The sequence below is a fragment of the Pseudomonas sp. zfem001 genome, assembly GCF_032621725.1.
GTDB classification, from domain to species: domain Bacteria; phylum Pseudomonadota; class Gammaproteobacteria; order Pseudomonadales; family Pseudomonadaceae; genus Aquipseudomonas; species Aquipseudomonas sediminis.
The window spans coordinates 227,184-342,526 of record NZ_JAVYJI010000002.1 but is presented as its reverse complement, the minus strand read 5'-3'; the positions used below and the strand labels follow the sequence as shown (position 1 = coordinate 342,526).

100 protein-coding genes and 2 pseudogenes (1 of these 102 only partly in view) are annotated in these 115,343 nt (G+C 62.4%); 52 read left to right on the top strand and 50 right to left on the bottom strand.

From position 1 onward, the window contains the following. From crcB to RTH74_RS09520, 4 genes are all read right to left on the bottom strand, one after another. Positions 1-126 carry the beginning of a fluoride efflux transporter CrcB gene (crcB, locus tag RTH74_RS09535; RefSeq protein WP_316914510.1) on the bottom strand. It extends 255 nt beyond the left edge of the window, so 126 of the gene's 381 nt are visible here — the first part of the coding sequence; the start codon lies at positions 124-126; its stop codon lies beyond the left edge, outside the window. Then, complete coding sequence (locus tag RTH74_RS09530) at positions 126-1,448, bottom strand: replication-associated recombination protein A (RefSeq protein WP_316914509.1); 1,323 nt, start codon at positions 1,446-1,448, stop codon at positions 126-128. Before RTH74_RS09530 ends, crcB begins: the two co-directional genes overlap by 1 nt. Before the next feature lie 3 nt (positions 1,449-1,451). Further along, positions 1,452-2,078 carry an outer membrane lipoprotein chaperone LolA gene (gene lolA, locus RTH74_RS09525; protein WP_316914508.1) on the bottom strand — a complete coding sequence of 209 codons (627 nt, stop codon included), beginning with the start codon at positions 2,076-2,078 and terminating at the stop codon, positions 1,452-1,454. Between the two features lie 125 nt (positions 2,079-2,203). After that, positions 2,204-4,612, bottom strand: a complete 2,409-nt coding sequence (locus RTH74_RS09520; protein ID WP_420713149.1) for a DNA translocase FtsK — start codon at positions 4,610-4,612, stop codon at positions 2,204-2,206. A 194-nt stretch (positions 4,613-4,806) separates the two neighbouring features. Between RTH74_RS09520 and trxB the strand changes: the two genes are divergently transcribed. From trxB to infA, 4 genes are all read left to right on the top strand, one after another. Then, positions 4,807-5,757 (top strand): thioredoxin-disulfide reductase, encoded by a 951-nt coding sequence (gene trxB / locus RTH74_RS09515; RefSeq protein ID WP_316914506.1) that lies wholly within the window; start codon positions 4,807-4,809, stop codon positions 5,755-5,757. Between the two features lie 56 nt (positions 5,758-5,813). Continuing rightward, complete coding sequence (gene aat / locus RTH74_RS09510) at positions 5,814-6,494, top strand: leucyl/phenylalanyl-tRNA--protein transferase (RefSeq protein ID WP_280084869.1); 681 nt, start codon at positions 5,814-5,816, stop codon at positions 6,492-6,494. A gap of 54 nt (positions 6,495-6,548) precedes the next feature. Next, on the top strand, positions 6,549-7,256 hold the full coding sequence (locus tag RTH74_RS09505) for an arginyltransferase (RefSeq protein ID WP_280084870.1): 708 nt from the start codon (positions 6,549-6,551) through the stop codon (positions 7,254-7,256). A gap of 136 nt (positions 7,257-7,392) precedes the next feature. Next, complete coding sequence (gene infA / locus RTH74_RS09500; protein ID WP_002553999.1) at positions 7,393-7,611, top strand: translation initiation factor IF-1; 219 nt, start codon at positions 7,393-7,395, stop codon at positions 7,609-7,611. 95 nt (positions 7,612-7,706) lie between these two features. Here the strand turns inward: infA and clpA are convergent, their stop codons facing one another. Both clpA and clpS read right to left on the bottom strand, forming a co-directional pair. Then, positions 7,707-9,977: an ATP-dependent Clp protease ATP-binding subunit ClpA gene (clpA, locus tag RTH74_RS09495; protein WP_099523948.1), complete on the bottom strand. Its 2,271-nt coding sequence runs from the start codon at positions 9,975-9,977 to the stop codon at positions 7,707-7,709. Between the two features lie 29 nt (positions 9,978-10,006). Beyond that, positions 10,007-10,369, bottom strand: coding sequence for an ATP-dependent Clp protease adapter ClpS (gene clpS / locus RTH74_RS09490; protein ID WP_003460431.1), 363 nt, complete (start codon positions 10,367-10,369; stop codon positions 10,007-10,009). Positions 10,370-10,599: 230 nt separating this feature from the next. Here clpS and cspD point away from each other — a divergent pair, with 230 nt between their 5' ends. Further along, on the top strand, positions 10,600-10,869 hold the full coding sequence (gene cspD / locus RTH74_RS09485) for a cold shock domain-containing protein CspD (protein WP_316914505.1): 270 nt from the start codon (positions 10,600-10,602) through the stop codon (positions 10,867-10,869). Positions 10,870-10,969: 100 nt separating this feature from the next. Here cspD and icd read toward each other — a convergent pair whose 3' ends face one another. Then, positions 10,970-12,226, bottom strand: a complete 1,257-nt coding sequence (icd, locus tag RTH74_RS09480) for an NADP-dependent isocitrate dehydrogenase (RefSeq protein ID WP_316914504.1) — start codon at positions 12,224-12,226, stop codon at positions 10,970-10,972. 521 nt (positions 12,227-12,747) lie between these two features. Here icd and RTH74_RS09475 point away from each other — a divergent pair. Together RTH74_RS09475 and RTH74_RS09470 are read left to right on the top strand one after the other, a co-directional pair. After that, complete coding sequence (locus RTH74_RS09475; protein ID WP_316914503.1) at positions 12,748-14,976, top strand: NADP-dependent isocitrate dehydrogenase; 2,229 nt, start codon at positions 12,748-12,750, stop codon at positions 14,974-14,976. A gap of 163 nt (positions 14,977-15,139) precedes the next feature. After that, on the top strand, positions 15,140-15,577 hold the full coding sequence (locus RTH74_RS09470; protein ID WP_316914502.1) for an NUDIX hydrolase: 438 nt from the start codon (positions 15,140-15,142) through the stop codon (positions 15,575-15,577). Between the two features lie 34 nt (positions 15,578-15,611). Here RTH74_RS09470 and RTH74_RS09465 read toward each other — a convergent pair whose 3' ends face one another. The 4 genes from RTH74_RS09465 to RTH74_RS09450 form a co-directional block, all read right to left on the bottom strand. After that, positions 15,612-16,994 carry a tripartite tricarboxylate transporter permease gene (locus RTH74_RS09465; RefSeq protein WP_316914501.1) on the bottom strand — a complete coding sequence of 461 codons (1,383 nt, stop codon included), beginning with the start codon at positions 16,992-16,994 and terminating at the stop codon, positions 15,612-15,614. Then, positions 16,994-17,512, bottom strand: coding sequence for a hypothetical protein (locus tag RTH74_RS09460; protein ID WP_316914500.1), 519 nt, complete (start codon positions 17,510-17,512; stop codon positions 16,994-16,996). The genes RTH74_RS09465 and RTH74_RS09460 overlap by 1 nt, the downstream gene beginning before the upstream one ends. A 131-nt stretch (positions 17,513-17,643) precedes the next feature. Then, on the bottom strand, positions 17,644-18,555 hold the full coding sequence (locus RTH74_RS09455) for a hydroxymethylglutaryl-CoA lyase (protein ID WP_316914499.1): 912 nt from the start codon (positions 18,553-18,555) through the stop codon (positions 17,644-17,646). Beyond that, positions 18,552-19,838, bottom strand: coding sequence for a hydroxymethylglutaryl-CoA reductase, degradative (locus tag RTH74_RS09450; RefSeq protein ID WP_316914498.1), 1,287 nt, complete (start codon positions 19,836-19,838; stop codon positions 18,552-18,554). Before RTH74_RS09450 ends, RTH74_RS09455 begins: the two co-directional genes overlap by 4 nt. 116 nt (positions 19,839-19,954) lie before the next feature. On the opposite strand from RTH74_RS09450, the gene RTH74_RS09445 reads away from it, so the two are divergent. From RTH74_RS09445 to RTH74_RS09395, 11 genes are all read left to right on the top strand, one after another. Next, positions 19,955-21,340, top strand: a complete 1,386-nt coding sequence (locus RTH74_RS09445) for a PLP-dependent aminotransferase family protein (RefSeq protein WP_316914497.1) — start codon at positions 19,955-19,957, stop codon at positions 21,338-21,340. Between the two features lie 87 nt (positions 21,341-21,427). Further along, positions 21,428-22,540: a tRNA 2-thiouridine(34) synthase MnmA gene (gene mnmA, locus RTH74_RS09440; protein WP_316914496.1), complete on the top strand. Its 1,113-nt coding sequence runs from the start codon at positions 21,428-21,430 to the stop codon at positions 22,538-22,540. Further along, positions 22,537-23,157 carry a high frequency lysogenization protein HflD gene (gene hflD, locus RTH74_RS09435; protein WP_316914495.1) on the top strand — a complete coding sequence of 207 codons (621 nt, stop codon included), beginning with the start codon at positions 22,537-22,539 and terminating at the stop codon, positions 23,155-23,157. The genes mnmA and hflD overlap by 4 nt, the downstream gene beginning before the upstream one ends. Positions 23,158-23,159: 2 nt before the next feature. Then, a complete protein-coding gene (locus tag RTH74_RS09430; RefSeq protein ID WP_179576650.1) occupies positions 23,160-24,023 on the top strand; it encodes a DMT family transporter in 864 nt (287 codons plus the stop codon). A gap of 148 nt (positions 24,024-24,171) precedes the next feature. Next, a complete protein-coding gene (purB, locus tag RTH74_RS09425; protein ID WP_072424092.1) occupies positions 24,172-25,542 on the top strand; it encodes an adenylosuccinate lyase in 1,371 nt (456 codons plus the stop codon). A 78-nt stretch (positions 25,543-25,620) separates the two neighbouring features. After that, positions 25,621-26,787 (top strand): cupin domain-containing protein, encoded by a 1,167-nt coding sequence (locus tag RTH74_RS09420; RefSeq protein WP_316914494.1) that lies wholly within the window; start codon positions 25,621-25,623, stop codon positions 26,785-26,787. Further along, positions 26,780-27,205 (top strand): GNAT family N-acetyltransferase, encoded by a 426-nt coding sequence (locus RTH74_RS09415; RefSeq protein ID WP_036999437.1) that lies wholly within the window; start codon positions 26,780-26,782, stop codon positions 27,203-27,205. The genes RTH74_RS09420 and RTH74_RS09415 overlap by 8 nt, the downstream gene beginning before the upstream one ends. Before the next feature lie 8 nt (positions 27,206-27,213). Next, positions 27,214-27,855, top strand: coding sequence for a histone acetyltransferase HPA2 (locus RTH74_RS09410; RefSeq protein ID WP_316914493.1), 642 nt, complete (start codon positions 27,214-27,216; stop codon positions 27,853-27,855). Then, positions 27,852-28,661, top strand: a complete 810-nt coding sequence (locus RTH74_RS09405) for a secretin N-terminal domain-containing protein (RefSeq protein ID WP_316914492.1) — start codon at positions 27,852-27,854, stop codon at positions 28,659-28,661. The genes RTH74_RS09410 and RTH74_RS09405 overlap by 4 nt, the downstream gene beginning before the upstream one ends. Before the next feature lie 560 nt (positions 28,662-29,221). Next, positions 29,222-30,817, top strand: a complete 1,596-nt coding sequence (locus RTH74_RS09400) for an isocitrate lyase (protein ID WP_074678646.1) — start codon at positions 29,222-29,224, stop codon at positions 30,815-30,817. Positions 30,818-30,969: 152 nt separating this feature from the next. After that, positions 30,970-31,632, top strand: a complete 663-nt coding sequence (locus RTH74_RS09395; RefSeq protein WP_316914491.1) for a hypothetical protein — start codon at positions 30,970-30,972, stop codon at positions 31,630-31,632. A 45-nt stretch (positions 31,633-31,677) separates the two neighbouring features. Here RTH74_RS09395 and RTH74_RS09390 read toward each other — a convergent pair whose 3' ends face one another. Then, positions 31,678-33,075 (bottom strand): pectin acetylesterase-family hydrolase, encoded by a 1,398-nt coding sequence (locus tag RTH74_RS09390; protein ID WP_316914490.1) that lies wholly within the window; start codon positions 33,073-33,075, stop codon positions 31,678-31,680. A gap of 568 nt (positions 33,076-33,643) precedes the next feature. Here RTH74_RS09390 and RTH74_RS09385 point away from each other — a divergent pair. The 13 genes from RTH74_RS09385 to nuoN all read left to right on the top strand — a co-directional run bounded on the left by RTH74_RS09385 (position 33,644) and on the right by nuoN (position 48,466). Further along, positions 33,644-34,057: an NADH-quinone oxidoreductase subunit A gene (locus RTH74_RS09385; RefSeq protein ID WP_037055877.1), complete on the top strand. Its 414-nt coding sequence runs from the start codon at positions 33,644-33,646 to the stop codon at positions 34,055-34,057. 10 nt (positions 34,058-34,067) lie between these two features. After that, the gene (locus RTH74_RS09380) at positions 34,068-34,745 is read left to right on the top strand and encodes a NuoB/complex I 20 kDa subunit family protein (RefSeq protein WP_013715478.1); all 678 of its coding nucleotides are present in this window, start codon (positions 34,068-34,070) and stop codon (positions 34,743-34,745) included. A 63-nt stretch (positions 34,746-34,808) separates the two neighbouring features. Continuing rightward, complete coding sequence (gene nuoC / locus RTH74_RS09375; RefSeq protein ID WP_316914489.1) at positions 34,809-36,590, top strand: NADH-quinone oxidoreductase subunit C/D; 1,782 nt, start codon at positions 34,809-34,811, stop codon at positions 36,588-36,590. A gap of 2 nt (positions 36,591-36,592) precedes the next feature. Next, entirely contained in the window at positions 36,593-37,087 is a 495-nt protein-coding gene (nuoE, locus tag RTH74_RS09370; protein ID WP_420713148.1) for an NADH-quinone oxidoreductase subunit NuoE, read from the top strand. Beyond that, a complete protein-coding gene (gene nuoF / locus RTH74_RS09365) occupies positions 37,084-38,430 on the top strand; it encodes an NADH-quinone oxidoreductase subunit NuoF (protein WP_316914488.1) in 1,347 nt (448 codons plus the stop codon). Before nuoE ends, nuoF begins: the two co-directional genes overlap by 4 nt. 58 nt (positions 38,431-38,488) lie before the next feature. Then, complete coding sequence (nuoG, locus tag RTH74_RS09360; RefSeq protein WP_316914487.1) at positions 38,489-41,197, top strand: NADH-quinone oxidoreductase subunit NuoG; 2,709 nt, start codon at positions 38,489-38,491, stop codon at positions 41,195-41,197. Further along, positions 41,194-42,186, top strand: a complete 993-nt coding sequence (nuoH, locus tag RTH74_RS09355; RefSeq protein ID WP_099523903.1) for an NADH-quinone oxidoreductase subunit NuoH — start codon at positions 41,194-41,196, stop codon at positions 42,184-42,186. The genes nuoG and nuoH overlap by 4 nt, the downstream gene beginning before the upstream one ends. Positions 42,187-42,197: 11 nt before the next feature. Then, positions 42,198-42,746, top strand: a complete 549-nt coding sequence (gene nuoI / locus RTH74_RS09350; protein WP_003460474.1) for an NADH-quinone oxidoreductase subunit NuoI — start codon at positions 42,198-42,200, stop codon at positions 42,744-42,746. Between the two features lie 9 nt (positions 42,747-42,755). Next, positions 42,756-43,265, top strand: coding sequence for an NADH-quinone oxidoreductase subunit J (nuoJ, locus tag RTH74_RS09345; RefSeq protein ID WP_041979356.1), 510 nt, complete (start codon positions 42,756-42,758; stop codon positions 43,263-43,265). Further along, complete coding sequence (nuoK, locus tag RTH74_RS09340; RefSeq protein ID WP_003460477.1) at positions 43,262-43,570, top strand: NADH-quinone oxidoreductase subunit NuoK; 309 nt, start codon at positions 43,262-43,264, stop codon at positions 43,568-43,570. Before nuoJ ends, nuoK begins: the two co-directional genes overlap by 4 nt. Then, entirely contained in the window at positions 43,567-45,417 is a 1,851-nt protein-coding gene (gene nuoL, locus RTH74_RS09335) for an NADH-quinone oxidoreductase subunit L (protein ID WP_316914486.1), read from the top strand. The genes nuoK and nuoL overlap by 4 nt, the downstream gene beginning before the upstream one ends. A gap of 15 nt (positions 45,418-45,432) precedes the next feature. Continuing rightward, positions 45,433-46,962, top strand: coding sequence for an NADH-quinone oxidoreductase subunit M (gene nuoM / locus RTH74_RS09330; RefSeq protein ID WP_316914485.1), 1,530 nt, complete (start codon positions 45,433-45,435; stop codon positions 46,960-46,962). Between the two features lie 19 nt (positions 46,963-46,981). Continuing rightward, entirely contained in the window at positions 46,982-48,466 is a 1,485-nt protein-coding gene (nuoN, locus tag RTH74_RS09325) for an NADH-quinone oxidoreductase subunit NuoN (protein ID WP_143503842.1), read from the top strand. A 128-nt stretch (positions 48,467-48,594) separates the two neighbouring features. On the opposite strand, the gene tam is transcribed toward nuoN, so the two are convergent. Next, positions 48,595-49,356, bottom strand: a complete 762-nt coding sequence (tam, locus tag RTH74_RS09320; protein ID WP_316914484.1) for a trans-aconitate 2-methyltransferase — start codon at positions 49,354-49,356, stop codon at positions 48,595-48,597. A gap of 312 nt (positions 49,357-49,668) precedes the next feature. On the opposite strand from tam, the gene RTH74_RS09315 reads away from it, so the two are divergent. Then, positions 49,669-50,676, top strand: a complete 1,008-nt coding sequence (locus RTH74_RS09315; protein ID WP_316914483.1) for a TRAP transporter substrate-binding protein — start codon at positions 49,669-49,671, stop codon at positions 50,674-50,676. Between the two features lie 24 nt (positions 50,677-50,700). On the opposite strand, the gene RTH74_RS09310 is transcribed toward RTH74_RS09315, so the two are convergent. The 9 genes from RTH74_RS09310 to RTH74_RS09270 form a co-directional block, all read right to left on the bottom strand. Beyond that, positions 50,701-52,749 carry an EAL domain-containing protein gene (locus RTH74_RS09310; protein WP_316914482.1) on the bottom strand — a complete coding sequence of 683 codons (2,049 nt, stop codon included), beginning with the start codon at positions 52,747-52,749 and terminating at the stop codon, positions 50,701-50,703. 155 nt (positions 52,750-52,904) lie between these two features. Further along, positions 52,905-54,374, bottom strand: a complete 1,470-nt coding sequence (locus RTH74_RS09305) for an efflux transporter outer membrane subunit (protein ID WP_316914481.1) — start codon at positions 54,372-54,374, stop codon at positions 52,905-52,907. Beyond that, positions 54,371-57,475: a multidrug efflux RND transporter permease subunit gene (locus RTH74_RS09300; RefSeq protein ID WP_316914480.1), complete on the bottom strand. Its 3,105-nt coding sequence runs from the start codon at positions 57,473-57,475 to the stop codon at positions 54,371-54,373. The genes RTH74_RS09305 and RTH74_RS09300 overlap by 4 nt, the downstream gene beginning before the upstream one ends. A gap of 262 nt (positions 57,476-57,737) precedes the next feature. Next, positions 57,738-60,830 carry an MdtB/MuxB family multidrug efflux RND transporter permease subunit gene (locus RTH74_RS09295; protein ID WP_316914479.1) on the bottom strand — a complete coding sequence of 1,031 codons (3,093 nt, stop codon included), beginning with the start codon at positions 60,828-60,830 and terminating at the stop codon, positions 57,738-57,740. Then, on the bottom strand, positions 60,827-62,056 hold the full coding sequence (locus RTH74_RS09290; RefSeq protein ID WP_316914478.1) for an MdtA/MuxA family multidrug efflux RND transporter periplasmic adaptor subunit: 1,230 nt from the start codon (positions 62,054-62,056) through the stop codon (positions 60,827-60,829). The genes RTH74_RS09295 and RTH74_RS09290 overlap by 4 nt, the downstream gene beginning before the upstream one ends. A 226-nt stretch (positions 62,057-62,282) precedes the next feature. Continuing rightward, a complete protein-coding gene (gene tpx, locus RTH74_RS09285) occupies positions 62,283-62,783 on the bottom strand; it encodes a thiol peroxidase (RefSeq protein ID WP_316914477.1) in 501 nt (166 codons plus the stop codon). Between the two features lie 174 nt (positions 62,784-62,957). Continuing rightward, complete coding sequence (locus RTH74_RS09280) at positions 62,958-66,641, bottom strand: translocation/assembly module TamB domain-containing protein (RefSeq protein WP_316914476.1); 3,684 nt, start codon at positions 66,639-66,641, stop codon at positions 62,958-62,960. Beyond that, entirely contained in the window at positions 66,638-68,365 is a 1,728-nt protein-coding gene (locus tag RTH74_RS09275) for an autotransporter assembly complex protein TamA (protein WP_143503852.1), read from the bottom strand. The genes RTH74_RS09280 and RTH74_RS09275 overlap by 4 nt, the downstream gene beginning before the upstream one ends. A 68-nt stretch (positions 68,366-68,433) precedes the next feature. Further along, positions 68,434-69,078, bottom strand: a complete 645-nt coding sequence (locus RTH74_RS09270; RefSeq protein ID WP_099523871.1) for a GNAT family N-acetyltransferase — start codon at positions 69,076-69,078, stop codon at positions 68,434-68,436. Positions 69,079-69,213: 135 nt separating this feature from the next. On the opposite strand from RTH74_RS09270, the gene xthA reads away from it, so the two are divergent. The 4 genes from xthA (at position 69,214) to RTH74_RS09250 (ending at position 72,850) form a co-directional block, all read left to right on the top strand. Next, entirely contained in the window at positions 69,214-70,026 is an 813-nt protein-coding gene (xthA, locus tag RTH74_RS09265; protein WP_316914475.1) for an exodeoxyribonuclease III, read from the top strand. Positions 70,027-70,128: 102 nt separating this feature from the next. Further along, complete coding sequence (locus tag RTH74_RS09260) at positions 70,129-71,508, top strand: phosphate ABC transporter substrate-binding/OmpA family protein (protein WP_316914474.1); 1,380 nt, start codon at positions 70,129-70,131, stop codon at positions 71,506-71,508. A gap of 163 nt (positions 71,509-71,671) precedes the next feature. Further along, positions 71,672-72,661 (top strand): TerC family protein, encoded by a 990-nt coding sequence (locus RTH74_RS09255; RefSeq protein WP_099523864.1) that lies wholly within the window; start codon positions 71,672-71,674, stop codon positions 72,659-72,661. Positions 72,662-72,670: 9 nt separating this feature from the next. Beyond that, entirely contained in the window at positions 72,671-72,850 is a 180-nt protein-coding gene (locus tag RTH74_RS09250; protein WP_099523862.1) for a hypothetical protein, read from the top strand. Between the two features lie 62 nt (positions 72,851-72,912). Here the strand turns inward: RTH74_RS09250 and RTH74_RS09245 are convergent, their stop codons facing one another. Further along, positions 72,913-74,142, bottom strand: coding sequence for an acyl-CoA dehydrogenase (locus tag RTH74_RS09245; protein WP_099523860.1), 1,230 nt, complete (start codon positions 74,140-74,142; stop codon positions 72,913-72,915). A 149-nt stretch (positions 74,143-74,291) separates the two neighbouring features. Between RTH74_RS09245 and RTH74_RS09240 the strand changes: the two genes are divergently transcribed. Next, positions 74,292-75,227 carry a LysR family transcriptional regulator gene (locus tag RTH74_RS09240; protein ID WP_316914473.1) on the top strand — a complete coding sequence of 312 codons (936 nt, stop codon included), beginning with the start codon at positions 74,292-74,294 and terminating at the stop codon, positions 75,225-75,227. A gap of 62 nt (positions 75,228-75,289) precedes the next feature. Here RTH74_RS09240 and RTH74_RS09235 read toward each other — a convergent pair whose 3' ends face one another. Together RTH74_RS09235 and RTH74_RS09230 are read right to left on the bottom strand one after the other, a co-directional pair. Then, positions 75,290-75,724, bottom strand: coding sequence for a DoxX family protein (locus RTH74_RS09235; RefSeq protein WP_106732178.1), 435 nt, complete (start codon positions 75,722-75,724; stop codon positions 75,290-75,292). A gap of 105 nt (positions 75,725-75,829) precedes the next feature. Continuing rightward, positions 75,830-77,245 (bottom strand): transglycosylase SLT domain-containing protein, encoded by a 1,416-nt coding sequence (locus RTH74_RS09230; protein WP_316914472.1) that lies wholly within the window; start codon positions 77,243-77,245, stop codon positions 75,830-75,832. A gap of 274 nt (positions 77,246-77,519) precedes the next feature. Between RTH74_RS09230 and RTH74_RS09225 the strand changes: the two genes are divergently transcribed. Next, the gene (locus RTH74_RS09225) at positions 77,520-78,332 is read left to right on the top strand and encodes a TatD family hydrolase (protein ID WP_316914471.1); all 813 of its coding nucleotides are present in this window, start codon (positions 77,520-77,522) and stop codon (positions 78,330-78,332) included. Positions 78,333-78,430: 98 nt separating this feature from the next. Next, entirely contained in the window at positions 78,431-79,894 is a 1,464-nt protein-coding gene (locus RTH74_RS09220) for a methyl-accepting chemotaxis protein (RefSeq protein ID WP_316914470.1), read from the top strand. A gap of 149 nt (positions 79,895-80,043) precedes the next feature. Here the strand turns inward: RTH74_RS09220 and RTH74_RS09215 are convergent, their stop codons facing one another. The 9 genes and pseudogenes from RTH74_RS09215 to RTH74_RS09180 all read right to left on the bottom strand — a co-directional run bounded on the left by RTH74_RS09215 (position 80,044) and on the right by RTH74_RS09180 (position 88,718). Beyond that, positions 80,044-80,841, bottom strand: a complete 798-nt coding sequence (locus RTH74_RS09215) for an acyl-CoA thioesterase domain-containing protein (RefSeq protein ID WP_316914469.1) — start codon at positions 80,839-80,841, stop codon at positions 80,044-80,046. Positions 80,842-80,947: 106 nt separating this feature from the next. Then, a complete protein-coding gene (locus RTH74_RS09210) occupies positions 80,948-81,718 on the bottom strand; it encodes a CHAD domain-containing protein (RefSeq protein WP_316914468.1) in 771 nt (256 codons plus the stop codon). 72 nt (positions 81,719-81,790) lie between these two features. Continuing rightward, positions 81,791-83,776: a DUF3488 and transglutaminase-like domain-containing protein gene (locus RTH74_RS09205; RefSeq protein WP_316914467.1), complete on the bottom strand. Its 1,986-nt coding sequence runs from the start codon at positions 83,774-83,776 to the stop codon at positions 81,791-81,793. Beyond that, on the bottom strand, positions 83,773-84,729 hold the full coding sequence (locus RTH74_RS09200) for a DUF58 domain-containing protein (RefSeq protein ID WP_099523839.1): 957 nt from the start codon (positions 84,727-84,729) through the stop codon (positions 83,773-83,775). The genes RTH74_RS09205 and RTH74_RS09200 overlap by 4 nt, the downstream gene beginning before the upstream one ends. Continuing rightward, positions 84,729-85,646, bottom strand: coding sequence for an AAA family ATPase (locus RTH74_RS09195; RefSeq protein WP_003460516.1), 918 nt, complete (start codon positions 85,644-85,646; stop codon positions 84,729-84,731). The genes RTH74_RS09200 and RTH74_RS09195 overlap by 1 nt, the downstream gene beginning before the upstream one ends. A 95-nt stretch (positions 85,647-85,741) precedes the next feature. Continuing rightward, the gene (locus tag RTH74_RS24210) at positions 85,742-86,458 is read right to left on the bottom strand and encodes a methyl-accepting chemotaxis protein (protein ID WP_420713161.1); all 717 of its coding nucleotides are present in this window, start codon (positions 86,456-86,458) and stop codon (positions 85,742-85,744) included. Positions 86,459-86,599: 141 nt separating this feature from the next. Then, a pseudogene (locus RTH74_RS24205) lies at positions 86,600-86,746 on the bottom strand (HAMP domain-containing protein); the annotation flags it as partial. A gap of 1,088 nt (positions 86,747-87,834) precedes the next feature. Then, on the bottom strand, positions 87,835-88,440 hold the full coding sequence (locus tag RTH74_RS09185; protein ID WP_099523835.1) for a flavin reductase family protein: 606 nt from the start codon (positions 88,438-88,440) through the stop codon (positions 87,835-87,837). Beyond that, a complete protein-coding gene (locus RTH74_RS09180) occupies positions 88,440-88,718 on the bottom strand; it encodes a hypothetical protein (protein WP_099523833.1) in 279 nt (92 codons plus the stop codon). Before RTH74_RS09180 ends, RTH74_RS09185 begins: the two co-directional genes overlap by 1 nt. 233 nt (positions 88,719-88,951) lie before the next feature. Here RTH74_RS09180 and RTH74_RS09175 point away from each other — a divergent pair, with 233 nt between their 5' ends. Then, positions 88,952-89,962, top strand: coding sequence for a patatin-like phospholipase family protein (locus RTH74_RS09175; protein ID WP_143507483.1), 1,011 nt, complete (start codon positions 88,952-88,954; stop codon positions 89,960-89,962). Here the strand turns inward: RTH74_RS09175 and RTH74_RS09170 are convergent, their stop codons facing one another. The 11 genes from RTH74_RS09170 to RTH74_RS09120 all read right to left on the bottom strand — a co-directional run bounded on the left by RTH74_RS09170 (position 89,963) and on the right by RTH74_RS09120 (position 99,564). Further along, positions 89,963-91,048, bottom strand: a complete 1,086-nt coding sequence (locus RTH74_RS09170; RefSeq protein ID WP_099523829.1) for an AI-2E family transporter — start codon at positions 91,046-91,048, stop codon at positions 89,963-89,965. A 74-nt stretch (positions 91,049-91,122) separates the two neighbouring features. After that, positions 91,123-91,926 carry a DUF4892 domain-containing protein gene (locus RTH74_RS09165; protein ID WP_106732165.1) on the bottom strand — a complete coding sequence of 268 codons (804 nt, stop codon included), beginning with the start codon at positions 91,924-91,926 and terminating at the stop codon, positions 91,123-91,125. Between the two features lie 139 nt (positions 91,927-92,065). Beyond that, positions 92,066-92,929 carry an alpha/beta hydrolase gene (locus tag RTH74_RS09160; protein ID WP_316914465.1) on the bottom strand — a complete coding sequence of 288 codons (864 nt, stop codon included), beginning with the start codon at positions 92,927-92,929 and terminating at the stop codon, positions 92,066-92,068. Then, positions 92,926-93,729, bottom strand: a complete 804-nt coding sequence (locus RTH74_RS09155; protein WP_316914464.1) for an alpha/beta hydrolase — start codon at positions 93,727-93,729, stop codon at positions 92,926-92,928. The genes RTH74_RS09160 and RTH74_RS09155 overlap by 4 nt, the downstream gene beginning before the upstream one ends. Before the next feature lie 99 nt (positions 93,730-93,828). After that, entirely contained in the window at positions 93,829-94,461 is a 633-nt protein-coding gene (locus RTH74_RS09150; protein ID WP_316914463.1) for a LysE family translocator, read from the bottom strand. 40 nt (positions 94,462-94,501) lie between these two features. Continuing rightward, positions 94,502-95,305, bottom strand: a complete 804-nt coding sequence (locus RTH74_RS09145) for an AraC family transcriptional regulator (protein WP_316914462.1) — start codon at positions 95,303-95,305, stop codon at positions 94,502-94,504. A gap of 58 nt (positions 95,306-95,363) precedes the next feature. Further along, on the bottom strand, positions 95,364-95,807 hold the full coding sequence (locus tag RTH74_RS09140) for a hotdog fold thioesterase (RefSeq protein ID WP_099523817.1): 444 nt from the start codon (positions 95,805-95,807) through the stop codon (positions 95,364-95,366). Positions 95,808-95,860: 53 nt separating this feature from the next. Further along, a complete protein-coding gene (locus tag RTH74_RS09135; RefSeq protein WP_316914461.1) occupies positions 95,861-97,528 on the bottom strand; it encodes an AMP-binding protein in 1,668 nt (555 codons plus the stop codon). Positions 97,529-97,709: 181 nt separating this feature from the next. Then, complete coding sequence (gene sixA, locus RTH74_RS09130; protein WP_099523813.1) at positions 97,710-98,168, bottom strand: phosphohistidine phosphatase SixA; 459 nt, start codon at positions 98,166-98,168, stop codon at positions 97,710-97,712. Then, positions 98,165-98,512 carry a DUF4389 domain-containing protein gene (locus RTH74_RS09125; protein ID WP_106732157.1) on the bottom strand — a complete coding sequence of 116 codons (348 nt, stop codon included), beginning with the start codon at positions 98,510-98,512 and terminating at the stop codon, positions 98,165-98,167. Before RTH74_RS09125 ends, sixA begins: the two co-directional genes overlap by 4 nt. 29 nt (positions 98,513-98,541) lie before the next feature. Further along, complete coding sequence (locus RTH74_RS09120) at positions 98,542-99,564, bottom strand: NAD(P)H-dependent glycerol-3-phosphate dehydrogenase (RefSeq protein WP_316914460.1); 1,023 nt, start codon at positions 99,562-99,564, stop codon at positions 98,542-98,544. Positions 99,565-99,846: 282 nt separating this feature from the next. Here RTH74_RS09120 and RTH74_RS09115 point away from each other — a divergent pair, with 282 nt between their 5' ends. The 3 genes from RTH74_RS09115 (at position 99,847) to fabB (ending at position 103,977) form a co-directional block, all read left to right on the top strand. After that, positions 99,847-101,745, top strand: a complete 1,899-nt coding sequence (locus RTH74_RS09115; protein ID WP_316914459.1) for a response regulator — start codon at positions 99,847-99,849, stop codon at positions 101,743-101,745. 484 nt (positions 101,746-102,229) lie between these two features. Then, positions 102,230-102,745, top strand: a complete 516-nt coding sequence (gene fabA, locus RTH74_RS09110) for a 3-hydroxyacyl-[acyl-carrier-protein] dehydratase FabA (RefSeq protein ID WP_017677144.1) — start codon at positions 102,230-102,232, stop codon at positions 102,743-102,745. A gap of 11 nt (positions 102,746-102,756) precedes the next feature. Continuing rightward, entirely contained in the window at positions 102,757-103,977 is a 1,221-nt protein-coding gene (gene fabB / locus RTH74_RS09105; RefSeq protein WP_099523802.1) for a beta-ketoacyl-ACP synthase I, read from the top strand. 58 nt (positions 103,978-104,035) lie between these two features. Here fabB and RTH74_RS09100 read toward each other — a convergent pair whose 3' ends face one another. The 3 genes from RTH74_RS09100 to RTH74_RS09090 all read right to left on the bottom strand — a co-directional run bounded on the left by RTH74_RS09100 (position 104,036) and on the right by RTH74_RS09090 (position 106,840). Beyond that, positions 104,036-105,661, bottom strand: coding sequence for a methyl-accepting chemotaxis protein (locus RTH74_RS09100; RefSeq protein WP_316914458.1), 1,626 nt, complete (start codon positions 105,659-105,661; stop codon positions 104,036-104,038). A 134-nt stretch (positions 105,662-105,795) separates the two neighbouring features. Continuing rightward, positions 105,796-106,146, bottom strand: coding sequence for a hypothetical protein (locus RTH74_RS09095; RefSeq protein ID WP_316914457.1), 351 nt, complete (start codon positions 106,144-106,146; stop codon positions 105,796-105,798). A 4-nt stretch (positions 106,147-106,150) separates the two neighbouring features. Further along, positions 106,151-106,840, bottom strand: a complete 690-nt coding sequence (locus RTH74_RS09090; protein ID WP_316914456.1) for a dual specificity protein phosphatase family protein — start codon at positions 106,838-106,840, stop codon at positions 106,151-106,153. Positions 106,841-106,943: 103 nt separating this feature from the next. Here RTH74_RS09090 and RTH74_RS09085 point away from each other — a divergent pair, with 103 nt between their 5' ends. The 5 genes from RTH74_RS09085 (at position 106,944) to RTH74_RS09065 (ending at position 110,745) form a co-directional block, all read left to right on the top strand. Beyond that, positions 106,944-107,627 (top strand): response regulator transcription factor, encoded by a 684-nt coding sequence (locus RTH74_RS09085; RefSeq protein WP_179544986.1) that lies wholly within the window; start codon positions 106,944-106,946, stop codon positions 107,625-107,627. Further along, entirely contained in the window at positions 107,617-108,885 is a 1,269-nt protein-coding gene (locus RTH74_RS09080) for a sensor histidine kinase (protein ID WP_179544987.1), read from the top strand. Before RTH74_RS09085 ends, RTH74_RS09080 begins: the two co-directional genes overlap by 11 nt. 81 nt (positions 108,886-108,966) lie before the next feature. Further along, entirely contained in the window at positions 108,967-109,656 is a 690-nt protein-coding gene (locus RTH74_RS09075; protein ID WP_125836423.1) for a class I SAM-dependent methyltransferase, read from the top strand. A gap of 1 nt (position 109,657) precedes the next feature. After that, positions 109,658-110,362, top strand: coding sequence for a lipopolysaccharide kinase InaA family protein (locus RTH74_RS09070; protein WP_316914455.1), 705 nt, complete (start codon positions 109,658-109,660; stop codon positions 110,360-110,362). Continuing rightward, a complete protein-coding gene (locus tag RTH74_RS09065) occupies positions 110,359-110,745 on the top strand; it encodes a diacylglycerol kinase (protein ID WP_316914454.1) in 387 nt (128 codons plus the stop codon). Before RTH74_RS09070 ends, RTH74_RS09065 begins: the two co-directional genes overlap by 4 nt. Here the strand turns inward: RTH74_RS09065 and RTH74_RS09060 are convergent, their stop codons facing one another. Together RTH74_RS09060 and RTH74_RS09055 are read right to left on the bottom strand one after the other, a co-directional pair. Further along, on the bottom strand, positions 110,746-111,210 hold the full coding sequence (locus tag RTH74_RS09060) for a DUF3859 domain-containing protein (RefSeq protein WP_316914453.1): 465 nt from the start codon (positions 111,208-111,210) through the stop codon (positions 110,746-110,748). Positions 111,211-111,276: 66 nt separating this feature from the next. Further along, positions 111,277-112,287 (bottom strand): amidohydrolase family protein, encoded by a 1,011-nt coding sequence (locus RTH74_RS09055; RefSeq protein WP_316914452.1) that lies wholly within the window; start codon positions 112,285-112,287, stop codon positions 111,277-111,279. 740 nt (positions 112,288-113,027) lie between these two features. On the opposite strand from RTH74_RS09055, the pseudogene RTH74_RS24200 reads away from it, so the two are divergent. From RTH74_RS24200 to RTH74_RS09040, 4 genes and pseudogenes are all read left to right on the top strand, one after another. Continuing rightward, positions 113,028-113,369 (top strand): annotated as a pseudogene (locus RTH74_RS24200) (methyl-accepting chemotaxis protein); the annotation flags it as partial. Positions 113,370-113,387: 18 nt separating this feature from the next. Further along, on the top strand, positions 113,388-113,933 hold the full coding sequence (locus RTH74_RS24195) for a PDC sensor domain-containing protein (RefSeq protein WP_420713160.1): 546 nt from the start codon (positions 113,388-113,390) through the stop codon (positions 113,931-113,933). Positions 113,934-114,073: 140 nt separating this feature from the next. Next, positions 114,074-114,475 carry an OsmC family protein gene (locus RTH74_RS09045; RefSeq protein ID WP_316914450.1) on the top strand — a complete coding sequence of 134 codons (402 nt, stop codon included), beginning with the start codon at positions 114,074-114,076 and terminating at the stop codon, positions 114,473-114,475. After that, entirely contained in the window at positions 114,472-115,332 is an 861-nt protein-coding gene (locus RTH74_RS09040; protein WP_316914449.1) for a pirin family protein, read from the top strand. The genes RTH74_RS09045 and RTH74_RS09040 overlap by 4 nt, the downstream gene beginning before the upstream one ends. The last annotated feature ends 11 nt before the right edge of the window (positions 115,333-115,343 follow it).

Below are 115,343 nucleotides of genomic sequence, written 5' to 3'. Positions count from 1 at the left end.
ATTTACCGCAAAGGTGCCCAGGTAGAAATGCCGGGGCCAGTTGCCCGCCACCCAACTGGCAACCAGAAAGCGCATGACCGAACCAGCCGCGCCCCCTACAGCGACGGCAAGTGCTACACGAATCATCATTTTCTCCTCTGCCTCGGACTATTGGCGTCCTGACTCCGCAGATGTTGCAGCTTGTCGCGAATCTTCAACTCTAGGCCGCGTGGCACCGGGTCGTAATACTGGCGTGGCTGCAGATTCTCAGGGAAGTAATCCTCGCCCGCCGCATAGGCATCGGGCTCGTCGTGGGCGTAGCGGTATTCATCGCCATAGCCGAGCTGCTTCATCAGCTTGGTGGGGGCATTGCGCAGATGCAGCGGGACCTCCTGCGAGCCCTGCTCGGCGGCATCGCGCATGGCCGCCTTGAAAGCCGTATAGACCGCATTGCTCTTAGGCGCACAGGCCAGATAGACGATGGCCTGGGCCACGGCCAGCTCGCCTTCCGGGCTGCCAAGGCGCTCCTGCACATCCCAGGCATTGAGGCACAGGGTCAGCGCGCGCGGGTCGGCGTTGCCGATATCCTCACTGGCCATACGCACCACGCGACGGGCGATGTACAGCGGGTCGCAGCCGCCGTCGAGCATACGCGCGTACCAGTACAGCGCGCCGTCCGGGCTGGAGCCACGTACCGACTTGTGCAGCGCTGAAATCTGGTCGTAGAAGGCTTCGCCGCCCTTGTCGAAACGGCGCCGGCTGTCGCCCAGCAGGTTCTGCAGCAGTTCGACGCCGATCTCGCCGTCGTCTTCCGCCAGATCGGCAGCATTCTCGAGAAAGTTGAGCAGGCGACGGCCATCGCCATCGGCAGCGGCCAGAAGAATCTGAAAGGCCTCGTCCGGCAGGCTGAGATGGCGATCGCCCAAGCCTTTCGGGTCGCTCAGCGCACGATTGACCAGCTTGCGCATCGCCGCCTCGTCGAGGCTCTTGAGCACATAGACGCGCGCACGCGACAGCAGCGCATTGTTCAGCTCGAACGAGGGATTCTCGGTGGTGGCACCGATGAAGATCAGCGTGCCGTCTTCCACATAGGGCAGGAACGCATCCTGCTGGCTCTTGTTGAAGCGGTGCACTTCGTCGACGAAGAGGATGGTACGACGGCCGTACTGCGCCGCATGCTGTTGAGCCACCTCGACGGCCTGGCGGATCTCCTTGACCCCGGACAGCACCGCGGAGATGGTCTCGAAATGAGCGTCGGTGACCTTGGCCAGCAGGCGCGCCAGGGTGGTTTTGCCCACGCCGGGCGGCCCCCAGAAGATCATCGAGTGCAAAGCGCCCTGCTCCAGCGCCTCGCGCAGCGGCTTGCCCGGCGCCAGCACATGCTCCTGCCCGACATATTCGTCCAGGCTGGTTGCACGCAAACGCGCGGCCAGGGGCTGCGCGACAGGGTGGCGGCCGAACAGATCCACGCCTTACTCCTGAATGACGTCCACGCCTTGCGGAATGTCGAAGGTGAACTGGCCGTTATCGACCGGCTCGTTCATCTTCACATTGAGGAACAGGATATTGGTGCGCTGGCCGATGCTGTCGATCAACTGCATGTCGTTGAGCACACGATTACGGAACGACAGGCGCAGGCTGTCGAACAGGCTGTCCTTGGCCTTGGGCTTAAGAATGAAGTCGACCACGCTACCGCCTTCCTTGTAGTCGATCTCGAAGTTCTCGCGAATCTGCGATACATCACCGGACAGCAGCAGTGCCGGAGTGTGAGTCAGGCGCTGATCGAGGGTCTGAATGGTGACCTGCTCCAGATCCGGGTCATACAGCCAGACTTTTTCACCGTTGGACACGAGCAGTTGCTCCATCGGCTGGTCGGTGTGCCAGCGGAACATACCAGGACGTTTGAGCAGCATTTCCCCGGCGGTTTCCTGCAGCTGGGTGCCGCTGGCATCGAGGGTCAGCTGAGAAAAGCGCGCACTGATGGTCTGTGCCTGGCTGAGCAGGTCGCTCAGGCGCTTGGTGGCTGCCTCTTCATCAGCCTGGGCAGTCAGCAGGGTAAAGCTCAGAGCAGCCAGCATCAGCAGGCGAATAACACGCATATAAACCCCTTGAGTCCGTATGAGAATGGCGAGGCGACTCCGCACCTCGCATTGCTCGGCAGCGCTTGGCTACCGTGAAGTCTTGTAGACCGCTAATTCAGTGGTTTGTCCGCGAGACGCAACACTCAGTCACGAGATGAACCGGGCGCGAGCACCTCGCGTGACCCGTTGGTATTCATCGAACTGACCACGCCGGCCATTTCCATCGCCTCGATCATTCGCGCAGCGCGGTTGTAGCCGATCTTCAGCTTGCGCTGCACCGCGGAAATCGACGCGCGGCGGCTTTCCAGAACGAAGTTGACGGCTTCGTCGTATAGCGGATCTTCCTCGCTGCCCTCGCCGCCTTCACCACTGCTGCTGCCCTCGAAGCCGCTGCCACCTTCTTCGGCGCCGGCGAGGATGTCTTCGTTGTAATCAGGCGCGCCACGCAGCTTCCAGGCCTCGACCACGCGATGCACTTCATCGTCGGAGACGAAGGCACCGTGAACACGAATGGGCAAGCTGGTGCCGGGCGGCATGTAGAGCATGTCACCGTGCCCCAACAGCTGCTCGGCGCCACCCTGGTCGATGATGGTGCGCGAATCGATCTTGCTGGAGACCTGGAACGCCATACGGGTCGGGATGTTGGCTTTGATCAGGCCGGTGATCACGTCCACCGAGGGGCGCTGGGTGGCGAGAATCAGGTGAATACCGGCCGCACGTGCCTTCTGAGCGATACGCGCGATCAGCTCTTCGACCTTCTTGCCGACGATCATCATCATGTCGGCGAATTCGTCGACCACTACCACGATGGTCGGCAGGGGTTTGAGCAGCGGTGCCTCGTCGTCCATGCTTTCGCGACGGAATAGCGGGTCAGCCAATGGCTCGCCAGCTTCGATGGCATCCTTGACCTTGCGGTTGAAGCCCGCCAGGTTGCGCACGCCCATCTTCGACATCAGCTTGTAACGGCGCTCCATCTCGGCAACGCTCCAACGCAGGGCGTTGGCCGCCTCCTTCATGTCGGTGACCACCGGGCAAAGCAGGTGCGGAATGCCCTCGTAGATCGACAACTCGAGCATTTTCGGGTCGATCATGATCAGCTTGGCGTCTTCCGGGCTCGACTTGAACAAAATCGACAGGATCATCGCGTTCACGCCCACCGACTTACCGGAGCCGGTGGTACCGGCCACCAGCAGGTGCGGCATCTTGGCCAGATCGGTGATCACCGGTTTGCCACCGATGTCATGCCCGAGCGCAAGGGTGACCGGCGACTTGGCATCATCGTATTCGGGCGTCGACAGCACCTCGGAGAAACGCACGATCTGACGGTTCTCGTTGGGAATTTCGATACCAACGGTGGTCTTGCCGGGAATGACTTCAACCACCCGCACGCTGGTCACGGCCAGCGAACGCGCTAGGTCCTTGGCCAGGTTGGCGATGCGACTGACCTTGACCCCGGCGGCCGGCTGGATTTCGTAGCGGGTGATCACCGGGCCCGGGTGGATCGAATCCACCGCGACCTCGACACCGAACTCCTTGAGCTTGATTTCCAGCAGATGGCCGACGCCCTTGAGCGATTCCGGCGAGTACTCGACCTTCTTGGCTTCCGCCGGATCGAGCAGGGAAATCGGCGGCAAGGTGCCTTCCACCGCGCTGTCGACGAACAGCGGCGCCTGCTTTTCCTTCTGCACGCGCTTGCTCGGTTCCGGCGCCTTGGCCACGGGTGGCGGCGCGATCACTGGCGCGGGGCGCTTCTCGCGCTCGCTCATGTGCTTGCTCAGCGACTCCTCGCGCTCGAGCAGGCGCTCCTTGACCTTGGCTTGCTCGCGACGGTCCGACACCACTGGTGCAGCTACCTCGGTGACCCGTTCGTCCAGCTCGCGCAGTTGAATCTTCATCTGCTTACGCTCGCTACGGGCATTCCACCAACCAGTGATGGCGCCGTGAATCAGCTCGATCAGGTCGAGGGTGATCTTGCCGGTCAGGTCCATTACGCGGAACCAGGACAGATCGGTGAAGACGGTCAAACCGAACAGGAACAGCGCCAGGAATATCAACGTGCTGCCCTGCACGTTCAGCGCATGCACGGCCAGATCACCCAGGCTGGCGCCGAGCATGCCGCCACCGGAGCCCTGCATGCCAGCGGCCGCTGCAAAATGAATGTCGCCCAGCGCAGCGCCGGAAAGAATCAGGAATACCAGGCCGATGCTGTGCCAGGAAAACAGCCAGCCGTTCCAGTGCCAGGGCTGATTACGCGTGCGGAACACCTGCCAGGTCTTGGCTGCCAGCAAGAGTGGGAAGATATAGGCAAAGTAGCCCAGTGCGCCGAACAGTGCACTGGAGAGCCAGGCGCCAATGCTGCCGCCGGCGTTGATGATGCGCTCGACCTGCACACTGTTGTCCCAGGCCGGATCGGCGGCGTTGTAGGTCAACAGTGCCATCAGCAGGTACAGGCACATCGCGCCCAGGGCGATCAATGCGCCTTCCTTCAGTCGATACTGAAGCTTCTGACGCCAGTCGATAATCTGGGTGGTGGAATTCTTCAAAACAGCCATTTCCTGCGCCCTTGGCGCGTCCATCTGATGGTTAACCGCAGAAGCGGCCTATTGTAGGGCCAGCCTGACGCCGAGGCCAATTGCCAAGCTCCCGCACCCACCCCGCTTCGGTGTAGCATAGCCGCCAGCAGCTTCCATGCGGCTCAATTGGAGCACGCATTCTCTTTTGTGACAAAGGCTTATGGGGTTTTTTTATGAGCGAAGTCAAGCATTCCCGCCTGATCATCCTGGGCTCCGGTCCTGCCGGTTACAGCGCCGCCGTTTATGCCGCGCGCGCCAACCTCAAGCCCGTGGTCATCACCGGCATCCAGCCTGGCGGTCAGCTCACCACCACCACCGAAGTGGACAACTGGCCGGGTGACGTCGAAGGCCTCACCGGCCCAGCGCTGATGGAACGCATGCAAAAACATGCCGAGCGTTTCGACACCGAGATCGTTTACGACCACATCCACACCGCCGAGTTGCAGAGCCGTCCTTTCGTGCTCAAGGGCGACAGCGGCACCTATAGCTGCGATGCCCTGATCATCGCCACCGGCGCCAGCGCCCAGTACCTGGGGCTGCCGTCGGAAGAAGCGTTCGCCGGCAAAGGCGTTTCCGCCTGCGCGACCTGCGACGGTTTCTTCTACCGCAACCAGGTGGTTGCTGTGATCGGCGGCGGCAACACCGCCGTGGAAGAAGCACTGTACCTGTCCAACATCGCCAAGGAAGTGCACCTGGTGCACCGCCGCGACAAGCTGCGCTCGGAGAAGATCCTGCAGGACAAGCTGTTCGACAAGGTCGAGAACGGCAACATGCGCCTGCACTGGAACCACACCCTGGACGAAGTAGTGGGCGACCAGACCGGCGTGACCGGCGTACGCCTGAAAAGCACCGTCGATGGCAGCAGCAAAGAGCTGGCACTGGCCGGCGTGTTCATCGCCATCGGCCACAAGCCCAATACCGAGCTGTTCGTCGGCCAGTTGGACATGCATGACGGCTACCTGAAGATCAAAGGCGGCAGCGAAGGCAATGCCACCGCCACCAGCATCGAAGGTGTATTCGCCGCTGGCGACGTGGCCGATCACGTCTACCGCCAGGCCATCACCTCGGCCGGCGCAGGCTGCATGGCAGCGCTGGATGTCGAGAAATTCCTCGACGGCAACTGATGGCACAAGGGCGAGCACCATCGCTCGCCCTCCCCTCCTCCGCTGGACAAGCGCACATGTTGACCTGGCTGCAACGTGACTCACTGCAGTTCCCGCCACTGGCAAAAGCCATGCGCGAACCCAATGGCCTGCTCGCCGCCGGCGGCGACCTGAGTGCCGACCGACTGATCAGCGCCTACCGCCACGGCTGCTTCCCCTGGTTCGACGATGGCCAGCCGATCCTCTGGTGGTCACCCGATCCGCGCACGGTGCTGTTCCCCGAAGAGCTGCACGTTTCTCGCAGCCTGGCCAAGCTACTGAGACAAAATCACTACAGCGTCACCTTCGACCAGAATTTTGCGGCCGTGATAAAAGCTTGCGCCGAGCCACGCGCCTACGCCGATGGCACCTGGATCACTCGTGGCATGCAGGACGCCTACCTGCAACTGCACCAACGCGGCATCGCTCATTCCGTGGAAGTCTGGAGCGAGGGCGAGCTGGTTGGCGGGCTCTACGGCCTGGCCATGGGTCAACTGTTCTTCGGCGAATCCATGTTCAGTCGCGCCGACAACGCTTCCAAGGTCGGATTCGCTACCCTAGTCGGCAAGCTGCGCGCATGGGGCTTCGTGCTCATCGATTGCCAGATGCCCACGCAACACCTGCACAGTTTCGGCGCAAGAGCCATACCGCGTGCGACATTTGCCGAGTACCTGCAGCACCACCTCGATCTGCCAACCACAGCGGACTGGCTCGCCTAGTCGAGCGGCCAAGCCTGGCATACACTCTTAATCAGGCTTTTGCGAGACGACGCCATGACCGAGCTGGCCCGCCTGAAGTTCTATGCCACTCAACCTCATCCATGCAGCTATCTGCCGGAAGAACAGGCCACCACCCTGTTTCTAGACCCCAGCCAGCCCATGGACGTGCAGGTCTATGCCGAGCTGTCGGAACTGGGTTTTCGCCGCAGCGGTGACCACCTCTATCGCCCCCACTGCCAGCAGTGCACAGCCTGCATCCCGGCACGCATCCCGTCCGCGCGCTTTACGGCAAATCGCCAGCAGCGGCGCATCATCAAGCGCAATCAGGACATCGTCGTACGCTGCGTGCGCCCGGTATTCACCGAAGAGTATTACGCACTCTATGTACGCTACATCGAACAGCGCCACGCCGATGGCGACATGTACCCGCCGAGCCGCGAGCAGTTCTCGACCTTTCTGATTCGCGATCTGCCTTTTTCGCGCTTCTATGAGTTCCGCCTGCAAGACAAGCTGCTCGCCATCGCCGTCACCGACGTTCTGCCGAATGGCCTGTCGGCCGTCTACACCTTCTACGATCCGGCTGAAGAGCGCCGCAGCCTTGGCCGATTCGCCATCCTCTGGCAAATCGGCGAAACCTCGCGCCTGGGGCTGGAGGCCGTCTATCTCGGCTACTGGATCAAGAACTGCCGCAAGATGAACTACAAGACCCAGTACCGCCCCATCGAACTTTTCGTCAATCAGCGCTGGACGCTGCTTACCTAGCCGCTCTGCCAGCCATCCAAACGCTCGACAATCCAAGCCACTTGGCGCAGCCCCCTGTTTTCGGGCACAATGCACGCCGCTTTTGCCTGGCGCCAGTTGCACCGGGCCATTTCCTGGATACCGAGGGCTTTACTGCATGTCGAAAGAAGACAGCTTCGAAATGGAAGGCACTGTCGTCGACACCCTGCCCAACACCATGTTCCGCGTGGAGTTGGAAAACGGGCACGTCGTTACCGCGCACATCTCCGGCAAGATGCGCAAGAACTACATCCGCATTCTCACTGGTGACAAGGTGCGTGTTGAGCTGACACCTTATGACTTGAGCAAAGGCCGCATCACCTACCGCGCCCGTTAAGCCAAGCACCAAACGAAAACGCCCGGCTTATGCCGGGCGTTTTCGTTGGCTCAGCGAAAGCCACCAGGGCTTTCGCTGAGCGTGAGGCCATTCGATCAGGCGACCTCTGCCGCCGTCTCGAACTCGAAGCTAGGCTCGCCATCCTTGATGTCGACGTGTACCACGCCGCCGTGCTCGGCCAGCTCACCGAAAAGGATTTCCTCTGCCAGCGGACGCTTGATCTTGTCCTGGATCAAACGCGCCATCGGCCGCGCGCCCATCATCACATCGTAACCGCGCTCGGCCAGCCAGCTGCGCGCCGCATCGCTGACTTCCAGCGTGACACGCTTGTCTTCCAGCTGCGCCTGCAGTTCGGTGAGGAACTTGTCGACGATGCTCTTGATGGTCTCGTGGCTCAGGCGACCGAACTGGATGATGGTATCCAGGCGGTTCCTGAACTCCGGCGTGAAGCTCTTCTTGATGACTTCCATGGCATCGGTGGAGTGATCCTGCTGAGTGAAACCGATCGAGGCACGCGAGGCGGTTTCCGCACCGGCGTTGGTGGTCATGATCAGGATCACGTTGCGGAAATCCGCCTTGCGCCCGTTGTTGTCGGTCAGCGTGCCGTGGTCCATCACCTGCAGCAGCAGGTTGAAGACTTCCGGATGCGCTTTCTCGATCTCATCTAGCAGCAGCACGCAGTGCGGCTGCTTGGTGATCGCCTCGGTGAGCAGGCCACCCTGATCGAAACCGACATAACCGGGCGGCGCACCGATCAAACGCGACACGGTATGGCGCTCCATGTACTCCGACATGTCGAAACGCACCAGCTCGATGCCCATGGCCTTGGCCAACTGCCGTGCTGCTTCGGTCTTGCCCACGCCCGTGGGGCCGGCAAACAGGAAGGAACCGACCGGCTTGTCCGGCGCCTTGAGGCCGGCCCGCGACAGCTTGATGGCGGTCGAGAGCGAATCGATAGCGGCATCCTGACCGAACACGGTGAGCTTCAGGTCACGCTCCAGATTACGCAGCAGCTCCTTGTCGGAACTCGATACGTGTTTTGGCGGAATCCGCGCGATCTTGGCGACGATGTCTTCGACCTGGGCGACTTCGATGCGCGACACCCGCTTGTCTTCCGGCTGCAGGCGCTGGTAGGCACCCGCCTCGTCGATCACGTCGATGGCCTTGTCCGGCATATGCCGATCATTGATGTAGCGCGCTGCCAGCTCGGCCGCTGCACGCAGGGCCTCGTCGCTGTACTCGATGTGGTGATGCTGCTCGAAGCGCGCCTTGAGCCCCTTGAGAATACCGACGGTGTCCTCTACCGAAGGCTCGACCACGTCGACCTTCTGGAAGCGTCGCGCCAGCGCGCGGTCCTTCTCGAAGATGCCGCGAAATTCCTGGAAGGTGGTGGAGCCGATGCAGCGAATCTCACCCGACGACAGCACTGGTTTGAGCAGGTTGGACGCATCCATGACCCCACCCGACGCCGCGCCCGCGCCGATGATGGTGTGGATCTCGTCGATGAAAAGGATGGCATGTGGACGCTTGCGCAGCTCATTGAGTAGCGCCTTGAAGCGCTTCTCGAAGTCGCCGCGATACTTGGTGCCGGCCAGCAACGCACCGAGATCCAGCGAATACACCACGCTGTCGGCCAGCAGATCAGGCACCTGCTCGTCAACGATACGCTTGGCCAGACCTTCGGCGATGGCGGTCTTGCCGACACCGGCCTCGCCCACCAGCAGCGGGTTGTTCTTGCGCCGACGCGCGAGAATCTGCGCAACGCGCTCGACTTCATGCTCACGCCCGACCAACGGGTCGATACGCCCCTGGCGAGCCAGCTCATTGAGATTGCTGGCGTAGGCATCCAGTGGATTGCTGGAGGTAGAGGACTCGCCGCCCTCCTCATCCTGCATCTCCTGATCGTTCTCGTGGTGATCACCGTGCCCCGGCACCTTGGAGATGCCATGGGCGATGTAGTTGACCACATCGATGCGGGCCACACTCTGCTGTTTGAGCAGGAACACGGCCTGGCTTTCCTGCTCGCTGAAGATCGCGACCAGCACGTTGGCGCCGGTCACTTCACGCTTGCCGGAACTCTGCACATGGAACACCGCGCGTTGCAGAACACGCTGGAAACCCAGGGTTGGCTGGGTTTCGCGGTCTTCATCGTGCTGAGGAATCAATGGCGTAGTGGAGTCAATGAACTCCTGCAAATCGTGGCGTAGCTTGTCGAGGTTGGCCCCACAGGCCCGCAGCACACTGGCGGCTGCCTCGTTGTCCAGCAAGGCGAGCAGCAGATGCTCGACCGTCATGAACTCATGACGCTTGGCACGGGCCTCCTTGAAAGCCAGATTGAGGGTGACTTCGAGCTCTCGATTCAACATAGCTTCACCTCATACCCAAGTGGCCGGCGTTAACCGTCCTTCTCTATTTCACAGAGTAGCGGATGCTGGCTCTCTCGCGCGTACTGGTTGACCTGCATTGCTTTGGTCTCCGCAATATCGCGGGTGTACACACCACATACCGCACGCCCTTCTGTATGGACGGCGAGCATGATCTTGGTTGCCAGCTCCCGGTTCATGCCGAAAAACGTTTCGAGCACTTCGACGACAAAATCCATCGGGGTGTAGTCGTCATTGAATAAGACCACCTTGTACATCGGTGGTGCCTGCAATGCTGGCTTGGATTCCTGAACAGCAATACCAGAGGAGTCATCCTCATGCTCTGCCGGGTGATCCTGATTGAATGTTAGTCGAATCTGGCTACTTGCATGCATGCTGAAATCAGAGGTTCAGGGCTGGGCGAACGGGGATGCTAGAGGGAGTTTGACTGAGTTCTCAGCCATCCGCCGTATAGCCTTGACTAACGGCAAAAGGGTGTTACAACAAATGAATACCCACTGGTGGGTATCAGGGATTCCACGCCTTCGCCCAGCCTGGTCGGTTATCGCGCGGAATGAAGTGGATGATACTCCAGAGATGGAGTCCTTTGCAGAGGGATATCAGCATGCTCAGCGGTAAGGTCAAGTGGTTCAACAACGCCAAAGGCTATGGATTCATCCTGGCCGACGGCCGAGATGAGGACCTGTTCGCCCACTACTCGGCCATCCAGATGGACGGTTATAAAACGCTCAAGGCCGGTCAGCCGGTCCGCTTCGAGATCGTGCAAGGCCCCAAAGGACTGCATGCGGTCAATATCAGCGCAGCCAGCGCCACTCAGGATGCCCCCGTGGCAGCCACCCAGACGCACAGTATCGCGAGCCCTGCCGAAGTCTGAGCATCCTGACCCACAGCTTCATTAAATACGAAGCACATGGATGTGCTGAACACGAAAAGGCCGGTCATTTGACCGGCCTTTTTTTCACACCTTAATCAGCCTACATATGGCTGATCATCGCATCGCCGAACTCGGAGCACGACATCAGCTTCGCACCCTCCATCAGACGTTCGAAGTCATAGGTCACGGTCTTCGCAGCGATGGCGCCGTTGGTGCCCTTGATGATCAGATCGGCCGCCTCGGCCCAGCCCATGTGACGCAACATCATCTCGGCTGAGAGAATGACCGAGCCTGGGTTGACCTTGTCCTGGCCGGCATATTTCGGCGCCGTGCCGTGAGTCGCCTCGAACATCGCCACGGAGTCGGACAGGTTGGCACCTGGCGCGATACCGATGCCACCGACTTCGGCCGCCAAGGCGTCGGACAGATAGTCGCCATTGAGGTTGAGCGTGGCGATCACGTCATATTCGGCCGGACGCAGCAGGATCTGCTGCAGCATGGCGTCGGCAATCACGTCCTTGACCACGATATTCTTGCCGGTACGCGGGTTCTTGAACTGCATCCAAGGGCCACCATCGAGCAACTCGGCACCGAATTCGTCATGTGCGATTTCGTAACCCCACTCTTTGAAGGCGCCTTCGGTGAACTTCATGATGTTGCCTTTGTGCACCAGGGTTACCGAACTGCGATCATTGTCCACGGCGTACTGCAGCGCCTTGCGCACAAGGCGCTTGGTGCCAGCTTCGGAAACCGGCTTGATGCCGATGCCGCACATATCGGTGAAGCGGATCTTCTTGACGCCCATTTCCTCGGTGAGGAACTTGATGACCTTCTCGGCTTCGGGGCTGCCAGCTTTCCATTCGACGCCGGCGTAGATGTCCTCGGAGTTCTCGCGGAAGATCACCATATCCACGTCGCCCGGCTTCTTCACTGGGCTGGGCACGCCTTCGAACCAGCGCACCGGGCGCAGGCAGACATAAAGATCGAGTTCCTGACGCAAAGCCACGTTCAGTGAGCGGATGCCGCCACCAACTGGCGTGGTCAGCGGACCCTTGATCGAAACCACGTAATCACGCACAGCTTCGAGGGTTTCTTTCGGCAGCCAGGTGTCCTGATCGTAAACCTGAGTGGCCTTCTCGCCGGCATAAACTTCCATCCAGGAGATCTTGCGAGCGCCGCCGTAGGCTTTTTCGACGGCGGCGTCGACGACCTTGATCATCACCGGGGAAATATCGACACCAATACCATCACCCTCGATGAAAGGGATGATCGGGTTGTTCGGAACAGTCAGCGACATATCGGCATTAACGGTGATTTTGTCACCGGTGGCTGGCACCTGGATCTTTTGGTATCCCATGCTGGACTCCATCTTGTGGTTAGGAGCCTGCCGAACTTGACACTGTTCTACTGCGGAAAAGCCGGATTGGTCATTTTCTCTGCTTTTTCTCGTCAAATAGCTGGCTATTCTTCTCGAAAATTCGAAAAAGCTGCCTCAACCCGGGCTTTCCCTCGCAACGAACGGCCAAGCCCGCAAGGCTCCGACAGTGTGCATTCCCGAGAGTAGCGCAAAGCGCCCGGTGAAACATATGTGCAAAGGTCTTATTCAACTGGGCATTCTGCGGCGAGGTGCCGCAGTGGTATACTGCTTAGGTGACTAACGAGTCATAAGGGGTGACCTGTCTGGAACCAGGCAGCAACCTCTTGAAACCGGTAAACGGCAACCACTGTCTGCCGGCTCGAACTGCTCGACACTCTACGGGTGCATCCAACATCACCGCGGCGAGTCCTCGACCCGGCCCCGCCACCATGGGGCTCAAGTGCCTACCGGCGCAGGTCGAGTTTCTATGCGCGCTCAGCAAAGAAGAGAGTTAACCCTAAATGTCCACCCCTTCGAAGATCATCTACACCTTCACCGACGAAGCTCCGGCCCTTGCTACCTATTCGCTTCTGCCCATTGTAGAAGCCTTTGCCGCATCGGCTGACATCTCCGTTGAAACCCGCGACATCTCTCTTGCTGGACGGATCCTGGCAAGCTTTGCCGACCGCCTGGACGCCGACAAACGCATCGATGACGACCTGGCCAAACTGGCCGAACTGACCCTGCAGGCCGATGCCAACATCATCAAGCTGCCGAACATCAGCGCCTCCGTACCTCAGCTCAAGGCCGCCATCGCCGAGCTGCAGGCTCAGGGCTACGGCATTCCCGATTTCCCGGAAGATCCGCAAAGCGAAGAAGACAAGGAAGTTCGCGCCCGCTACGCCAAGATCCTGGGCAGCGCCGTGAACCCGGTTCTGCGCGAAGGCAACTCCGACCGCCGCGCTCCGGCTGCGGTAAAAGCCTACGCACGTAAACACCCGCACAGCATGGGCAAGTGGAGCATGGCTTCGCAGTCCCACGCCGACTACATGCGCGGCGGCGACTTCTTCTCCAGCGAGCAGTCGATCACCATGGCCAAGGCCGGTGACGTGCGCATCGAATTCGTTGGCAAGGACGGCAAGGTCGAAGTGAAGAAACAGCTCGCCCTGCAAGAAGGCGAAGTGTTCGACAGCATGTTCATGAGCTGCCGCAAGCTGCGTGATTTCTTCGAGAAGACCCTGCAAGACTGCAAGAACACCGGCGTGATGTGGTCCCTACACGTCAAGGCGACCATGATGAAGGTCTCCCACCCGATCGTTTTCGGCCACGCCGTCAGCGTTTACTACAAGGACGTGTTCGACAAGTACGGCGACCTGTTCAAGGAACTGGGCGTCAACCCGAACAACGGCATCAGCAGCGTCTACGACAAAATCAAGTCGCTGCCGGCCTCCCAGCAGGAAGAAATCCTGCATGACATCCACGAGGTTTATGCCCATCGCCCGGAAATGGCCATGGTCGACTCGGTCAAAGGCATTACCAACCTGCACATCCCGAGCGACGTCATCGTCGACGCCTCAATGCCGGCCATGATCCGCAACTCCGGTCAGATGTGGGGCAAGGACGGCAAGCAGAAAGACACCAAGGCCGTCATGCCTGAGAGCACCTACGCTCGCATCTATCAGGAAATGATCAACTTCTGCAAAACCAACGGTGCGTTCGACCCGACCACCATGGGCACCGTGCCAAACGTCGGCCTAATGGCGCAGAAAGCCGAAGAGTACGGCTCTCACGACAAGACCTTCGAAATGACCGCCGACGGCACCATGCGCGTCGTGGCAGCTGACGGCACCGTGCTGATGCAGCACCAGGTCGAAGCCGGCGACATCTGGCGCGCCTGCCAGACCAAAGACGCGCCGATCCGCGACTGGGTCAAGCTGGCCGTTACCCGCGCCCGCCAGTCCGACACCCCGGCCATCTTCTGGCTGGACCCGGAGCGCGCCCACGACCGCGAACTGCAGAAGAAGGTCGAGCTGTACCTCAAGGATTACGACCTGACCGGCCTGGACATCCGCATGATGGGCTACAACGAAGCCATCCGCGTCTCGATGGAGCGCATGATCCGCGGCCAGGACACCATCTCGGTGACCGGCAACGTGCTGCGCGACTACCTGACCGACCTGTTCCCGATCATGGAACTGGGCACCTCGGCCAAGATGCTGTCCATCGTTCCGCTGATGGCTGGCGGCGGCATGTACGAAACCGGTGCCGGCGGCTCGGCACCCAAGCACGTACAGCAGTTGGTCGAAGAGAACTACCTGCGCTGGGATTCCCTGGGTGAGTTCCTGGCCCTGGCCGTGTCGCTGGAAGAAACCGGCATCAAGACCGACAACGCCAAGGCCAAGGTACTGGGCAAGACCCTGGATCAGGCCACCGGCAAGCTGCTGGACAACAACAAGTCCCCAGCGCGTAAGGTCGGCGAGATCGACAACCGTGGCAGCCACTTCTACCTGGCGCTGTACTGGGCTCAAGCCCTGGCCGAGCAGAATGACAACGCCGAGCTGAAAGCCCGCTTTGCCCCGCTGGCCAAGCAACTGACCGAGCAGGAAGCAACCATCGTTGGCGAACTGGCGGCCGTACAAGGCAAGCCGGCCGAAATCGGTGGTTACTACCGCTCCAACCCCGAGCTGACCAGCAAGGTGATGCGCCCGAGCGCTACCTTCAACGCCGCTCTGGCTGCACTGAATGCCTGATAAGGTTTGAGTGCAAAAAGAACCCCGGCCTGGTGCCGGGGTTCTTTATTTATGGATACGGACATCTCTGTAGGCGCGAGCTCTGCTCGCAAAAAGCGGCTTCGCGAGCAGAGCTCGCTCCTACAAGAACTTCATCCAGCAAATAATTCCTGAGAGAGCGAAAATGGACTGGCAACCCCATATCACCGTGGCAACGGTCATCGAGAATGATGGCCGCTTCCTCTTCGTCGAAGAGTTCAAGGCCGACCGCATGGTGCTCAACCAACCCGCCGGGCACCTGGAGGCCGACGAATCACTATGCGAAGCCGCACTGCGCGAGACGCTCGAAGAAACCGGCTGGGAGGTGGAGCTCACCGCCTTGCTCGGCATCTATCTCTATACCGCGCCGAGCAATGGCGTGACCTATCAGCGCGTCTGCTTCATTGCCCGTCCCGTGCGACATGACCCGGAGCGCGAGCTGGACGCCGACATCAGCGGCATCATCTGGCTGACGCGTGACGAGTTGGCCGACCAGCCCGAGCGCTGGCGCAGCGAGCTGGTGTTGCAATGCGTGGATGACTACCTGGCTGGCATCAGCGGACCGCTGGAGTTGCTGCGCTAACGCCAGAGGCACCGCTGAACCCGAGGTTACCCCCCTACCTCAACAACGCCAGCATGGCCGGTACGCTCAACACCGCCGTGTAGTACCCCATGAACTGCACGCCGATGTTGAACCCCAAGAAGCGCCCGAGGAGGCCACCGAGCAAGCCGATGGTGACGACCACCAGCACCCCGAGCAGGCCGCCCTCCCAGATCCCCACGACCAGTGCCAGGCCGATGAAAGTGGAAATGACCGCTTCGTGACTGATCTTGCGAAACACGAAGGACGCAGCCCGATGAGCGAAGCTCATGGAGAAGGGATAGGCAATCAGGATGGCGACAACCACCGCCAACATGCCGTAGCCGAAGAACTCCCAGTAGTTCAGCAGGTTGTGCAGGTTATTGACCTCGCCCGTTGCACTGTCGACGGTAAACCGCGGCGGCGCATTGAACAGCGGCGCAGCTGGCCCGGCGGCGACTGGGCTGAGCGGCAGGCCGAAGGCGATCAGGGGGATCAGCGCTTCTGCGATGTAGGTCGACTCGGTGACACCATTACGTGCGGTGATCACCGTGGTCAGCCGCTCGTATGCCTGCTTGATACGGGCACCAATCACCTCACCCATGATCACCGTCATGGCCACGGGGCTGAAGACGAAGGTAGCGCTGGTGACACTGGCAGCCATCGCGGTCATGCGACGCTGGCGCTTGTCGATCACCCGCAACGGATTAGGAAAGTAGCCTTTCCAGCCCTTCATGTCCGGAGCCAGGGAAAAGACGCGAAAGCCATCGCGACGCATCTTCTCGCGCTCGACTGGCGCCAGCAGCGAGAACAGCGAGGCGATCAGCGGCGCGACGGCAATGCCGAGGAAATAGCTGACGGCGAGCTTGACGTCGTACTGAGCTGTCAGCGTCTGCAAGGCCACGATGACCAGCACGAACGGCAACAGCGCCAGTACCGAAGCCCAACGACCCGCCGAGAAGTAAGCGATGGCAAAGGCAGCGCAGAGAAAAACCCAGGGCGCGAATTGCTTGATCACATCGCCGAACGGCGCCAGCAACACCGCGAACAGTACCGATAACGGCACTGCGATCAGCGCGGCCATCGCGCCACCGGTGATCATCTTGCGCAACGCCACGTGGGGCACGCCGAGTCGGCGCAAGTAGTTGGCGTCGCCGATCAGCGCCGTCGCCATGGTGTCACCGGGAATTCCCAGCAGCGCGGTAGGAACGGCGTGGGTCATATGCTTGGCCACCGCGCTAGCCAGAAAGAAGGTAAGAATGCCGGCTGGCGGCGCACCCAGCATCACCACCAACATGGTCAAAGGCGCCAGGGTCGTGGTTTCATCGGTTCCTGAAACCAGGCCAATCGCAGAGAACAGCACCGCACCGAACAACCCAAGCGCCAGCGCCATCAGAATTTCGTAGAGCAACCCTTCCATTACGAACGCCCTCCGCTTGGCTGCAGGGACGCATCTACCCCAGCGTCAGCCGCTGGCGGCGCAGTCTGCTCAAGGAGCTCGGCATCACGAAATAGCTCGTAGAGCCCCAGATCGCGCAGCTCGGCAATTACCTCGGGCGAAGTTTCCTCAAGGCGACCGAGGCTGCCGTACTCCTTGAGCAGATCGTTGACCACCTGCTCACGAAACGCCGGGTCCGCAGCATGCTCGATCACATCGCGCTTGGGCTTGAACAAAAGAGCACTGATCGTACCGCCAGCCAGGCAACCCAGAATTCCGAATAGCATGGCGTAGGCCTTGGCCATCTGCGCCGAATCCAGGATGCCGGCAAGAATCCATAAAGCCAGCGCATAGGTACCGAGACTGACGACAGAGCTAACCAGGATGGCCAGCACCAGATGTCTGGAATCCACGGTGTCGCCCCACACTTCATAGAGGTTGTTGGTGTCGCGCGTGACCTCGGCCGGCGTTGTGGCCGGTCTGGCAAGTTCTTGAGTCATGGTGTCCCTCGCCCTTGCGGGCTCTTGTTGTTATTGAGGAAGCTGTTGCTTGGGCGGTCGCGAGACCGTCATTCATGGGTTATCGGAAGGCTGGCATCGACACTCATGTCATCTGCCAGCCCTTGCTGCTGTTATTGCTGGCTACCTGCTTTGCTGCGCAGAGCGGTGGCCACTCTGGATGCCGATGCCTTGCCCAAAGCGGCCTCGATAAAGGCGCCCGCCTCAAGCAACGCAGGAAGATCAACACCGGTCGCCAGCCCCTGCTCGTGGAACAGATAGACCAGCTCCTCGGTTGCCACGTTGCCAGTGGCACCTGGCGAATACGGGCAACCGCCCAGTCCGGAGATAGAGCTGTCGAACACTCGCACGCCGGCCTCCAGGGCGGCCTGAACATTGGCCACTGCCATGCCATAGGTATCGTGGAAGTGCCCAGCCAAGGCTGCGATCGGCACCTCGCTGGCGCAGGCCTCAATGAGCTGCCTGGCTCGCCCCGGCGTACCTCTGCCAATGGTGTCACCCAGACTGATCTCGTAGCAGCCCATGGCATACAGTTCACGGGCGACTCGAACCACGTCAGCCACCGGCACTTCACCGCTGAACGGACAACCCAGCACGCAGGACACGTAACCGCGTACGGCCACGCCCTGTTCCGCTGCCTTGCCAAGCACGGGCTGGAAGCGCTGCAGGCTTTCATCGATGGAGCAGTTGATATTGCGTTGCGAGAACGGCTCGGATGCAGACGCAAAAACCGCGACCTCTCTGCAGCCAACCGCTAGCGCAGCATCGAGCCCCTGGAGATTGGGCACCAGTGCCGTATAGGTCACTCCCGGTTGCTGCCGAAGCCGTCGCAACACCTCATCAGAGTCGGCCATCTGCGGAACCCAGCGTGGCGAGACGAACGCCCCGGCCTCCAGGGTTCGCAAACCGGCGGCAACCAGACGCTCGATCAGTTCCACGCGCACATCCACCGGCAGCGTCAGGGCCTCGTTCTGCAGGCCGTCGCGTGCGCCGACCTCTAACAGCCTTACCGCATCCATGGTCATTGCTCACGCTTCTCGCGCAGCAGAACCTCCGCGCGATCCGCGCGCACATCTCGCGCCTCGACCATCCGCTTGACCAGCCAGTCCACCTCATCACCACGAGCACCGGCCGACAGCGCGACATTGCGCGCATGCAAAGCCATGTGACCGCGCTGAATACCTTCGGTGGCCAGAGCACGCAGAGCCCCGAGGTTCTGCGCCAGCCCCACGGCGACTGCAATTTCGCCGAGCTCCTGGGCGCTCTTGACGCCCAGAATGCGCAGCGACAACTGCGCCAGGGGATGAGTCTTGGTGGCGCCGCCCACCAGCCCCAGCGGCATGGGCATTTCAATAGTGCCGACCAGGTGACCTTGGCTGTCCTTCTCCCAGGTGGTAAGGGAGCCGTAGTGACCATTGCGGCAGGCATAGGCGTGAGCACCGGCCTCCACCGCTCGCCAGTCGTTACCGGTAGCCACTACCAATGGATCGATGCCATTCATGATGCCCTTATTGTGGGTCGCGGCTCGGTAGGGATCGATCGCAGCAAAGGTATAGGCATCGATCACCCCTTCGATGACCTCGGTGCCTTTGTACTCCGGCGTATCCAGCTGCTCCGGCGCGATACGCACCTGGGCGCGGGCCAGACGCAGATCGGCGAGGTTGGAGAGAATGCGCAAACGCACCTTGCCTCCGGTGAGCTGCTCCATCAGCGGCGCCACCGCCTCTGCCATGGTATTGACCGTATTGGCGCCCATGGCATCGCGCACATCGACGATCAGGTGAGCCACCAGCATCGGCCCGCGCGGGCTATCGATGAAGGTGTGCACCTCGATATCGCGACAGCCCCCACCCAGGCTATTCAGCAACTGATCCTTGCTGTTGGCCAGGGCGATGATCTCGTCCTTGCTGCGCAGCAGGCTTAGCCGCGCATTGTAGGGGTCGCTGACGCCAATGATCTGCACCTGAGCACGCATCAGTGGCGCGCTACTGGAAGTCTGGAAACCACCTGTCGGACGCGCCAGCTTGGCCATGAACGAAGCCGCAGCAACCACCGATGGCTCTTCCACCACCAGTGGAATCACTACGTCCCTACCATTGATGCAAAAGTTGCTCGCCAGCGCGTAGGGCAACTCGAACGTGCCGATCACGTTCTCGATCATGCCGTCGGCGATTTCTATCGGCAGTGCACCGGCATCGCGTAGTAGGGCCGATTCCTCGGCAGACAGACCGACCAGTTGCTGAACGTAGTCGAGTCGTTTCGAGGGTGACAGATTGCGGAAATTGGGCAGGCGGGAGTCGATGGACATCGGGGGCTCTCTTGGAGTCGTTTGTTCTTGGTTGCAGAACACTATCCGCACTGTATCCATGAAAAAAGGTACAGTTTGCCCAGACACTTCGTCCTTGTACCCACGACCTTTTCACCATGCCCAAACAAACCCTTGCACAAAAAGTGGCCGACGCCATTGCCAGGCAGATAGCCGAAGGCGCCCTGCAAGAGGGCAACAAACTGCCCTCGTTGCGCGAGTACATGCGCCTGCACGGGTACGCCAAGAACACCGTAATCACTGCTTACGAACACCTGGCATCACAGGGGCTGGTGGAGGCTCGGCATGGCAAGGGGTTCTTCGTCTGCAAGAACCTCAAAGCACGCAAGGAGGAGGACGAGCCACAGCCTTACACTCGAGCGCTGGATACCATCTGGATGATGCGCCAGCAGTTCGTGCGCGACCCTGGCCACTCACACCTGGGCGAAGGGTTTCCACCGATTGAATGGCTGATGGACATGCGCCTGGACAAATTCCACCGGCAAGTGGTGCGCGGCGGCGTGTCGACTCTGTTTCGCTACGGGACACGGCTGGGCAATCCCGATTTGCGCCAGCGCCTGGTGCAGAAGCTCGCGGACTACCAGATTGCCGTGTCACCACGGCAACTGGTCACCACCCTGGGCGCCAACCATGCAATGGACCTGATCATCCGACGCTACGTGGCCCCTGGTGACACGGTGCTGGTCGAGGACCCTGGCTACTACCCGCTGTTCGGCAAGCTACAACTGCAAGGAGCGCGCATGCTCGGCATTGCGCGAGAGACCGATGGCCCGGACCTGAACACACTGGAAAGCCTGCTGAAGAAGCACCGCCCCAAGCTGTTCTTTCTTCAGTCCGTGGGCCACAACCCAACCGGCTCCGACCTGTCTCCGGCCAAGGCACACCAGCTCCTGCAGCTTGCAGAAGCGCATGACCTGTTGCTGGTAGAAAACGACGCCATGGCTGACTTCAAGCCCAGCTCGGCGATAAAGCTGACGGCTTTGGACCAGTCCGAGCGCACTCTGTACCTGGGCAGTTTCTCCAAATCGATTTCCGCCGCATTGCGCGTCGGTTTCATTGCCGGCAGCAAAAAACGCATCGAGGAACTGGCCGACCTGAAGATGCTGCTGCACAACAGCGGCGCCGAGTACAGTGAGCGCACCATCGATGTGATCCTCGCCGAAGGGCACTTCCTGCGTCACCTGTCGCGCCTTCAGGAGCGCTTGCGCGCCGCCACGCAACGCAGCCTGGAAGTACTCGATGGGCTGGGTGCCGAGGTGTTCTGTCGACCCGAACAGAGCCTCTATCTGTGGGCTCGCTTTCCCGGAGCCGATGATGCCAACACCCTCACCCGCCAGTGCCTGAGCCAGGGCGTGATGCTTGCTCCAGGCTCGATCTTCGCGGTCGACCGACAGATGCCGGTGGCCTGGACGCGGCTCAATGTCGCCTACCTGGATGACCCAGCCTTTCGCCGCAGCCTCACACACCTGGGGCTGGCGCGATAACCTCGCCCGCCACCTTGCCTGCGCACTGAACGGGCGCGGGCTTTCTGGTAGACTCGGCAGCTTTTCAGGCTTCACTCGCAGACTCCCATGCAAGCACCTAGCACCCAACGCGTGATCGTCGGCATGTCCGGCGGCGTCGATTCGTCCGTTTCCGCCCTGCTGCTGATGGAACAGGGTTACCAGGTCGAAGGCCTGTTCATGAAGAACTGGGACGAAGACGACGGCACCGAATACTGCACCGCCATGGACGACCTGGCCGACGCCCAGGCCGTATGCGACCGCATCGGCATCAAGCTGCACACTGCCAACTTCGCCGCCGAGTACTGGGACAACGTGTTCGAGCACTTCCTCGCCGAATACAAGGCCGGCCGTACGCCGAACCCAGACATCCTGTGCAACCGCGAAATCAAGTTCAAAGCCTTCCTCGACTATGCCCTGTCGCTCGGTGCCGACCTGATCGCCACCGGTCACTACGTACGCCGCCGTGACGTCGATGGCCGTACCGAGTTGCTCAAGGGCCTGGACCCGAACAAGGACCAGAGCTATTTCCTGCACGCCGTCGGCGGCGAGCAGATCGCCAAGACCCTGTTCCCGGTTGGCGAGCTGGAAAAGCCGCAGGTACGCGCTATTGCCGAGAAATACGAGCTGGCCACGGCGAAGAAGAAGGACTCTACCGGCATCTGCTTTATCGGTGAGCGCCGCTTCAGTGACTTTCTCAAACAGTACCTGCCGGCTCAGCCAGGCGACATCGAGACCACCGAGGGCCAGGTCATCGGCCGCCATCACGGTCTGATGTACCACACAATCGGCCAGCGCCAGGGGCTTGGCATCGGCGGTCTCAAGGACGCCAGCGATGATCCCTGGTACGTGCTGCGCAAGGACCTGACGCGTAACGTACTTATCGTTGGCCAGGGCAACGAACACCCCTGGCTGTTCTCCCGCGCCCTGCTCGCCTCCGATATCTACTGGGTCAACCCAGTGGACCTGAGCGCTCCACGCCACCTGACCGCCAAGGTGCGCTACCGCCAGAACGACCAGCGCTGCACTCTGGAGAAGACCGAGACCGGCTATCGCGCCGTGTTCGACGAGCCGCAGCGCGCCGTCACTCCGGGTCAGTCCGTGGTGTTCTATGACGGCGAGGTGTGCTTGGGTGGTGGCGTGATCGAAACCGCAGAAGCCTGGTACGAGGACGCCCAATGAGTCCGCTGCAGGAGCAACTGGTCGCCCTCGGCGCCGTATTCGAGGCAGCAGTGCTGGCCGACAAGATCGCCCGCACCGGCCAGGTCAGCGAAGCCTCGATGGGCTGCATGCTCGGCAGCCTGCTGGTACGCGACCCGAAAAGCACGCTGGACGTCTACGGCGGTGACGACCTCAACCTGCGCGACGGTTATCGCGCACTGATCAGCTCGCTGGAGCGCAATCCATCCGCCCTGCAGCGTGAGCCGCTGCGCTATGCACTGGCGATGGTCGGCCTGGAGCGCCAACTGGACAAGCGCGACGACATGCTGCAGGTGATGGGCAGTCGCCTCGACCAGATCCAGCAACAGGTCGAGCATTTCGGCCTGGTCCATGACAACGTCATCGCTGCGTGCGGCGGCTTGTATCAGGACACCATCAGCACCTTCCGTCAGCGTATTCAGGTGCATGGCGACATGCGCTTCCTGCAGCAGCCGAACAACGCGGCGAAAATCCGCGCCCTGCTGCTCGCCGGCATTCGCTCGGCGCGCCTGTGGCGCCAGCTCGGCGGCCACCGTTGGCAGTTGGTGTTCAGCCGCAGCAAACTGCTCAAAGAACTCTACGAACTGACGCGAAACTGACCATGGAACCCGCCAGCCGCAGCGTAAAACCCCTACAGGGTGCCCTGCTGCTGGCGCTCTCGGCGCTGCTGTTCGCTTTTACCGGCGTCGGCATCCGCGAGATATCCAGCAGCGTCAACAACGAGTCGGTGGTGTTCTTTCGCAACCTGGTCGGCGTGTTGTTCTTCCTGCCCCTGCTGCTGGTGCGCGGCGTTCGCCCGCTACGCACGACACGCCTGAAATCCCATCTGTGGCGCACCACCTACGGCCTGGCGGCGATGTACTGCTTCTTCTACGCCATCGCCCACCTGCCATTGGCCGACGCCATGCTGTTCACCTACTCGGCGCCGGTGTTCACCCCGCTGATCGCACACATCTGGCTGAAGGAGCCGCTGACCCGACGCATGCTGGTCAGCAGCCTGATCGGCTTGTGCGGTGTACTGCTGGTGGCCAAGCCCAGCACCGCCCTGTTCGAGGGGCCCGCCCTGTTTGGCCTGGCCGCCAGCCTGCTGGCGGCCTTCGCCTTCGTCTCCATCCGTGAAATGAGCGACAGCGAACCGGCCACGCGCATCGTCTTCTATTTTTCGCTGTTCAGCGCGCTGTTCTCCGCCATCCCACTGACCTGGAGCTGGCAGCCACTGGATACCACCCAACTGAGCTGGCTGCTGGGCATCGGCCTGCTAGCCACCGCCAGCCAGGTGATCATGTCGCGCGCCTACGGCCTCGCTCCGCCGGGGCTGATTGGGCCGGTCGCCTACCTGGCAATCGTCTTCGCCGGCATCATCGCCTGGCTGCTCTGGGGCGAGACGCCAGACACCCTGTCACTGCTCGGCGCAGCGCTGATCTTTGCCGCCAGTCTGTTATCGGTCGCACGACGCAGGACATAGGCGGTCACGCGCCGGTTTTCATGTATGATATGCGCCCTTTTCGCCAGAGGTCGTCCAGGCACCTGAGCTAGCGCCCGCTTCACTTAAGCAGGCACGACGCGCAGCGACCCCGGATGGCTTTTCAGCCCGACAGCTCGAGAACGCCTACATGCAGCTTTCCTCGCTCACCGCGGTTTCCCCCGTCGACGGCCGCTACGCCGGCAAAACCAGCGCCCTGCGCCCTATCTTCAGCGAATACGGTCTGATCCGTAGCCGTGTACTGGTCGAAGTGCGCTGGCTGCAGCGCCTGGCTGCCCACGAAGGCATCCCGGAAGTCGCGCCCTTCTCCGCCGAAGCCAACGCCCTGCTCAACGAGCTGGCCGAAAACTTCGCCGTCGAGCACGCCGAGCGCGTCAAGGAAATCGAGCGCACCACCAACCACGACGTCAAGGCCGTGGAATACCTGCTCAAGGAACAAGCTGCCAAGCTGCCGGAGCTGGACAAGGTCAGCGAGTTCATCCACTTCGCCTGCACCAGCGAGGACATCAACAACCTGTCCCACGCCCTGATGCTGCGTGAAGGCCGTGACAGCGTGCTGCTGCCGCTGATGAAGCAACTGGCAGGCGCCATTCGCGAGCTGGCAGTGAAGTTCGCTGACGTGCCGATGCTCTCGCGCACCCACGGCCAGCCGGCCTCGCCGACCACCCTGGGCAAGGAACTGGCCAACGTCGTCCACCGTCTGGAGCGCCAGATCGCTCAGGTCGCGGCCGTGCCGCTGCTGGGCAAGATCAACGGCGCCGTGGGCAACTACAACGCCCACCTGTCGGCCTACCCGAGCATCGACTGGGAAGCCAACGCCCGCCAATTCATCGAAGGTGACCTGGGCCTGACCTGGAACCCCTACACCACCCAGATCGAGCCGCACGACTACATCGCCGAGCTGTTCGACGCCATCGCTCGCTTCAACACCATCCTGATCGACTTCGACCGCGACGTCTGGGGCTACATCTCCCTGGGTTACTTCAAGCAGAAGACCGTGGCTGGCGAGATCGGCTCCTCGACCATGCCGCACAAGGTCAACCCGATCGACTTCGAAAACTCCGAAGGCAACCTGGGCATCGCCAACGCGATCTTCCAGCACCTCGCCAGCAAGCTGCCGATCTCCCGCTGGCAGCGTGACCTGACCGACTCCACCGTGCTGCGTAACCTGGGTGTCGGCTTCGCTCACAGCGTCATCGCTTACGAAGCCAGCCTCAAGGGAATCAGCAAGTTGGAGCTCAATGCTCAGAAAATCGCTGAAGATCTGGACGCGTGCTGGGAAGTGCTCGCCGAGCCGATCCAGACCGTCATGCGTCGCTACGCCATCGAGAACCCGTACGAGAAGCTCAAGGAGCTGACCCGCGGCAAGGGCATCAGCCCCGAGGCACTGCTGGCCTTCATCGACGGCCTGGACATGCCGACCGCCGCCAAGGAAGAGCTCAAGCAACTGACTCCGGCGCGCTACATCGGTAACGCCGTGGCCCAGGCCAAGCGGATCTAAGCGCGATCAGCCTCGAGGACGCCCGGCTGAGCCGGGCGTTTTTGTTTTAAGGTTTTTATCTATTTCAAGGGCTTACTGATGAATCCTGATACTCCGCTGCAATTGCTGGGTGGCCTCACAGCCCGTGAATTCCTGCGTGACTACTGGCAGAAGAAGCCGCTGCTGGTGCGCCAGGCGATCCCGGACTTCGAAAGCCCGATCAGCCCCGACGAACTGGCCGGCCTGGCGCTGGAAGAGGAAGTCGAATCGCGCCTGGTGATCGAGCACGGCGAACGCCCATGGGAGCTGCAGCGCGGCCCGTTCAACGAAGACACCTTCCAGGATCTGCCCGAGCGCGACTGGACCCTGCTGGTGCAGGCCGTCGACCAGTTCGTGCCGGAAGTGGCCGAGCTGCTGGAAGACTTCAAGTTCCTGCCCAAGTGGCGCATCGACGATCTGATGATCAGCTTCGCTGCTCCCGGCGGCGGCGTCGGCCCGCATTTCGACAACTACGACGTATTCCTGCTGCAGGCTCACGGTCATCGCCGCTGGCAAGTTGGCCAGATGTGCGATTCCGACAGCCCGCTGCTCACCCACGCCGATCTGAAGATCCTGGCGCAATTCGAACCAACCGATGAATGGGTGCTGGCACCCGGCGACATGCTCTACCTGCCGCCACGCCTCGCCCACTGTGGCACCGCTGAGGATGATTGCATGACCTATTCCGTGGGCTTCCGCGCGCCGAGCGCCGCTGAAGTACTGACCCATTTCACTGATTTCCTCGGCCAGTTCCTGCCCGACGAAGAGCGTTACAGCGATGCCGACATCCAGCCGAGCGAGGATCCCAACCAGATCCAGCGCAACGCCCTGGAGCGCCTCAAGGCGCTGCTCAACGAGCACATGAGTGACGAACGCCTGCTGATGACCTGGTTCGGCCAGTTCATGACCGAGCCCAAGTACCCCGAGCTGGTTGCCGGTATCGAGATCGAGGAGGAAGACTTCCTCGGCGCCATGGAAGATGGCGCGATCCTGATCCGCAACCCCAGCGCGCGCATGGCCTGGTCGGAAGTCGGTGAAGACCTGGTGCTGTTCGCCAGCGGCCAGAGCCGCCTGGTTTCGGCCCGCCTGCGTGAGCTGCTGAAGCTGATCTGCAGCGCCGATGCGTTACATGTGGAAAACCTCGGCGCCTGGCTGGCCGACGACGAGGGGCGTACTCTGCTGTGGGAACTGGTCAAACAAGGCAGCCTGGGATTTGCCGATGAGTGAGATCACTGTCCGTGTCGCGGACTGGCATAGGGACAATGCCGAGCTTCGTCGTATCCGCGACAGCGTTTTCGTCGCCGAGCAATCGGTGCCGCCGGAACTGGAGTGGGACGCCGAAGATACCGACGCCGTGCATTTTCTCGCCGAGGAAGGCGATTACCCGGTTGGCACCGCACGTCTGCTGCCCGACGGCCATATCGGTCGCGTGTCGGTGCTCAAGGATTGGCGCGGCCTCAAGGTCGGCGAGAAACTGATGCAGGCGGTGATCGCCGAAGCGGAAAAACGCGGCCTGCATCAGCAAATGCTCACCGCTCAGGTGCACGCGACACCGTTCTATGAAAGGCTAGGCTTCAGGATTGTCAGCGACGAGTACCTCGACGCCGGCATACCGCATGTGGATATGGTGCGCACCAGCCAGTAGAGAGCACGATGAACGACAAAGACGCCCCGGTCGAACCGATCGATACGCCAGATCCCATTGAGCTGGCGGCCATCGAATTCGAGTCGCCGGGGCGTTTTGCTGTGCACAACCCCGCCCCCGTCACGCCAGATGCGCCGCAATGGGAGCCGGCCCCGTTCACACTCGGCCAGCACGAGCGCCTGGAGCGCTTCAGCCAGCCACAGCAGGCTCGCGCCCACATCCTGGCGTTGATCCAACAGGCCCAGCGCAGCCTGTGCCTGTACAGCGACGACCTGGATCCCTGGCTCTATCACCACAGCAGTGTGCAGCAGGCCTGCACCCGGTTCCTGCTGAGCAGCCCACGAGCGCGCCTGCGTATCCTGCTGCGCGACCCGACTCGCGCCGTGAAGGAAGGCCATCGTCTGCTCGCGCTGTCACGCCGACTGTCCTCCAACCTGCATATCCGCAAGCTCAACCCGGACTACGCCAACGAGGAGCTGGCCTACCTGATTGCCGATGACAGAGGCCTGTTCCTGCGGCCTGAACTCGATCAACAATCCGGCTACACCCTGTACAACGACCCGGCGCGAGTGCGCCAACGCCAGGCCCAGTTCGATCAGGCCTGGGACACCAGCATCACCGACCCTGACCTGCGGAGCTTTCTGCTATGACCCTGCGCACGCTGTTCGCCGCCCTGCTTCTCGGCCTGTGCCTGCCACTGCAAGCGGCCACCGAGGTAATCCCGCTGAATTACCGCACCGCCGATGACATGCTCGGCGTGGTGCAATCAATGCTCGGCAACGAGGGCAAGGTCAGCGCCTATGGCAACCAACTGATCGTCAATGCATCACCAGCGAAGATCGGCGAGGTGCGTGTCCTGCTGCAGCAACTCGACACCCGCCCGCGGCGCCTGCTGATCACCGTGGAAAGCGCTGACAGCAATTACCAGAACGACCGCGGCTATCGCGTCGACGGCACCCTCAGCGCCGGCAATGCCGAGGTTCAGGTCGGCCGCGGCGAAGTGAACGGCCGCGATCAGGTGCGCATCATCCGCCGCAGCACCGACAGCCGTGGTGGTGGCACCCAGCAGGTACAGGCAACCGAAGGTTATCCGGCACTGATTCAGGTCGGCCAGAGTGTGCCGCTGACCACCACCAGTACCGGCCCGTACGGCCAGGTTTACCAGGACACCCAGTATCGCGACGTGACGCGAGGTTTCTACGTGACAGCCAGCCTCTCTGGCGAACTCGTCCACGTTGCCATCAGCAGCCAGCGCGATCGCGTCAGCAACAGCCGCCCCGGCGTGATTGACGTGCAAAGCACCGACACGCGCGTCAGCGGTCGTCTCGGCGAGTGGATTACCTTGGGCGGCGTCAGCGAGGAAACCAGCTCCAGCGGCCGTGACGTGTTGCGTCGACACACCACCCAGGGCCGCGAGGACATGTCGCTGCGCCTGAAGGTCGAAGCGATCGACTGACCCCCCGACCAAAGTCGCATCCCTTTCCCTCGCAAGCACCATGGTCAACTCACGCAACCCGCGAAATGCCTGAAACGCCCACCCCATGGGCTGCACAGCGTGACCGGGCAGTCGCCGACTGAATATGTAGTAGTTTTAAAAAACCACTACAAAACGTTTGACGAAGCATTTTCCCAGAGGCATGATGGCCTCGCTCCCGCTAGCCAGGGGTCCTGAAAAGGATCTCCAGACCGCCCGCGAAGTACTTCGCGACGGTCCGTGTCCCAACAGCCCACAAGGCCGTACGACGAGGTTGCGACTGGAACGAAGTTGTCCTGAGGGACGGGGAAGCGTTTAGCGTCAGACAGATCGAAAACCCAGCAGGTGCCCAAGGTTTCCACGAGCCAACCGGCAAACGCGACGTTCTCGAAATGCTCGCCACATCCCCCCGTCCTCGCGGTCAATCCTCGCCCCAGCCGTATTCTCGCCGTCAAAGTGGAAGCCTCCCGCAGCCGCTGCATCCGTGCACGCATTGCGTGGGTAGTCGGTGCTCAACCAACACATTTTTTGAAGGATTGACCATGTCCGCATATCAAAACGACATCAAGGCTGTAGCCGCTCTGAAAGAGAAGTTCGGCAGCAGCTGGAGCGCTATCAACCCCGAGTCCGTCGCCCGTATGCGCGCTCAGAACCGCTTCAAGACCGGTCTGGAAATCGCTCAGTACACTGCTGACATCATGCGCAAGGACATGGAAGAGTACGACGCCGACTCCTCCGTCTACACCCAGTCGCTGGGTTGCTGGCACGGCTTCATCGGTCAGCAGAAGCTGATCTCGATCAAGAAGCACCTGAAGACCACCAACAAGCGCTACCTCTACCTGTCCGGCTGGATGGTTGCTGCTCTGCGCTCTGACTTCGGCCCGCTGCCGGATCAGTCAATGCACGAGAAAACCGCCGTCTCCGACCTGATCGAAGAGCTGTACACCTTCCTGCGTCAAGCCGACAGCCGCGAACTGGACCTGCTGTTCACCGCCCTGGACGCGGCTCGCGCAGCTGGCGACCAGGCCAAGGCTGCCGAGATCCAGAACCAGATCGACAACCACGAAACTCACATCGTGCCGATCATTGCCGACATCGACGCCGGTTTCGGCAACCCGGAAGCTACCTACCTGCTGGCCAAGCGCATGATCGAAGCCGGTGCTTGCTGCATCCAGATCGAGAACCAGGTTTCCGACGAGAAGCAGTGCGGCCACCAGGACGGCAAAGTGACCGTTCCTCACGCTGATTTCCTCGCCAAGATCGCTGCCGTTCGCTACGCCTTCCTCGAGCTGGGCATCGACAACGGCGTGATCGTTGCCCGTACCGACTCCCTGGGTGCCGGCCTGACCAAGCAGATCGCCGTAACCAATGAGCCGGGCGACCTGGGCGATCTGTACAACAGCTTCCTCGATTGCGAAGAAGTGTCCGCTGCCGACCTGGGCAATGGCGACGTCGTGATCAACCGCGGCGGCAAGCTGCTGCGTCCGAAGCGTCTGCCGTCCAACCTGTTCCAGTTCCGTGCTGGCACCGGCGAAGCGCGCTGCGTACTGGACTGCATCACCAGCCTGCAGAACGGTGCCGACCTGCTGTGGATCGAAACCGAGAAGCCGCACGTTGGCCAGATCGCGGCCATGGTCAACGAAATCCGTAAGACCATCCCGAATGCCAAGCTGGTTTACAACAACAGCCCGTCCTTCAACTGGACCCTGAACTTCCGTCAGCAGGTGTTCGACGCCATGGTCGCCGAAGGCAAGGATGTTTCCGCCTACGACCGCGCCAAACTGATGAGCGTCGAGTACGACGAAACCGAACTGGCCCAGGTTGCCGACGAGAAGATCCGCACCTTCCAGCGCGACGGTTCGGCTCAGGCTGGCATCTTCCACCACCTGATCACCCTGCCGACCTACCACACCGCAGCTCTGTCGACTGACAACCTGGCTAAAGGCTACTTCGCCGACCAGGGCATGCTGGCCTACGTGAAAGGTGTTCAGCGTCAGGAACTGCGTCAGGGTATCGCCTGCGTCAAGCACCAGAACATGGCTGGCTCCGACATCGGCGACAACCACAAGGAGTACTTCGCTGGCGAAGCTGCTCTGAAGGCGAGCGGTAAAGACAACACCATGAACCAGTTCCACTAAGAACGGTTCACCTGCTGCGGACCACGCATCCGCAGCAGCCTGTTTGCCTAATCCGCCCCGGCTTGCCGGGGCTTTTTTTCGTCTGCGTTTATTGTCCAGGCAAACCGGTTTTTCAGCTCCTAAGCTCAAATGACGCCTCCTGGAACCTGCCTATGCCCTCGCCTCGTTACGCCCTGCTATTGGGCAGCTGCCTTCTGATCGGCAGCGCGACCCTGACCTGGTACTGGCAACTCCCCGCCATTGAAGAACGCCTCAGCCTCGAGCCGGAGCAGCTGCCGACACCTCAAGCCGCGCAAGCCAGCCCGACGCCTGCATCGTCGCCCCTCAGCACGGAGCAGCTGCAACTGCTGGCCCGCCCGGAAATCCAGCAACAGGAACAACGCCTGGGATTTCATCAGCGCTATAGAGACTTCATCGAGCACGCAAAACAGCTCGACGCCGAAAAGCGCGAAGCACAGGCGGAGGACCTGAGCAAAGGGCTCGATGCGATGGAGCAGCGAGGCGAGCTTGCATTGAGCGAGACCCTGCTGCTGCAGATTGCCCTGATCAAGGCCGTCAGCGAGGACGAAGCTGAGCAGAAAACACGCGCCGAAGCGCTGATCAAACGCTATCAGGTCATCAGCGCAGAGCGCGAAGCCAGGCTGGAGCAGCAGCCTGACCCCAACTTCGAGCGCTACAAGGCCGAGGAAAAACGCATCGTCGAGGAGGTGCTCGAACTGCAGAACATTCCCGATGGACTCACACGCGACCAATATCTACGACAACGCCTGCAAGAGGCCCGCGAGCGCAATTACCGACAAGCTCCCAACAGCTGAACGCGGCGACAACCCAAGTTGTCGCCGCGTTGGTTCAACCCCTGTTCAGAGCATCTGGTCCAGCAGGTAATAAAGCAGATTGAAGGGTTTGTTGCGGTCAGCCATATCACTGCTTTCCGAAGCATCCAGTACCTGTCCACTGCCATCGAGAACGCTGCTGACGAAGTTGTCCAACTGCAGATTCTGCTCCTGGATATCGGAGTTGGCGAACTCGATGATGCTGGTGCAATGGCTTTCGTTGACGTTACGGAACTGCGGGAAATAACCACCGACATTACCCAGGCTGGCCAGTTGGCTGCGCAGACGCGTGGTGTCCGTCGCCCAGCGCTGCTTGATCAGGGCCTCCTTGGCAGCCTGGTTCGGCGCATTGACGATCTCCGGGTAGAAGCGCTCATAGGAATAGGATGAATAGTTCAGGTCCTGCCAGAAATGCGTATGCCCCATGCGATCACCCGGCAGATTGCTTGAAAGCGCCGGATACAGGCTGCCCAGGTCGTTGCTGTTGAAGCCCGGCAGACGCGCCTGCAGGTACTGCAACGGCCCCTGAGCGGCATCGAGGCCCCAAGCCTGACGGATCAGGGTCTGCAGCGGATAAGAGGGGTACACCTGATTATCGCCAGCCAAGGCGGTATACACCGGCCCGGAATCATTGATCAGATAACCACGATCCGGCGCGATGTCCTGGCGCAGATTGGCGTAGTTGGTCAGGCTGCCGGCGCCGCCTGCACTGCACCCCGTGGTGAGCATCTGCGTCGGTCGTGGCAGGTTGTCCTTCAGCCACCCGGCCACCGCGCGCATGTTACGCAAGCCGTTGTGGTGCCATACCAACGGCGGATTTGCCCCTTGCGGGTCTTCGTAGATCGCCACCTTGTCGCCGGAGTAGATATCGCCCGTGCAATACGGCACGTAGACCATGTTCCAGTTCTGCGTCTTGACGCGCGTCCAGGGGTGCAGACGCACGACGAAGGGGCTGACCAGACTTGCGCCCGGATTGAGCAGCGACATGTAGTCATTGGCAATCCCATCCGGATTGCGCGCACCACGTATGCCACTTTGCCCGCTGCAACTGGCGTAGTCCCAGCAGGCACCACCGCCCTCCAGGTAAACGATGGTATTGCGCGTGTTCGGCACGCGATTGATGAAGAACTTGTATGGCGAGCCATTGCCGCACACCGCACCGGTCTGCGGCGCCATCTGAATCGTTTGCCAACCGTAGTAATTGCCGGGATTGAAGCCGCTGTTGAAACCACTCGGGTTAGCCAACAACGGGTAGGGTCCGACACGCTGCGCAGGCGTCACCGGATTGTCGGCCCTGGGCGGCGACACCAGATTGCTCAAGCTCTGCCAGAAATTGTAATCACCCAATTCCGCGCTGGCAGGCGCGCTCAGGGCTAGCAACAGAACGGCTGGGACAATACGCGGCAACGACTGGACAACAGGCATGGCAAAACCCCTCATATTGTTATTCGTACGAAGGGTCGGCATACCCAGGCAGGGCAACATCGCAGACCCAGCGGATGGTGGGCACTGCTCGATCAACTGCGCATCGCCGTGGGGCGATTCATGCACGCTAGTACAAGATCAGTTGGACAGCACCTGGAGATGAATAACGTTTAGTGATAAGCCATGCCGCCGGCTATGCGCTTTGAGAATCCAGCAAGCCATTCGATGCTTTCGCCTTAACACCAAAGTGGCAGCGAATTGCTCATCTCGCTGAGGGCAATCACGCTGCGAAATGAGGCAAATTAGCCGGATGAATGCGCCTTGGAATTGCCAGAGCAGAGTCATCAGCTATAGTCCTGAAACGCCAGCCCACACGGCTCGCTTCAGAATTACACCGATGCGACAAATCAATCAGAAATGATCGAATTTCAGGAATAATTTTTCTCTGAAAAATTTACTTACAGTTGGTCTGCACATAGTATTGTATACACACTTCGCGCCAACGCCCTCGACGGTGTCTGGTCGCTAAATAGATTAAAAGCCGTTCCTTAATTCAAGGAGTACCGGCATGCCTGATGCGGTAACGACCATGTCCCAGAACTGGGCTTTCGCTGTTTTCTTGCTGGGTGTCTGCGGGCTCATCGCCTTCATGCTCGGCGTTTCCAGCCTGCTCGGCAGCAAGGCCTGGGGGCGCAGCAAGAACGAACCCTTCGAGTCGGGCATGCTTCCCACCGGCAGCGCGCGCCTGCGCCTGTCAGCCAAGTTCTATCTGGTCGCGATGCTCTTCGTGATCTTCGACGTTGAAGCCCTCTATCTCTTCGCTTGGGCAGTCTCGGTGCGCGAAAGCGGCTGGGCGGGCCTGATCGAAGCTACAGTTTTCATAGCAATTCTGTTGGCAGGTCTTGTCTATCTTTGGCGTATCGGCGCGCTCGATTGGGCACCGCAGGGACGTCGTGAACGGCAGGCGAAGCTAAAACAATGAGGCTTTGGCGATGCAATACAAACTTACTCGGGTCGACCCGAATGCGCCCAACGAGGCGTATCCGATCGGCCAGCGGGAGGTCGTTTCCGACCCGCTGCTAGAGGATCAGGTTCACAAGAACATCTACATGGGCAAGCTCTCGGACGTGCTTAACGGCGCGGTCAACTGGGGGCGCAAGAATTCCTTGTGGCCGTACAACTTCGGCCTGTCCTGCTGCTATGTGGAAATGACCACCGCCTTCACCGCCCCGCATGACGTGGCGCGTTTCGGTGCGGAAGTCATTCGCGCATCACCCCGCCAGGCCGACTTCATGGTCATCGCCGGCACCTGCTTCATCAAGATGGCGCCGGTCATCCAGCGCCTCTATGAGCAGATGCTGGAGCCCAAGTGGGTCATCTCCATGGGTTCATGCGCCAATTCCGGCGGCATGTACGACATCTACTCGGTCGTTCAGGGCGTGGACAAGTTCCTCCCCGTGGACGTCTACATTCCCGGCTGCCCGCCCCGTCCCGAGGCGTTCCTGCAAGGCTTGATGCTGCTGCAGGAATCCATCGGCCAGGAGCGCCGCCCGCTATCCTGGGTCGTTGGCGATCAAGGCATCTACCGTGCCGAAATGCCTTCGCAGAAGGAACAGCGCCGCGAGCAGCGAATCGCCGTTACCAACCTGCGTAGCCCCGACGAAGTCTGAGCCGATGCTTGCCTGCGCAAGCGTCATGCCCACTTTCTACGTTGATCGACAGCGACCGAGACCATGACTCAAGACACCGTTGTGTCCATACCGCCTTACAAGGCTGACGACCAGGACGTCGTCGCCGAACTGCGCGCCCGTTTTGGCGACGACAGTTTCACCCTGCAAGCGACCCGCACCGGCATGCCGGTTCTCTGGGTCGCCCGTGAGCGCCTCATCGAAGTGCTCACCTGCCTACGCAACCTGCCGCGCCCCTACGTGATGCTCTATGACCTGCACGGCGTCGACGAACGCCTGCGTACCCAGCGCCGCGGCCTGCCGGACGCCGACTTCACGGTGTTCTATCACCTGATGTCGCTGGAGCGTAATAGTGACGTAATGATCAAGGTCGCCTTGTCCGAGCGCGACCTCAACCTGCCTACCGCCACCGGCATCTGGCCCAACGCCAACTGGTACGAGCGCGAAGTCTGGGATCTGTACGGCATCACCTTCACCGGCCACCCGCACCTGAGCCGGATCATGATGCCGCCGACCTGGGAAGGTCACCCGCTGCGCAAGGACTACCCGGCGCGCGCCACTGAATTCGATCCGTTCAGCCTGACCCTGGCCAAGCAGCAGCTCGAGGAAGAGGCAGCGCGCTTCCGCCCCGAAGACTGGGGCATGAAACGCGGCGGTGAGCACGAGGACTACATGTTCCTCAACCTCGGCCCCAACCACCCCTCTGCCCACGGCGCCTTCCGCATCATCCTGCAGCTCGACGGCGAAGAGATCGTCGATTGCGTGCCGGAAATCGGCTACCACCACCGTGGCGCCGAGAAGATGGCCGAACGGCAGAGCTGGCACAGCTTCATCCCCTACACCGACCGCATCGACTACCTCGGCGGGGTGATGAACAACCTGCCCTACGTGCTCTCGGTGGAAAAGCTCGCCGGTATCAAGGTGCCGGCCCGTGTCGACTTCATCCGCGTGATGCTCGCCGAGTTCTTCCGCATCACCAGTCACTTGCTGTTCCTCGGCACCTACATCCAAGACGTCGGTGCGATGACGCCGGTGTTCTTCACCTTCACCGACCGCCAGCGCGCCTACAAGGTGATCGAAGCCATCACCGGTTTCCGCCTGCACCCGGCCTGGTACCGCATCGGCGGCGTCGCCCATGACCTGCCGCGCGGTTGGGACAAGCTGGTCAAGGAATTCGTCGACTGGCTGCCCAAGCGCCTCGACGAATACGAGAAGGCCGCGCTGAAGAACAGTATCCTCAAGGCCCGTACCATCGGTGTGGCGCAGTACAACACCAAGGAAGCGCTCGAGTGGGGCACCACCGGCGCCGGCCTGCGCGCCACCGGTTGCGACTTCGACCTGCGTAAGGCGCGCCCCTACTCCGGCTACGAGCACTTCGAGTTCGAGGTGCCGCTGGCGGCCAATGGCGATGCCTACGACCGCTGCATGGTGCGCGTGGAAGAGATGCGCCAGAGCATCCGCATCATCGACCAGTGCCTGAAGAACATGCCGGAAGGCCCGTACAAGGCTGACCACCCGCTGACCACGCCGCCGCCGAAAGAGCGCACGCTGCAGCACATCGAAACCCTGATCACCCACTTCCTGCAGGTTTCCTGGGGCCCGGTCATGCCGGCCAACGAAGCCTTCCAGATGATCGAGGCGACCAAGGGCATCAACAGCTACTACCTGACGAGCGACGGCAGCACCATGAGCTACCGCACCCGGATTCGCACCCCCAGCTTCGCCCACCTGCAGCAGATCCCTTCGGTGATCCGCGGCAGCATGGTGGCGGATCTGATCGCCTACCTGGGCAGTATCGACTTCGTCATGGCCGACGTGGACCGCTGATCATGAATACGCTTATCAAGACAGACCGTTTCGTTCTCAGCGAAACCGAGCGCTCGGCCATCGAGCACGAGATGCACCACTACGAAGACCCGCGCGCTGCCAGCATCGAAGCGCTGAAGATCGTGCAGAAGGCCCGCGGCTGGGTGCCTGACGGCGCCGCTGACGCCATTGGCGCGATCCTCGGCATTCCCGCCAGCGACGTCGAGGGCGTGGCCACCTTCTATAGCCAGATATTCCGTCAGCCGGTGGGCCGCCACGTGATTCGCGTATGCGACAGCATGACCTGCTACATCGGCGGCCATGAATCGGTGGTCAGTGAGATGCAGAAGCAGCTTGGCATCGGCCTCGGCCAGACCACCAGCGATGAGCGTTTCACCCTGCTGCCGGTGTGCTGCCTAGGCAACTGCGACAAGGCCCCGGCGCTGATGATCGACGACGACACCTTCGGCGATGTGCAACCTGACGGCGTCGCCAAGCTGCTGGAGGCCTACAAATGAAGACCCTCACCTCCATCGGCCCAGCCAACCGCATCACTCGCAGCGAAGAAACCCATCCGCTGACCTGGCGCCTGCGTGACGACGCCCAGCCGGTATGGCTGGAGGAATACCAGCAGAAGAACGGCTACGCGGCTGCACGCAAGGCACTGACCGAGATGGCCCAGGCCGACATCGTGCAGACCGTCAAGGAGTCCGGCCTCAAGGGCCGTGGCGGCGCAGGCTTCCCCACGGGTGTGAAGTGGGGCCTGATGCCGGCTGACGAATCCATGAACATCCGCTACCTGCTGTGCAACGCGGACGAAATGGAGCCCAACACCTGGAAAGACCGCATGTTGATGGAACAGCTGCCCCACCTGCTGGTGGAAGGCATGCTGATCTCGGCGCGCGCGCTCAAGGCCTATCGTGGCTACATCTTCCTGCGTGGCGAGTACGTCGACGCCGCGGCCAACCTCAACCGCGCCATCGAGGAAGCCAAGGCCGCCGGCCTGCTCGGCAAGAACATCTTTGGTAGCGGCTTCGATTTCGAGCTGTTCGTGCACACCGGCGCCGGCCGCTACATCTGCGGCGAAGAAACCGCGCTGATCAACTCGCTGGAAGGCCGCCGCGCCAACCCGCGCGCCAAGCCGCCCTTCCCGGCTGCCGTCGGCGTCTGGGGCAAGCCGACCTGCGTCAACAACGTCGAAACCCTATGCAACGTGCCCGCGATCATTTCGGGCGGTGTCGACTGGTACAAGAGCCTCGCCCGCCCAGGCAGCGAAGACCACGGCACCAAGCTGATGGGCTTCTCCGGCAAGGTGAAGAACCCCGGCCTGTGGGAACTGCCGTTCGGCGTCACCGCCCGCGAGCTGTTCGAGGACTACGCTGGCGGCATGCGCGACGGCTACAGGCTCAAGTGCTGGCAGCCTGGCGGCGCCGGTACCGGTTTCCTGCTGCCCGAGCACCTCGAGGCGCAGATGTACGCCGGCGGCATCGGCAAGGTCGGCACGCGTATGGGCACCGGCCTGGCGCTTGCGGTCGACGACTCGATCAATATGGTTTCCCTGCTACGCAACATGGAAGAGTTCTTCGCCCGCGAGTCCTGTGGCTGGTGCACGCCATGCCGCGATGGCCTGCCGTGGAGCGTGAAGATCCTCCGCGCCCTGGAACGCAAGCAAGGTACCGCCGAAGACATCCAGACCCTGCTCGGCCTGGTCAACTTCCTCGGCCCGGGCAAGACCTTCTGCGCGCATGCGCCAGGCGCCGTGGAGCCGTTGGGCAGTGCCATCAAGTATTTCCGTGAAGAGTTCGAGGCTGGTGTGGCCCAGGTGGCGAGTACGCCCCGCACGCCGGCAACCGCGAGCTGAACAGACGAATTCCCTTAGCCAGCCGCTTTAACCAGCGGGTAAACGAAGACTTAAAGAAATGGCCACTATCCACGTAGACGGCAAAGATTTCGAAGTCGATGGAGCAGACAACCTCCTGCAGGCCTGCCTGTCCCTCGGACTCGATATCCCCTACTTCTGCTGGCACCCGGCGCTTGGCAGCGTCGGTGCGTGCCGCCAGTGCGCGGTCAAGCAGTACAACGACGAGAACGACACCCGTGGTCGTATCGTCATGTCCTGCATGACGCCCGCCACCGACAACACCTGGATCAGCATCGACGACGACGAGTCCAAGGCGTTCCGCGCCAGCGTCGTCGAATGGCTGATGACCAACCACCCACACGACTGCCCTGTGTGCGAGGAAGGTGGTCACTGCCACTTGCAGGACATGACGGTGATGACGGGGCACAACGCCCGGCGCTACCGCTTTACCAAGCGGACTCATCAAAACCAAGAGTTGGGCCCGTTTATCGCCCACGAGATGAACCGCTGCATCGCCTGCTACCGCTGCGTGCGCTACTACAAGGATTACGCCGGCGGCACCGACCTGGGCGTCTACGGCGCGCATGACAATGTGTACTTCGGCCGCGTCGAGGACGGCACGCTGGAAAGCGAGTTCTCCGGCAACCTGGTCGAGGTCTGCCCGACCGGCGTGTTCACCGACAAGACCCACTCCGAGCGCTACAACCGCAAGTGGGACATGCAGTTCGCCCCGAGCATCTGCCACGGCTGCTCCAGCGGCTGCAACATCAGCCCCGGTGAGCGCTACGGCGAACTGCGCCGCATCGAGAACCGCTTCAACGGCTCGGTGAACCAGTACTTCCTCTGTGACCGTGGCCGCTTCGGCTATGGCTACGTCAACAATGCAGATCGCCCGCGTCAGCCGCTGCTGGCTGGCCAGGCCATCGGCATCGATGCCGCGCTGGACAAGGCCGCCGAGTTGCTCAAGGGCAAGCGTGTGATCGGCATCGGCTCGCCGCGCGCCAGCCTGGAATCCAACTTCGCTCTGCGCGAACTGGTGGGCGCCAGCAACTTCTATAGCGGCATCGCCGCCAGCGAACTGGCCAATATCCGCCTGATCCGCGACATCCTGCAGAACGGCCCACTGCCGACGCCGACCCTGCGCGATGTCGAGCTGCACGACGCCATCTTCGTTCTTGGTGAAGACCTGACCCAGACCGCCGCACGCATGGCCCTGGCCCTGCGCCAGGCGGTCAAGGGCAAGGCCACCGAGATCGCTGCCGGTGCGCGTATTCAGGATTGGCACATGGCGGCCGTGCAGAACGTTGCGCAGCATGCTCGTCACCCGCTGTTTATCGCCAGCGTCGCGGAAACCCGCCTGGACGACGTGGCCGCCGAAAGCGTGCAGGCCGCCCCGGCCGACCTGGCTCGCATCGGTTTCGCCGTGGCTCACGCCATCGACCCGAGCGCACCGGCCGTCGACGGTCTGGAAGCCGAGGCGCAAGCGCTGGTACAGCGCATCGCCGATGCCCTGCTGGCAGCCCAACGCCCGCTGATCGTCTCCGGCGCCTCGCTGGGCGACAAGGCCTTGATCGAAGCCGCCGCCAATATCGCCAGCGCGCTGAAGAACCGCGAGAAGAACGGCTCGCTGAGCCTGGTGGTGCCCGAAGCCAACAGCCTGGGCCTGGCACTGCTGGGCGGTGAGTCCGTCGATGCTGCGCTGGATACCTTGAGCAACGGCCAGGCCGATGCCGTCATCGTGCTGGAAAACGACCTGTACCGCCGCGCCGATGCCGCCACGGTCGATGCAGCGCTCAGCGCCGCACAGACAGTGATCGTCGCCGATCACCAGCGCACCGCCACCAGCGAACGCGCCCACCTGCTGCTGCCGGTGGCCAGCTTCGCCGAAGGCGACGGCACCCTGGTCAGCCTCGAAGGCCGCGCCCAACGCTTCTTCCAGGTCTACGAGCCGAGCTACTACGACGCGGGTATTCTGATCCGCGAAGGCTGGCGCTGGCTGCACGCGCTGCACAGCACCCTGCAAGGCAAAGCAGTAGACTGGACACAACTGGATCAGGTCACCGCAGCCTGCGCCGCCAGCAACCCGCTGTTGGCCGGGATCAAGGACGCCGCGCCTAGCGCCTCGTTCCGCATCAAAGGCCTCAAGCTCGCCCGCGAGCCGCACCGCTACAGCGGCCGCACCGCCATGCGCGCCAACATCAGCGTGCACGAGCCGCGTCAGCCGCAGGATCAGGACAGCGCCTTCGCCTTCTCCATGGAAGGCTACGCCGGCAGCAAGGAAGATCGGCAGCAGATTCCGTTTGCCTGGTCGCCGGGCTGGAACTCGCCGCAGGCCTGGAACAAGTTCCAGGACGAGGTCGGTGGTCATCTGCGTGCCGGCGACCCCGGCGTGCGCCTGCTCGAAGCCGCCGGTAGCGCCCTGCCCTGGTTCGCCGTCAATGCTGCGTTCAACCCGGCAGCTGGCACCTGGCAGGTGGCGCCGCTGCACCACCTGTTCGGCAGCGAGGAAAACTCCGCGCGTGCCAAACCGATCCAGGAACGCATGCCCGAGCCCTACGTGGCCCTGGCCCGTGATGAGGCGGCACGCCTGGGCGTGAACGACGGTGCGCTGCTGGCCCTGCGCGTCAATGGCCAGGCACTGCGCCTGCCACTGCAGGTGCGTGATGATCTGGCCGTCGGTCTGGTCGGCCTGCCGGTTGGCCTGCCGGGCATTCCGGCAACAGTCGCCGGCGCCAGCGTGACCCTGCTGCAGGAGGCCGCGCAATGAGCTGGTTGACGCCCGAACTGATCGAGATCGTCATCGCGGTACTCAAGGCCATCGTCATCCTGCTGGTGGTGGTGGTCTGCGGCGCGCTGCTGAGCTTCGTCGAACGCCGTCTGCTCGGTTGGTGGCAGGATCGCTACGGCCCCAACCGTGTGGGGCCGTTCGGCATGTTTCAGATCGCCGCCGACATGATCAAGATGTTCTTCAAGGAGGACTGGACGCCGCCGTTCGCCGACAAGTTCATCTTCATCCTGGCGCCGATGATCGCCTTCTCGGCGATGCTGATGGCCTTCGCCATTATCCCCATCACCCCGAACTGGGGCGTGGCGGACTTGAACATCGGCATCCTGTTCTTCTTCGCCATGGCGGGCTTGTCGGTGTATGCCGTGCTGTTCGCTGGCTGGGCAAGCAACAACAAGTTCGCCCTGCTCGGTGCCCTGCGTGCTTCGGCGCAGACGGTGTCCTACGAGGTGTTCCTGGCCCTGGCTCTAATGGGCGTGGTGGCGCAGGTTGGCTCGTTCAACATGCGCGACATCGTCGATTACCAGGCGCAGAACCTGTGGTTCATCATTCCGCAGTTCTTCGGCTTCTGTACTTTCTTCATCGCTGCTGTCGCGGTGACCCACCGTCACCCGTTCGACCAGCCGGAAGCCGAGCAGGAGCTGGCCGACGGTTACCACATCGAATATGCCGGGATGAAATGGGGCATGTTCTTCGTTGGCGAGTACGTGGCCATCGTCACCGTTTCGGCCCTGCTGGTAACCCTGTTCTTCGGTGGCTGGCACGGCCCGTTCGGCATCCTTCCGCAGATTCCGTTCTTCTGGTTCGCGCTGAAAACGGCCTTCTTCATCATGATCTTCATCCTACTGCGCGCGTCGATCCCACGCCCGCGCTATGACCAGGTCATGGCCTTCAGCTGGAAGTTCTGCCTGCCGCTGACCCTGATCAACCTGCTGGTGACCGGCGCCGTCGTGCTGGCCACGGCCCAGTAAGGAGAAAAGCAATGTTCAAGTACATCTGGGACGTGCTGGTCGGTACCGGCACCCAACTGCGCAGCCTGGCCATGGTATTCAGCCATGGCTTTCGCAAGCGCGACACCCTGCAATACCCGGAAGAACAGGTCTATCTGCCGCCGCGCTACCGTGGCCGCATCGTCCTGACCCGCGACCCCGACGGCGAGGAACGCTGCGTCGCCTGCAACCTGTGCGCCGTGGCCTGCCCGGTGGGTTGCATCTCGCTGCAGAAAGCCGAGACCGATGACGGTCGCTGGTATCCGGAGTTCTTCCGCATCAACTTCTCGCGCTGCATCTTCTGCGGCCTGTGCGAGGAAGCCTGCCCGACCACCGCAATCCAGCTCACCCCCGACTTCGAGATGGGCGAGTTCAAGCGCCAGGATCTGGTGTACGAGAAGGAAGACCTGCTGATCAGCGGCCCCGGCAAGAACCCGGACTACAACTTCTACCGCGTTGCCGGTATGGCCATCGCCGGTAAGCCCAAGGGCGCCGCGCAGAACGAGGCCGAGCCGATCAACGTGAAGAGCCTGCTGCCTTAGGAGTTTCTGATGGAATTCGCGTTTTACTTCGCCGCCGGTGTGGCGGTGGCAGCAACGGTCGGGGTGGTCACCAATACCAACCCGGTGCATGCCCTGCTCTATCTCATCGTCTCGCTCTTGGCGGTATCGATGGTGTTCTTCGCCCTCGGTGCGCCCTTTGCCGGTGCGCTGGAAATCATCGTCTATGCCGGCGCCATCATGGTGCTGTTCGTGTTCGTGGTGATGATGCTCAACCTTGGCCCGGCTGCCGCCGAGCAGGAGCGCAAGTGGCTGACGCCCGGTATCTGGGTCGGCCCGGCGATTCTCAGCGCGCTGCTGCTCGGCCAGTTGCTCTATGTGCTGCTGAATCATGTCAGCGACGCCCATATCGGCCACACCACGGTGGAAGCCAAGGCCGTCGGTATCAGCCTGTTCGGCCCCTACCTGCTGGCGGTAGAGCTAGCTTCCATGCTGCTGCTCGCCGCACTGGTCGCTGCCTACCACCTGGGCCGCCATGACGCCAAGGAGCCCACCGTATGACCGGCATCCCACTCGAACACGGCTTGGCCCTGGCCGGCGTGCTGTTCTGCATCGGCCTGGTCGGTCTGATGGTGCGGCGCAACATCCTGTTCATCCTGATGAGCCTGGAAGTGATGATGAACGCTGCTGCACTGGCCTTCGTGGTTGCCGGCGCCCGTTGGGGCGCGGCTGACGGCCAGGTGATGTTCATTCTGGTGATCACCCTGGCAGCCGCCGAGGCCAGTATCGGCCTGGCGATCCTGCTGCAGCTGTATCGCCGCTTCAACACCCTGGATATCGACGCTGCCAGCGAGATGCGCGGATGAACCTTCTAGCCCTGACTCTATTTTTCCCGCTGCTCGGCTGGCTGCTGCTGGCCTTCTCGCGCGGACGCTTCTCGGAAAACACCAGTGCTCTGATCGGTGTCGGCTCCATCGGCCTGGCCGCCGCCAGCGCTGCCTGGGTCATTGCCGCCTTTCTCGGCAATCCGCCGGCTGACGGCACCTACAGCCTGACCCTATGGCAGTGGATGAGCGTCGAAGGCCTGGCGCCGAGCTTCACCCTGCATCTGGATGGTCTGTCGGCGACCATGCTCGGTGTGGTCACCGGCGTGGGTTTCCTGATCCACCTGTTCGCCAGCTGGTACATGCGCGGCGAGGAAGGCTATTCGCGCTTCTTCGCCTACACCAACCTGTTCATCTTCAGCATGTTGCTGCTGGTATTAGGCGACAACCTGCTGGTGCTGTTCTTCGGCTGGGAAGGCGTCGGCCTGTGCTCGTACCTGCTGATCGGCTTCTACTACAAGCACGTACCCAACGGTAACGCAGCGCTCAAGGCCTTCATCGTCACCCGCGTCGGCGACGTGTTCCTGATGATCGGCATGTTCCTGCTGTTCATCAACCTCGGCACCCTGAATATTCAGGAGCTGATGGTGCTGGCACCGCAAAAATACGTGGCCGGTGACGCCTGGCTGTGGGTCGCCACCCTGATGCTGCTGGGCGGCGCGGTCGGTAAATCCGCCCAATTGCCGCTGCAGACCTGGCTGGCCGACGCGATGGCCGGCCCGACCCCGGTGTCGGCGCTGATCCACGCGGCGACCATGGTGACCGCGGGCGTCTACTTGATCGCCCGTACCCACGGCCTGTTCCTGCTGACCCCGGAGATTCTCGAACTGGTCGGCATCGTCGGCGGCGTGACCCTGGTGCTGGCCGGTTTCGCCGCACTGGTGCAGACCGACATCAAGCGCATCCTCGCCTACTCGACCATGAGCCAGATCGGCTACATGTTCCTCGCCCTCGGCGTCGGCGCCTGGGACGCGGCGATCTTCCACCTGATGACCCACGCCTTCTTCAAGGCCCTGCTGTTCCTCGCTTCCGGTGCGGTGATCCACGCCTGCCACCACGAGCAGAACATCTTCAAGATGGGTGGTCTGTGGAAGAAGCTGCCGCTGGCCTACGCCAGCTTCGTCGTAGGCGGCGCGGCGCTGGCCGCCCTGCCGCTGCTGACCGCCGGCTTCTACTCCAAGGATGAAATCCTCTGGGAGGCCTTCGCCAGCGGCCATAGCGAGCTTCTCTACGCTGGCCTGGTTGGTGCCTTCCTGACCTCGATCTACACCTTCCGCCTGATCTTCATCGCCTTCCACGGCGAGCAGAAGACCGAGGCGCACGCTGGTCATGGCATCGCCCACAACCTGCCGCTGATCGTACTGATCGTGCTGTCGACCTTCATCGGCGCCTGGATCACCCCGCCGCTGGCTGGCGTGCTGCCGGAAAGTGCCGGCCATGCCGGTGGCGAGGCCAAGCACAGCCTGGAACTGCTCTCGGGGCTGATCGCGGTGAGCGGTATCGTCATCGCCGCCCTGCTCTTCCTCGGCCGGCGCCGCGTTGCCTCTGCCGTGGCGCAGAGCGCGCCAGGCCGCCTGTTGAGCGCCTTGTGGTTCGCCGCCTGGGGCTTCGATTGGCTCTACGACAAGCTGTTCGTGCGCCCCTACCTTGCGCTCTGTCATCTGCTGCGCCGCGACCCCATCGACCGCGGCATCGGCCTGATTCCGCTGCTCGTGCGTGGCGGCAACGCCGCACTGGTACGCAGCGAGAACGGCCAGGTGCGCTGGTACGCCGCTTCGATCGCCGGGGGCGCCGTACTGGTGCTCGCCGCCATCCTCTTTCTGAGTTAAGGAAAACAGCCTGTCATGATTCTGCCCTGGCTAATCCTGATTCCCTTCATCGGCGGCCTGCTGTGCTGGCAAGGCGAGCGCTTCGGCCACGTCCTGCCGCGCTGGATCGCCCTGATCACCATGGGCCTGCTGTTCGGCCTGAGTCTGTGGCTATGGGTCAGCGGTGACTTCACCCTGGCGCCGGCCCCGGACGGCGGCCCGCGCTGGGCCCACGAGTTCGTCATCGACTGGATCCCGCGTCTGGGGATCACCATCCACCTGGCGATGGACGGCCTGTCGGTGCTGATGGTGGTGCTCACCGGCCTGCTCGGTGTGCTCTCGGTGCTCTGCTCGTGGAACGAGATCCAGAACCGCGTCGGCTTCTTCCACCTCAACCTGATGTGGATTCTCGGCGGCGTGGTCGGCGTGTTCCTCGCCGTCGACCTGTTCCTGTTCTTCTTCTTCTGGGAAATGATGCTGGTGCCGATGTACTTCCTCATCGCGCTCTGGGGTCATAGTGGCAGCGACGGTCGTACCCGTATCACCGCCGCTACCAAGTTCTTCATCTTCACCCAGGCCAGCGGCCTGATCATGCTGGTGTCGATCCTGGCCCTGGTGTTCGTACACTTCAACCAGACCGGCGTGCTCAGCTTCAACTATGCCGACCTGCTGAAGACCGAACTGGCGCCGGGCACCGAATACTTGCTGATGCTCGGTTTCTTCATCGCCTTCGCGGTGAAGTTTCCGGTGGTGCCGGTGCACTCCTGGCTGCCGGATGCCCATGCCCAGGCGCCTACCGCCGGTTCGGTGGACTTGGCGGGTATCCTGCTGAAAACCGCCGCCTACGGCCTGCTGCGCTTCGCCCTGCCGCTGTTTCCCAACGCTTCGGCCGAATTCGCACCCATCGCCCAGTGGCTCGGCGTGTTCGCCATCATCTATGGCGCGCTATTGTCGTTCGCGCAGACCGATATCAAGCGCCTGGTGGCCTACTCCAGCGTCTCGCACATGGGCTTCGTGCTGATCGCCATCTATTCGGGCAGCCAGATTGCCCTGCAAGGTGCGGTGGTGCAGATGGTCGCCCACGGCCTGTCCGCTGCTGCCCTGTTCATCCTCTGCGGCCAACTGTACGAGCGCGTGCACACCCGTGACCTGCGCCAGATGGGCGGGATCTGGGCGCGCATGCCCTGGCTGCCGGCCATCAGCCTGTTCTTCGCCGCTGCGGCTCTGGGTTTGCCGGGCACTGGCAACTTCGTGGGTGAATTCCTCATTCTGCTCGGCAGCTTCCCCAGCGCACCCTGGGTCGTGGTGCTGGCTGCCACCGGCCTGGTGCTCGGCTCGGTGTACGCCCTGGCGATGATTCACCGCGCCTACTTCGGCCCGGTGCAACAGGACGCGCCGCTGCCCGGCCTCAAACCGCGCGAGCTGGCCATGGTGCTCGGCCTAGGCGTGCTGCTGATTCTGCTTGGCGTTTACCCGCAACCGGTGCTCGACACCTCCGCTGCCAGTATGCACGGCGTGCAGCAGTGGATGGCTGGCGCCCTCGATCAACTCGCCTCGGGCCGGTAAGGGTAAGGATTAGAGACTCATGGAACATCACGCTGTCGACTTCACCCTGCAACACCTGATCGCCCTGCTGCCGCTGCTGGTGACCAGCCTTACCGCAGTCGTGGTGATGCTGGCCATCGCCGCTAAGCGCAATCACACGGTGACCTTCATCCTTTCAGTGGTGGGCCTGAACCTGGCGCTGCTGTCGCTGATCCCAACGCTGGAGGTGGCGCCGCTAGAGGTCACCCCGCTGCTGCTGATCGACACCTTCGCCTGCTACTATATGGCCCTGGTATTGGCCGCCAGCCTGGCCTGCATCACGCTGATCCATGCTTACCTGGGCGGTGATTCGGGCAAGGGCTATCCGGGCAACCGCGAGGAGCTGTACCTGCTGGTATTGCTGTCCGCAGCCGGTGGTCTGGTGCTGGTCAGCGCGCAGCACCTGGCCAGCCTGTTCATTGGCCTGGAACTGCTGTCGGTACCGACCTACGGCATGATCGCCTACGCCTTCTTCAACAAGCGCTCGCTGGAGGCCGGCATCAAGTACATGGTGCTGTCGGCCGCTGGTTCGGCCTTCCTGTTGTTCGGCATGGCGCTGCTGTATGCCGAGTCTGGCAACCTGGCCTTCGCCGATATCGGCGCCAGCCTGATGCGCGAGAGCAGCCAGTTGGTGCAGATCGGCATCGGCATGATGCTCATTGGCCTGGCCTTCAAGCTGTCGCTGGTGCCCTTCCACCTGTGGACGCCGGACGTCTACGAAGGTGCCCCTGCGCCGGTGGCCGCCTTCCTGGCCACTGCCAGCAAGGTGGCGGTGTTCGCCGTGCTGCTGCGCCTGTACCAGATATCCCCGGCCATGAGCGGCGGCTGGCTGAGCGAGCTGCTGACCCTGATCGCCATCGCCTCAATCCTGGTCGGTAACCTGCTGGCCCTGCTGCAGAACAATCTCAAGCGCCTGCTGGGTTACTCCTCCATCGCTCACTTCGGTTACCTGCTGGTGGCATTGGTGGCGAGCAAGGGCCTGGCGGTGGAAGCCGTGGGCGTGTACCTGGCCACCTACGTGCTGACCAGCCTGGGTGCCTTCGGTGTGATCACCCTGATGTCCACCCCTTACAGCGGTCGCGATGCCGATGCGCTGTACGAGTACCGTGGCCTGTTCTGGCGCCGTCCGTACCTGACCGCCGTGCTCACGGTGATGATGCTGTCGCTGGCCGGCATTCCGCTGACCGCAGGCTTTATCGGCAAGTTCTACGTGATCGCTGCCGGCGTCGAGGCGCAACTGTGGTGGCTGCTCGGCGCCATGGTGCTGGGTAGCGCCATCGGCGTGTTCTATTACCTGCGGGTGATGGTCACCCTGTTCATGCGCGAGCCCAACCTGCATCGCCACGACGCGCCTTTCGACTGGGGCCAGCGTGCGGGCGGTATCATGCTGCTGGTGGTGGCCCTGCTCGCCTTCTTCCTCGGCGTGTACCCGCAGCCGTTGCTGGAACTGGTGCAGCAGGCAGGACTGGTCGCCCTGGCGCAGTAAGCGAAGCCCCGCAAACGAAGAGCCCCCGCAGATGCGGGGGCTTTCTTTTAAGGGTCGCGGSTAAAGCCCCTCCCACACAGATTCATGGTGACTTGTGGGAGGGGCTTTAGCCGCGACAGCTTGTTGCGCTAACGTCGCGCGATCAGGAACAGCCGTGGAAACGGCAGTAACACTCGACCATCGGCCTGCGCCGGGTAGGCTTCACTGATCGCCGCCTGATAGCGTTCGAGAAAAGCTGCCTGCTGCTCGGCATCCAACGGCTGCAGGAATGGCAGCAACGCAGTGGATCTGAACCACTCAACCACCGCTGCAGCATTGTCCAGCACATGGAAATAGGTGGTACGCCAAATATCCAGCTCACTGGCCTGAGTGCTAAGGATGTCGTAGTAAGTCTGCGCGCTGTGCCGCTCGGCATGACGAACATCACCGATCTGCGCAGCCCATGGCCTATCAGCCGCTACTTCACGAGCCAGGCGATGCGCGGGTTCCTGCAGGTTGTCCGGCGTCTGAATCGCCAACCAGCCACCAGGTGCCAACTGCGCCAGCAATCTCGGGTATAGCTGGGCGTGATCGGGCAGCCATTGCAGCGAGGCGTTGGCGAGGATCAGCTGCGGGGCGCTTTCGGCCTGCCAGTGCTGGATATCCGCCAACTGGAAGCTGACCTGCGGCAAACGCTCACGTGCCGCGCGCAACATATCCTCGCTGCTGTCGATGCCGATCACCCGCGCCTCGGGCACATGCGCCTGCAACACGGCCGTGGAGTTTCCAGGGCCACAGCCCAAGTCGACGGCCAGCTCGGCGGCATCGCGCGGCACCGCCGCCAGCAGGTCATGTACCGGGCGGGTACGCTGGCGTTCGAACAGAGAATATTGCTGGGCAGACCAACTCATCAGAAAACTCCTGGCTTCATTCGACCGGCAGAGGATAACAGGCCACGCGCCGCACTCCGCCACCGGCAGTTTTCCGCTGTAAAGCTGCTGGCACATGGCGGTTATCCGCCACCACCTGTGCGCCAGATCACAGGCTTTTTACCAGCCCTGGCAGGCTGGCGGAAATTCGCCACACTGGCATAACCCTTGCCATGCAAGGATCAGCTCTGAACTGTCTGGGATGCTGCCTATATCCCCATAGCAGAACAGTGGAGCGACCAACACGAGGCCGCCGTAAAGGCGTCGCAACCGACAAGAAGAAAAGGAAGCAGTATGTTCAATCCAGTCCGCGCCCTGGCCGCATGCGCCTTGGCGTTAGCCTCTCTTGGTGCCAATACGGCACTGGCCGATGAACCTATCCTGATCAAGTTTTCCCACGTCGTCGCCGATGGCACGCCCAAGGGCCAGGGCGCACTGATGTTCAAGCAACTGGTCGAGGAGCGCCTGGCCGGCAAGGTCAAGGTTGAGGTCTACCCGAACTCCAGTCTTTACGGTGATGCCAACGAGCTGGAAGCCCTACGCAATGACGAGGTGCAGCTGCTGGCGCCCTCCCTGGCCAAATTCGAGCAGTACACCAAACAGTTGCAGGTGTTCGACCTGCCCTTTCTGTTCGACGACATCGAAGCGGTCAATCGCTTCCAGAAGCGCTCCAAAGGCCGCCAACTGCTGCGCTCGATGGAAGACCACAACATCGTCGGCCTGGCCTATTGGCACAACGGCATGAAGCAGCTCTCTGCGACCCGCGCGTTGCATACACCCGGTGACGCCAATGGTCTGAGCTTCCGCATTCAGCCCTCAGCGGTGCTGGAGGCGCAATTCGGCCAGGTTGGCGCTAGCACCCAGAAGCTGCCCTTCGCAGAAGTGTTCAAGGCGCTGCAGAGCGGCCAGGTGCAAGGTGCGGAGAACCCCTGGTCGAACATCTACAGCCAGAAGCTGCACGAAGTACAACCGTTCATCAGCGAAACCAACCATGGCGTGCTGGACTACATGCTGGTGAGCAACTCACGCTTCTGGTACGGCATCCCGCATCAGATCCGTGTGGAGTTGGAAGCCATCATCGATGAAGTCACCTATGCGGTGAACAAACAGGCCGAAGCCGCCAACCAGGCTGACCGCCAACGCATCATCGACTCCGGCCGAAGCCAATTGATCACCCTCAGCAGCGAAGAGCGCGAAGCCTGGCGCAACGCCATGCGCCCGGTCTGGCAGCAGTTTGAATCGGTGATCGGCAGCGACGTGATCAAGGCCGCACAGACGGTCAATCGCAAGCAGCGCAATTGATGGCGGATATCCGCCAAGCAGCGATCAGCTGGGAATATGCTCGGGCGGTAGTGGATGCCCGAGCAGGTAACCCTGCAACGAGTCACAGCCCAATTCGGTAAGGAACGCCTGTTGCTCGGGCGTCTCGACCCCTTCGGCGACGATGCGCAGGTCAAGCGCCTGGCCCAGGGCAACGATGGCGGAGACGATGGCCATGTCATCGCCGTCGTGCTCCAGGTCCCGCACGAAGCCACGGTCGATCTTCAGTTCGTTAGCTGGCAAACGCTTGAGATAGAGCAGGCTGGAATAGCCGGTACCGAAATCGTCGATGGCGATGTCCACACCCATTTCGGCGAGCTGCTCGAGAATCACTTGGCTGGCGCTCACATCATGCATGGCAGTGCTTTCGGTGATTTCCAGAGTCAGGCAATTGGCCGGCAGCGCATGCCTGGCCAAGGTCTGGCGCACAGTTTCGACCAGCTCACCATGGCAGAACTGTAGCGCCGAGAGGTTCACCGCCACGCGCCAGTCCTGATGGCCCTGCTCATACCACAAGCGCATCTGCCGACAGGCTTCATCCAGCACCCAATCTCCAATCGGGATGATCAAACCGGTCTTCTCCGCCAGCCCGATGAAGCGCACCGGTGCCAGCAACCCCTGTTGCGGATGCTGCCAACGCAGCAAGGCCTCGGCACCCAGCATGCGCCCAGAGCCGCTGGCGAACTTTGGCTGGTAGTGCAGGCGCAGCTCGCCGCGCTCCAGGGCAACGCGCAGATCATGCAGCAACTGCAGTTGCTGCCGCGCATTGGTGTTCATCGAACTCTCGAAGAAGCTGTAACCGTTCTTGCCCAGACTCTTGGCGTGATACATCGCGGCGTCAGCATTGATCAGCAGCTCCTGCTGATCGATACCATCTCCCGGATACAGGGCAATTCCCACGCTGGTGGAAACGCGCAGCTCATGACCGTCGATCTCGAAGGGCTGACTGAGCAGCCCCACCACATGGCTGGCCACGTTGCTCGCATCATCCGGATGACGCAGCTCGGCCAGCAGCACGAACTCGTCACCACCGATACGCGCCAGGCTGTCATTGGCGCGTAGATGGGCACGCAGACGCTGCGCCACCGCGACCAACAATTGATCACCAACGTGATGACCAAAGGCATCGTTTACCGGTTTGAAGCCGTCCAGGTCCATGAACAGCAAGGCGAAATAACCGCCGTTGCGCTGCAACTTGAGGATGTTCTGATTGATGCGATCTTCCAGCAGCAGGCGATTGGGCAGCTTGGTCAGACCATCGTGCAGCGCCAATTGGGTGAGTTCGGCATTGGCCTTGGCCAGCGAACTGCTCAACAGCTCGGTGCGCGCTTCCAGACGTGCGTCGAGAATCGAGGTCAGCAAGGCGATGGCCAGCACGGCAAGGGTTGTAACGATCACCAGACTGGCCAGCCAACCGCTGTCCAGGCCGCTGAAGGCCGCGCCGCAGACGCTGCCTTCGGGGAAATTCGCAGCTGCCATGCCGGTGTAATGCATGCCGACGATGGCAAAGCCCATGATCACCGCCGCCCCGCCGCGCAACAAACGCACATGGCGCGTGTGACGGCGCAAGCGGAAGGCGATGAGCAAGGCAGCGCCAGAGGCGGCGACAGCGATCAGCAGCGACAGCGCGAAGAGCAACGGGTCATAGACGATACCGGGCTGCATGCGCATCGCGGCCATGCCGATGTAATGCATGGCGCCGATGCCGGCGCCCATGGCTACGGCGCCCAGGCATAGATGCCAGGCCGGCAGTTCGGGCTGGCTGACCAACCACAAGGCAAAGCCTGAGGCGAGCATGGCGATGGCCAGTGAGAGCAGGGTGATGGCAAGGTCGTAGCCAAGGTCTATCGGCAGTCTGAAGGCGAGCATGCCGACGAAGTGCATGGACCAGATGCCGAGCCCCATGGCCACGGCACCACCGCCGATCCACAGCACCCGGGCCGCGCCTTGGGCTCCAGTAATACGCCCCGCCAGGTCGAGGGCGGTATAGGACGCCAGGATCGCCACGCACAGCGAGAGAAAGACCAGGGCGAAATCGTAACTACCAATCAGCATCGCGGAACTCTGAACAGAAAGGACGCACGACCGAAGGGCAAAAGCTGCCCCACACCAATAATGGCCAGTTGCGATCACTTGATACTAGAGTGCGAATCTTAGCGGAAACTTAGCTCCCAGGTCAGGCTGCGCATGCACCTGATGCTTATTCTCCTCTACTGACTCTCGCCATCGTGCAATTGCTGCAGCTGCCAGCCGCCACCCAGAGCAGCGATCAACTGCACACTGGCTGTCAGCCGGCTACCCAGCAGGGTGAGGTTGGTACGTTCGTTGTTCAGCGCAGTGGCCTGTACGGTGACCACGCTGTTGTAGTCGACGGTACCGGCGCGGTACTGGTTTTCGATCAGACGCAGCGACTCGCGCGCCGCATCCAACGCCTCCTGCTGCACCCCGCTCTCCTGCTCCAGCACGCGCAACTGCACCAGGTAGTCCTCCACCTCGCGGAAGCTGTCCAGCACCGCCTGGCGGTATTGCGCCACGGTCTGATCATAGGCGGCTTCGCTGCGCTCCAGCTCCGCGCGGCGCGCACCGCCGTCGAACAGGGTCAGCGCCAGTTGCGGGCCTAGCGACCAGAAGCGGTTGGGTACCTCGATCCAGTCGGCGAAGCTGCTGCCCCGGTAACCACCGCTGGCCGAAATTGTCAGATCGGGGAACCACGCCGCTTCCGCCACGCCGATCTGCGCATTGGCTGCCATCACCCGGCGCTCGGCGGCGGCGACGTCAGGACGGCGCTCGAGCAACTGCGAAGGCAGCGCCATGGGCACCTGGGGCAATGCCGGCAAGCTCTCGCGTGGCGCGATGGACAGTTCGGCCGGGCTGACGCCCACCAGCACGGCAATGGCATGTTCCAGCTGCGCGCGCTGCCACTCGAGATCGATGGCCTGTGCCTGGGTGCTCTTGAGCTGGGTGGTGGCCTGGGATACGTCGGACTTGGGCACGATCCCGGCGCGGTACTGGTTCTCGGTCAGGCGCAGCGAACGCGCATAAGCCGCTACGGTGGCATCGAGCAAACGCTTCTGTTCGTCGAGCACGCGCAGTTGCAGGTAGTTCTGCACCAGCTCGCTCTGCAGGCTCAGGCGCGCTGCGGCCAGATCGGCCGCGCTGGCATCGAACTCGGCACGACTGGCCTCCAGACCACGGCGCAGTTTGCCCCAGAGATCCAGCTCCCAGGCGGCATTGAGGCTGAGGTCGTAGCTCTTGGAGATGCTTGATGCTCCAGAACCGCTGACGGTGACACCATCAGCGGTGCGGATGGTGCTGTCACCGCCGCCCTGCCCGGCCCGCGTCACGCCGGCGCTGCCGGACAGCGTCGGGTAGAAGCTCGCCCGCGCACCACGTACCAACGCCCGCGCCTGGCGATACTGGGCCTCGGCGGCGGCCAGATTCTGGTTCGACAACTGCAGACGCTCGGCCAGCGCATCGAGCTCGGCGTCGCCGTACAGCGCCCACCAGTTGCCACGTTCCAGAGCATCGGCCGGCGCTGCGGTTTTCCAACCCTCGACCTGTTTGAACTGCGCAGGTGCCGCCAGTTCGGGACGCTGATAGTCAGGCCCCAGGGCGCAGCCGCCCAGCACGCCGGCGAGCAGCAAGGAGACAAGAGTTCGGGCGAAAGGAGCTCGATTCATAGCGGATTTTCCAACGAAGCATCGGTGCGCACGCCGCGCCAGCGGTTGACGCGATGGCGCAGGCGGTCGAAATAGAGGTAGACCACCGGAGTGGTATAGAGCGTCAGCATCTGGCTCAGCACCAGACCACCGACGATGGTGATACCCAGCGGTTGACGCATCTCCGAACCTTCGGCACTGCCCAGCACCAGCGGCAAGGCGCCAAGGATCGCAGCCAGGGTGGTCATCATGATCGGTCGGAAACGCAGCAGACACGCCTGGCGGATGGACTCCTGCGGACTCAGGCGCTCACCGCGCTCCAGCTGCAGGGCCAGATCGACCATCAGGATGGCGTTCTTCTTGACGATGCCGATCAGCAGGAACAACCCCAGCAGCGAGATCAGGCTGAACTCCATGCCCACCAGTTGCAACGCCAGCAAGGCACCTACCCCAGCCGAGGGCAAGGTCGAGAGGATGGTCAGCGGATGCACGTAGCTCTCGTAGAGCACGCCCAACACGATGTACACCACCACCAAAGCCAGCAGGATCATCAGCGGTTGATTGCCCTGGGTCTGCTGGAATGCCGCGCCGGTACCGCCCAGCATGCCCTGCACCTCGACGGGCAGGCCGACGCGCGCCACGGCGTTATCGACGACGCGGCTGGCCTGATCCAGGCTGACACCTTCGGCCAGGGAAAAGCCGATGCTCTCGGCGGCGAACTGGCCCTGGTGGTTGACCCGATCCTCTTCCAGGCTGCGCTCCCAATGGGCGAAGGTGGACAGCGGCACCCGTGCGCCATCGGCGGTAATCAGCTGAATCTGGTCCAGCGCCTCGGGATGCTGGGCGTAGCGTGGGTTGATCTCCATCACCACGCTGTACTGGTTCAGCGCTTCGTAGATGGTGGAAACCTGACGCTGACTGAAGGCGTTATTGAGCACCGCGGTGATCATGCTCATTTCCACGCCCAGGCGCTGCGCAGCCTCGCGATCAACTACCAGACGAATCTGCTGGGCTCCACTGTTCTCGCGGGCGTCGATATCGGTCAGCTCGGGCAGCGCACGCAGCGCCTCGCGTACCTTGGGTAGCCACTCACGCAGGGCATCGAGATCGCCCGAGAGCAGCATGTACTCGTTCTCCGAACTACGCCCCTCGCGCCCGCCGATCTGCAGGTCCTGATCCGGCATGAGGAACATGCGCCCACCGGGCACCTTCGGCACCGTGGCACGCAGGCGGTTGATCACCTGTTGCGATGACACGCCGCGCTCGCTGATGGGCTTCAGGCGCACGATCATGAAGGCATTGTTGATCCCGCCTGCGCCGCCGATGAAGCCAGCGACGCTGTCCACCGCCGGATCGGCCAGCACAGCCTTGCGGAAAATTTCCATCTTCGGCTGCATGACCTGGAAGGACAGCCCATTGTCGCCGCGGATGAAACCGATCAACTGGCCAGTATCCTGCTGCGGCATGAAGGTCTTGGGAATGCTGACGAACAGATAGACGTTCAACGCGATGGTCGCCAGCAGGCTGATGACCATCAGCAACGAATGACGCAACGCCCAGTCCAGCGAACGCCCGTAGATATCCAGCACCCGCGTCTGCAGGCGATCACCCCATTGCTGCAGGCGGCCGCGCGGCTGTTCGTCCTCGGCCTTGAGCCAACGCGCGCAAAGCATCGGCGTCAAGGTCAACGACACCAGCAAGGAAATCACCACCGCCACGGCCAGGGTAATGGAGAACTCGCGAAACAGCCGCTCGACGATGCCGCCCATGAACAGGATGGAGATGAACACCGCCACCAGCGACAGGTTCATCGACAGTAAGGTAAAGCCCACCTCACGCGTGCCTTTGAACGCCGCAGCCATTGGCTTCTCGCCGTTATGGATGTGCCGGGCGATGTTCTCCAGCACCACGATGGCATCGTCCACCACCAGCCCGGTGGCGATGATCAGCGCCATCAGCGACAGGTTGTTCAGCGAGAAACCCAGCAGGTACATGGCGGCGAAACTACCGATCAGCGACACCGGCACCGCCAGCGCCGGAATCAGCGCGGCGCGCCAGCGCCCGAGAAACGCCAGCACCACCAGGATCACCAGCCCCACGGCAATCAGCAGCGTCTGCTCAGCCTCGTGCAGGGTGGCACGGATTACCGGCGAGCGATCCATCGCCACCTCCAGCTCGACGCTGGCAGGAATCACCTCACGCAGCGCTGGCAGCTCGGCGCGGATGTCGCTGATGGTCTGCAGGATATTCGCCCCGCTCTGCCGGTTGATCACCAGTAGCACCGCTTCCTTGTCGTTGTAGAAGCCGCTGTTGTAGCGGTCTTCGACGCCATCGGTAACCGTGGCCACGTCACCCAGGCGTACGGCAGCGCCGTCCTGGTAGCGGATGATCATCGGCAGATAATCGGCAGCCTTAGCCAGCTGGTCGCTGGCCTGCACCTGCCAGCGGCGCTGCTCGTCCTCGACCGCGCCCTTGGGACGCAGGGCGTTGCTGGCTGCGATGCTCTGGCGCACTTCGTCCAGCGCAATGCCATAGTGATCGAGCAGGCGCGGCTCGAGGGAAACCCTTACTGCCGGCAGCGAACTACCACCAACCTGCACCTCGCCCACACCGCCAACCTGGGACAGCTTTTGCGCCAGGATGGTTGAAGCAACGTCGTATAGCTGGCCCTTGTTCAACGTGGTACTGGTCAGCGACAGCACCATGATCGGTGCCTGCGACGGGTTGATCTTGCGATAGCTGGGCATGGTGCGCATGCCGCTGGGCAGCAGTTCGCGCGCCGCATTGATCGCCGCCTGTACCTCGCGCGCCGCGGTGTTGATGTCCTTGTCCAGGTCGAACTGGATCATGATCCGCGTGCTGCCCTGGCTGCTGCGGCTGTTCATCTGGCTGACCCCGGCGATCGAACCGAGCGAGCGTTCCAGCGGCGTGGCCACGGTCGAGGCCATGATCTGCGGACTGGCGCCAGGCAGGCTGGCCTGCACGGTGATGGTGGGGAAATCCATCTGTGGCAACGGCGCCACCGGCAGCAGGCCGAAGCTGACGCCGCCGAGCAGCATGATCGCCAGGCTCAGCAGTAGCGTGGCCACCGGACGGCGAATGAAGGGGGCGGAGAGGTTCATGCGCGCCTGGCCTCAAGGCTTCGCCAGCCCTGTAGGGCACCTCTAAAAACTACCTGCGTTGCTATCGCTGCGTTAAAAACAGGCTCAAAATGCTCATTTACAACTCGTAAACTCCGCTTTTTCGCCTGTTTTTGCCTTGCGCTGGCTGCCTCGCCTACGTTTTTAGAGATGCCCTGTAGGAGCGGCTGGGCGGCATTCCGCTTCAACCGCGAATCCCCTGCAACGACCTGTTCGCGACTGAGGCCGCTCCTACCACGGCGGTTCATACCGCGACCCCGGCGGCGCTACGCCCACTGAAACGGCGCGACAGGCGATCGAAGTACAGATAGATCACCGGCGTAGTGAACAGCGTCAGCACCTGGCTGACCAGCAGGCCGCCGACCATCACCAGGCCCAGCGGCTGGCGCAGCTCGGCGCCGGAGCCCGAGGCGAGCATCAGCGGAATGGCACCGAACAGCGCCGCCAGGGTGGTCATCAGGATCGGCCGAAAGCGCAGCAGCGCCGCCTGATAGATCGCCGCCTCAGGCGCCATGCCCTGGTTGCGCTCGGCCTCGAGGGCGAAGTCGATCATCATGATCGCGTTCTTCTTGACGATGCCGATCAACAGGATGATGCCGATAATGGCGATCAGGCCCAGGTCGTTGCCCGTCAGCAGCAACGCCAGCAGCGCACCGACTCCCGCCGACGGCAGCGTGGACAAAATGGTGATCGGGTGGATATAGCTCTCGTAGAGTACGCCCAGCACGATGTACATGGTGACGATGGCCGCCAGGATCAGCAGCAAGGTCGATGACAACGACGCACGGAACGCCTCGGCAGCGCCCTGGAACTGGGTATTGATGCCGCCCGGCAGGCCGATCTCCTGCTCGACCCGCTCGATCACCGCCACTGCCTCGCCCAGCGACACACCAGGGGCCAGGTTGAACGACAGGGTCACCGCCGGGAACTGACCGATATGGTTGATCAGCAAACTGGCGGGCCGCTCCTCGATATGCGCCAGGGATGACAGCGACACCTGCTGGCCGTCACCGGTGGCCACGTGAATCTGACGCAGCGCGGCCAGACCGATGCGCCCACCATCGCGGCTCTCCAGCACCACGCGATACTGGCTGGCCTGGGTGTAGATGGTGCTGATCTGGCGTTGGCCGAAAGCGTCGTACAAGGCATCGTCGATAGTGCCGACGTTGATGCCCAGACGCGCCGCGGCGTCACGGTCGATATCCAGGAACACCTGCAGACCGCGGTTCTGCAGGTCGCTGGCCATGTCGGTCAGCTCCGGCTGCTCGCGCAGCGCCTCGACCAGACGCGGCGTCCAGGTTTCCAACAACTGGCTGTCAGGCGACTCCAGGGTGAACTGGAACTGGGTACGGCTGATGCGATCCTCGATGGTCAGGTCCTGTACCGGCTGCATGAACAATTCGATACCGGGAACCTTCGCCAGCTCCGGACGCAGACGCTCGATCACCTCGCTGGCGGTGACGTCACGCTCGGCGTGGGTTTTCAGGTTGATCAGCAAACGGCCGCTGTTGAGCGTCGGATTGTCGCCATCCACGCCAATTGACGAGGACAGGCTGGCCACCGCTGGATCACGTAGGATCACGTCGGCCAGACGCTGTTGGCGCTCGCTCATTGCGCTGAAGGAAATCGACTGTGGCGCCTCGGAAATGCCCTGGATCACGCCGGTATCCTGTACCGGGAAGAAGCCCTTGGGCACCGCCATATACAGCAGCACGGTCAGGCCCAGCGTGGCCACGGCCACCAGCAGGGTCAGCGGCTGATGCTTGAGCACCCACTGCAGCCACACGCCATAGCGTTCGATCATGCGGTCGATCACGCCACCTGCCGCGTGGTAGAAGCGCCCTTCCGACTCGGGCTTTTCGGCCTTGAGCAGGCGTGCGCACATCATCGGCGTCAGCGTTAGCGACACCACCAGGGAAATCAGGATGGCCACCGCCAGGGTAATGGCGAACTCGCGGAACAGCCGCCCCACCACGTCGGCCATGAACAGCAGCGGGATCAGCACGGCGATCAGCGACAGGGTCAGCGAGACCAGGGTGAAGCCGATTTGTCGGGCACCCTTGAGCGCAGCGTTGAGCGGCGTTTCGCCCTCCTCCAGATGACGGGCGATGTTCTCCAGCATGACGATGGCGTCGTCGACCACGAAGCCGGTGGCGATGGTCAGCGCCATCAGCGTCAGATTGTTGATGGTGAAACCGGCCAGGTACATCACGCCGAAGGTGCCGATCAGCGACAGCGGCACGACGATGGACGGGATCAGGGTCGCCGACAGCTTGCGCAGGAACAGGAAGGTCACCATCACCACCAGGGCGATGGCCAGTAGCAGCTCGTGCTGCACGTCGCGTACGGCAGCGCGGATGGTCTGGGTGCGATCGGTGAGCACCTTGACCTCGACGCTGGCCGGCAGGCCTTCGGTCAGGTGTGGCAACAGGGTTTGGATGCGGTCGACCACATCGATGACGTTGGCGCCGGGTTGGCGCTGCACGTTCACCAGCACCGCCTGGTTGCGATTGGCCCAGGCGGCCAGGCGCTCGTTCTCGGCGCCGTCGATAATCTCGGCGACATCTTTCAGGCGTAATGCCGAGCCGTTCTCGTAGTTGAGGATCAGCTCGCGGTATTCGTCGACCGACTTCAACTGGTCGTTGGCGTCGAGTTGGGAAACCCGTGTCGGCCCGTCGAAGTTGCCCTTGGGCTGGTTGACGTTGCTGGCCGTGATCAGGCTACGCACGTCGGCCAGGCTCAGGCCATAAGACGCGAGCGCCTCCGGGTTGACGCGAATGCGCACGGCAGGGCGTTGCCCGCCAGCCAGGGTCACCAGGCCGACGCCACTGGTTTGCGCGAGCTTCTGCGCCAGGCGGGTATCGACCAGGTCGTTGACCTGCGGCAATGGCATCGTCTTTGAGCTCACCGCCAGGGTCAGCACCGGTGTATCAGCGGGGTTGACCTTGTTGTACACCGGCGGTGCCGGCAGATCGCCAGGCAAGAGGTTGCTCGCCGCGTTGATCGCCGCCTGCACTTCTTGCTCGGCCACCGCCAGGGAGACATCGAGATTGAAGCGCAGGGTGATCACCGAAGCGCCGCCCGAGCTGGTCGAGGACATCTGCTTGAGCCCGGCCATCTGCCCGAACTGGCGCTCCAGCGGCGCGGTCACGGCGCTGGTCATCACATCCGGGCTGGCGCCTGGATACAGGGTCAGCACGCGGATGGTCGGGTAGTCCACCTCCGGCAGCGCCGACACCGGTAGCAGTCGGTAGGCGATCAGGCCGCTGAGGAAGATCGCCACCATCAACAGCGTGGTAGCGACCGGCCGCAGGATGAACGGGCGCGAGATGTTCATGCGTCATTCCGCACGGGGGCCTGGCCCGGCTCGGCCTGCCCTTCGGCGTCCGGCTTCTGTGCAGCACTCGGCTCGATCACTTCCACTTCGCTACCATCACGCAGGCGGTCGGTGCCTTCCGTGACCAGGCGCTCGCCCTGCTGCACGCCCTCGTTGACCATGCTGCGCTCAGCGTCGCTGGCAACGATGCTGACCGCACGGATGCTCACCTTGTTATCGTCACCCACGACATAGACGAAGGTACCCTGCGTGCCGAACTGCACCGCAGCGGATGGAATGATGGTGGCGGCCGTGTGGGTTTCCACGCGCAAACGGGCGTTGACGAACTGATTGGGGAAGAGCATCTGCTCGGCGTTGTCGAAGCGCGCCTTGAGCTTGACCGTACCAGTGGTGGTGTCGATCTGGTTATCCAGGCTTTCCAATACGCCCTCGGCCAGTTTCAGGCGTTCGCCACGGTCCCATGCCTCGACGGCCAGGGTCGTGCCGTCGCGGCGGCGCCGCAGCACGGCAGGCAGATCGCCCTCGGGGATGGTGAAGATCACCGCAATCGGATCGGCCTGGGTGATCACCACCAGGGGGGTGGTATCACCGCTGCTGACCAGGTTACCGATATCCAGCTGACGCAGACCGAGACGCCCATCGATGGGCGCGCGAATCTGGGTGAAGTCGAGGTTGAGCTTGGCCGTGGCGACGTCGGCCTGGTTACTCTGCAGACTGCCACGGTACTGGTTGACCAGCGCCTGTTGGGTGTCCAGGGTCTGTTTGGCGATGCTGTCTTCGTCGTACAGCCCCTTGTAGCGCTGCAGGTCCAGCTCGGCGTTCTTCAGTTGCGCCTGGTTTTCCTGCAGCGCCCCCTGCGCCTGCTGCAAGGCCACCTGGTAAGGACGCGGATCGATCACCGCCAACAGGTCGCCAGCCTTGACCTGCTGGCCCTCCTCGAACAGCACCTTGACCAGCTCACCGTCGACTCGCGAGCGCACGTTGACCGTGTTGTAGGAAGTTACCGTGCCAAGCGCTTTGAGCTCGATGGCGAACTCACCCTGCTTGACCTCGGCCACCCGCACCGGCACCGGCCCCATGTCACCGAAGCGGCCACGGCCCGTCTGCTGGCTTTCTGGCTTGCTCGGCCAGAACCACCACAGCAGCAAAAGCAGTACGGCGAGCAACGTCAGGCCAATCAGCCACTGACGGGAGGAATTCGATGAGGACGGGGAGGCATTCGACATGGCAGGAGCAATATCACTTTTAAGGGGAGTCGGCACGATAAGCACTGGCCGGCGTCAAGCAAAGCCCATTTACCCGCTTTTTACGCTGCCCTTACGTTACTAACTGTTTGAGTCCGCGAAAAAATCTGGATCGGGCAAGGGACTGTCGACGTACTCAGAACGTTCGCCTTGGTGCACAAATAAAAACGGCCTGCGAAGCAGGCCGTTTCATCGAACCAGCTGCGAGTTACTTCAGTGCGGCCAGGGCAGCGGCGTAGTCCGGCTCGTGGGCGATTTCGCCAACCAGCTCGCTATGCAGCACCTTGTCGTTTTCATCCAGCACAACCACTGCGCGAGCAGCCAGGCCAGTCAGCGGGCCGCTGGCAATGGCCACACCGTAGTTCTTGAGAAACTCGGCACCGCGCAGGCTGGACAGGTTGACCACGCTTTCCAGACCTTCGGCACCGCAGAAGCGCGCCTGGGCGAATGGCAGGTCAGCGGAGATGCACAGCACTACGGTGTTGTTCAGTTGACCGGCTTCGGCGTTGAACTTGCGCACGGAGGTGGCACAGGTCGGGGTGTCGACGCTCGGGAAGATGTTCAGCACCTTGCGCTTGCCAGCCAGGCTGGCCAGGGTGACGTCGCTCAGGTCACCAGCGACTAGGCTGAACGCCGGCGCCTGTTGGCCGGCCTGCGGCAGTTGACCGTCGACCTGCACCGGGTTGCCTTTGAGAGTGACTTGCGCCATGGGAGTTTCCTTATCATTCAGGGAGTTGAAGGGCAAATATGTGACATGGGGTTCGCCGTGGCGAATGCCCCATCGAATGGCAGGTCACGGCCCGACCATCCGTCCAGACTAGCGCAGAAGCGCTGCCGATACACCCGCAGCCGTGTAGGGATTTAGCAAAAGATCGTACGCCCATCAGAAGTCCCGGCGATAGAACAGGTCGAGCGAACTGGCCAGACCGCTGGCAGCCTCAAGGTACAGACGCCGGCTCAACTCATAACGCAGAGCGATGGTGTTGGCCGGTTCGAACACGCCAACGCCGTAACGCAGACTCAGGCGCTCTGTGATATTGCCGCTGGCCACCACGCTGGTGGTCACGCCGCTGCCTTCGGTGTCGAGTTGGAAGTCCTGAATACCCAGGCTGTTGGCCAGGCCGGTGGTAATCGAACTGCTGCTGGCCAGGCCGAGTGCCAGTGCTGCCTGGCCCAACATGTTGTTGTCACCACTGCTCTGCCCCAGTGGCCGGCCCAGCACCAGATAGGACAGTGCCTGCTCCTGACTCATGGCCGGTTCGGCGAATACAGTAGTCGTGGGCTGCTCGGCGCTGCCGGAAAGGCGAATGCCGGCCACCACCGTGTCGACACGGCGAATCGCTTCGACGTCGAGGAACGGCTGGTCGATGGGCCCGGTAAACAACAGGCGCGCGCGGCGAATGGTCAGGCGCTGGCCGTAAGCACGGTAGCGCCCGTTGACCAGATCCAACTCACCACGCGTATCGAGGTCGTTGCCAATATGCACCCGTCCACGCAGGTCGGCAGTCAGGCCGAAACCGCTGAAGGCCAGCTTGTCCTGGCCAACCTCGACATCGACATCCATGGCAATGCCCATGCCTTGCTCGGCTTCCGGCACTTCACGACCGACCACCCGCGCGTCGTTGGAGACTTTCACGGTAGACGGCGGCAACTCGCGCACGCTGATCAGGCCGCGCGGCACGCCAACTTTGCCGCTGACCGCCAGACGCTGGGCACGCAGTTGTAATTGCAGATCGGGCTCGACCTCCAGCTCAGCGTAAGGCTCGACCTTCACCGGCAGACGCTGCCCCTGCATCGATAGATCACCCATCAATCCATCGGCCCAGTTCAGTTCACCGCTCAGGTTACCGCGGCCGTGTTCGCCACTGCGCCAGTTACCCGATAGCTGTACCTGCTCACCCGCGATCAATGCCTGAAGCTGCAAATCCTCCAGGCTTACCGGCAATTGGTTACCGGACAGCTCGCCGCCCTCCAGGCGTATCTGCCCGTTGATCTGCGGCGTCAGCAGATACCCGGAAATATTGCCACTGCCCTGCAGGCGCCCTTCGATTTTATCGGCGACTGGCACGAACGGGCGCAGCACCGCCAGATCGAAACCGCTCAGGCGGAACTCACCATTCAGCGGTTTGTTCTCCGGACGGGGGTCGATCTGCGCCTGCAACACCAACTCCCCCAGGCGACTGCTGACGAAACGCAGCTCACTGTCTACCCGCTGCGGGCGTAGCGTGCTATCCAGGCGCAGGCTGTCGTAGGGGAAGTCCAGCCACTGCTCTTCATCCGGCTGACGAATACGCAGGTTGCCACTGCCGGCATTCAGCGAGACCTGGCCGTTGGGGCCACTGTCGGGCAGCTCGACCTTGAGCTGTCCGTCGAGACGACCCTGCCAAGCGAAATCATCGGGCAACCAGGGCTGCAGGCTGGCCAGGGGGAAGTTCTCCAGACGCCAGTCCAGGCTGGGCTGCGGCATCAGCCGTTGCTGCCCGCCACAGAGGCTGGCGTCACCGGACTGCCAGCAATGCGCCCCCAGGTTCAGGCGGCCGCTGGCCAGGCGCTCCAGGCTCGCGGCCTGCTGCAATTGCCAGTCCTGGCCGCCGCTCTGCACACGACCACTGGCAATGCGCCCGCGCCAATCACCCTGCTCGCTGAGGTTGCCGTCCAGGGCCAAGGCCAGCTGCAACAGCGGGCCTTGCAGATCCAGCTCAAGTGCCTGACGGCGCTGGTCGCCACGCCCCTCGGCCTGTAGGCGCCCAAGATAGGTATCGCCGATACGGATACCGCGCAGATTCAAACCGACGTGCGCCTGCTGGCGAGCATCCAGCGTCGCGTCCAACTGCAGGCGGCGCAGGCTGGGGTCGCCAAAAGCCAGACGCTCGCCACTCAACGCAAGCTGGCCTTGCGGCGCTTGCAACGTACCGGCCAGGGACAGCTGGCCCTGTATCTGGCCTTGCAGGCCGGGCCAGAGTTGCCCCAGCCGCGGCAACGCCAATTCCAGCTGGCCGCGCAAACGCTGATCCAGCGCGCCCTGGCCACTGATGCGGTTATCGCCCAGGCGCACCAGTAATCGCTCGAGCTGCCACTGCTCGCCGGCACCAGCGCCCTGTACCTGTAATTGCGCTGGCTGGCCACGCAGACGGCCGTTGAGGTCGATATCGGCCTTGGCCTGCAGCGCACCGGCATTGAAGCTACCCGAGGTATTCAGCGGCCCCGCCAGATTACCCGGCATCTCAGCCAGCCAGTAACCCGGGTCGAGGGCACTGAGCTGCAGCATGGCCTGCCAATCGGTGCCGTCGGCGAAACCGATCTTGACCACCCCTTCGGCACGGCCCTGGCCAGCCACCAGTTGCAACTGCGGCAGGCTGACCTGGCCGAGATCGCCACTGACCGGACTGCTCAGGCTGAAGTCCCCTGCCGGCCCCTTGAGCTGCGCAGCAAAGTTACCCAGGTAATTACCTTCGCTGTAGCTGACTTCGGCCTGCAGTTGCTGCAGTGCCACGGGCGGCGGCTCATCCAGCGGGTACAGGCGCTGCCAGGGGAAATTCAGCCAATCGAGCTTGGCATCAGCCTGAAACGCCTCGCTCCAGGCAAGCATGCCGCTGAGCTGCAGATGCTGCTGATCCTCAGCCTCGATGCGCAGCAATTCGATATCCGCGCCCTTGGCATCGCCCCTGCCACGCAAGGTCAACGGCATCGGCGCCTGTTCGGCGGGCAGAGTGGCGCTACCATCGATGCGATAGCCGCTGCTCAGATCACCCTTTGCCGACAAGGTAAGCGCCTGCAGGTGCAGCGTCTGCGGCAAGGCGCTGCTGGCCTGGAAATCCTGGCTGGTCAGGCGCAGTTCAGCGGGCAGGTGCTCGGCCAGCGCCTGCACCTGTCCTTCCAGACGGGCCTCTAGATAGCCAGTGCTATCGGCCTCGATCGTCAGGTTGCGTTGCAATTCGCCGCCCACCTGCAGCGCCACCTGCCAGGCCTTGCCATCGACCTCCGGCAACTGCAGGCGACCACTCAGGGCCAAGGGCCAATCGCCCTGCGGTGTCAGCTGACCACTGACGTCCAGACTCAGGTCGTCACGCTGCAAGGCCAGGCGCTGCAACTCCACGCCCTGCTCGTTCCAACTGGCGATCAGTTCGAGATCGCTCAGTTGCGTCTGGCCGTCCAGGCGCAGTTCGCCCAGCTGGATATCGCCCAATTGCAAGCGCAGCGGCAGGTTGAGGTTCGGCAGGCTCAACGGCTCATCGCTGGCCTCCCCACTTTCGGGCAGAGTCACGGCCACCTGCTGCAGATGCAGGCGATCCAGGCACAGCGTCAAGCGCAGCAGGCAGGACGGTGACCAGGCCATGTCCAGCTGCTGCAGCTCAACACGCATCTCACCTTGCTGCCAAAGCAGCGCATCGGCCTGCCAGGCAACCCCGAGACGTCCTGCGAAATTGTCGACCTGCAGCCCAGGCACCTGGGCCAGCAGCCAACGGCTGCCGCCCTGGGTACCGAGCAGCGCCCATAAAGCGGCTACGAGTAGTAGCACCAGACCGAGCAGACCGCCGGCCAGCCATTTCAGCAGGCGCCGGCTCATAGTTCAGGCCCCATGGAGAAATGCAGGCGTACGCCGCCGTCATCATCCAGCGCATGGGCAAGGTCCAGGCGCAGCGGGCCCACCGGCGAAACCCAGCGCACGCCGAAACCAACGCCAGTCTTCAAGGTGGGGATGTCCAGCGAATTGAAGGAATTGCCCTGGTCGATGAAGGTCGCCAGACGCCACTTGTCAGTGAGGCTGTACTGGTACTCGGCGCTGGCGGTGAACAGGTAACGGCCGCCAATCTTGTCGCCTCGGTTGTTCTCCGGCGACAGGCTCTGATAGTCGTAACCGCGCACGCTCTGATCGCCACCGGCGAAGAAGCGCAGCGAAGGCGGCACAGCGGAGAAACCATTGGTTTCGGTACCGCCGAACTGCACGCGACCGAGCAAACGGTGATTGTCGAATACAGTGGTCAGGCCCTTGAGCATGACATTGCCATGCAGCACGTTGGCATCGGACAGCACGCCCTCGACGGCGCCGCGCAAGTCGAACTGCACCCGGTAGCCCTGGTTAGGGTCGAGCCGGTTGTCGCTGCGCAACAGCGAATAGCTGACGCCAGGCATCAGCAAGGTGCTCAACCCGGAATCGTCGCCCAGGCGATATTCCTCGCGCTGCCATTTCACCGACAACACGCGTTGCCAGCCGCCGGGGCGCTGGCTGTGCCATTCCGGGCCGAGGGTGAGCAGCCGGCTCAGGCTGTCCTTGCTGGCCAGCTCTTCATACTGATAACCGCCGGCCAGGCGCAACTTGTCGGTCAGTGGCGGATCACCGGGAATGTCGTACCACAGGCCGACGTTCTGTCGCGGTGCGGATAGTTCGGTTTCGATACCGTAGCTATGCCCTTGAGGATTGCGCCAGTGACGCGTCCAGTTGGCGCGAAGGCGCGGCCCGACATCGGTGGAAAAGCCCAGCCCCAGCCCCATGGTGCGCGGCTCGCGCACCTGTAGCGCCACCGCCACGGGAATGCGCAACTGGTCGGCCTGGGTCGGGATGGCATCGACTCGCACCGATTCGAAATAGCCGCTGGACTGCAGCGCCTGATACAGCTCGGCGATCAATTCGGAGTCGTAGGGGGTGTCCGGATCGAACGGCACCATGCGCAGCAGCAGCTCTTCATCGAACGGGAAGTCACCGCTGAAAGCGATATCGCCCAGGCTGTAGCGCGGCCCACTGACGAATACCAGCTCGATATCGGCCACCCCGGCGGCCGGATCGATCTCCAGGCTCTGGCGAGAGAAGCGACCGTCGAAGAAACCGTAGCGCGAGGCCTGATTCTGGATCAGCCGCTTGGCGTCCTCATAGCGCCCATGATTGAGCACCGAGCCGGCTTTCAGACGGCTGGCATTGGGCACGCGAAAGGCCGGTAGCTCGCTGGCAGGCCCCTCGATGCGGATGTCGACGTTGCGCAGACGAATGCGTTCGCCGGGCTCCACCTCGAGCACCAGGCGCGGTGTTTCGCCCTCTTCGATACGACTACGAATGCGCGCCTGGTAATAACCCAGGGCCTGAGCCGCCTTGTCGGCCTCGCTCTCGGCGATACGACGCAAGCGCCGCAACGACTGCGCGTCGCGCCCATCCAGGCTGCCGACATAACCTTCGATATTGGCCTTGAGAGCCGAATTGCTCGGGGTGATTCGTACGTCGAGTTCGCTCGCTGCGAAGGCACCCGTACTGATCAGCAGCAGCGCCAGGCTGCGCTGAATATGTCCATATACACTCATGGCGGAGGATGCTACCACGGACTACAGCCCGCGCCAGAGCCGTTGCGTTTCTGCCAGACAGCCGGGGTTCAGGCGCTTGCTTTGACCACTGGCTGAGGGTTGGGATGGAAGAATACGTGCTCGACCACCGGACCGATGGCCAGCTCACCAATTTCTTCGTAACCCTGGCGCCGATAGAACTCCAGATAGCGCGCGTTGCCGGTGTCCAGCACCACCCCTTGCGAGCCGCTGTCCTGCGCGCACCAATCGTGCAGCGCCTCGAGCAGCTGTTCGCCGCGATGCTGACCCTGGAACTCAGGGTGAATGCCCAGGAGCGGAAGTACGTGATAAGGACCGGGAGGCAGGCTGGCGAGCACCGCATCGTGGTATTCGAGGTAGCGTTTGGTGCAGCCAAAGCCGGTGCTCAGCAGCATGCGCAGACGCCAACCCCAGCTCTCGGTGATATCCAGGCGACGCTGTGGCGGTGCGATCAGCGCTGCGCCGATCAACCGATCATCGATCAGCAGGCCGATGGCCGGCTGGTCTTCGGCGAAGTGCTGCTGCACCAGCTCGCGAATCGTCGCGCGCACGCGCTGATCGAAACCCGGGCGTTCGGCTTCGAACAGGTAAGCGAAGGTTGGCTCATGGCGATAGGCATGGTAGAGCAGCGAGCGTACCTCACGGGCGTAACCACCATCGAGCATGCGCACTTCTGCTGGGGCGTTATGGGGCATGGCGGACCTCTGTTTTTATAAGTTGTGGTTCAGCGCGTCACAGCCAACTTAGCACCACCACCCGGCACCCGCCAGGCGCTGGCCGCGAGCGTCGAGGATCGGCTAGCATCTCCTTTTGCCCAGGACCCGCTGCCCATGAAAATCGTCTCCTTCAATATCAACGGCCTGCGTGCGCGCCCTCATCAACTGCAAGCTCTAATCGAAAAACACCAGCCGGACGTGATTGGTCTGCAGGAAACCAAGGTGTCCGATGAGCAGTTCCCCGAAGCGGAGATTCGCCAGCTCGGCTACCACGTGCATTACCACGGTCAGAAAGGCCACTACGGCGTCGCCCTGCTCTCGCGCCAGGAGCCACTGAGCCTGCACAAGGGTCTCCCCGGCGATAATGAAGATTCCCAGCGGCGCTTCATCTACGGCACCTTCGCCGATGCCAATGACAACCCGGTGACCGTCATGAATGGCTATTTCCCACAAGGCGAAAGCCGCGATCACCCGGTGAAGTTCCCGGCCAAACAGCGCTTCTATGCCGACCTGCAGCAACTGCTGGTGGAACGTTTCGAACCGCAGCAGGCACTGGTGGTGATGGGCGACATCAACATCAGTCCGGAAGATTGCGACATCGGCATCGGCGAGCCCAATCGCCTGCGCTGGTTGAAAACCGGCAAGTGCAGCTTCCTGCCGGAAGAACGCGAGTGGCTGGCGACCCTCAAGAGTTGGGGCCTGGTAGACAGCTTCCGTCACCTTAACCCCGAGGTGAATGACCGCTTCAGCTGGTTCGATTACCGCAGTCGCGGCTTCGAGGACGAACCCAAGCGCGGTCTGCGTATCGACGTGATCCTCGCCAGTCAGCCGCTGCAGGCGCGCTTCAAGGATGCCGGCATCGACTACGACCTGCGCGGCATGGAAAAGCCATCCGATCATGCGCCGATCTGGCTGGAGCTGAGCTGAAACACGTGAGGCGTGCAGATCACGCACGCCGTCATATCACTGCAATCTGACTGACTTAATCTGCGCGGCACTTCCTCTCACCCATTAGAAGGTGCCTGCCGCATGCCGCGCGCCCTGTCCGCCGACCGCGACCTCTGGGGTCGTACTCTGTCACTGCTGCTGATCGGTTTCATCTGTTATGCCCTGCCCCTTTCGGTCTTCGCCGCCCTGCCCGCCTCCGAAGGTGATCAACCGGTGCTGCGCATCCAGGGTTCCAACACCATTGGCGCCAAGCTCGGCCCAGAGCTGGTCAAAGGGTTGTTCGAAGCTCAAGGCCTGCATGACATTCGTACCGAGAACGGCGCCCGCGAGAACGAGCAACGCGTGCTGGCGCGCCGGGCCGATGGTCGTTTGGTCATCGTCGAGGTGGCGGCCCATGGCTCGGGTACCGGTTTCACTTCGCTCAAGGATGGCAGCGCCGATCTGTCCGCCTCGTCACGACCGATCAAGGATGGCGAGGCCGCTAGCCTGACGAAACTGGGCGACATGCATAGCCCGCAGAGCGAGCAAGTCATCGCCATCGACGGTCTGGCGATCATCGTCCACCCGTCAAACCCGGTTTCCGCCCTCAGCGTCGAACAGATCGCGCAACTGTTTTCCGGCGAGATAGACGACTGGGCGGCGCTGGGCGGCGAGCCCGGCAAGGTTCGCGCTTATGCGCGCGATGACAATTCCGGCACCTACGACACCTTCAAGGAACTGGTGCTGTCTCCAGGCAGACGCACGCTGGCGGCCGATGCCCAACGTTTCGAGTCCAGCACCCAGCTGTCTGATTCGGTGAGCAGCGACCCCAATGGCATCGGCTTCATCGGTCTGCCCTACATTCGTCAGAACAAGGCTGTCGCAGTCGCGGCTGGCGACTCTCATCCCATGCCACCGAGCACCACGCTGATCGCCACCGAGGACTACCCCCTGGCGCGTCGCCTGTTTCTCTACAACGACCCGCAACTGACCAATCCATGGGCACGCGCGCTGATCGACTTCGCCCATAGCCCACGCGGCCAGGCCATCGTCGACAGCAGCGGCTTCATCGCCCAGACCGTCCAGGCGATACAGGTCGACGCGGATGCGCAGATGCCAGCCGAGTACCAGCAACTGGCACAACAGGCCCAGCGCCTGTCGGTAAATTTCCGCTTTCAGGAAGGCAGCGCAACGCTGGATAACAAGGCGCACCGCGATTTGCAGCGCGTACTGGACTACCTCAAGCAGCACGACAAGCTGCAGCACAAGGTCGTGCTGGTCGGTTTCGGCGATCCGAAAAGCGACCCTGAGCGCGCCGAACTGCTGTCGAAATTGCGGGCCATGGCGGTGCGCCGCGAGCTGGCCAGACAGGGCGTACTGTTTCGCGAAATCACCGGCATGGGCAGCGAACTGCCGGTGGCGGCCAATGATCAGGACAACGGCCGCATTCGCAATCGCCGCGTCGAGATCTGGGTTTACTGACGCCGGAAAATATTCCTCTGCAGGGGGCTTGGCAGCCTCTCGACTCGGCGTTAGCCTTTGCACCGCGTGACGCCGGGCCCCTCTGGCGGTGAGTGTTCTCACCGTGATGTCGGAGTCACTGAGTGAATTTTCTTTCAACTCAGGCAGACATAAGGGAGGGCTCATGGACGCTCTACTTGCCTTTTTGACATCCCCCATCTTCGGTACCCCCGGCTGGTTCTGGCTAGCTTTCCTGGTACTGATCATCACCCTGCTGGTACTCGACCTCGGCGTGCTGCATCGCGATCAACATGAAATCGAGATGCGCGAGAGCCTGCTGCTGTATTCCGGCTACTTCAGTGTCGGCGTCGCCTTCGGCGGCTGGATCTGGTGGCAGCTTGGCGGCACCAAGGCGATGGAGTACTACACCGGTTTCCTGGTGGAGCAATCGCTGTCGATGGACAACGTCTTCGTCATGGCGATGATCCTCGGCTACTTCAATATCCCGCGTAAGTACCAGCACCGCGTGCTGTTCTGGGGCATTCTCGGAGTCATCGTGTTGCGCGCGATCATGATCGGCCTGGGCACGGCCTTGGTGCAGCAGTTCGACTGGATTCTCTACATCTTCGGCGCCTTCCTGCTGTTCAGCGGCATCAAGATGCTGCGCAGTGGCGGTGACGAGGAGTCGCACCCGGACCTGGCGCAGAATCCGGTGATCCGCTTCGTGCGCAAGCACATTCGCGTCACCGACGAGCTGCACGAAGGCAAGTTCCTGGTGCGCCTGAAGGATCGGGTCAGCGGCAAGCCGCTGCTGTACGCCACCCCGCTGCTGCTGGCGCTGGTGCTGATCGAACTGGCCGACCTGGTCTTCGCCGTGGACAGCGTACCGGCGGTTCTGGCCATCTCCCAGGACCCGTTCATCGTCTACACGTCGAACATCTTCGCCATTCTCGGCCTGCGTGCGCTGTACTTCGCCCTGGCCGCACTGATGCACCGCTTCATCTACCTGAAGTACGCCCTGGCGTTGGTGCTGATGTACATCGGCGGCAAGATCTTCCTGCACGACCTGATCAAGGTTCCCGCCCTGCTCTCACTTGGCGTAACCTTGGGTCTGCTGGCCGGTGGTGTACTCCTGTCGCTGCTGAAGACGCGAGACAAGGCCAGCGCTACCTGAGGAGAAGCGATGCGCGAAGTCTGCATAGAACTCATCGAGCGCCAGGGTCAACGGTTCTGGCAGGTGAAACTCGGACGACGCGCATTGACCTTTCAGGACGAGGCCGCTGCACGCGCCTTCGCCGCCCAACTGCATATGCGCATGGGCTGGCTGGGCCAGGAGCAGCGTTCGGACGACAGCTTGCCCTGACCCTACAGATACAAAAGAAGAGGCCCGCATAAAAGCGGGCCTCTTTTCTTACCACCACTGCATCAGCGGCTGGCTTTCATCACGTCACGCGGCACGTACTTGCCGATCTCGAACTTGCCGATGGCGGCGCGGTGCACCTCGTCCGGGCCGTCGGCCAGGCGCAGAGTGCGTTGCATGGCGTACCAGTAAGCCAGTGGGAAGTCGTTGGAGACACCGGCACCGCCATGCATCTGGATCGCCCGATCGATCACCTTAAGCGCCACGTTAGGCGCCACCACCTTGATCTGGGCGATTTCGCTGGCGGCGATCTTGTTGCCAACGGTATCCATCATGTAAGCCGCGTTCAGGGTCAGCAGGCGTGCCTGGTTGATCTCCATGCGCGAATCGGCGATGTGATCGATATTGCCACCCAGGCGTGCCAACGGCTTACCGAAGGCCGTGCGGCTCACGGCGCGCTTGCACATCAGTTCCAGGGCACGCTCGGCCATGCCGATCGAACGCATGCAGTGGTGGATACGGCCCGGGCCAAGGCGGCCCTGGGCGATCTCGAAGCCACGGCCCTCGCCCAGCAACACACTGTCGTATGGCACGCGCACGTTCTCGAACAGCACTTCGGCATGGCCATGCGGCGCATCGTCGTAGCCGAACACCGGCAGCGGACGCAGAACGGTCACGCCTGGCGCATCCATCGGCACCAGGATCATCGAGTGCTGCTGGTGACGCGGCGCGTCCGGATTGGTCAGGCCCATGAAGATCATCACCTTGCAGCGCGGATCACAGGCGCCCGAGGTCCACCATTTGCGGCCGTTGATCACCCACTCATCGCCCTCGCGGCGAGCATTGGCCTGCATGTTGGTGGCATCCGAAGAGGCCACGCCCGGCTCGGTCATGGCGAAAGCGGAGCGAATCTCGCCAGACAGCAACGGCTCCAGCCACTGCTGCTTCTGCGCCTCGTTGCCGTAGCGCACCAGCACCTCCATGTTGCCGGTGTCCGGCGCGGCGCAGTTGAACGGCTCCGGGCCGATCAACGAGCGACCCATGATCTCCGCCAGCGGCGCGTATTCCGTGTTGGTCAAACCCGCGCCGTAGTCGGACTCGGGCAGGAACAGGTTCCATAGACCTTCGGCTTTGGCCTTGTTCTTCAATTCTTCCATGATCGCGGTCGGCTGCCAGCGATCGCCTTCTGCCACCTGCTGCTCGAACACCGCTTCGGCCGGATAAACGTGCGCCTCCATGAATGCGCTGACACGTTCACGCAGCTCTTGAACCTTCGGGGAATAGGCGAAATCCATGGGGTTACCTGTTTTTGACAAAGGGTGAGAGGTTGTGGAAATGATGCTAGAACAGCGCTTAAGATTTATCGAACCTATTTTCAGCGTGTATGAACATTCATAACCGATATATGATCGACTGATATCGACGCCCCTGGAGCACTGCCGGCATGAACCTGACCAAGGTGGATCTGAATCTCTTCATCGTCTTCGACGCCATCTACACCGAGGCCAATCTGACCCGTGCCGGACAAATCGTCGGCATCACCCAGCCGGCGGTGTCCAACGCCCTCGCCCGCCTGCGCGAAACCTTCAACGACCCGCTGTTCGTACGCACCGCCCAGGGCATGGTGCCAACACCCATGGCGCAGAACATCATCGGTTCGGTGCGTAACGCCCTGCAGCTGCTGCGCGTTTCAGTGCAGGAAAGCCGCACCTTCAACCCACAGCAGGCCGGCAAGACTTACCGCATCAGCATGACCGACCTGTCCGAGCAGATTCTTCTGCCGCCGCTGTTCCAGCGCTTGCGTCGTCTGGCGCCGAGCGTATGCATCGAGAGCTTCCTGGCCAAGCGCCGCGAAACCACCAAGGAGCTGGCAGCCGGCCGGCTCGATTTCGCCGTCGACGCGCCATTGAACACCGACCCGCAGGTTCGTCACGTCAAGCTGCTCGATGATCGCTACGTCTGCGCCATGCGCCCTGGCCATCCGCTGGCCAAGGAAAAGATCAGCCTCGACGAATACCTGTCGCTGACCCACATCCACATCTCCAGCCGCCGCAGCGGCCTCGGCTACGTCGACCTGGCGCTGGGCAAGATGGGCATCCAGCGCAAGATTGCCCTGCGCTCGCAACACTATCTGATGGCGAGCAGCGTGATGCAGCAGACCGATATGGTGATGACCGTGCCGGAGCGTTTTGCCCGTCGCCACAACCTGCACCACGTGACGCTGCCGGTCGGTGACGTTCCGGCTCTGGAAACCCACCTGTACTGGCACGAGAGCACTGATCAGGACCCGGCAAACCGCTGGATGCGCGAACAGATGATCGAACTGGCGCAGCAGGTCGCCGCGCTGGAGAAGAAGACCGAACAAACCCCTGCCGCATGATTGCCCCCCCTGAACGCAAGAAGGCCCGCATTAGCGGGCCTTCTCTTTGTTAGGTGGTCGAATCAGCGAGCGAGCTTGCTATCGACCGACAGCTTGCCAGCACCTTCGAACACCAGCGCGACGCTGATGGCCAGCAGGGCCAGGGCGAACTCGTAACCGTTGTTGCTCATGAAGAAACCGTTGGCCAGGTGCACGGTGAAGATCGCCACCAGCATGGTCACCGCCAGTACCGCCGCAGCCGGACGTACCAGCAGACCGATGATCAGCGCCACACCGCCGAAGAACTCGGCACTACCGGCCGCCAGCGCCATCAGGTAACCGGGAGCCAGACCGATGCTCTCCATCCACTGCGCAACACCCGCCAGACCATAACCGCCAAACCAACCAAACAGTTTCTGCGAGCCGTGGGCGGCGAAGGTAATGCCGGCGACGATGCGCAGGATGGTGATACCCAGGCCGGCTTGGCTAGCGGTAATGCTTTTGATCAGGTTGTTCATTGCAAGGCATCCTTCGTTGTGTGGGGTAGATGGCGCATAGAATATCCAATTTATTTGATCACAAAACAGCAAAATACCGCTTATATAAATCGATTAATTTGATATTTAGTTGGCCGTCAGACGCCGTAACTGCGGCTCGAGCAAATAGCGCTCACGGTCATAAGCAAGGTAGTACTTATTCACCGCATTCACATAACTCACCACGCCCATGCCCATCTCTTCCATGGCCACACGCTCGACCTGGAAGAACCACTGATTGGGGTTGAGGCCTCGTCTGCGCGCCTCGGCACGCAGGCTCTGCACCCGTTGCGGCCCCAGGTTGTAGCCCGCCAGGACGAACGCCATGCGCTCGCGCTCATTAAGCTGCGGGCTGTTGAAGAAGTTGCGGCGGATCATCGCCAGGTACTTGCTGCTGGCCTGAACGTTACCGTCGAGGTTCTGGATATTGCTCACCCCCACGCTACGCGCCGCCGCCGGGGTGATCTGCATCAATCCGGTCGCGCCACTGGCACCGCGCGCCGACGGGTTCAACGTCGACTCCTTGAATGCCAGCGCAGCCAGCATCAGCCAATCGAAACCATGCTGCTCGGCATGCTGCTGCAGCACCGGGCGCACTTTCTCCAGGCGCTGTCGTTCAGTGCGCCCTAGTGGCGAATGCACCTTGTACAAGCGGCGATAGACACGTTGAAACGCCGCATCCTGGTCGGCCGGGCTCTGATAGCTGCTGAAGAAACGGTCGATGCTGGCACGCAGCATCGGCGCATCGGGGCGCACGAACCATTTCATGTCGCCATCACGCGCCAGGATCAAATGCTTGTCGACGCGCAACTTGGGCATCACCTTGGCCCAGCGCTCGGCGATCGGCAGCTCTACCGCAGTACGTTCGAAGATGCCGGCCTGGACCATTTCCAGTACATCCTCGACGGCCAAGCTGGGGTCGACCCACTCGACCACGATCGGCGGCAGCTTGCGATCAGCCAGTTGCTGGTTGATCAACCTCAGCGCTTCGCCCACAGCGCTACCCGCTGGTAACGAGAGGCTACGTCCGGCCAATTGTTCAAGGCTGCGGTAGTGCCGATTGCCCTGCTTGGAGACCAGCACCAGAGGCACCTCACGACGAATCGCCGTGCTGGCACTGACATCATGCCCGGTGCGCACATTGAGCAATTCGCCGGGTGCGACCAGATCGCCCTCGCCGCGCTGCAGGGCGCCGAGTAACTGATCCTTGGCCTTGGGGATGATCTTCAGCCTCAGGCTGCGGCCATCACGGGAATTGCGATTGAGGTACTGCTCGAACGCACGCAGACGGTGGTACTCGACGCCGATGCTCTGGCCCTTGACCGAGCCCGAGCTGTTGCGGCTCTGGTTGACCAGCACGCGCAGCTCACCGCTGCTGCGAATCGCCGGCAGATCGCGTGCACTGCGGGTCTGACTGCCTACCTCCGGCGGGCCGGCCACGCGCGCACTGACCGACAACGGCAGCGCGGCCAGCAGGCACAGGATCAGCAGCAATCGCGACATCGACTCTCCAGAGAAGGCGGTTGGCCGCCGAAACCTGATCCGGTTGGCAACCGGCTGCACGCCCTTGCGCGACAGACCGCCACCAGCCGTAAACCCGCCAAACAGGTTCCCAAGGCTGGCGGGGCGCGGAGATTGGCACAGCCAGACGCTGCAGCGCCACCCCACAACCTTGCATCAACCTTAAAAACAGCGACCAACTTATTGTTTTAAATCGACTTCCTGACGAACGGACACCATCTGCTATTCTGCCCCTTCGCGTTTAACAGGTGGCACCATGCAACTCATCGATATTGCCGTCAATCTCACCCACCCCAGCCTCGCTGTGCAGGCCGAGGCGCTGCTCGAACGTGCCTACGCAGCCGGCGTATGTCAGCTGGTGCTGACCGGCACCAGTCTGAATGAAAGCGAGGCGAGCCTCGCACTTTGCCGACAGCTGGATAGCAGTGGCCAACGTCTGTTCAGTACCGCCGGGGTTCACCCGCATGATGCCAGCTCGTGGAACGGCGCCAGCAGCAATACTCTCAAGGCGCTGCTGGCGCAACCGCAAGTACGCGCCGTGGGTGAATGCGGCCTGGACTTCGATCGCGACTTCTCGCCGCGTCCGGCGCAGGAAAAAGCCCTGGAAGAACAACTGGCCCTGGCCGTCGAACTGCAAATGCCGGTGTTTCTGCATGAGCGCGAAGCCAGCCAGCGCCTGCTGGAGATCCTGCGTGGCTATCGTGATCAGCTGCCGGCAGCGGTGGTGCACTGCTTCACTGGCGAGCGCCGTGCACTCTATGCCTATCTCGATCTCGACCTGCATATCGGCATCACCGGCTGGGTTTGTGACGAACGTCGCGGCACGCATCTGCACCCGCTGCTCAAGGACATCCCCGGCGAGCGCCTGATGTTGGAGACCGATGCGCCCTTCCTGCTGCCGCGCAGCCTGCGACCCAAACCCAAGAGCGGGCGTAACGAGCCCGCCTTTCTCGGCGAGGTGCTGCGCGAGGTGGCGCTGCACCGCGGACAAAGCGAGGAAACCCTGGCAGCACAGACCACAACCTGTGCGCGAGCGTTCTTCGGTATGCCAGCCATAGCGGAAGACTAAGGCGCCAGAGTATTGATTGACGTCAAGGTTCTGGCTACCAGTCAAGGCATACTAATGGCACTTGGCCAATAAAACGCAGCGAGACGGATAACAACAACATGAGCGCCTGGATCAGCGATCTTTCTCTTAAGTACAAATTCTGGGCGGTCAACGCCGTTGTCCTCGTCATCAGCCTGATCCTGGTGCTATTCGCCTTGCACATTGAGCAGCAGGCGCGCAGCGCCGATGCGCGCCAGGCAGCTCTGTCCCAAGCGCGCGTGCTGCAGCAGTGGCCAGAGCAGGCCACCTTGCCCAATGCAGCCAATATCCAGATGTTGCAAGGCAGCCTGCCGGGCGCTCAGGGAGCTCCTGACGCCAGCGGCTGGCAGGCACTGTCGCACGACGCGCTATTCGGTGATTCGCCAGTGATCGGTTTACAGCGCGTCACCCTCGGCAATGGACGTGATCTGGCGATCATGGTGCGCGCACCCAGCCTGCTCGACCTGTTCACCCAGCACGCGCTGACCTATGCCGTCGCGGTCGCCGTGTTGATGCTGTTGCTGTTGGCTGCCTCGCAGTTGTTGATACGTTTTCTACTCAGTCACCTCAACACCCTCAAGGATGTGATGCTGCAAGCCGAGCGCAGCGGGGATCTGTCCCTGCGCGTGCCGCTGGACAGCCGTGACGAGGTCGGCCAGATGGCCGCCGCCTTCAACGCCATGCAAGCCGCTTATCAGCGCGTGGTCGGCACCGTCGGCCAGGTGGCCAGCGAGCTGGACAGCAGCACCCGCGATATGGCCGAACGCATGGGGGCCGTGCGCCAGGGCATGCTCAGCCAGCAAAGCGAGACCGACCAGGCTGCTACTGCAATCAACGAGATGTCGGCCACCGTGCAACATATTGCCGACCACGCTGGCACTACCCGCGATCAGTCACTGAATGCCGACCAGTTGGCTCGTGCAGGCCAGCAGGTGGTGGAGCGTGTCGAACAATCCATCGCGGCCCTGTCGCAAGGCGTGCGCCAGAGCGCCGGCAGCATCGAGCGCCTGGCCGAGGACAGTCAGCACATCAGTCGCGTGGTCGGCGTGATTCACGGCATCGCCGAGCAAACCAACCTGCTCGCCCTCAATGCCGCCATCGAGGCCGCCCGCGCCGGTGAAATGGGCCGCGGCTTCGCCGTGGTCGCCGACGAGGTGCGTAACCTGGCCAAGCGCGTACAGGACTCAACCGACGAAATCACCCAGATGATCGGTAACCTGCAGGGTGGCACCCGCGACGCCGTCGAATTCATGCGCGAAAGTTCGGAAAACGCCAATCACTGCGTGCAACTGGCGCAGGAGGCCGGGGAATCGCTGGCTGCCATCACTGCCGCCGTGGCCCTCATGCGCGACAGCAACACGCAGATTGCCGTGGCTGCCACGCAGCAGAGCCAGGTCGCCGAGGAAATGAGCCGCTCGGTGGTGGGCATCCGTGACGTGACCGAGCAGACCGTCGGCCAGACCCTCGAATCGGCCGCCACCAGTCAGCAACTGGCACAGCTGGCGGGCGAGCTGAACAAGGCCATCGGCCAGTTGCGCCTGTAAAGACGCCGCCAGGCAATCGCATATGTGGCTCGTGCCTGCTGGAAACCGCCCTGGCGCGGCAAGCCCACGGCCGAGCCCGCATAGCCTCTCAGCAACAGGGGCGATGCCCTGAAGCGCCTGTTACTGAAGCGGTGCCTGGCGCCACTGATTCAACCAAAGACGGTGACGGTCTGCCGGCTCAGGGCGATCAGCTCACCTGCGGGGGTCCACATCGCCGCCGCTACGTGCCCGTAACCATCGCGGGCATATTCGATGTCCGCGCGATACAGGCACCAGTCTTCGCTGCTGAGAGTGTTTAGCGGCTGGACGAACTCGATAGTCCAGGTCAGCGAGCTGCCCGGCGCCGGGCTTTTCAGATAGGGCAGCACCGCAGGCGGCCAGGCATCGACCAGTGCCAGCAAGTGCGCCTCGCTGAGCGCCTGTGGCTCGCGCTCACCACGCAAACGCACCCAGCCGCCCATCTGCCGCGATGGTGTGTTGCTGAAAGGCATGCCGCCAATTCCCCAGCGCATGGCCAGAAAGCGCGTGAACTCCGGCGTGACGTTGCGCACATAGGGCAACTCCTGACACTGCTCCACCGGCGTGATCTGCGGCGCGGCAAGCGCCTCCACGGCAATCGCCGAAGGGCGCGATGCGCCAAAGCTGCCCTGCACCACGGTCACCACCTGTCCGTCCTGAACCGCGCGCAGGAACATCTGGCTGACCGCCTTGCCCTCGCGTAGCACCTCGGCCTGAAAACTGACGGGAACATCCGGCGCCACGGGGCCGACGAAGGTGATAGCCAGCGAGCGCACCGGACGACCCTGCGGCACCTTGGCGCGCATGGCCTCGAACGCCAGAGCCGCCACCAGGCCGCCGAAACTGGCGCGGCCCTGCCCCCATTCAGCCGGGATCACCACGGCATCGGGATCGCGGCGCACCGCCTCAAGCATTTCGGAAAAGATCATATGCACCTCGGCATTCATCAATGGCGACGATCTTAGGGGATGCTGACGATTGAACGATAGTCCGCAAGGATGCCTATTCGGTCATATTTGCGGCGAGAATGACACCTTAGTCTGCATTCGGCAGGTCGCCATACAGCGCCAGCAAGGCATCATCGGCGCGCCCCTCTGCAGTCAGCAGAGCCTGCAGCCAGATGGCCCGGCAAGGTTCCAGGGACACCATCGCATCGGCCTGTGCCAGCCACTGCAGCCGATCGTGCCAGTCGCCCAGCGCGCTTTGCGCACGCTTGAGCCTGAGCTGCGCCGCCTTGCTCAAACGGCTTTGTGCGGGGTAGTTTTCAGCGGCGTAACGCACGCGCTTGATCAACAGGCGCAGGCGGTGGCGATCATGCGCCGGATCGCGCAACGCACGGGCCAGTTGTCGTTGCTGACGGCGCAGGCGACGCCGAATGCGTTTGTCTATATCGTTCAACTGGCCTTGCCTGGCGGCTTCACGCCAATTCGCCGGCCAGCCGTCGAGCAACAGCATCAGGTCCGCCAACTCGCGACTACTGGCAATGGCAGCGTAGCCTGCGGCGCGCTGCGCCTCATCGACAGGCGCCAGATGGGCCAAGCCCATGCGCGCCAACTCGGCGACCAGGACTTCGCGATCACGCAGTGGCCCACTGAGGCGGCCCAGCACCGCTGCTCCCTGCTCCAGAACATCTACAGCCGGCAAACCGCGTAACGGACGCAACAGGCTGCGCAATTGCCGCAGGGCAATGCGTAAATCGTGCAATGCCTCGGTATCGGTACAGTCGGCCAGCCGTGCCTGGCAGGCATACAACCGCACTTGCAGAGCCAGGACGCGGCCCAGGCAATGCTCGATGAAATCGCTCATGCTCGCTCCTCCAAACGAAGATGCATCAAGCTAACAGCCCGACCACCCACTCAAGCAAGTGGCCAATGGTCGCTAACGCGACAAGCGCCAGGGCAATGCTCTGCGCAAATCACTCAGTGCTTGCCGCAAAGCATCACGTGACGCTGGCCCGCCGGCATAGCGCTGCTGCTCGAAGCATCGGGCAAATGTCTCGATCTGCTCCGCCTGCTCGGGCAACTGCCGCGCCGCGCGCAACGCGAAGGAGCGTGCGCCCTCACCCGCTTCCCGGCGCACGTCATGGCGCGCCAACAGCCGCTCGAACTTGCGAAACGCCTGGCGCTGCGGATCAGGCCTTTGTTGCCAGGGTTTGAGCAGCCACAGCGCCAGCAGGCCGATCAAAAGCGCGCCAGTGCCCACCAGAGCGAGCGCCAGACGCTGCCAATCGAGGCTGCCGAACCAGTTCTGCAGCAGTTTCAGCTGCTGTTCACCCTGGTAACCCAGCACCCAGCGCTGCCAGCCGTAATTGAGGTTCTCCCAGCTCATGCGCAGCTGATTGAGCCAGGCCAGCTCGCGGTAGCGCAGCGGCGAGAAGGGTTGATCATCGAGAAAGCCATCCTCCGCGCTCAAGGCCTCTTCCAACCCTTGTTCGATGCGCTCGGGGGCGACCTGGAAAGTTGGATCGATGCTGCGCCAGCCACGGCCCGGCTGCCAGTACTCGACCCAGGCATGAGCATCGAACTGGCGTACCTGGATGTAGTTGCCATTGGGATTGAGCTCACCGCCCTGATAACCGGCGACGACTCGTGCAGGAATGCCCGCCGCACGCAGCACGAAGGTCATGGCGCCAGCGTAGTGCGCACAGAAACCGCGCCGGGTGTCGAACAGGAACTCATCGATGCTGTCACGCCCGAGAGGCTGCGGGCGCAGCGTGTAGACGTACGGTTCACGGTTGAAATGCTGCAGCACTGCGGCCACCAGCGCATCGCTCTGCGGGTACTTTGCCTTCAGCTCAGCCGCCCAGGCGCGACTGCGCGGGTCGCCCTGCTCGGGCAGTTGCAGTGCCTGGCGCAAACCGGGTGGCTCGGCCGATGCTTCACGTACTGCCTCAGGCCAGGAACGCACCTGGTACAGCAGGGGCCGATCTACCGGACGCAGCCTCTGCCAACGGAAGTCGTTCATCATCCGCCCGCTGTCCTGCGCCATCTCGCCGACATCCAGGGCGTACAGCCAACGCTTGCCGCTGGGCTGCATGATGATGCTGTAATCGAGCGGCTCGCCGGCCTTGCTCCACTGCGGCGCGACGGGTACATCAGCGTAACTGGACTGCGACCAGCGTCTGCCATCGAAACGCTCCAGTGTCAGAGCACGCCAATACAGCTGCCCCCTCGCCGGCACTTCACCCTCGAAGCTGGCGCGAAAGGCCAGTGTCGAGGAACGACTGAGCTCGGCGATATCGGCCGGCTCCATGCTGTCCGACAGGCCAGTGACGCCCTTGTCGCTGGGCATTGGTAGCGACCACAACGGCCCCATGCGCGGAAAGAACACGAACAGCAGCAGCATCAGCGGTATCGCTTGCAGCACCAGGCCACCCGCCAGGCGCAGAGGCGGCCAGGGGCGTTCGGCAAAGCCACTGTGCTGCAGGCCGACCAGCGCGGTCAGTAGCGCCGTGACCGGCAGCAGGCTGTAGAGCGCGGCAAGAATGCCGTCCTCGAACAGATAGGCGGTCACCACGCAGAAGAAACCGAGGAAGATCAGCACCAGCGCATCACGCCGCGTGCGCATCTCCAGCAGTTTGAGGGTGAAGGTGGCGATCAGCAGCACCGACGCGGCATCCAGCCCCACCAGCGTGCCACGCGAAAGCAGGATGCCAGCCAACACCAGCAGCACCAGGCCACCCTTTGCCCAACCATTGGGATAGCGCGCACGCATGCGGAAGATCTGCACGCGCCAACCGGCAGCGCCAAGCCAAAGCGCGATCATCCACAGCGGCAGATGTACCAGATGCGGCACGATCACCAGCACCTGGGCGACCAGCAACCAGGTCAGAGCGATCCTCGGAATACCCGGCAGACTGCTCATGCGCGCGCTCCGAACAACGCCAGGGCGCGCAAGCAAACATCGCGATGTCCCTCACCGTAATCCGGTGCGATCACCTGCCCAGGCAGTTGCAAGCCGAATGCCTGTTGCCGCTCGGTGAACTGCAGCACCCAGTAGCAGAGCAGCGACAAACGCATTTCGCTGTCGCCACCCAGGCTGTCGAAGTCCAACCACAGATCGCGGCCGCTGAGCATGGCGAAATCCTTGACCAGCAGGCCCTGGCCACGTGAATAGGCCTTCCAGTCCAGGCGCCGTTTCGAATCGCCCGGCTGATACTCGCGCAGACCCTGGAAATCATCGGCGCCCTGGCCGCGGGCACGCATGCCCTCTTCCTCCTCCTCTTCGCCCAGGCCTGCCGACAACGGCAGCTCACCCTCCAACGGCCGCGGGTAGACCAGCACCGCCTGATCCAGATCGACCCAGCTCCAGGCCACCAGCAAGCCCAACGGAAAACGGCTTTCCACCCTCAGACGCTCGGGTCGCAGCCAGCCACGTCTCACGGCTGGCTGGCTCAAATCCACTTCGGTCTGCCCCTGGCGCGGCACATCGCGCACTACCAGCTCAGACGGTGGCCAGCCCAGCGCCACGGCCTGGTGCTCGCGCTCAGGGCTTTCAAGGCGCACGCGAAAGCGCGCCTGCTCGCCGACGAACACTGCCCCGCCACCACCGGCCTTGAGCACCAGCCCGGCCAGGTTGCGGTAGGTATGCAGAATGGTGACGACGAACACCGATACCAGCAGGAAGGTCAGGCCATAGGCCAGGCTGTTCTGATAATTGATGCCCACCAGCAGCATCAGTAGAAGTGCCACGGCAAACACAGCCCCGACCCGACTGGGCAGAATGAAAATGCGCCGCTGATTCAAACGCACGCTGGCCGCTGGCGGAATACGCCTGGCCAACCAGCGCCGCCAGAGCGGCTTCAGCGCTGCACGCATCAGAGCGCCGGCACTTCGCGCAGCAACCATTGCACCAGACTGCCACCACCATGACCGGTAGGGTCGGCGCGCTCGCGCAGACGGTGCCCCACGACTGAAGGCAGCACCGCTTGCACGTCTTCGGGAATCACGTAATCACGTTCGGCCAGCAGCGCCCAGGCCCGCGCTGCAGCCAACAACGCCAGACTGGCCCGCGGTGACAAACCCCAGGCGAACTGCGGCTGACTACGCGTCGCCTCGACCAGACGCAGCACATAGTCGATCAGCGCATCGCTGGCACGCACCTTGGGCACCTGCGCCTGCAGGCGGGCCAGTTCGGCATGGTCGAGAATGGATTCCATGCGCGGCAACAGATCACGCCGGGCATCGCCCAGCAGCAAAGCCCGCTCCGCCGCTTGCGCCGGATAGCCCAGTGACAGACGCATGAGAAAGCGATCGAGTTGGGATTCGGGCAAGGCGAAGGTGCCGCCGCTGCTGACCGGGTTCTGCGTGGCGATGACGAAGAACGGCTCGGGCAACGGCCGGGTCGCGCCCTCGATGGTCACCTGGCCTTCTTCCATGGCTTCGAGTAACGCACTCTGGCTCTTCGGTGTGGCGCGGTTGATCTCGTCCGCCAGCACCAGCTCAGCGAAGATCGGCCCCGGATGAAAGACGAACTGCCCGCTGTCCTTGTCGAATACCGAGGTGCCAAGAATGTCGCCCGGCAGCAGGTCAGAGGTGAACTGGATACGCTGAAAGCTCAGCCCCAGCACGCGCGCCAGGGCATGGCTGAGGGTCGTCTTGCCCATGCCCGGCAGGTCTTCGATCAGCAGGTGACCACGCGCCAGCAGGCAGGTCAGTGCCAGGCGCACCTGCGCCTCTTTGCCCAGCAATACCTGATTGACCGAGTCGAGACAGGCATCCAGTTTGGTTCGCATCGTTGGCTCCTTATGCAGAACACTGATGCTACTGGGGCGCCGAGGCGTGGCATAGCTCTATGCAAAGTTTGCTCACGAAACTGTGAGGGCAGACGCTATGTCAGGCGAAAGTGCCCTGCCATGCCCTGTAGCTCCCGCCCCAGCTCAGCCAGCTGGATGCTCGACGCGGCGGTTTCGTCCATGGCCGTGGCTGACTGATCGGCAATATCGCGGATCGAGGTGACGCTGCGGTTGATTTCCTCGGCGACGGCGGTTTGCTGCTCCGCTGCTGCGGCGATCTGCTGGTTCATCTCCGAGATCAGGCTCACCGCCTCGGCAATGGCCGTCAGGGCGCCTTCGGTCTGGCTGGCGTCGCCAACCGTCAGGCTCACCAGGCTGGCGCTCTGCTCCATGTCGGTCACCGCGCGGCGACTACCCTCGCGCAAGGCCGCTATCAGCGACTCGATTTCCGCGGTGGATTGCTGCGTGCGTTTTGCCAACGCCCGTACCTCATCGGCAACCACGGCAAAACCACGCCCCTGTTCTCCGGCACGCGCCGCTTCGATGGCCGCGTTGAGCGCCAGCAGGTTGGTTTGTTCGGCAACGCTCTTGATCACCTCGAGTACCGCATCGATGCGCTGAGTGTCCTGACTCAGGCGCTGAATGCTCTCGGTGGTTGCGTCCATGGCACGAGCCAATTGTTCGATACGCTGCAGGGTCTGGCGCACCACCTGGCTGCCTGCACCGACGCGCTGGTCAGCCTGCTCGGTGGAAACCGCTGCCGCTTCGGCATTGCGCGCCACCTCATGCACCGTGGCAGTCATCTGGCTCATGGCAGTGGCAACCTGGTCGGTCTCCAGCTTCTGGCCATTGACGCCCTGGCGCGTCTGCTCGGCAGTGGTCGAAAGGATTTGGGCAGAACTGGAAATCTGCGCCACGCCCCCCTGCAGGCGACCAACCATATCGCGCAGGTTGGCGGACATCCCTTGCATGGCGGCGAGCAGTTGACCGATCTCGTCACGACGATCCTGTTCGATGCGCACACTGAGATCACCAGCGGCGATGGATTCAGCGAGGCCGATCACTCGCTTGAGCGGACGCACGATGGCCAGGCTGATCATGATTGCCGCGCTGAGGCCAAACAGCAGCGCCAGGGCCGCCGCCGCGATGATCAGGCCACTGCTGGCCTGACGCTCGGCATGCATGGCCTGACGCTGGGTTTCCAGGGCCAGCTCGACCCGCTGCAGCAACTGCTCGACCTGAGCAACCAGTTGCCCATATACCTGTTTTTGTTGCTGCAGCTGGGTGGCGTATTCCTTCAGACGTTCATTGAAGGAGTCGACATTGACCACCACCTCACCAAGCACCGCGGCATAGCCGGGATCATCCAGCGCATCGCGCAACTCGGCAGCCAGGGCTTGCGCCTCGCCGGCCTGGGCAATTTCCGCCTGCTCGCTGCTATCGCTACGCCGACTGGCCTCCAGACGCTGGCGTGCCTGATCCAACGCCTGCAGCAGCAACTGATGGATCTTGCTGACCTTGCCAGCCTGCGCAACCGAGTCACCACCACGCTCCCCTTGGGAGCTCTTGAGCAGGTCGACGCCATCTTCGGCCAACCCCTCCTGCAGCAGATCCAGACTGTTGGCCGCGCTGACCACTAGCCAGTCAGCGGCTTGCAGGGACAGCTGCATGTTGTCGGTGAGTTCAACGTAACGGGCAAAAGCGCTGCGGTAGTCGGCAAGTGCAGGCTCGACCTGCGCCAGAATGGCAGCTGTGTCGCTATCGAGCTCACCTTGCAGCGCCTGTCCGGCCTGCAAAATACTCTCAGCCTGCTCTGCCAGCCGCTCGGCGTGCTGGCTGTCGCCACTCAGCGCGAACGCCTGCTCACTCTGGCGCATGCGCAGCACCTGCTCGCCAAGCGCACTCATGCGTTGCTGCAGCTCGGCGCCAGCACTGACTTCACGCAAAGCCAGCAGACCAGTAACCGCCACCAGAGCGGTCAGAACCAATACCAGAGCAAAACCCAGCATCAACTTGCTGGCCGTGCTCAGACTGGCCAGCCGCTTGCTCAATGAGCCACCCATGACAACCCCCTGCCTACTGCAGCCAGCCCGAATTCTGGAACATAGGAGCGCAGCGCTACTGGCGACAAGCCAGCAGACGCCAAGATGGCCGGGAGAGTTAACTGGACGTCGTTTTCAGAACGGGTTCAGGGCCGCTGCATCTGGAAAAGATCGCGTGTGCGGCAGTAGGCGCTGCCTCCCAGGCGACCGACCAGATCGAGCTTGCGCGGGTCGATACGCCCCTGCTCGTTAAGCACCGCATCATCGATATGCGCCAGCAGTACCTCGGCGAAGATCAGGTGACAATTGGGTTGTTGCGGCGGATAGGGCTGGATCTGCGCTACGCGGCATTCGAAGGTCACCGCTGCGCCAACGACGCGCTGCACGTCGATGCGCTCGCACGGCTGGCTGGCGATACCACAGTGGGCGAACTCGCTGACCTCATGGGACAGTATCGCAGCACTGGCATTCATCGCCTCGGCCTGGGCGAAGCTGACCAGTTGGATCGCCAGTTCGCCACTGGCCTGGGCATTGCGCAGGCTGTCCTTGAGGCTGCCGTCATCGCGAGTATTGACGTTGACCAGCAAGGTCGGCGGATTGTCGCTGATCACCTGAAAGAAGCTGAACGGCGCCAGGTTGGCTACGCCGTCGGCCGAACGTGTCGAAACCCAGGCGATGGGCCTGGGGGTCACACTGGAGGCCAGCCAGCGGTAGGCCTCAAGCGGGCTCAGATCGGCGAAATCGAGTTGCATCAACGTCCCGCTCGCGATTCACGAATGTAGAAGCGCGCACGTTCGGCCTTGCTGGTACAGCCTGCGTAGGCTTCGAACTGCTGCTGGGTCTTGGCAGCGGTGAGCAGAGAGAATGCCTTGGAATAGCTCACCGTACCGGCGAAGCCTTCGGCCTCGGCGATGCTCAGTTCCTTCCAGGCGGCATCCAGCTGATTGGCGCAGGTCTCACGGTAGACGGTCTTGCCGGCACAGCCGACGAGCGTCACCGCAAGCAGCGGCAAACAGATCCAGTGTTTCATCGACCACACTCCTCGAACGGATATGACTACGGGTTGGCCCAGACTATGACGCTGCGGCATGGGGAAAGTGCCCGGCGCCCGCCGCTTCGCTTGCCTGATCATACCGGCGCCGACGAACGGATGGCGAGCCCATCGCCCCTGCGAAGCTTCAGCCGACAGATTCTAGCAAACGCGCCCTTGGCTGAGCCTCATAGCCCGAGTAAGGTCGGAGCCTTCACAGAGGGAAGTTATCGATGAGCAAGAAAGTGGCGCTGGTGCTGGGCTCGGGAGGTGCGCGCGGCTATGCGCACATCGGCGTGATCGAGGAATTGCAAGCGCGCGGTTATGAAATCGGCTGCATCGCCGGCTGCTCGATGGGCGCGGTGGTCGGCGGCATCTTCGCCGCCGGCAAGTTGCGCGAATACCGTGAATGGACGGAAAGCCTGGATTATCTCGACGTGTTGCGCCTGCTCGATGTCAGCTTCCGCCTCGGCGCGATTCGCGGTGAGCGCGTATTCGGGCGCATTCAGGAAATCGTTGGCGACGTGGATATCGAAAACCTCGCCATCCCCTTCACCGCCGTCGCCACCGATCTCACCAACCAGCAGGAAATCTGGTTCCAGGAAGGCTGCCTGCACCAGGCGATGCGTGCCTCGGCGGCGATCCCGAGCTTGTTCACTCCAGTCATCCAGGGCAAGCGCATGCTGGTCGACGGCGGTCTGCTCAACCCGTTGCCGATCGTCCCGGTGGTGTCCAGCCACTGCGACCTGATCATCGCGGTCAACCTCAACGCCACCAACCAGAATCACTACCAGTTGCCAGTGATCGAACGGCCTGCCGCTCTCAAGGGGCGCATCGACCAGTTGATGACGTCGCTCGGCTCGCGTCTGCCCAGTTTTCGCCGCAAGAGCGAGGACGAAACCCTGCTGCTCGCCGAGGAGCAGAGCCTCGCCGATGACGTCAGCCCGGCCGCGGCGCCTAGTCGCAAAGAGGACGATGAACCCGCGCCAAAATCCGCCAGCGGCTCACGCGTAGCCGAATTCAGCGGGCCAGCGTCACTACTGGAGCTGGTCAACCAGAGCTTCGAGGTGATGCAAACCTCATTGGCGCAGTACAAGATCGCCGGCTACCCGCCGGACATCCTGATCAACGTGCCCAAGCGTGCCTGCCGCTTCTTCGAGTTCTACAAGGCGCCGGAGCTGATCATGCTGGGTCGGCAGATCGCTCGCGACACCCTCGATAAATACGAAAGCGAACGCGGCTGATCAGCCGCGTGTTTCCTCGCCCGGCAGTGGTTTGTCGACCACTGCTTCAGCCGGCGGCGCCTTGTCCGCCACCCAGTCGCTGAGCAGGCTGTAGGCCACCGCCAGCAGGGTCGGGCCAAGGAACAGGCCCATGAAGCCGAAGGCCAGAATGCCACCGAATACGCCGAGCAGCACCACCACCAGCGGCAGGTTGCCGCCACGGCTGATCAGGTAGGGTTTGAGGATGTTGTCCACCCCACTGATGATGAAAAAGCCCCAGATACCCAGGAAGATCGCCATGCCGATCTCGCCCTGCCACACCAGCCAGGCCACAGCAGGGCCCCAGATCAGCGGAGGGATCATGATGAAGCTGAAGGCGAAGGTCAGCAGGCCCAGCACCAGGGCGCCCGGCACCCCGGCGATGACGAAACCGATGTAGGCCAGCACGGCCTGCGCGGCGGCGGTACCGATCACGCCGTTGACCACCCGCTGTACGGTGCCGGCGACCAGTTCCAGGTAATGATCGGCACGCTCGCCGATCAGTCGCTCTAGCAGGCTGTGCACGAACACCGCCAGGCGCGGCCCGTCACGGTAGAAGAAGAACACCAGCACCAGGCTCAGGGCCAGCTCGACCATGCCCGCACCGATCTTCGCACTACGTGCCACCAGCCAGTTGCCAACCTGGCCCAGATAGGGCCGCAGCGTGTCGAAGAAAGCTGCGCCCTGCTGATCGATGGTGCGCCACAGCTCCACCAGGCGATCACCGACCAGCGGAATACTGCCCAGCCAGCTCGGCGGTGGCGGCAGACCTTCGACCTGCAGATCCTTGACCAGCGCGTTGGCGTCCTTGATATGGTCAGCCAGGTTGAACCCCAGCCACACCAGCGGCACCGCCACCATGATCACCCAGACGCCGGTGAGGATGCCCGCCGCCAGCGCCATGCGCCCATTGAGCAACTGCGTCAGCAGACGCATCAGCGGCCAGCTGGCAAAGGCCAGCACGGCGGCCCAGAACAACGCCGACCAGAATGGTGCCAGCACCCAGAGGCTGGCGGCCAGCAGGCCGAGCAGAAGAATCTGCACCAGCAGACGATCATTAGTGGCCATCAAGCGAAACTCCCTTCGACGAAACGACAAAGCGCCCTTACGGGCGCTCTGTTATGGCGATTGCGAGTGCTAGCTTAACGCAACAAACGCACGCTCAGTGTTTCATCCGAACTTTCACCCAACTCCAGGCGAGCTTCGCGCACACGCTGCTCGATCAACGCCTCGCGCCAGGCTTCGGCCTGGCTACCGGCGAGGCTGACGCGCAAGGTGCTGTCGAGGTTGAGACTGCGCGCCAGCACTTCCACCCAGGCGCTGTCGGCCTTGGCTTCGTCGGGCAGTTTCAATTGCCCATCGGTACGCAACTGACGCAGCAAGGTCGCGGGCGTCGGTAGCAACACCCCCAGAGGGGCTTCAGCATCCAGTTGCTCGGCATGCAGGTAAGCGCGGCGATTTCCACGGGTGATGCTGTACAGCGCCAGCAAGCTCTCGTGGTTCGGCTCGGCCAGGCGCAACAGTGCATACGCCTGCTGGTCGTCGGAGCCATACAGCGTGGCATTACCGAACACCGAGTTGGCCCACAAGCTGCTCGCGCCACACTCACGGCCTTGGCACCAGTAAAGCAGTTCCGCGCCCTTCTCCAGCAGGGTTTCCCGCGCTTCGGTGAAGACCTGATCGGCACTGTGGGTGCGCGGCAGCTCGTAGGTCACCGCACTGTGCTGGCCCTGCACCAGAACCTCCCGCTCATAGCGCAACCGCCCGCTGATACGGCGAATGGAGCCTTGCGGGTAGATGCGCTCGACATCGGGCGCTTCCTTGAAGGCGACGATGTGGCTGGCGGGGAAACGCGGCAATACCTCAAGGTCGCGACTGCCAGGCAGATCGGCTGCCAGCACGGCCCCACTGCAAAAGGTGGCAAGCGCTGCCGAGAACAGCTTCATGCGCCCCGTCATCGAGTGCAAACCTGTTTAAGGGAAGCGGCAGACGGGCTTGCTGAGCAGCGAGTGGCGACGTTTAACGGGTCGATCATGCGATCCTCCATGGCAGACCGCCACACCTTTCCCCACGACCGCAGGCAAGTCAAGGCAAGCGCAGGAATGGATTGAAACAATCCGCTACGAGCTGCGCGCCGGCTTCGTCATCCAGATGCAAGTGGTGCCCGCCGGGCAGACGGTGCACGTCGAACGGCAGATCCTGTAGCAAGCTGCGCACGGCCGACTGCGCGCCCATCATGCCCTGCTCCGCCAACACCAGGCTGACCGGGCATTGCAGCGCGCGAACGAACGCCTGGGCATGGGCCCAGCTCAGACGCAGCGGCGACGGCAGGGTCAGGCGGCTATCGGTACGCCAGGTGTAACCGCCCGGCACCGGCATCAACCCTCGCTGCGCAAGCAGTTCGGCCGCCTCACGACTCACCGCCCCCACGCCCTTCATACGAGCTTCGACAGCACGCGCCATCTCGGCATACACCGGCTTGCGCTTGTCGGTGAGCGCCTGCCTGGCGCGCAACGCTTCGCCCAATTTTTCCGGCGCCTGTTCGGCCTCACCGGTATAAGGCACCAAGCCATCGATCAGCGCCAGGCGCGCGATCCGCTCCGGCATCGCCCCTGCCAGCAACACCGCAGTGATCGCGCCCATGGAGTGACCCAGGATGGAAAATCGCTCCCAGCCAAACTGCTCGGCGACCTGCAGGACGTCAAAGGCATAGTCCCACAACGCGTAACCGGCGCCAGCCGAACGATGCTCGGAGTGACCATGACCGGCGAAGTCCAGGGCGACGATGCGCACCCCCTCGAGCTTCGGCGCCAGCCGCGCGAAGCTCGCCGCGTTATCCAACCAACCGTGCAGCGCCAGCACCGGCACACCGTCCTCCGGCCCGTAGAGATGAGCGGCCAACTCGATATGCGGCAGGCTCAGACGAACTTCCTCGAAACCCATGCTCATGCGCGTTGCTCCTGGCTACCAGCCCAGCGGGTGAACAGCTGACGCAAAAGGTCGGCAGTCGCCTGAGGGCGCTCCAGCGGGAACATGTGTCCGCCCGGCAGGTTGTGATATTCGGCCCGCGGCATGCGCCGCAGCAGATGCGCATGATGCGGTAACACCACTCTACTGTGGCGGCCACGCACCAAGGCCAGCGGCACAGCAAGCTGCTGCGGCCTGCCCGGCGAGGTATGCGGCACGCTGCGATAGATACTGATCTCGGTGGCCGGGTCGAATTTCAGGCGTAGTCCCTGCTCCGCCCGTTGCAGACCGTGACTGACATAGGCGTCCAGACACTCGGGATCGAAGCGGCGGAACAGGCTCTTGCCGGCGAAGTAATCGCGCGCCTCGACAAGATCGGCAAAGGCTTCGCGGCGCCCCAGGGTGCGGCCGGCAGGCGTGATGCGGTCGATGAAGCCAAAGCGCTTGGCGGCGCGAATCACCATGCGGTCAGCCAGCGTCAGCACCGGCGAATCGAGCATCACCACCCCGCGATATAGCTCGGGGCGAAGCAAGGCGGCGTGATAGTGCAGCACGCCGCCGAGCGAATGGCCAACGCCCCAGACCGGCTCGCCACCGTCCTCGAGATGATGGATCAGCTCATCGACCAGATTCGACCAGTTGTCATTGACCGGAAAACGCGAGTCATGGCCGTGCTGCTCCAGGTGCTGCACCTGAAAGTCCGGTGTCAGCGCGGCGAAAAGCTTGCCGTAGGTGGCGGACGGAAAGCCGTTGGCATGAGCGAAAAAGACCGGCTGCGGCATGCATCAAACTCGATAAGGCGAATGTGCCCGGATTCTCCGGCAGCTGCGCAGCAGTGGCAATGACCGTAACGGCCATTGATGGCGGCGCAATGGTCAGAGCTATAGCAGCAGACGTCCGACGATACTGGCCGCCACCAGTAGAAATACCAGACCGCAAACGAAGTCGATGGTCGGCGCCACCTGCAGCAGCCGCTGACGCATCAGCGGTCGGCTCAGGGTCATACCGAGCAGGCCAAACCAGAACAGGCTCAGGCCGAACAACAGAGCAGCACAGGCCACCTTGCCGGGCAGCGACATGTCCGCCGGCACCAGACTGCTGAGCAGCGCCAGGAAGAACACCAGGGCCTTGGGGTTGCCCAGGTTGGTGAATACACCGCGCAGCCAGGGACCGAATAACGAGGGTGCCAGCTCGCCCTCCAACCGTGTGGGTCCGGCGCCGCCGCGCCACCAGGCCCGCACCGCAGTGATGCCCAGCCAACCCAGATAGAGCGCACCGCCAACCTGCACCAGATCGAACAACCACTCGGTGCGACTGAGCAACAACGCCACGCCACTGAGCACCAGCGTGCCATGCAGAAGAATGCCGCACGCCAGCCCAAGCGCACTGAGCAAGCCAGCACGCTGCCCCTGATGCAGGGCGGTGCGCACCACCAGCGCCACATCCGGGCCGGGACTGATAAGGGCGACCGCGAACACGGCAGCCAGCGACAGCAAGACGGACGTCTCCTGCATGGTGATCTCCAGGAAAATGAAAACGCGATGTGTGAGTGGGTCAGCCCTGACGCAGACGCGCCGGTGGCAGACCGTAGGTGCGGCGGAACAACCGCGAGAAATGCGCCTGGTCGTAGAACCCCAGGCGCAAGGCGATCTCGCTCAGAGGCTTACCGGCCAGCACCAGCGGCAATGCCCGCTGCAAACGCAGCTGCGTCAGCCACTGATGCGGTGGCAAACCGGTGTGCTCGCGAAAGCGCCGCAACGCCTGCCACGGACTCATGGCGCAGAAAGCGGCGATTTCCTCCAGCGTTGGCGGATCGTCCAGACGGCTCTCCAGCCAATCGCGCAGACGCTGCCAGGTTTGCTGATTGAAGACGCGATGTGGCTCGCTGACACGCAGCGTCGAGCCCATCTCCAGCAAGTGGGCCAGCGCCTGCCAGAGCGCTTCTTCCTGGGCCAGTTGCGAGCCTTCCAGCATCGCCGCATGAAATCGCTGCAGGTGCTGCGACAGCAAAGGATGACGCAAGCTGCTGGTGATCAGTCTTGGCGCGCCCTGACGACCGTCACTCAAGGTGCGACTGGCTTCATCCAGCCAGGAAGGATCGAACGCCATCACCCGAATGCGGTAACTCTGGCCATCCAGGCAGGCGCCGTCATGAATCCCTTCCGGCGCCATCAACAGTACGTCCCCCGCCCCGACATGCCGACGCTCACCGCCATAGGCGTAGCGATGCTGCCCCTGGATCAACAGGCCGACGTGGTATTCCAGATGAAAATGCCGAGGAAAGGCAAAGCGGCGGTACTCGGCGTCAATCAGGCGAACGCCGGGCAAGCTGCTTTGAATGTGAGTAATGTGATCCATGGCGCGTACTGTAGCGCCATGGACCAGGCAAATCTTGGATGAAATTGCAGGCCGAAAATTATAGTTTCGGCGGTTGCTCACCAAGGGGCACGATGGCCATGGTCAGCCGCGAGATGCAACTGGCCTTGCCGTCGTCGCCACTCAGGCGAATGTCCCAGACATGCGTGGTGCGGCCCAGATGCACTGGCCGCGCCACGGCATGCACGCGCCCGCTGCGCAAACCGCGCAGATGGTTGGCATTGACCTCCAGGCCAACGCAGTAGAAACGGCTGCTGTCGATGCACAGGTAGCTGGCGGTGGAGCCGAGGGTTTCCGCCAGCACCACCGAGGCGCCACCGTGCAGCAGGCCGTAGGGCTGATGAGTACGCGAGTCGATCACCATGCTGGCGCTGAGCGACTCGTCATCGAAGGCGTCGAAACGAATATCGAGCACCTCGCCGATGCTATTTTTCAAGGTCGCGTTGAGTGCATCGATATCGGGCGTTCGTTGCCACAATCCCATGAGTGTGTCCCTTGTGCGTTGAAACCGGGCCGGTCAGCCCGGCCCACTGATACTCAATCGTGCCAGAGCACGGCTTCGCTGCGCTGCTGCCATTCGGCGAAACGCTCGCCGTAGGTGTCTTCGATAACCGCGCGCTTGATCTTCAGGGTTGGAGTGAGGAAGCCGTTTTCCACCGCCCAGACCTCCTTGACCAGCACCAGACCTTGCAGCCGCTCGTGATGATCGAGACGACCATTGACCTCGGCGAGCAAGGCCTTGAGGCTGCTTTCAAGCTCATCGCGACTGTCATTGGCCGCTTCCTGACGCCCCACATCGGATAGCACACACAGGGCTATGGGTTGCGGCAGGCCGTCGCCGACCACGCACACCTGCTCGATACGCGAGTGCTCGCCGATGCGATTCTCGATTGGCGCAGGCGCGACATACTTGCCCTTGCTGGTCTTGAAGATTTCCTTGATGCGCCCGGTAAGACGCAGGTTGCCTTCGGCGTCCTGCTCGCCCTTGTCCCCGGTACGCAGAAAGCCGTCGTCAGTCAGCGTCTCGGCGGTCTTCATCGGGTCCTTGAAGTAACCTTGCATGGTCGCGCCACTACGCACCTGAACTTCGCCATCTTCGGCGATGCGCACCTCGACACCGGGGTTGTTCTGGCCAATCCAGCCCTGCTTGAACTTGCCCGGCAAACAGACGTGGGAGTAACCACAGTTCTCGGTCATGCCATAAACCTCCTGGATCTCCATACCCAGGCGGCGATACCAGTTGAGCAGTGTTTCAGGCACTGGCGCGGCGCCGGACAGCGCGTAGCGAATGGCGTCCAGGCCAAGGCCGGCGAGTACCTTACGACCGATGAAATGGCCGATGATTGGCAGCCGCAGCAGACGCTCGAGCTTCTGCGCCGGCATTTTGCTGTACACGCCCATCTGGAACTTGGTCCAGATACGCGGCACGCCGAACATCACGGTCGGCCGCGCGCGTTTGAGGTCCTCCAGAAAGGTATCCAGGCTCTCGGCAAAGAAGATCGTCTGCCCCGCGTAGATGGACGCTAACTCGACGAACATGCGCTCGGCCACGTGACACAGCGGCAGGTAGGAGATCAGCCGATCATCCTCGCCCACACCGAACAGCTTGATGGCATTGCTGGCGGCGAAACCGAAATTGGAGAAGTTGTGCATCACGCCCTTGGGCGTACCGGTGGTGCCGGAGGTGTAGATGATGGTGGCCAGCTGATTGGCTGCGGGTTTGGGATCGTCCTGGATCGGCGCGCTGCGCTGCAGGTCATCCCAGCTGTAGTCGAAGCTGCCCTGCGGATGCAGCGGCAGGCTGACTGTCGGCAAACCCTGCGGCAGGCCCGGCGCCATCGACGCCCAGTCATCGAGCTTGCCGACGAAGGCCAGCGCAGCTTCTGAATGCTCCAGCACCTGGCGCATGGAGTCGGCGGTCAGGTTGGGATACAACGGTACCGAAACGTGGCCCGCCATCCAGATCGCCAGATCGGCAACGATCCAGTGCGCGCAGTTCTTGGAGATGATGGCGATGCGGCTACCCTGTGGCAGCTCGCGACTGCGCAACCAACTGGCTGCGCGACGAGCCTGCTCACCGACATCGGCCCAGCTCAGTTCCAGCAGCTGGCCGCCCCCCAAAGGTTGCACCATGTAGCGTTTGTTCGGGTGCCTTGCTTCACGTTCGTAAAACAGCTCGAGCGGCAAACGGATTGCATCAGCCACAGGGCTTCCTCCTTTGTTGTTTTTGTAGGAATCAACCAAGCACTTGCTTGGTTGAATATTCCACGCAGACAAAAGAGGTGCAAGTTAAGAAATGTTTCTCGCCTGGAACATTTGCCGCCAAAGCGCGACAAGCCAGGCATGACGCAGCTGTGACGCCACAAGCGGCGCCAAGAGCGAAGGATCAGCGGGGGTGGATCAGCGCCAACAGCTCCATCAGCCCGGCAGCCGGGATATCACCTTCCAGCTCAGCCAGACTGGCAGTGCGCATGGGCAGCGGTTCCTGCCGGTGACCGTGCACCAGCAACCCGCCCAGTGCGCCGATCAATGGCTGATGGCTGACCAGCAGCACCTCTGCGCGCTCACGCTCATCGAGATACTTCAGGGCTTCACGGGGATCGCTATCGGGCGTCAGCCAGGTCACGGTGTTTATCTTGCCGGTGAACCCCAGCTCGCTGCGCACCAGCTCGGCAGTCTGCTGGGCACGCACATAGGGGCTGGCGACGATGGCAGTCAACGGCCGGCCGGCGAGCTGAGCCGCGGCCTGCTGCACTTCCTTGCGACCATGAGCGGTGAGCTCGCGCGCAGCATCACTGGCCGCCTGCGGCTCGGCCTCACCATGGCGCAGCAGCCATAACCTCACAGCTTTGGCTCCTCGTCGCGCACAGGGTGCGGCGCAGGGGGAATGCTGTGCGCGGTTTCGCCTTCAGGTGCACGCGGCGTTGGCCAATCGGCGAACGGCCAGGGTTTTTCATCGGTATTGAAGGTGCCGAAACGACCGATCTGCGCCAGGTACTGGCTGAGGCTGTCGCCAAAACCGAGCAAGCTGGCGTTCGGCGCATCGTAGAACAGGCGATAACCAAGCTGCAGCAGCACCACGGCGCCGAGCAGCAGCTCGGCCAACTGCCAGATGATGAGAAAGATCACCATCCACAGAATGCGCAACAGAATCGATTCACGCGCCAATTCCTGCTTTTCATCGCTCATGAGTCACTCTCCTTGATTGGCTACGGGGTTCAGAAACCTGCAGTGGGGATGAAATCGACGTCGGTCTTGGGCTCACCGAGCATCAGCAATTCGATGACCTGAGCCAGCGTACGCCCCTCGAAGAGGATGGCATGCAGGCCAGCGACCAGCGGCATGTATACGTCCAGTTCTTCAGCGCGGGCCTTGAGCACCTTGAGCGTATTGACTCCTTCGGCGACTTCGCCAAGGCGCTGCACCGCGTCTTCCAGGCTGAGACCTTCGCCCAGGGCGAAGCCGACCTGATAGTTGCGGCTTTTCGGTGACGAACAGGTGACGATCAGGTCGCCGACGCCAGCCAGGCCGAGAAAGGTCATCGGGTTGGCCCCCAGCTTGACCGCGAAACGGGTCATTTCCGCCAGGGCTCGGGTGATCAGCATGCTCTTGGTGTTTTCCCCCATGCCCAGCGCCGCCGCCATGCCGGACATGATGGCGTAGACGTTCTTCAACGCGCCGCCGAGCTCAACGCCGAAACGGTCGGCACTGGCATAGACGCGGAAGGTCCGGCCGTGCAAGGCCTGCTGTACCTGCAAGCACAGCTCTTCGTCTTCACTGGCGATAACTGTCGCGGTCAGCGCGTGATCAGCCACTTCCTTGGCCAAGTTCGGCCCTGACAGCACGCCAATACGGGCAGCGGGAGCGATCTCTTCGAGAATCTGGCTCATCAGCTTGAAGGTCTTGGCCTCGATACCCTTGGTGGTGCTGACCAGCATCTTGCCTGCCAGCAGTGACGCAACTGGTTGCAGGGCATCACGCAGGGCACTGGAGGGCAATGCGACCAGCACCAGCTCGGCCTGCTGCAGGACGCCACTGAGGTCACTGGTCGGCTCAATACCGCTATGCAGCTTGACGCCCTTCAGGTAGCGCGGGTTTTCGCCACTCTGGCGCATCTGCTCGGCCTGCTCGGGGTCACGCATCCATTGCAGGACGCGTTGGCCGTTCTCTGCCAGCAGGTTGGCCAGAGCGGTGCCGAAGCTGCCGCCGCCGAGTACAGCAATGGGTTGGGGCTGTGTCATAGGTCTTCCGAATGAGGCCATTGGTGATGGCGGTCTGCGTGCATTATACGGAGCCGAGAGTACCCGGCCAGGGCAAAAGTTCAGCGCTGGCCGTCAGTTAAGGGGGGCAAACGAGAATTACCGCAGAGTGCAGACACCTGCCGCTGGCAAAGCGCGTCGGGTCGGTTAACATGCTGGATCGACGTTAATTGCCAAGGACGATTCGTGCCCACAGGCAGCCCCTTGCCCCCACCCTGCACCTCTCGTCAGGCAGCAGCGCCGCTTTCCAAGGATGGTAGAGCCATGAACCAGCGTCGCGGCTGGAACATTCACACCCGCACCCAGCTGATCAGTGTCGGCCCGGCCCTGCTGCTGACCCTGCTGCTGACCGGCTTTCTCACCTTCACCCGCCTGCAGGACCTGCGCCTGGAGCAGGGCCATATCGGCCAGCTGATCGCCAATCAACTGGCGCCGGCCACCGAATACGGCGTGCTCAACGACAACCTCAACACACTGGAAAGCTTGCTGCGTGCCACCCTGAGCACCCCCGACGTGCGCTTCGCCGAAGTGCGCGACCGTGACGACAATATTCTGGTGTATGTCGAACGCCCCAAAGAACAAGGCCATAGCACGCCGCAAGTCGAGGTGTTCCAGGCCCCCATCCGCCTGCAAGGCCAGCCTGCCCGCACGCAAGCGCTGCCACCTTTGGGCAAGACACTCGGCGACGGCTACCTGGGCCGGGTGGTAGTGGGCATGTCCAATGACACCTTCAATACGCGTCAGCAGGAGATACTGTTAAAGGCCGGGATTCTGTCGCTGTTGGCGCTGCTGCTGACCTTTCTCCTCGCCAGGCGCCTGGCCAGGCGTCTGGCTCAGCCGTTGAGCGCCATGGGCCAAGCTCTGGAACGCATCCAGAGCGGCGATTATCGCCCTTCGCTGATCGAGCGTGGTAATGACGAGCTAACCGACCTCGCCCGGCATATCAACAACCTCGCCTGCGCCCTCGAGCAGAGCGGTCACGAGCAGCAACAGGCGATTGCCGAGCTGATCCAGGCGCGTGAGGAATCCGAGCAGGCCAACCGCGCCAAATCCGACTTCCTGGCGATGATGAGCCACGAACTGCGCACGCCGATGAATGGCGTACTGGGCATGCTGCAACTGCTGGAAACCACCAGCCTGACTGACGAGCAGACTGAATACGCCGCCCTGGCCACCGAATCCACCGAGCACCTGCTCAAGGTGATCAACGATATTCTCGATTTCTCGCGGATCGAACGCGGCGCACTGGAGCTCGAGGCCATCCCCTTCAGCCTGCTGGAGCTGCTGCAGGGCTCGGTTCAGGTGTTCCAGCACAGCGCTCAGCAACGCGGCCTGCAACTGCTGCTGGAAAACCAGCCAGGCCTGGAGCAGTTGGAGGTGCACGGTGACCCCACTCGCATCCGGCAGATTCTGGTCAACCTGATCGGCAACGCACTGAAGTTCACCGAAGAAGGCCAGATTCTTGTGCAAACCCGCTGGCAGCAGCTGGACGACCAGGTGCTGTGGTTCACCTGCGCCGTGCGCGACAGCGGTATTGGCATCGACGACGAGCGCCTGGAACACATGTTCGACGCCTTTCAGCAGGCCGACACCTCGATATCCCGCCGTTACGGCGGCACCGGCCTCGGCCTGCCGATCGCTCGCACCTTGGCCGAACGCATGGGCGGCACCTTGCGCGCGGAAAGCCGACTGGGCGAAGGCTCGGTGTTCACCCTGGAGATACCTTTACCCTTTCTGGCCCGCAGCGAGCAGGCACAAAGCAGTGACAATCAGAGCCTGAGCAGCGGCGACGGCCAGGCAGTGCTGCTGGTGGAAGACAATCCGGTCAACCAGACGGTCATCGAAGCCATGCTGCGCAGTCTGGGCTATCAGGTCAGTCTGGTCGGCGATGGTCAGCAGGCCGTACAAAACTGCAGCCAGCACGACTACGCCGCCATCCTGATGGATTGCAGACTGCCGCTGATGGACGGTTACGAGGCGACGCGGCAGATCCGTCAGCTCCAGCAGTGCCAACAGGTGCCGATCATCGCCCTGACCGCCAATGCCCTACAGGGTGACCGCGAAGCCTGCCTGGAAGCGGGAATGAACGATTACCTGGCAAAGCCGTTCAAACGAGCAGACTTGCAACGCATTCTGCTGCGCTGGCTGCCACCCCGACCATAGGCGAGTAGCGCCCGTGACAAGCCGGCGTTACAAGGGGAAACTGCGAGGGTCTGCTCCCGTTTCATTCGCGGTCGCGCCGGAGCCTGTTTTGTCGCGAGGCAAGGCGCGAGATGCGAAGTTTGGTCGCCCAAATGAGCCATCGAGTAACGCCGCATCGCGACAAAACAGGCCCGGCCCTTCGGGTTGCACGGGAAATGGCCCCCGCTGTTGTTGCAGGACTTGGCAAGGGGCGGCCATTACCGGCGTCCTGCGCCTAACCGGGGGCCATTTCTCGCAGCAACGCGGCTCGCGAATGAAACGGGAGCAGACCCTAATGTGACAATGCAGAACCAGCAGAGTACAACTGTACTCACTGCGCTGTGACTTTCACCACAACGCAACAGTCTATGACTAGGCTGCCGGCAGACGCCTACATTTAGAAAGACGTCGCCGGCCAGGACGATTCGCCCAGCCTTAGAAGCGTGGGGACAATTGAGGAGCTCGCATGACAAGACAAAACGCCTACACCCGGGAAGATCTGCTCGCCTGCAGCCGCGGCGAACTGTTCGGCCCGGGGAACGCGCAACTGCCCGCCCCAAACATGCTGATGATCGATCGCATCGCTCACATCAGCGAAACCGGCGGCAAGTACGGCAAGGGCGAAATCGTCGCTGAGCTCGATATCAATCCGGACCTGTGGTTCTTTGCGTGCCATTTCGAGGGCGACCCGGTAATGCCAGGCTGCCTCGGCCTCGACGCCATGTGGCAATTGGTCGGCTTCTACCTCGGCTGGCAAGGCAACCCCGGCCGCGGCCGCGCCCTGGGTAGCGGCGAAGTGAAATTCTTCGGTCAGGTACTGCCGACCGCCAAGAAGGTCACCTACAACATTCACATCAAGCGCACCATCAGCCGCTCGCTGATCCTCGGCATCGCCGATGGCACCGTGTCCGTCGACGGCCGTGAAATTTACAGCGCCGAAGGCCTGCGCGTCGGCCTGTTCACCTCCACCGACAGTTTCTGAAGGACTTGCACATGCGTCGTGTAGTGATCACCGGTCTGGGCATCGTTTCCTGCCTGGGCAATGACAAAGAAGCCGTTGCCGGCAGCCTTCGCGCGGGCAAATCAGGCATCCGTTTCAACCCCTCGTACGCCGAAATGGGCCTGCGCAGTCATGTCTCCGGTTCGGTCAACCTGAACCTGGAAGAAATGATCGACCGCAAACTGTTCCGTTTCATGGGCGATGCTGCGGCCTACGCCTATCTGTCGATGGAGCAGGCGATCAAGGATTCCGGTCTCAGCGAAGAGCAGATTTCCAACCCGCGTACCGGTCTGATCGCCGGTTCCGGTGGTGCTTCCACCGTCAACCAGATGGAAGCCATCGATACCCTGCGCGAGAAAGGCGTCAAGCGCATCGGCCCATACCGTGTAACCCGCACCATGGGCAGCACCGTATCGGCGTGCCTGGCCACTCCGTTCAAGATCAAGGGCGTCAACTTCTCCATCTCCTCGGCCTGCGCCACCAGCGCACACTGCATCGGCCAGGCCATGGAGCAGATCCAGCTGGGCAAGCAGGACGTGGTATTCGCCGGCGGCGGTGAAGAAGAACATTGGAGCCAGAGCTGCCTGTTCGACGCCATGGGCGCCCTCTCCACCCAGTACAACGAGACCCCGGAAAAAGCCTCGCGCGCCTACGACGCCAAGCGTGACGGTTTCGTCATCGCCGGCGGTGGCGGCATGGTCGTGGTCGAGGAGCTGGAACACGCTCTGGCACGTGGCGCCAAGATCTACGCGGAAATCGTCGGCTACGGCGCGACCTCCGATGGCTACGACATGGTCGCTCCGAGCGGTGAAGGTGCGATCCGCTGCATGCAGCAGGCGCTGGCCACTGTCGACACCCCGATCGATTACCTGAACACCCACGGCACCTCGACGCCGGTTGGCGACGTTGCGGAAATCAAAGGCGTACGCGCCGTGTTCGGCGACAAAGCCCCGGCCATCAGTTCAACCAAGAGCCTGTCCGGTCACAGCCTCGGCGCTGCCGGCGTGCAGGAAGCGATCTACTGCATGCTGATGATGGAAGGTAACTTCATCGCCGCATCGGCCAACATCGACGAACTCGACCCGGAAGTGGCTGATATGCCGATCCAGCTCAGCACCGTTGAGAACGCCAAGCTCGATACCGTGATGAGCAACAGCTTCGGCTTTGGCGGCACCAACGCCACCCTGGTGCTCAAGCGCTGGGCCGGCAAGTAACTGCTGCTGCGGTAAAGAAAACGGCGCCCTCGGGTGCCGTTTTCGTTTCTGTCTCGCCTCAAACCTTGAAGCGCGCCACCAGATTGTTCAGATCGACCGCCAGGCGTGAGAGTTCCTGACTCGCCGCGCTGGTCTGGTTGGCCCCCGCCGAGGTCTGCATCGACAGATCGCGAATGTTGACCAGGTTGCGATCCACCTCGCGGGCCACCTGCGCCTGCTCCTCGGACGCACTGGCGATCACCAGGTTGCGCTCGTTGATCGAGGAAATTGCCTGGGTGATCTGCTCCAGCGCAACACCGGCGGCCTGGGCCACCTCCAACGTGGAACGGGCGCGGCCGTTGCTGCTCTGCATGGCGCTGACGGCACGATCCGTACCGCTCTGGATGCCGCCGATCATCTGCTCGATTTCCTGGGTGGATTGCTGAGTGCGATGCGCCAGCGCCCTCACCTCGTCGGCAACCACGGCGAAACCGCGACCGGCGTCGCCAGCCCGCGCGGCCTCGATAGCAGCGTTGAGCGCCAGCAAGTTGGTCTGCTCGGCGATAGAGCGAATCACGTCGAGTACCTTGCTGATCTCGTGCACACGCTCGGCCAATTGCTCGACCTCACCCGAGGTGCTGGTGACATCAGCTGCCAGTTGACCAATGGAGTCGACGGTCTGGCGCACCTGCTCACGTCCTTGCTGCGCAGTGACGTTCGACTCGCGCGACGCCTCGGACGTGCTGACCGCGTTGCGCGCCACCTCCTCAACCGCCGCTGTCATCTCGTTCACCGCAGTAGCGGCCTGCTCGATCTCGGTGTTCTGCTGATGCAGGCCTCGGGTGGAATCCTCGGTCACCGCGTGCAGTTCCTCGGATGCCGAAGCCAGTTGGTTGGATGAATCGGAAATGCTCTGAATGGTGCTACGCAGGCTCTGCTGCATGCTTTTTAGCGCATTGAGCAACTGTGCAGGCTCGTCGCGACCTTCGACGTGGATATTCTGGGTCAGATCACCCGACGCCACTACCTCGGCCAGGCGCACCGCTTCCGTCAGCGGCGCGACGATACTGCGGGTCAGTAACAATGCCAAAACCACGGTAGCCAGCGCCGCCAGCGCCATCATCACCACCACCCAGGTACGCGCCGAATCGAACACCTGCTCGGCTTCGCGAGCCGCCTCGGTAGCGCCCTGGCGGTTCAGCTCGGACAGATCGCGTAACGCACGGGTCATTTCATCGGCATGCTGATTGAGCGTGCCACGAGACACGACAATGGCATCGTCGAAATTGCCCTGGCGGACGAAGGCGACGATCTTGCCCTGCTCCTGCAAGTAGGCCGCTTCGGCGCGGCGAAAGCCTTCATAAAGGCCCCGCTCATCGCTGCTGGAAATCAGCTTTTCGTAGGATGAATCGGCTGTACTGAGCGCATTGCGCAGATCATCTGCCAAGCGAAGATTGCGCTGTAGCTCCTCCGGCTCGCGGTTGAGCATCAGCCGTAGCGTCACGGCACGCAGGCGCAGTATGTCCTGGCTGACCTCGCCCAGTGCCATCACGCTTGGCAGCCAATCCTGATCGACAGCCTTCGACTGCTTGCGCATCTCGGTCATCTGGAACAGTGAAAATGAACCGAGCAGCAACACCAGCAAAGCCACCAGGCCGAACCCCAAAACAGCCCGTGGAGCGATTGAAAGATTACGCAGCGACATGTCGTGAAACTCCTTTTGCGCGCAGAAATCGAGTCATCCCTGGCCATACCTGGCTAGGAATCGGGTGAGATTGCGCCGATCCCATCGTGCTATCGGCGCTATTTCCGCGCACTTTATAAGGAAAAGCGAAAAATCTAGCGCCGCAGCGCTTTGGCCATCGCCTGGTCGACATGCTGGCGCCATTCATCGTCGCGCCAGTGCTCCTCTCTTCGCGCCTGCCAGTCATCAATGCGCTGCACGTCCTCACACTGGCGAAACCCGTCATCCCAGCCCTGGGTGTAGAGCGGCTCGGCCATATAGCGTGGTACGTCCTTGTCGAATCGTCCCAAAGGTCCGACTGCCGAACGCCCACTGCTGCAACCGGCCTCGAAACCGTCGACGAAGGCCGGTGGATAATTGGCCGCCAACATCTGTTCGCGCAGGCTCTGGCAACCGAACAGACTCACTAGCGCGAGCACGCTGACCAGCACGTGAGAGAAGCGCATGGCGTCATGCTCCTTCGATCACCCCCAGCAACCGATCCTTGAGCGCACACATCGCCCAGGGGCTGGTGCTGCAGGCGCCAGTGGCCAGGGCCTCACGCAACGCTGGAATATCGGCGTCACGCAGATAACGTTCGGCGTCGCCCATACGCTCCTCGCCACCGAAGCCGCCGCCGGCCATCTCTGCCAGGGCCTGTTCCTTGCTCCAGTTTTGATAGATGACGCGATACAACGCGGCGATCAACCCGGTGCGATTTTGCCCATGCTTACAGTGAATCAGCACCGTGCCGCGCCCCTGAGCCTGGCGGATGCTGCGTAGCACCTCGATGACGTCGGTGTCGTCGATACGGTCCGTGCGTAGCGGCAGATGAACCTGCTGGACGCGCGGGTCGACCAGCCATTGATCGTCGCCGCGCTGGTAGAAATTGATCACCGTAGTAACACCGAGTGCCTGCAGTTGCGGCCAGTCTTTCACCGTCGGCAGCGCGCTGCGGTACAGATCGGGCGCCATGCGATAGAGGTTGATACGGGTATCCAAGGGTTGCGCCCAGTTGGCCGGGCGTACGCCCTGCAAGGGTGCCGGCGAAATCGTCGCGCCCCCGGCTATGCTCAGTGGCAGCAACGCGCTGCAAACCGCCAACCAGGCCAGCAGAATGATCGACAGATAACGAAGTTGCGCGTATTGAAGCCGAGGCATCGTATGATCCTTGCAGGATGAACGTGCCGCAGTCTGCTAGGCGAGCCGTGAGCCTCTCGTCAAAGCCGTGTGAAAAAATCGTCAAACCCAGGAATTACTCGCGATGCGCATTCTGGTCATCGAAGACAACCGAGACATCCTCGCCAACGTTCTCGACTACCTGCAGCTCAAGGGTTTTTCCGTCGACTGCGCGCAGGACGGCCTGAGCGGTCTGCACCTGGCCAGCAGCGGTCATTACGATCTGATCGTGCTGGATATCATGCTGCCCGGCATCGACGGCTATCAGGTGTGCAAGCGCCTGCGCGAGGATGGCCGCAGCGAGGTTCCCATCCTCATGCTGACCGCGCGCGATGCCCTGGATGATCGTCTGCAGGGGCTCAATGCCGGCGCCGATGACTACCTGATCAAGCCCTTCGCGCTGTCCGAACTGGTGGCGCGCATCGAGGCGATCCTGCGCCGCAGCCGTGGCAGTCGCAAACGCCAGCTGCAGGTTGCCGACCTCAGCTACGACCTCGACACCCTGCATGTCAGCCGCGCCGGTCAGTCGCTCAAGCTCAACCCACTGGGCCTCAAACTGCTGGCCATCCTCATGCAGCGCAGCCCGGCGGTAGTGCGCCGCGAGGCGCTGGAAGAATCGCTGTGGGGCGACGACTGCCCGGACAGCGACAGCCTGCGCAGTCACATCCACCAACTGCGCCAGGTGCTCGACAAGCCCTTCCCCACGCCCTTACTCCACACCATCCATGGCGTCGGTTATCGCCTGGCGGAGAGCGCCGATGCCGTCTAAGCAGCCGTTCGAACGGCGGATTCTGATCGCCTTCGTATTGATGACGGCCATGGTCAGCGGTCTATTCTCGCTGAGCATCGTCGGCGTGGTGCACTTCATCGAAGAGCACCTGGTTTCCCAGGAAATGAGCCGCGAGCTGGGCGAAACGCTCAACGAAGACATCCGCCAGGGCCGCCCTCCGCGTTTGGACAGCAGCACGCAGTTCTTCTCCTCCTACCACGATCAATACCTGATTCCCGAGCAGTACACCGGCCTGCAGGAAGGCTTCAACGAAGTGGTCAGCGGCGACGAGGCGTTCTACGTCTACGTGCAGAGAATCAACGGCGAAACCTACATGCTGGTGCAAGAACAGCAGGAGTTCGAAGCCCGCGAGAATGCCCTCTTCAACGTGGTGCTAGCCGGTTTCCTGCTGACGGTGGTGGCCGCCTGGGGCCTGGGCCTGATGATGGCGCGCAAGGTCATGGCGCCAATCAGCCGTCTGGCCCAGCAGGTGCGCCATCGCGACCAGTTGCACCCGCTGGCGCCGCCCTTGGCACCGGACTACCCCGATGATGAAATCGGCCAGTTGGCCGCTGCCTTCGACAGCACCCTGGGCCAGGTGCGTCAGTCCCTGGAGCGCGAGCGGTTGTTCACCAGCGATGTCAGCCACGAACTGCGTACACCGCTGATGGTCATCGCCACCTCCTGCGAGCTGCTCGCCGAGGCGCCCCTGGGACCGCGCGAGAAGGACCAGGTGGCGCGCATCGCCCGCGCCAGCGAGGAAATGCGCGAGCTGGTGCAGACCTTCCTGCAACTGGCGCGGGACAAGAGCAACGAGGCAGCCTTCGGCGGCGACCGTACGCTCGCCAGCATCGCCCATGAGCAAGCAAGCCGCTGGGGCGCCTTGATGAAGGAGAAGGGTCTGGACTTCCAATTGATCGTGGAAGGCCAGGACGACGGCCGTTACAACGCCACCTTTCTCGGCACGGTGATGGCCAACCTGCTGCGCAATGCCCTGCACTACACCGAGCGCGGCGGTGTGCGTCTAACCCTCGAACAGGGCGCCTTCCGTATCGAAGACAGCGGTGCCGGCATTCCTGCCGAACAGCACGAGCGCATCTTCCAGCCCTTCGTTCGCGGCTCCCAGGCACGTGGCGAGGGGTTAGGCCTGGGGCTGTCGCTGGTCAAACGCATCTGCGCCAAACAGGGCTGGCAGGTCAGCCTGCAGAGCGAACCGGGTCATACGCGCTTCCGGGTGACACTGAACAACGGCGCTTGACGAAATTTTCACGCCCCTTTGACATGAACTTGATGCCTGGTTCTTTAGGGTGACGAACGTATCCATCAAGGGACGTTCGTCATGCCCAAGCCTAGCCCCATCGAGCTGGATTTTTCCCGCAAGTACGATTTCGATCACGCTCAGCAATACCTGCACAAGCACCAGGACGGCCTTTCCCGGCGCCTGTCGCACTGGCGCGACGTGCAGGTAGCGCGCCGTGCGTTGCAGATGGCCGATGAGCCGAACCTGGTACTCGACCTGCCCTGCGGTGCCGGACGCTTCTGGCCGATGCTCTGCGAGCAGCCGAACCGGGTGATCTTCGCCGCCGACAACTCGGCCGACATGATCGCCACCGCGCGTGCGGCGCAGGCACCTGAGGTGGTGGCGCGGGTCAACAGCTTTCGCACCTCCGCCTTCGATATCGACCTGGGCGCCAACGCGGTGGACTGCATCTTCTGCATCCGCCTGCTGCATCACATCGAATCGGCCGAACACCGCCTGGCCATTCTCCGCGAGTTTCATCGCGTCAGCCGCGATACGGTGATCGTCTCGCTGTGGGTCGACGGCAACTACAAAGCCTGGAAACGCCGCCGTCTGGAGGCCAGCAGAATGGCTCAAGGTCGCGCGGCGGAAAACCAGAATCGCTTCGTCGTCGCTCGGAGCACGATAGAACGTGAATTCCACCAGGCCGGCTTCAGCATTCTCGGCCACCTTGACTTCCTGCCCGGCTATGCCATGTGGCGCACCTACGTCCTGCGCAAGGAGGCCTGAGATGGGCATTCTCAGCGAACAGGCACTAGCCGCCCTACCCTCGACCGAATTCGACCGCTGGTGGCACAGCCCCGGCGAATGGGTCGAACCCGCCAATCAACGCCGCGGCGGCGAAAGTGGCGTGTGCCTGCTACAACACTGGGACACAAACCGACCGCGACTGTATTGCAAGCGCCAGAGCGGGCATCTCTACCGCTCACTACGTCATCCGTTGGGACGGCCGACCATCCTGCGCGAGCTGCAGGCCTACCGAGCCCTCGCCCGCCTCGGCATCCGTACACCGAATATCGTCTACTGCTCGGCGCGCAAACAAAGTGGACAGTGGCAGGCGCTGCTGGTCACAGAAGCCTTGCCAGGTTTCATCAGCCTGGAACAGTGGTACGAAGAGGCCCATGCCCCCAAGCTCAACCAGGCCATGCTGCAACGCCTGGCGGTCACCCTGGCGCGCCTGCACCTGGGTGGATGGCAGCATGGCTGCTGCTACGCCAAGCATCTGTTCGTCAAAGTGCACAGCGATGGGGAGGTGGACATTGCCCTGCTGGATCTGGAGAAAAGCCGCCGGCATTGGCGTATTGCCAGCGCTTCGCGGCGTGATCTCGGCCAGTTGCAACGCCACGGCGGCAGCATGCCCGAAGCTGACATGCTCTACCTGCGCCAGGCTTACCAGCGAGCCTTGAACGATCCGTGGGGTGGGCTGCAGCCATGAACGACGGCTCCGATCTTGACGCCCTATCCTTCAAGGGCCGCCGCGGCCTGACGCGCATCGTCGACGCCACCGGCTATTCGCTCGCCGGGCTACGCGCTGCCTACCAGGGTGAAGCCGCATTCCGTCAGCTGGTGTGGTTGAACCTGGTGCTGATACCGCTGGCCTGCCTGGTCGATGTCAGTCGCGCGGAGCGGGCGCTGCTGGTGCTGGTGCCTTTGTTGGCGCTGGCGGTGGAGCTGCTCAATTCCGCCATCGAAGCGGTGGTCGACCGTATCTCGCTGAACCTGCACCCGCTGTCCAAACAGGCCAAGGACATGGGCAGCTCGGCGCAAATGGTCGCCCTGCTGATGATCGCCCTGACCTGGGCGATCATCTTGCTCTGATCAGCGTACGGTGAAACGCTGTTCGGCCAGCTTGCGATCGCCCTGATAGACGATGAAATGCCATTCGCCGGGCACCACTTCGTAGTGTTCGGTGAACTCGAAGGCCATCACGTCCTGCGGTGCACCGACCACCAGTTTCTGCTGCACTTCGAACTTGTCATGACGCTGACCATCCGCGGTGACCACACCCGGGGTGAGGTACAGCAATGTCAGTGGGGTATCGCCCTCGCGCTTGCCGGCGAGGCTGTAGCGCATGCCGAACTTGGTGCCAAGCTTGGCGGGGACCTGCTCGGTGCGCTCGATATCCTGATTGCTGCGGGTCAGCACCCGCTCGCCGGGCTGGAAGTCCTGATACTGGCTGCTGAAAATGCCGTATTCCACCGGTCCTTCGACGCGGACATCAGCCTGGCTCAGCCCTGCCCAGGCGCATAGACCGGCCATCATGGCCATTCGGGTGTAATGCATGGTGCGCTCCTCGTTGAGATGAGCGCGAGCCTATGACGCCCGAATGACAGCCTGATGACAGATAGGCTAGCGATCCAGCTCGGCCTGCACCTTGCGCGGAAGAATGGAAAGGAAATTGTCGCGCGCCACCTTGTGCGCCACGTCCTCGGGCAAGGCATCGAGGAAGGGATCGAAGCCCTTCATATAGTCGCCCAGGCTGCCAAAGCGGCCGACCACGTCCGAACCCAGCATGAAGCGCTCCGGGTAACTGCTGACCAGGTGCACCCACTTCGCGTCCGGTTTGCCGTTTTCGTCCAACAGGTAGGGACGCAGCATGGTCCAGGACAGATCGATATACAGATTGGGGTATTGGCCGAGCATGCGTTCGACCGTGTCCAGGAGGAAGTCGAGTTTCTCCTGATGACGATGAATCTCGGCACTGGTGCCGGCATGCGCCCAGATGAAACGCACGTGCGGGTGATTACGTAGCGGTGCCTCGATTTCCTCCAGGAACAGCGGCTCACGCTCGCGCTTGGAAGTGATGTTCGAATGCAGCATCACCGGCAAGTCATATTCGGCAGCCAGGTGGAACACCCGCGCCAGCGCCTCGTTGTTGGCGCGCGGCGCACTGCCATGGATCAGCGCGGTGAGGTCGTCGTGACGGGTGAATATCTCGCCGATGCCCTGCCACAAGCCGGGGTCCAGCTCGAGCATACGGCGGATATGCGCATCGGCGTTCTTGTCGTTGGGGTTGAAGCCGGAAAGAAACGGATGGAAGCGTTTGCGTTGCTCGGCCGGCAAGCGCTTGTAAGCGGCGGCGATGAATACGTCGGTGGCACTGTACCAATAGGCATTGGCGTCATCACCGGCGTAATAGCGCGGGCGCTTGGGCTCGTCCTCGTCCCATTTTTTAGCCACCGGAATACCGGAGAACATCACATGGTCGACGTTGTTCTCTGCCATCTTCTCCAGCAACTCATCCATGCCGGCGCTTTCCTGGAAGAAGTCGACATAGTGCAGATGGGCATCGCTGTAGCGGTATTCGCGGGCCTGGGCGCTGCAGGCAATCACGGCGCTGAGCGCAAGTATCCATAGCATCGTTCGAGATGTGAGCAAAGTGAGTCCTCCTGACGGTACGAGCAGCATAGACCGCCGGTCCGCTACGCAAGTTCTACGAAGGCTCATTGGCCTTGTGCACGCAAATGCACTCATCTGGAGCTCGGACATGAAGCACGCACCAAATCAGAACATTATTAGCTAACTAACAGCCTGGGACGGGCGTGGATGTGTCAGTCGATGATGGCACCTCGCTTGCAGTGTCTGCACTCAGACCAGCCAGGGGAATCACCATGTTGCAGTTGCTGCGCAAGCCAGCCCGCAAGGCCAAGGACGAGGCCGCATTGGACGCTCTGTTCCAACAGCACGACCTCACAACTCGACTCCCGGAGGACTACCAGTGGATGGTGCGCCTGAACGATTTCAGCGCCAGCCTCCAGCAGCGTATTCGCGCCAGTCTCGGCGCTGCCGTCGGCATCGCCGCGCACGCGCCGCAACTGGCGCGCATCGCCGCGGCCAATCAACAAAGCGGACAGACCCTGGCGCAATCCTCGGAACTGATCGCCAGCGCCAGCGAGCAGGTCACCACTACCCTGGATGCCGAACTGGTGCCTGGTGCCGGCGAAGTCGCGCGCCTGTCCGCCGAGGTTTCCGCCACCCTCCATCAGTGCCAGGAAAGTGGCCAGGCGGTGCTGCGTCAGGTTGAAGTAATCGACGCCAGCGAGGCGCAACTGGCTCAGGTGATCCAGCAACTGGCCGGGCAACTCGATGAAGTGAGCAAGGTCATCGGCGTGATCGCCAGCATCTCCCAACAGACCAATCTGCTGGCCTTGAACGCCGCCATCGAAGCCGCTCGCGCCGGCGAGCATGGCCGCGGCTTTGCCGTGGTCGCTGAAGAAGTGCGGCGCCTGGCGGGCCACACCACCGATGCCACTGGCCAGGTCAGCGGCATCATCGAGCGTTTTCGCGAGGGCATGCAGCAGCTTGGCGATGCCGGTCAGCATATGAACCAGGCCGTGGCCGACGGCCGCACCGGCATCATTGCCGTCAGCGCTGGGCTGGACAGCACGCGCCAGGCCATGAATCGTCTCGACGCTCAGGTCGGCCAGATCGCCGCAGGCACCGAGCAGATAGGCCAGGCGGTGCGCTCAATCAATGGCGATGTGCAGAACATCGCCCAGGTCGCCGGTGAACTGCTCGGCAAGGCAGGCCAGGTGCTGCATCACAGCCAGGCGGTGCGCGAGGATGGTGATCGCCTGCTCGCCGGGCTCGGCGACTTCCGCCTGGAGATCCACGCAGCCGTACGCGCCAGCATCGAGCAACTGGCCACACGCCCCGAGTTGGCCGGCGATGTGGCAACAGCCGAACGCCTGCTTGTCGATACGCTGGCACGCGAAAGCCGTTTCGAGCTGTTCTATCTGGTAGATAGCCGCGGCGTGCAGATTTCCGAGAATATCTTCGCCGCAGATGTGGCGCACAGTGAGGGAGCCAGCTGTCGCGGCCGCGACTGGAGCCAGCGCCCCTGGTTCCGTGCCGTGGCCGAACGGATGGAGAGTCATATCACCCAGGTCTATCGCTCATCGGCGACCGATGACTTCTGCTTCACCGTGTCGGTGCCTATCGTCGACAGTCAGGGGCGCCTGCTGCGAGTGCTGGGGGCCGATGTGCGCTTGTCGGCACTGGTGTAAACAGAGCTGCCTGAGCCAGGTCTGTTGACGCTTCGCCGCGACCGCGCCGGGAGCCCTTTCTCGCCGCAACGCGGCTTGCGCCGGAGCGTCAACAGCGCCTAGGCTGGCGGAAATTGCCGTCACGCCTACAAGGAAGCGCCATGATCCGCATTCACAACAGCAAGGGCCTGCAGCAGCAGATCGAAATCGGCTCGCACCAGCTCCTCGGCGATGTTTCGACCGAGCTCGGTGGTGAGGGCGCCGGACCCGATCCGCACGACCTGTTCGACGCCTCGCTCGGCACCTGCAAAGCCATGACCCTGCTGCTCTATGCACGCCAGCGCGGCCTGCCGCTGGAAGGCATCGACGTCAGCGTCGAACGTGACGACAGCGAAGAACGCCAAGGCAACTACCACCTGATCGTCGAGCTGTCGCTCAAGGGCCCACTGGACGAGGCGCAGCGCCAGCAACTGCTGCGCGTCGCCGACAAGTGCCCGATCCACAAGCTGATGACCACTACAGACATCCAGGTCGAAACCCGCCTGGCGGGAGCCAAGGCATGAGCGAACTGCAACTGATTCGCCCGCGCGCAGAAGACATCTCCGGGCAACCGATCCTGCGCCCCCTACCCTCGGCCCGCTTTCGCAGCATCGGTCCCTTCGTGTTCTTCGATCATATGCTCGAGCACGCCTACCCCGCCGGCAGCGGCATGAATATCGCCCAGCACCCGCACATCGGTCTGTCCACCCTCACCTACCTGTTCGAAGGTCAGTTGCAGCACAAGGACAGCCTGGGCTCCGATCAGGTGGTGGGCCCTGGCGATGTCAGCTGGATGACCGCAGGGCGCGCCGTCGCCCATGTCGAGCGCACGCCGCCCGCACAACTAGGTCAGGACAAACGAGCGCATGGCCTGCAGGTCTGGCTGGCGCTGCCAGAGGCCGACGAGCAGTGCGAGCCGAGCTACAGCCATCACCCGGCCGAGTCGCTGCCGCGCAGCGATGCCATGGGCGTACAGATCACCTTGATAGCCGGCAACGGCTTCTGCCTCGAATCGCCAGTGCCGGTTCGTTCACCGACCCTGTACGCCGAGCTGCGCCTGACCGCCGGTGCCAATCTGCTGATACCCGCCGAGCACAGCGAGCGCGCGCTGTACCTGATCGACGGCGAAGCGGAACTCGATGGCGAAGCGCTGCCCAAACACACCATGGTCGTGATCCCGGCAGGTGAAACACCCGTCCTCAGTGCCTGCGGCGAATGCCACCTGGCCCTGATCGGCGGCGAGCCCATTGGCCCACGACGGATCAACTGGAATTTCGTCGCCACCACCCCGGAGCTGATCGACCAGGCGCGCAAACGCTGGGCCGCTGGCGACTGGCCGCAGGTGCCAGGCGAAAGCACGCGCATCGAACTGCCGCGTTAACTCCATCCCGT

Coding starts and splice junctions, on each gene's coding strand:
- lolA (WP_316914508.1), bottom strand. CDS start 2,078: ATGCGTGTTATTCGCCTGCTGATGCTGGCTGCTCTGAGCTTTACCCTG.
- RTH74_RS09520 (WP_420713149.1), bottom strand. CDS start 4,612: ATGGCTGTTTTGAAGAATTCCACCACCCAGATTATCGACTGGCGTCAG.
- trxB (WP_316914506.1), top strand. CDS start 4,807: ATGAGCGAAGTCAAGCATTCCCGCCTGATCATCCTGGGCTCCGGTCCT.
- aat (WP_280084869.1), top strand. CDS start 5,814: ATGTTGACCTGGCTGCAACGTGACTCACTGCAGTTCCCGCCACTGGCA.
- RTH74_RS09505 (WP_280084870.1), top strand. CDS start 6,549: ATGACCGAGCTGGCCCGCCTGAAGTTCTATGCCACTCAACCTCATCCA.
- infA (WP_002553999.1), top strand. CDS start 7,393: ATGTCGAAAGAAGACAGCTTCGAAATGGAAGGCACTGTCGTCGACACC.
- clpA (WP_099523948.1), bottom strand. CDS start 9,977: ATGTTGAATCGAGAGCTCGAAGTCACCCTCAATCTGGCTTTCAAGGAG.
- clpS (WP_003460431.1), bottom strand. CDS start 10,369: ATGCATGCAAGTAGCCAGATTCGACTAACATTCAATCAGGATCACCCG.
- cspD (WP_316914505.1), top strand. CDS start 10,600: ATGCTCAGCGGTAAGGTCAAGTGGTTCAACAACGCCAAAGGCTATGGA.
- icd (WP_316914504.1), bottom strand. CDS start 12,226: ATGGGATACCAAAAGATCCAGGTGCCAGCCACCGGTGACAAAATCACC.
- RTH74_RS09475 (WP_316914503.1), top strand. CDS start 12,748: ATGTCCACCCCTTCGAAGATCATCTACACCTTCACCGACGAAGCTCCG.
- RTH74_RS09470 (WP_316914502.1), top strand. CDS start 15,140: ATGGACTGGCAACCCCATATCACCGTGGCAACGGTCATCGAGAATGAT.
- RTH74_RS09465 (WP_316914501.1), bottom strand. CDS start 16,994: ATGGAAGGGTTGCTCTACGAAATTCTGATGGCGCTGGCGCTTGGGTTG.
- RTH74_RS09460 (WP_316914500.1), bottom strand. CDS start 17,512: ATGACTCAAGAACTTGCCAGACCGGCCACAACGCCGGCCGAGGTCACG.
- RTH74_RS09455 (WP_316914499.1), bottom strand. CDS start 18,555: ATGACCATGGATGCGGTAAGGCTGTTAGAGGTCGGCGCACGCGACGGC.
- RTH74_RS09450 (WP_316914498.1), bottom strand. CDS start 19,838: ATGTCCATCGACTCCCGCCTGCCCAATTTCCGCAATCTGTCACCCTCG.
- RTH74_RS09445 (WP_316914497.1), top strand. CDS start 19,955: ATGCCCAAACAAACCCTTGCACAAAAAGTGGCCGACGCCATTGCCAGG.
- mnmA (WP_316914496.1), top strand. CDS start 21,428: ATGCAAGCACCTAGCACCCAACGCGTGATCGTCGGCATGTCCGGCGGC.
- hflD (WP_316914495.1), top strand. CDS start 22,537: ATGAGTCCGCTGCAGGAGCAACTGGTCGCCCTCGGCGCCGTATTCGAG.
- RTH74_RS09430 (WP_179576650.1), top strand. CDS start 23,160: ATGGAACCCGCCAGCCGCAGCGTAAAACCCCTACAGGGTGCCCTGCTG.
- purB (WP_072424092.1), top strand. CDS start 24,172: ATGCAGCTTTCCTCGCTCACCGCGGTTTCCCCCGTCGACGGCCGCTAC.
- RTH74_RS09420 (WP_316914494.1), top strand. CDS start 25,621: ATGAATCCTGATACTCCGCTGCAATTGCTGGGTGGCCTCACAGCCCGT.
- RTH74_RS09415 (WP_036999437.1), top strand. CDS start 26,780: ATGAGTGAGATCACTGTCCGTGTCGCGGACTGGCATAGGGACAATGCC.
- RTH74_RS09410 (WP_316914493.1), top strand. CDS start 27,214: ATGAACGACAAAGACGCCCCGGTCGAACCGATCGATACGCCAGATCCC.
- RTH74_RS09405 (WP_316914492.1), top strand. CDS start 27,852: ATGACCCTGCGCACGCTGTTCGCCGCCCTGCTTCTCGGCCTGTGCCTG.
- RTH74_RS09400 (WP_074678646.1), top strand. CDS start 29,222: ATGTCCGCATATCAAAACGACATCAAGGCTGTAGCCGCTCTGAAAGAG.
- RTH74_RS09395 (WP_316914491.1), top strand. CDS start 30,970: ATGCCCTCGCCTCGTTACGCCCTGCTATTGGGCAGCTGCCTTCTGATC.
- RTH74_RS09390 (WP_316914490.1), bottom strand. CDS start 33,075: ATGCCTGTTGTCCAGTCGTTGCCGCGTATTGTCCCAGCCGTTCTGTTG.
- RTH74_RS09385 (WP_037055877.1), top strand. CDS start 33,644: ATGCCTGATGCGGTAACGACCATGTCCCAGAACTGGGCTTTCGCTGTT.
- RTH74_RS09380 (WP_013715478.1), top strand. CDS start 34,068: ATGCAATACAAACTTACTCGGGTCGACCCGAATGCGCCCAACGAGGCG.
- nuoC (WP_316914489.1), top strand. CDS start 34,809: ATGACTCAAGACACCGTTGTGTCCATACCGCCTTACAAGGCTGACGAC.
- nuoE (WP_420713148.1), top strand. CDS start 36,593: ATGAATACGCTTATCAAGACAGACCGTTTCGTTCTCAGCGAAACCGAG.
- nuoF (WP_316914488.1), top strand. CDS start 37,084: ATGAAGACCCTCACCTCCATCGGCCCAGCCAACCGCATCACTCGCAGC.
- nuoG (WP_316914487.1), top strand. CDS start 38,489: ATGGCCACTATCCACGTAGACGGCAAAGATTTCGAAGTCGATGGAGCA.
- nuoH (WP_099523903.1), top strand. CDS start 41,194: ATGAGCTGGTTGACGCCCGAACTGATCGAGATCGTCATCGCGGTACTC.
- nuoI (WP_003460474.1), top strand. CDS start 42,198: ATGTTCAAGTACATCTGGGACGTGCTGGTCGGTACCGGCACCCAACTG.
- nuoJ (WP_041979356.1), top strand. CDS start 42,756: ATGGAATTCGCGTTTTACTTCGCCGCCGGTGTGGCGGTGGCAGCAACG.
- nuoK (WP_003460477.1), top strand. CDS start 43,262: ATGACCGGCATCCCACTCGAACACGGCTTGGCCCTGGCCGGCGTGCTG.
- nuoL (WP_316914486.1), top strand. CDS start 43,567: ATGAACCTTCTAGCCCTGACTCTATTTTTCCCGCTGCTCGGCTGGCTG.
- nuoM (WP_316914485.1), top strand. CDS start 45,433: ATGATTCTGCCCTGGCTAATCCTGATTCCCTTCATCGGCGGCCTGCTG.
- nuoN (WP_143503842.1), top strand. CDS start 46,982: ATGGAACATCACGCTGTCGACTTCACCCTGCAACACCTGATCGCCCTG.
- tam (WP_316914484.1), bottom strand. CDS start 49,356: ATGAGTTGGTCTGCCCAGCAATATTCTCTGTTCGAACGCCAGCGTACC.
- RTH74_RS09315 (WP_316914483.1), top strand. CDS start 49,669: ATGTTCAATCCAGTCCGCGCCCTGGCCGCATGCGCCTTGGCGTTAGCC.
- RTH74_RS09310 (WP_316914482.1), bottom strand. CDS start 52,749: ATGCTGATTGGTAGTTACGATTTCGCCCTGGTCTTTCTCTCGCTGTGC.
- RTH74_RS09305 (WP_316914481.1), bottom strand. CDS start 54,374: ATGAATCGAGCTCCTTTCGCCCGAACTCTTGTCTCCTTGCTGCTCGCC.
- RTH74_RS09300 (WP_316914480.1), bottom strand. CDS start 57,475: ATGAACCTCTCCGCCCCCTTCATTCGCCGTCCGGTGGCCACGCTACTG.
- RTH74_RS09295 (WP_316914479.1), bottom strand. CDS start 60,830: ATGAACATCTCGCGCCCGTTCATCCTGCGGCCGGTCGCTACCACGCTG.
- RTH74_RS09290 (WP_316914478.1), bottom strand. CDS start 62,056: ATGTCGAATGCCTCCCCGTCCTCATCGAATTCCTCCCGTCAGTGGCTG.
- tpx (WP_316914477.1), bottom strand. CDS start 62,783: ATGGCGCAAGTCACTCTCAAAGGCAACCCGGTGCAGGTCGACGGTCAA.
- RTH74_RS09280 (WP_316914476.1), bottom strand. CDS start 66,641: ATGAGCCGGCGCCTGCTGAAATGGCTGGCCGGCGGTCTGCTCGGTCTG.
- RTH74_RS09275 (WP_143503852.1), bottom strand. CDS start 68,365: ATGAGTGTATATGGACATATTCAGCGCAGCCTGGCGCTGCTGCTGATC.
- RTH74_RS09270 (WP_099523871.1), bottom strand. CDS start 69,078: ATGCCCCATAACGCCCCAGCAGAAGTGCGCATGCTCGATGGTGGTTAC.
- xthA (WP_316914475.1), top strand. CDS start 69,214: ATGAAAATCGTCTCCTTCAATATCAACGGCCTGCGTGCGCGCCCTCAT.
- RTH74_RS09260 (WP_316914474.1), top strand. CDS start 70,129: ATGCCGCGCGCCCTGTCCGCCGACCGCGACCTCTGGGGTCGTACTCTG.
- RTH74_RS09255 (WP_099523864.1), top strand. CDS start 71,672: ATGGACGCTCTACTTGCCTTTTTGACATCCCCCATCTTCGGTACCCCC.
- RTH74_RS09250 (WP_099523862.1), top strand. CDS start 72,671: ATGCGCGAAGTCTGCATAGAACTCATCGAGCGCCAGGGTCAACGGTTC.
- RTH74_RS09245 (WP_099523860.1), bottom strand. CDS start 74,142: ATGGATTTCGCCTATTCCCCGAAGGTTCAAGAGCTGCGTGAACGTGTC.
- RTH74_RS09240 (WP_316914473.1), top strand. CDS start 74,292: ATGAACCTGACCAAGGTGGATCTGAATCTCTTCATCGTCTTCGACGCC.
- RTH74_RS09235 (WP_106732178.1), bottom strand. CDS start 75,724: ATGAACAACCTGATCAAAAGCATTACCGCTAGCCAAGCCGGCCTGGGT.
- RTH74_RS09230 (WP_316914472.1), bottom strand. CDS start 77,245: ATGTCGCGATTGCTGCTGATCCTGTGCCTGCTGGCCGCGCTGCCGTTG.
- RTH74_RS09225 (WP_316914471.1), top strand. CDS start 77,520: ATGCAACTCATCGATATTGCCGTCAATCTCACCCACCCCAGCCTCGCT.
- RTH74_RS09220 (WP_316914470.1), top strand. CDS start 78,431: ATGAGCGCCTGGATCAGCGATCTTTCTCTTAAGTACAAATTCTGGGCG.
- RTH74_RS09215 (WP_316914469.1), bottom strand. CDS start 80,841: ATGATCTTTTCCGAAATGCTTGAGGCGGTGCGCCGCGATCCCGATGCC.
- RTH74_RS09210 (WP_316914468.1), bottom strand. CDS start 81,718: ATGAGCGATTTCATCGAGCATTGCCTGGGCCGCGTCCTGGCTCTGCAA.
- RTH74_RS09205 (WP_316914467.1), bottom strand. CDS start 83,776: ATGAGCAGTCTGCCGGGTATTCCGAGGATCGCTCTGACCTGGTTGCTG.
- RTH74_RS09200 (WP_099523839.1), bottom strand. CDS start 84,729: ATGCGTGCAGCGCTGAAGCCGCTCTGGCGGCGCTGGTTGGCCAGGCGT.
- RTH74_RS09195 (WP_003460516.1), bottom strand. CDS start 85,646: ATGCGAACCAAACTGGATGCCTGTCTCGACTCGGTCAATCAGGTATTG.
- RTH74_RS24210 (WP_420713161.1), bottom strand. CDS start 86,458: ATGAGCCAGATGACTGCCACGGTGCATGAGGTGGCGCGCAATGCCGAA.
- RTH74_RS09185 (WP_099523835.1), bottom strand. CDS start 88,440: ATGCAACTCGATTTCGCCGATCTGAGCCCGCTTGAGGCCTACCGCTGG.
- RTH74_RS09180 (WP_099523833.1), bottom strand. CDS start 88,718: ATGAAACACTGGATCTGTTTGCCGCTGCTTGCGGTGACGCTCGTCGGC.
- RTH74_RS09175 (WP_143507483.1), top strand. CDS start 88,952: ATGAGCAAGAAAGTGGCGCTGGTGCTGGGCTCGGGAGGTGCGCGCGGC.
- RTH74_RS09170 (WP_099523829.1), bottom strand. CDS start 91,048: ATGGCCACTAATGATCGTCTGCTGGTGCAGATTCTTCTGCTCGGCCTG.
- RTH74_RS09165 (WP_106732165.1), bottom strand. CDS start 91,926: ATGAAGCTGTTCTCGGCAGCGCTTGCCACCTTTTGCAGTGGGGCCGTG.
- RTH74_RS09160 (WP_316914465.1), bottom strand. CDS start 92,929: ATGAGCATGGGTTTCGAGGAAGTTCGTCTGAGCCTGCCGCATATCGAG.
- RTH74_RS09155 (WP_316914464.1), bottom strand. CDS start 93,729: ATGCCGCAGCCGGTCTTTTTCGCTCATGCCAACGGCTTTCCGTCCGCC.
- RTH74_RS09150 (WP_316914463.1), bottom strand. CDS start 94,461: ATGCAGGAGACGTCCGTCTTGCTGTCGCTGGCTGCCGTGTTCGCGGTC.
- RTH74_RS09145 (WP_316914462.1), bottom strand. CDS start 95,305: ATGGATCACATTACTCACATTCAAAGCAGCTTGCCCGGCGTTCGCCTG.
- RTH74_RS09140 (WP_099523817.1), bottom strand. CDS start 95,807: ATGGGATTGTGGCAACGAACGCCCGATATCGATGCACTCAACGCGACC.
- RTH74_RS09125 (WP_106732157.1), bottom strand. CDS start 98,512: ATGAGCGATGAAAAGCAGGAATTGGCGCGTGAATCGATTCTGTTGCGC.
- RTH74_RS09120 (WP_316914460.1), bottom strand. CDS start 99,564: ATGACACAGCCCCAACCCATTGCTGTACTCGGCGGCGGCAGCTTCGGC.
- RTH74_RS09115 (WP_316914459.1), top strand. CDS start 99,847: ATGAACCAGCGTCGCGGCTGGAACATTCACACCCGCACCCAGCTGATC.
- fabA (WP_017677144.1), top strand. CDS start 102,230: ATGACAAGACAAAACGCCTACACCCGGGAAGATCTGCTCGCCTGCAGC.
- fabB (WP_099523802.1), top strand. CDS start 102,757: ATGCGTCGTGTAGTGATCACCGGTCTGGGCATCGTTTCCTGCCTGGGC.
- RTH74_RS09100 (WP_316914458.1), bottom strand. CDS start 105,661: ATGTCGCTGCGTAATCTTTCAATCGCTCCACGGGCTGTTTTGGGGTTC.
- RTH74_RS09095 (WP_316914457.1), bottom strand. CDS start 106,146: ATGCGCTTCTCTCACGTGCTGGTCAGCGTGCTCGCGCTAGTGAGTCTG.
- RTH74_RS09090 (WP_316914456.1), bottom strand. CDS start 106,840: ATGCCTCGGCTTCAATACGCGCAACTTCGTTATCTGTCGATCATTCTG.
- RTH74_RS09085 (WP_179544986.1), top strand. CDS start 106,944: ATGCGCATTCTGGTCATCGAAGACAACCGAGACATCCTCGCCAACGTT.
- RTH74_RS09080 (WP_179544987.1), top strand. CDS start 107,617: ATGCCGTCTAAGCAGCCGTTCGAACGGCGGATTCTGATCGCCTTCGTA.
- RTH74_RS09075 (WP_125836423.1), top strand. CDS start 108,967: ATGCCCAAGCCTAGCCCCATCGAGCTGGATTTTTCCCGCAAGTACGAT.
- RTH74_RS09070 (WP_316914455.1), top strand. CDS start 109,658: ATGGGCATTCTCAGCGAACAGGCACTAGCCGCCCTACCCTCGACCGAA.
- RTH74_RS09065 (WP_316914454.1), top strand. CDS start 110,359: ATGAACGACGGCTCCGATCTTGACGCCCTATCCTTCAAGGGCCGCCGC.
- RTH74_RS09060 (WP_316914453.1), bottom strand. CDS start 111,210: ATGCATTACACCCGAATGGCCATGATGGCCGGTCTATGCGCCTGGGCA.
- RTH74_RS09055 (WP_316914452.1), bottom strand. CDS start 112,287: ATGCTATGGATACTTGCGCTCAGCGCCGTGATTGCCTGCAGCGCCCAG.
- RTH74_RS09045 (WP_316914450.1), top strand. CDS start 114,074: ATGATCCGCATTCACAACAGCAAGGGCCTGCAGCAGCAGATCGAAATC.
- RTH74_RS09040 (WP_316914449.1), top strand. CDS start 114,472: ATGAGCGAACTGCAACTGATTCGCCCGCGCGCAGAAGACATCTCCGGG.